Annotated in this window: 87 protein-coding genes, 1 pseudogene and 1 riboswitch (1 of these 89 running past the window's edge); of the genes and pseudogenes, 54 read left to right on the top strand and 34 right to left on the bottom strand. The window is 48.5% G+C overall.

The window, feature by feature from the left end:
• Positions 1-386: 386 nt before the first annotated feature.
• On the top strand, positions 387-836 hold the full coding sequence (locus tag QUW60_RS04845; protein WP_289558805.1) for a cupin domain-containing protein: 450 nt from the start codon (positions 387-389) through the stop codon (positions 834-836).
• A gap of 109 nt (positions 837-945) precedes the next feature.
• On the opposite strand, the gene QUW60_RS04850 is transcribed toward QUW60_RS04845, so the two are convergent.
• Positions 946-3,102: an alpha-galactosidase gene (locus QUW60_RS04850; RefSeq protein ID WP_434736846.1), complete on the bottom strand. Its 2,157-nt coding sequence runs from the start codon at positions 3,100-3,102 to the stop codon at positions 946-948.
• Positions 3,103-3,306: 204 nt separating this feature from the next.
• On the opposite strand from QUW60_RS04850, the gene QUW60_RS04855 reads away from it, so the two are divergent.
• From QUW60_RS04855 to QUW60_RS04905, 11 genes are all read left to right on the top strand, one after another.
• Positions 3,307-4,197 carry a helix-turn-helix domain-containing protein gene (locus tag QUW60_RS04855; RefSeq protein WP_258338055.1) on the top strand — a complete coding sequence of 297 codons (891 nt, stop codon included), beginning with the start codon at positions 3,307-3,309 and terminating at the stop codon, positions 4,195-4,197.
• 401 nt (positions 4,198-4,598) lie between these two features.
• Positions 4,599-5,723: a glycoside hydrolase family 26 protein gene (locus QUW60_RS04860; protein WP_434736844.1), complete on the top strand. Its 1,125-nt coding sequence runs from the start codon at positions 4,599-4,601 to the stop codon at positions 5,721-5,723.
• 2 nt (positions 5,724-5,725) lie between these two features.
• Positions 5,726-6,898, top strand: coding sequence for a glycoside hydrolase family 130 protein (locus QUW60_RS04865; protein ID WP_289558962.1), 1,173 nt, complete (start codon positions 5,726-5,728; stop codon positions 6,896-6,898).
• 23 nt (positions 6,899-6,921) lie between these two features.
• Positions 6,922-8,313, top strand: a complete 1,392-nt coding sequence (locus QUW60_RS04870) for an MFS transporter (protein ID WP_289558811.1) — start codon at positions 6,922-6,924, stop codon at positions 8,311-8,313.
• The gene (locus QUW60_RS04875) at positions 8,306-9,499 is read left to right on the top strand and encodes an AGE family epimerase/isomerase (protein ID WP_289558812.1); all 1,194 of its coding nucleotides are present in this window, start codon (positions 8,306-8,308) and stop codon (positions 9,497-9,499) included. The genes QUW60_RS04870 and QUW60_RS04875 overlap by 8 nt, the downstream gene beginning before the upstream one ends.
• A gap of 254 nt (positions 9,500-9,753) precedes the next feature.
• Positions 9,754-13,026, top strand: a complete 3,273-nt coding sequence (locus QUW60_RS04880) for a SusC/RagA family TonB-linked outer membrane protein (protein WP_258338052.1) — start codon at positions 9,754-9,756, stop codon at positions 13,024-13,026.
• A 22-nt stretch (positions 13,027-13,048) separates the two neighbouring features.
• On the top strand, positions 13,049-14,755 hold the full coding sequence (locus tag QUW60_RS04885) for a RagB/SusD family nutrient uptake outer membrane protein (protein WP_289558814.1): 1,707 nt from the start codon (positions 13,049-13,051) through the stop codon (positions 14,753-14,755).
• Between the two features lie 21 nt (positions 14,756-14,776).
• Entirely contained in the window at positions 14,777-16,033 is a 1,257-nt protein-coding gene (locus tag QUW60_RS04890) for a glycan-binding surface protein (protein ID WP_258338050.1), read from the top strand.
• A 21-nt stretch (positions 16,034-16,054) separates the two neighbouring features.
• Positions 16,055-17,965, top strand: coding sequence for an IPT/TIG domain-containing protein (locus QUW60_RS04895; RefSeq protein ID WP_289558817.1), 1,911 nt, complete (start codon positions 16,055-16,057; stop codon positions 17,963-17,965).
• 8 nt (positions 17,966-17,973) lie between these two features.
• The gene (locus tag QUW60_RS04900; protein ID WP_258338048.1) at positions 17,974-19,347 is read left to right on the top strand and encodes a glycosyl hydrolase; all 1,374 of its coding nucleotides are present in this window, start codon (positions 17,974-17,976) and stop codon (positions 19,345-19,347) included.
• 200 nt (positions 19,348-19,547) lie between these two features.
• The gene (locus QUW60_RS04905) at positions 19,548-20,972 is read left to right on the top strand and encodes a sialate O-acetylesterase (protein ID WP_289558819.1); all 1,425 of its coding nucleotides are present in this window, start codon (positions 19,548-19,550) and stop codon (positions 20,970-20,972) included.
• Positions 20,973-21,348: 376 nt separating this feature from the next.
• On the opposite strand, the gene QUW60_RS04910 is transcribed toward QUW60_RS04905, so the two are convergent.
• From QUW60_RS04910 to QUW60_RS04920, 3 genes are all read right to left on the bottom strand, one after another.
• Entirely contained in the window at positions 21,349-22,671 is a 1,323-nt protein-coding gene (locus QUW60_RS04910; protein WP_434736845.1) for a glycoside hydrolase 5 family protein, read from the bottom strand.
• A 250-nt stretch (positions 22,672-22,921) separates the two neighbouring features.
• Positions 22,922-23,932, bottom strand: a complete 1,011-nt coding sequence (locus QUW60_RS04915) for a GGGtGRT protein (RefSeq protein ID WP_258338046.1) — start codon at positions 23,930-23,932, stop codon at positions 22,922-22,924.
• 16 nt (positions 23,933-23,948) lie between these two features.
• Entirely contained in the window at positions 23,949-24,650 is a 702-nt protein-coding gene (locus QUW60_RS04920; protein ID WP_258338045.1) for an iron-sulfur cluster assembly scaffold protein, read from the bottom strand.
• A 291-nt stretch (positions 24,651-24,941) separates the two neighbouring features.
• Between QUW60_RS04920 and QUW60_RS04925 the strand changes: the two genes are divergently transcribed.
• From QUW60_RS04925 to ung, 6 genes are all read left to right on the top strand, one after another.
• On the top strand, positions 24,942-25,469 hold the full coding sequence (locus QUW60_RS04925) for a DMP19 family protein (RefSeq protein WP_289558822.1): 528 nt from the start codon (positions 24,942-24,944) through the stop codon (positions 25,467-25,469).
• Between the two features lie 107 nt (positions 25,470-25,576).
• Positions 25,577-26,392, top strand: coding sequence for a hypothetical protein (locus QUW60_RS04930; protein WP_289558824.1), 816 nt, complete (start codon positions 25,577-25,579; stop codon positions 26,390-26,392).
• A 173-nt stretch (positions 26,393-26,565) separates the two neighbouring features.
• Entirely contained in the window at positions 26,566-27,135 is a 570-nt protein-coding gene (locus QUW60_RS04935; RefSeq protein WP_258338042.1) for a Yip1 family protein, read from the top strand.
• On the top strand, positions 27,135-27,596 hold the full coding sequence (gene smpB, locus QUW60_RS04940) for an SsrA-binding protein SmpB (RefSeq protein ID WP_258338041.1): 462 nt from the start codon (positions 27,135-27,137) through the stop codon (positions 27,594-27,596). Before QUW60_RS04935 ends, smpB begins: the two co-directional genes overlap by 1 nt.
• A gap of 33 nt (positions 27,597-27,629) precedes the next feature.
• Positions 27,630-30,380, top strand: coding sequence for a methionine synthase (gene metH / locus QUW60_RS04945; protein WP_289558828.1), 2,751 nt, complete (start codon positions 27,630-27,632; stop codon positions 30,378-30,380).
• 21 nt (positions 30,381-30,401) lie between these two features.
• Positions 30,402-31,064, top strand: a complete 663-nt coding sequence (ung, locus tag QUW60_RS04950; RefSeq protein ID WP_258338039.1) for a uracil-DNA glycosylase — start codon at positions 30,402-30,404, stop codon at positions 31,062-31,064.
• A 132-nt stretch (positions 31,065-31,196) separates the two neighbouring features.
• On the opposite strand, the gene asnA is transcribed toward ung, so the two are convergent.
• From asnA to QUW60_RS04970, 4 genes are all read right to left on the bottom strand, one after another.
• Positions 31,197-32,237, bottom strand: coding sequence for an aspartate--ammonia ligase (asnA, locus tag QUW60_RS04955; protein ID WP_289558830.1), 1,041 nt, complete (start codon positions 32,235-32,237; stop codon positions 31,197-31,199).
• A 257-nt stretch (positions 32,238-32,494) separates the two neighbouring features.
• Complete coding sequence (gene rfbB / locus QUW60_RS04960; RefSeq protein ID WP_289558832.1) at positions 32,495-33,634, bottom strand: dTDP-glucose 4,6-dehydratase; 1,140 nt, start codon at positions 33,632-33,634, stop codon at positions 32,495-32,497.
• A 61-nt stretch (positions 33,635-33,695) separates the two neighbouring features.
• The gene (locus tag QUW60_RS04965) at positions 33,696-34,193 is read right to left on the bottom strand and encodes a metallophosphoesterase family protein (RefSeq protein ID WP_289558834.1); all 498 of its coding nucleotides are present in this window, start codon (positions 34,191-34,193) and stop codon (positions 33,696-33,698) included.
• The gene (locus tag QUW60_RS04970; protein ID WP_289558836.1) at positions 34,190-35,647 is read right to left on the bottom strand and encodes a potassium/proton antiporter; all 1,458 of its coding nucleotides are present in this window, start codon (positions 35,645-35,647) and stop codon (positions 34,190-34,192) included. The genes QUW60_RS04965 and QUW60_RS04970 overlap by 4 nt, the downstream gene beginning before the upstream one ends.
• Positions 35,648-35,944: 297 nt before the next feature.
• Positions 35,945-36,164, top strand: a riboswitch (cobalamin riboswitch).
• A 64-nt stretch (positions 36,165-36,228) separates the two neighbouring features.
• Between QUW60_RS04970 and QUW60_RS04975 the strand changes: the two genes are divergently transcribed.
• From QUW60_RS04975 to QUW60_RS05005, 7 genes are read left to right on the top strand one after another with little or no spacing between them, the layout of a single operon-like run.
• Positions 36,229-37,341: an NHL repeat-containing protein gene (locus QUW60_RS04975; protein WP_289558839.1), complete on the top strand. Its 1,113-nt coding sequence runs from the start codon at positions 36,229-36,231 to the stop codon at positions 37,339-37,341.
• Between the two features lie 5 nt (positions 37,342-37,346).
• Complete coding sequence (locus QUW60_RS04980; RefSeq protein WP_289558841.1) at positions 37,347-38,483, top strand: ABC transporter substrate-binding protein; 1,137 nt, start codon at positions 37,347-37,349, stop codon at positions 38,481-38,483.
• The gene (locus tag QUW60_RS04985; protein WP_289558843.1) at positions 38,480-39,514 is read left to right on the top strand and encodes an iron ABC transporter permease; all 1,035 of its coding nucleotides are present in this window, start codon (positions 38,480-38,482) and stop codon (positions 39,512-39,514) included. The genes QUW60_RS04980 and QUW60_RS04985 overlap by 4 nt, the downstream gene beginning before the upstream one ends.
• Positions 39,514-40,539 (top strand): ABC transporter ATP-binding protein, encoded by a 1,026-nt coding sequence (locus QUW60_RS04990; RefSeq protein ID WP_289558845.1) that lies wholly within the window; start codon positions 39,514-39,516, stop codon positions 40,537-40,539. Before QUW60_RS04985 ends, QUW60_RS04990 begins: the two co-directional genes overlap by 1 nt.
• A 55-nt stretch (positions 40,540-40,594) precedes the next feature.
• The gene (locus QUW60_RS04995) at positions 40,595-40,993 is read left to right on the top strand and encodes a hypothetical protein (protein ID WP_289558847.1); all 399 of its coding nucleotides are present in this window, start codon (positions 40,595-40,597) and stop codon (positions 40,991-40,993) included.
• Positions 40,990-42,282: a DUF3440 domain-containing protein gene (locus QUW60_RS05000; protein WP_289558849.1), complete on the top strand. Its 1,293-nt coding sequence runs from the start codon at positions 40,990-40,992 to the stop codon at positions 42,280-42,282. The genes QUW60_RS04995 and QUW60_RS05000 overlap by 4 nt, the downstream gene beginning before the upstream one ends.
• Positions 42,273-42,815, top strand: a complete 543-nt coding sequence (locus QUW60_RS05005) for an IbrB-like domain-containing protein (protein ID WP_289558851.1) — start codon at positions 42,273-42,275, stop codon at positions 42,813-42,815. The genes QUW60_RS05000 and QUW60_RS05005 overlap by 10 nt, the downstream gene beginning before the upstream one ends.
• A 9-nt stretch (positions 42,816-42,824) precedes the next feature.
• Here the strand turns inward: QUW60_RS05005 and QUW60_RS05010 are convergent, their stop codons facing one another.
• From QUW60_RS05010 to QUW60_RS05025, 4 genes are all read right to left on the bottom strand, one after another.
• Positions 42,825-43,388 (bottom strand): chromate transporter, encoded by a 564-nt coding sequence (locus QUW60_RS05010; RefSeq protein ID WP_258338059.1) that lies wholly within the window; start codon positions 43,386-43,388, stop codon positions 42,825-42,827.
• A gap of 2 nt (positions 43,389-43,390) precedes the next feature.
• On the bottom strand, positions 43,391-43,951 hold the full coding sequence (locus QUW60_RS05015) for a chromate transporter (protein WP_289558853.1): 561 nt from the start codon (positions 43,949-43,951) through the stop codon (positions 43,391-43,393).
• A gap of 16 nt (positions 43,952-43,967) precedes the next feature.
• On the bottom strand, positions 43,968-47,933 hold the full coding sequence (locus tag QUW60_RS05020; RefSeq protein WP_289558855.1) for an ATP-binding protein: 3,966 nt from the start codon (positions 47,931-47,933) through the stop codon (positions 43,968-43,970).
• Positions 47,934-48,067: 134 nt separating this feature from the next.
• A complete protein-coding gene (locus QUW60_RS05025; protein WP_258338025.1) occupies positions 48,068-49,324 on the bottom strand; it encodes a phosphoglycerate kinase in 1,257 nt (418 codons plus the stop codon).
• Positions 49,325-49,399: 75 nt separating this feature from the next.
• Between QUW60_RS05025 and QUW60_RS05030 the strand changes: the two genes are divergently transcribed.
• The 7 genes from QUW60_RS05030 (at position 49,400) to QUW60_RS05060 (ending at position 56,878) form a co-directional block, all read left to right on the top strand.
• On the top strand, positions 49,400-49,675 hold the full coding sequence (locus tag QUW60_RS05030; RefSeq protein ID WP_289558858.1) for a hypothetical protein: 276 nt from the start codon (positions 49,400-49,402) through the stop codon (positions 49,673-49,675).
• A 413-nt stretch (positions 49,676-50,088) separates the two neighbouring features.
• Positions 50,089-51,642, top strand: coding sequence for an ATP-binding protein (locus QUW60_RS05035; RefSeq protein WP_258338023.1), 1,554 nt, complete (start codon positions 50,089-50,091; stop codon positions 51,640-51,642).
• A 98-nt stretch (positions 51,643-51,740) separates the two neighbouring features.
• Positions 51,741-53,069 (top strand): MATE family efflux transporter, encoded by a 1,329-nt coding sequence (locus QUW60_RS05040; RefSeq protein ID WP_289558861.1) that lies wholly within the window; start codon positions 51,741-51,743, stop codon positions 53,067-53,069.
• Between the two features lie 68 nt (positions 53,070-53,137).
• Positions 53,138-54,463, top strand: a complete 1,326-nt coding sequence (gene ffh / locus QUW60_RS05045) for a signal recognition particle protein (RefSeq protein ID WP_258338021.1) — start codon at positions 53,138-53,140, stop codon at positions 54,461-54,463.
• 79 nt (positions 54,464-54,542) lie between these two features.
• Positions 54,543-55,193 carry a hypothetical protein gene (locus QUW60_RS05050; RefSeq protein WP_289558863.1) on the top strand — a complete coding sequence of 217 codons (651 nt, stop codon included), beginning with the start codon at positions 54,543-54,545 and terminating at the stop codon, positions 55,191-55,193.
• A gap of 272 nt (positions 55,194-55,465) precedes the next feature.
• Complete coding sequence (locus QUW60_RS05055) at positions 55,466-56,362, top strand: hypothetical protein (RefSeq protein ID WP_289558865.1); 897 nt, start codon at positions 55,466-55,468, stop codon at positions 56,360-56,362.
• A 12-nt stretch (positions 56,363-56,374) separates the two neighbouring features.
• Positions 56,375-56,878 (top strand): energy transducer TonB, encoded by a 504-nt coding sequence (locus QUW60_RS05060; protein ID WP_289558867.1) that lies wholly within the window; start codon positions 56,375-56,377, stop codon positions 56,876-56,878.
• A 143-nt stretch (positions 56,879-57,021) separates the two neighbouring features.
• Here QUW60_RS05060 and QUW60_RS05065 read toward each other — a convergent pair whose 3' ends face one another.
• On the bottom strand, positions 57,022-58,224 hold the full coding sequence (locus tag QUW60_RS05065; protein ID WP_289558869.1) for an exo-beta-N-acetylmuramidase NamZ family protein: 1,203 nt from the start codon (positions 58,222-58,224) through the stop codon (positions 57,022-57,024).
• Positions 58,225-58,280: 56 nt separating this feature from the next.
• On the opposite strand from QUW60_RS05065, the gene QUW60_RS05070 reads away from it, so the two are divergent.
• Together QUW60_RS05070 and QUW60_RS05075 are read left to right on the top strand one after the other, a co-directional pair.
• Positions 58,281-58,817, top strand: coding sequence for an HD domain-containing protein (locus tag QUW60_RS05070; RefSeq protein ID WP_289558871.1), 537 nt, complete (start codon positions 58,281-58,283; stop codon positions 58,815-58,817).
• A gap of 101 nt (positions 58,818-58,918) precedes the next feature.
• Complete coding sequence (locus QUW60_RS05075) at positions 58,919-61,681, top strand: putative LPS assembly protein LptD (protein ID WP_289558872.1); 2,763 nt, start codon at positions 58,919-58,921, stop codon at positions 61,679-61,681.
• Here the strand turns inward: QUW60_RS05075 and QUW60_RS05080 are convergent.
• Both QUW60_RS05080 and QUW60_RS05085 read right to left on the bottom strand, forming a co-directional pair.
• On the bottom strand, positions 61,668-62,405 hold the full coding sequence (locus tag QUW60_RS05080; RefSeq protein WP_289558874.1) for a nucleotidyltransferase family protein: 738 nt from the start codon (positions 62,403-62,405) through the stop codon (positions 61,668-61,670). The two genes, QUW60_RS05075 and QUW60_RS05080, sit on opposite strands and share 14 nt — an antisense overlap.
• Before the next feature lie 5 nt (positions 62,406-62,410).
• Entirely contained in the window at positions 62,411-63,841 is a 1,431-nt protein-coding gene (locus QUW60_RS05085; RefSeq protein WP_289558876.1) for a RapZ C-terminal domain-containing protein, read from the bottom strand.
• Positions 63,842-64,155: 314 nt separating this feature from the next.
• Between QUW60_RS05085 and uxuA the strand changes: the two genes are divergently transcribed.
• Positions 64,156-65,346: a mannonate dehydratase gene (gene uxuA, locus QUW60_RS05090; RefSeq protein ID WP_258338013.1), complete on the top strand. Its 1,191-nt coding sequence runs from the start codon at positions 64,156-64,158 to the stop codon at positions 65,344-65,346.
• An 82-nt stretch (positions 65,347-65,428) separates the two neighbouring features.
• On the opposite strand, the gene uvrA is transcribed toward uxuA, so the two are convergent.
• Positions 65,429-68,206, bottom strand: coding sequence for an excinuclease ABC subunit UvrA (uvrA, locus tag QUW60_RS05095; protein WP_289558878.1), 2,778 nt, complete (start codon positions 68,204-68,206; stop codon positions 65,429-65,431).
• 112 nt (positions 68,207-68,318) lie between these two features.
• Here uvrA and QUW60_RS05100 point away from each other — a divergent pair, with 112 nt between their 5' ends.
• The gene (locus QUW60_RS05100; RefSeq protein WP_375337966.1) at positions 68,319-69,818 is read left to right on the top strand and encodes a glycoside hydrolase family 10-like protein; all 1,500 of its coding nucleotides are present in this window, start codon (positions 68,319-68,321) and stop codon (positions 69,816-69,818) included.
• A gap of 382 nt (positions 69,819-70,200) precedes the next feature.
• Positions 70,201-70,806: a porin family protein gene (locus QUW60_RS05105; protein WP_258338010.1), complete on the top strand. Its 606-nt coding sequence runs from the start codon at positions 70,201-70,203 to the stop codon at positions 70,804-70,806.
• A gap of 78 nt (positions 70,807-70,884) precedes the next feature.
• Here QUW60_RS05105 and QUW60_RS05110 read toward each other — a convergent pair whose 3' ends face one another.
• From QUW60_RS05110 to QUW60_RS05125, 4 genes are all read right to left on the bottom strand, one after another.
• Positions 70,885-71,658, bottom strand: a complete 774-nt coding sequence (locus tag QUW60_RS05110; RefSeq protein WP_289558882.1) for a prephenate dehydrogenase — start codon at positions 71,656-71,658, stop codon at positions 70,885-70,887.
• A gap of 220 nt (positions 71,659-71,878) precedes the next feature.
• Entirely contained in the window at positions 71,879-72,946 is a 1,068-nt protein-coding gene (locus QUW60_RS05115; protein ID WP_258338008.1) for a bifunctional 3-deoxy-7-phosphoheptulonate synthase/chorismate mutase type II, read from the bottom strand.
• A 25-nt stretch (positions 72,947-72,971) separates the two neighbouring features.
• On the bottom strand, positions 72,972-74,159 hold the full coding sequence (locus tag QUW60_RS05120; protein WP_289558884.1) for a pyridoxal phosphate-dependent aminotransferase: 1,188 nt from the start codon (positions 74,157-74,159) through the stop codon (positions 72,972-72,974).
• The gene (locus QUW60_RS05125) at positions 74,134-74,976 is read right to left on the bottom strand and encodes a prephenate dehydratase (RefSeq protein WP_258338006.1); all 843 of its coding nucleotides are present in this window, start codon (positions 74,974-74,976) and stop codon (positions 74,134-74,136) included. Before QUW60_RS05125 ends, QUW60_RS05120 begins: the two co-directional genes overlap by 26 nt.
• A 712-nt stretch (positions 74,977-75,688) precedes the next feature.
• Here QUW60_RS05125 and QUW60_RS05130 point away from each other — a divergent pair.
• Positions 75,689-78,235, top strand: a complete 2,547-nt coding sequence (locus QUW60_RS05130) for a fimbrillin family protein (protein ID WP_289558887.1) — start codon at positions 75,689-75,691, stop codon at positions 78,233-78,235.
• Between the two features lie 245 nt (positions 78,236-78,480).
• Here QUW60_RS05130 and QUW60_RS05135 read toward each other — a convergent pair whose 3' ends face one another.
• Positions 78,481-79,443 (bottom strand): tetratricopeptide repeat protein, encoded by a 963-nt coding sequence (locus tag QUW60_RS05135; protein ID WP_258338003.1) that lies wholly within the window; start codon positions 79,441-79,443, stop codon positions 78,481-78,483.
• Positions 79,444-79,542: 99 nt separating this feature from the next.
• Here QUW60_RS05135 and QUW60_RS05140 point away from each other — a divergent pair, with 99 nt between their 5' ends.
• On the top strand, positions 79,543-80,250 hold the full coding sequence (locus QUW60_RS05140; RefSeq protein ID WP_258338002.1) for a TapB family protein: 708 nt from the start codon (positions 79,543-79,545) through the stop codon (positions 80,248-80,250).
• Positions 80,251-80,264: 14 nt separating this feature from the next.
• A complete protein-coding gene (gene bamJ / locus QUW60_RS05145; protein ID WP_289558889.1) occupies positions 80,265-80,663 on the top strand; it encodes a BamJ family beta-barrel-assembly machinery protein in 399 nt (132 codons plus the stop codon).
• An 83-nt stretch (positions 80,664-80,746) separates the two neighbouring features.
• Here bamJ and QUW60_RS05150 read toward each other — a convergent pair whose 3' ends face one another.
• Positions 80,747-82,399 (bottom strand): AMP-binding protein, encoded by a 1,653-nt coding sequence (locus QUW60_RS05150; protein ID WP_258338000.1) that lies wholly within the window; start codon positions 82,397-82,399, stop codon positions 80,747-80,749.
• A gap of 13 nt (positions 82,400-82,412) precedes the next feature.
• Complete coding sequence (locus tag QUW60_RS05155; protein ID WP_258337999.1) at positions 82,413-82,997, bottom strand: helix-turn-helix domain-containing protein; 585 nt, start codon at positions 82,995-82,997, stop codon at positions 82,413-82,415.
• A 227-nt stretch (positions 82,998-83,224) separates the two neighbouring features.
• Between QUW60_RS05155 and QUW60_RS05160 the strand changes: the two genes are divergently transcribed.
• Positions 83,225-83,752, top strand: coding sequence for a TlpA family protein disulfide reductase (locus QUW60_RS05160; protein WP_258337998.1), 528 nt, complete (start codon positions 83,225-83,227; stop codon positions 83,750-83,752).
• Positions 83,749-84,561, top strand: a complete 813-nt coding sequence (locus QUW60_RS05165) for an N-acetylmuramoyl-L-alanine amidase family protein (protein WP_289558894.1) — start codon at positions 83,749-83,751, stop codon at positions 84,559-84,561. Before QUW60_RS05160 ends, QUW60_RS05165 begins: the two co-directional genes overlap by 4 nt.
• 134 nt (positions 84,562-84,695) lie before the next feature.
• On the opposite strand, the gene QUW60_RS05170 is transcribed toward QUW60_RS05165, so the two are convergent.
• The 4 genes from QUW60_RS05170 to QUW60_RS05185 form a co-directional block, all read right to left on the bottom strand.
• Positions 84,696-85,667: a hypothetical protein gene (locus QUW60_RS05170; RefSeq protein ID WP_289558896.1), complete on the bottom strand. Its 972-nt coding sequence runs from the start codon at positions 85,665-85,667 to the stop codon at positions 84,696-84,698.
• 200 nt (positions 85,668-85,867) lie between these two features.
• On the bottom strand, positions 85,868-86,923 hold the full coding sequence (gene recA / locus QUW60_RS05175; protein WP_258339237.1) for a recombinase RecA: 1,056 nt from the start codon (positions 86,921-86,923) through the stop codon (positions 85,868-85,870).
• Positions 86,924-86,927: 4 nt separating this feature from the next.
• Positions 86,928-87,377 carry a thioredoxin-dependent thiol peroxidase gene (bcp, locus tag QUW60_RS05180; RefSeq protein WP_289558899.1) on the bottom strand — a complete coding sequence of 150 codons (450 nt, stop codon included), beginning with the start codon at positions 87,375-87,377 and terminating at the stop codon, positions 86,928-86,930.
• Between the two features lie 69 nt (positions 87,378-87,446).
• Positions 87,447-88,640, bottom strand: coding sequence for a saccharopine dehydrogenase family protein (locus QUW60_RS05185; RefSeq protein ID WP_258339239.1), 1,194 nt, complete (start codon positions 88,638-88,640; stop codon positions 87,447-87,449).
• 160 nt (positions 88,641-88,800) lie between these two features.
• On the opposite strand from QUW60_RS05185, the gene QUW60_RS05190 reads away from it, so the two are divergent.
• The 4 genes from QUW60_RS05190 to QUW60_RS05205 all read left to right on the top strand — a co-directional run bounded on the left by QUW60_RS05190 (position 88,801) and on the right by QUW60_RS05205 (position 93,122).
• Positions 88,801-89,601: an META domain-containing protein gene (locus tag QUW60_RS05190; protein ID WP_289558901.1), complete on the top strand. Its 801-nt coding sequence runs from the start codon at positions 88,801-88,803 to the stop codon at positions 89,599-89,601.
• A 71-nt stretch (positions 89,602-89,672) separates the two neighbouring features.
• A complete protein-coding gene (gene purT / locus QUW60_RS05195) occupies positions 89,673-90,842 on the top strand; it encodes a formate-dependent phosphoribosylglycinamide formyltransferase (RefSeq protein WP_289558903.1) in 1,170 nt (389 codons plus the stop codon).
• A gap of 195 nt (positions 90,843-91,037) precedes the next feature.
• Positions 91,038-91,289: a cyclomaltodextrinase C-terminal domain-containing protein gene (locus QUW60_RS05200; RefSeq protein ID WP_258339242.1), complete on the top strand. Its 252-nt coding sequence runs from the start codon at positions 91,038-91,040 to the stop codon at positions 91,287-91,289.
• A gap of 441 nt (positions 91,290-91,730) precedes the next feature.
• A complete protein-coding gene (locus QUW60_RS05205) occupies positions 91,731-93,122 on the top strand; it encodes an alpha-L-fucosidase (RefSeq protein ID WP_289558967.1) in 1,392 nt (463 codons plus the stop codon).
• A 101-nt stretch (positions 93,123-93,223) separates the two neighbouring features.
• On the opposite strand, the gene QUW60_RS05210 is transcribed toward QUW60_RS05205, so the two are convergent.
• From QUW60_RS05210 to purL, 3 genes and pseudogenes are all read right to left on the bottom strand, one after another.
• Positions 93,224-95,779 (bottom strand): glycoside hydrolase family 84 protein, encoded by a 2,556-nt coding sequence (locus tag QUW60_RS05210; RefSeq protein WP_289558905.1) that lies wholly within the window; start codon positions 95,777-95,779, stop codon positions 93,224-93,226.
• Between the two features lie 135 nt (positions 95,780-95,914).
• Positions 95,915-96,955: pseudogene (locus QUW60_RS05215) on the bottom strand (branched-chain amino acid aminotransferase); the annotation flags it as partial.
• A gap of 188 nt (positions 96,956-97,143) precedes the next feature.
• Positions 97,144-100,851, bottom strand: a complete 3,708-nt coding sequence (gene purL, locus QUW60_RS05220; RefSeq protein WP_289558907.1) for a phosphoribosylformylglycinamidine synthase — start codon at positions 100,849-100,851, stop codon at positions 97,144-97,146.
• A gap of 312 nt (positions 100,852-101,163) precedes the next feature.
• Here purL and QUW60_RS05225 point away from each other — a divergent pair, with 312 nt between their 5' ends.
• The 5 genes from QUW60_RS05225 to QUW60_RS05245 are packed head-to-tail and all read left to right on the top strand — an operon-like array spanning position 101,164 to position 106,083.
• Positions 101,164-101,907 carry a polyprenol monophosphomannose synthase gene (locus tag QUW60_RS05225; RefSeq protein ID WP_258339245.1) on the top strand — a complete coding sequence of 248 codons (744 nt, stop codon included), beginning with the start codon at positions 101,164-101,166 and terminating at the stop codon, positions 101,905-101,907.
• 12 nt (positions 101,908-101,919) lie between these two features.
• Positions 101,920-103,260, top strand: coding sequence for a dihydroorotase (locus tag QUW60_RS05230; RefSeq protein WP_289558909.1), 1,341 nt, complete (start codon positions 101,920-101,922; stop codon positions 103,258-103,260).
• 13 nt (positions 103,261-103,273) lie between these two features.
• A complete protein-coding gene (locus tag QUW60_RS05235; protein ID WP_289558910.1) occupies positions 103,274-104,179 on the top strand; it encodes a vitamin B12 dependent-methionine synthase activation domain-containing protein in 906 nt (301 codons plus the stop codon).
• A gap of 16 nt (positions 104,180-104,195) precedes the next feature.
• On the top strand, positions 104,196-105,344 hold the full coding sequence (locus QUW60_RS05240) for a metallophosphoesterase (protein WP_289558969.1): 1,149 nt from the start codon (positions 104,196-104,198) through the stop codon (positions 105,342-105,344).
• 19 nt (positions 105,345-105,363) lie between these two features.
• A complete protein-coding gene (locus QUW60_RS05245; RefSeq protein WP_258339248.1) occupies positions 105,364-106,083 on the top strand; it encodes a lysophospholipid acyltransferase family protein in 720 nt (239 codons plus the stop codon).
• 409 nt (positions 106,084-106,492) lie between these two features.
• Here QUW60_RS05245 and QUW60_RS05250 read toward each other — a convergent pair whose 3' ends face one another.
• Positions 106,493-107,173, bottom strand: a complete 681-nt coding sequence (locus tag QUW60_RS05250; protein ID WP_258339422.1) for a DUF4369 domain-containing protein — start codon at positions 107,171-107,173, stop codon at positions 106,493-106,495.
• 199 nt (positions 107,174-107,372) lie between these two features.
• Here QUW60_RS05250 and QUW60_RS05255 point away from each other — a divergent pair, with 199 nt between their 5' ends.
• Both QUW60_RS05255 and QUW60_RS05260 read left to right on the top strand, forming a co-directional pair.
• Positions 107,373-109,550 (top strand): S46 family peptidase, encoded by a 2,178-nt coding sequence (locus tag QUW60_RS05255; RefSeq protein ID WP_289558913.1) that lies wholly within the window; start codon positions 107,373-107,375, stop codon positions 109,548-109,550.
• 103 nt (positions 109,551-109,653) lie between these two features.
• On the top strand, positions 109,654-111,816 hold the full coding sequence (locus QUW60_RS05260; protein WP_289558915.1) for a S46 family peptidase: 2,163 nt from the start codon (positions 109,654-109,656) through the stop codon (positions 111,814-111,816).
• Positions 111,817-111,931: 115 nt separating this feature from the next.
• Here QUW60_RS05260 and xseB read toward each other — a convergent pair whose 3' ends face one another.
• The 3 genes from xseB to QUW60_RS05275 are packed head-to-tail and all read right to left on the bottom strand — an operon-like array spanning position 111,932 to position 114,868.
• Entirely contained in the window at positions 111,932-112,156 is a 225-nt protein-coding gene (xseB, locus tag QUW60_RS05265; protein WP_289558917.1) for an exodeoxyribonuclease VII small subunit, read from the bottom strand.
• 35 nt (positions 112,157-112,191) lie between these two features.
• Complete coding sequence (gene xseA / locus QUW60_RS05270) at positions 112,192-113,493, bottom strand: exodeoxyribonuclease VII large subunit (protein ID WP_289558919.1); 1,302 nt, start codon at positions 113,491-113,493, stop codon at positions 112,192-112,194.
• Positions 113,483-114,868, bottom strand: coding sequence for a S8 family peptidase (locus QUW60_RS05275; RefSeq protein ID WP_258338990.1), 1,386 nt, complete (start codon positions 114,866-114,868; stop codon positions 113,483-113,485). Before QUW60_RS05275 ends, xseA begins: the two co-directional genes overlap by 11 nt.
• A 127-nt stretch (positions 114,869-114,995) precedes the next feature.
• Here QUW60_RS05275 and QUW60_RS05280 point away from each other — a divergent pair, with 127 nt between their 5' ends.
• Positions 114,996-115,343, top strand: the 5' portion of a protein-coding gene (locus tag QUW60_RS05280) for an MATE family efflux transporter (RefSeq protein WP_289558921.1). 1,014 nt of this gene lie beyond the right edge of the window; the window shows 348 of its 1,362 coding nt (coding positions 1-348); it begins with the start codon at positions 114,996-114,998; its stop codon lies off the right edge, out of view.

Consider the following 115,343-nt stretch of genomic DNA (forward strand, 5'->3'; position numbering starts at 1 on the left):
CGGATCAGTCTGCATGATATGTAATGGACAGCTTCTGCCTTTGGGTGCAGAGGTTGAAATGTAAATCAAACGCCAAGGCACGGAAGCACGGAGGTTTATTGTTCTCTGCGTTTCCGTGCCTTTTTGCGTTCGTTGTGTGGGATGCTGGACGGACGGATAGCTTTGGCGGATGGGGATGTGCTTTGGACTTTGCGGGGGAAGGTGTTCTTTTGGAGGCGGCGCTGGTTCATTATGCTGTATGAAAAATAGTTAAAGTTGAAAATGGAAGTCTTTCATATTCAACAATAGTTTCATTCAGGTAACTGATTGTGGTGCAGGTGCCTTATTGTATGCGCTGAAAAATGCTTCTATATTTGTTCTGTAGAAACATAAAACAGAAGCAGGTTATGAAACAGATCGAGAAAGTGGCTGAGGCCAAGAATTTTGCGGCTATATGTGTCGGCAAAATGAACGAATTGGGTGATTATGAATTGCAGCTGGGTCCGGACGTGAAGATTCCGGGTAAAGTGTTTGGGGGATCTTCTCTGCAGGCTACAGGAAGCGAATTTTCGTTCCAGTCATTCCGTCCGGGAACGGAAACCGGCTTTTTGCATACGCACAAGAATCACGAGGAGTTGTACTTCTTTCTGAGCGGAAAGGGAGAGTTTCAGGTGGATGGCAAAGCGTTTCCTGTAGAAGAAGGTACGGTGGTCCGTGTATCTCCCGAAGGCAGACGTTCTGTCCGCAACAATGGAACAGAGCCGCTGGTCATGTTGTGTGTGCAGTACAAGGCCCATACGTTTGCGGCCGAGGATGCTGCTGATGGAAATATCCTGAATGAGGCAGTGAAGTGGTGATGGCATCTTGAGCCGTATGCGTTTACGTCTGTTTGTTGCAGAGAGGCTGCGCCAGAAATGAAAGTTGGTTTTCATGTTGGCGCAGCCTCTCTCAGCATCTCTCTTTTTTTCAGTTCACAGCTTCCAGATAGAGCACGCGGCTGGCGTAGTCGTTTTGCTTATGATAGTCAACGTTGTGCCTGTATGGGATTTCCAGGCCGTTGTTCATCAGAAACGCTCCGCTGAATGTCTTTCCTTCGAACGCAAGCGGGGTGTTGTCGATCCGGTTCAATTCGTGGATGCGATAGCGTTTCTCCGGGTTCAGTCCCGCCATCTTGACACGCGGTATGTGCTGGTTGACAAATGTTTCCGTTTTCCACCAGTAGAATGCCGCTTTGTCTTTTTCCGGTGAAGTGTACATCAGTGAAGCCACACCCAGTCGGTCGTAAGGAGAAATCAGGCGATAGATGTCGCCGAACTGCACAATCGGTCGGATGGTCTTGTAGTCTGCGATTGCTTTGCGGCAGAGTTCTTTTTCTTCATCGGTCATGTTCTTCGGCTGGATTTCCATTCCCAGGCGTCCGCTCATGGCCACATCGATGCGGTATTTCAGCGGAATGGTCCGGAATGTCTGATGATTCGGAGCAGCGCTGATGTGCGAAGCCATTGCGATGGCCGGGAAGAAGTAAGACGTTCCCCACTGCATGTAGATCCTTTGCAAGGCATCGGTGTTGTCGCTCACCCAAAACTCGTCGAAGTAAGGAAGATAGCCGTAGTTTGCGCGTCCGCCTCCGCTGGCACAGGCCTGAATGGTCAGATCCGGATATTTGGCCCGGATGCGCTGGCAGATTTTCTCAAGACCGCGATGGTATTCGATGTACATGTGGCTCTGTTTGTCTTTGTTCAGGAAATTCGAGCCGTGGTTCATGATGTCCATGTTCGCATCCCATTTGATGTAGTCTATTTCGGGGTATTCTGTCATCAGATTGTCTACAACTCCAAACACGAAATCCTGCACTTCCGGATTGCCCAGATCGAGCACGACCTGCGTTCCTCCGCGTCCCAGCACCGGATCACGCTGGGGAGCCTTCAGAATCCATTCCGGATGCTTTTCATAGAGTTCGCTGGTGGTGTTTGCCATTTCCGGCTCGATCCAGATGCCGAACTTCACTCCGTTTTTCCTGGCGTCGGCCAGCAGTCCCCCGATACCTTTCGGAAGTTTGGTCGTGTCTGTCACCCAGTCGCCCAAGGACGAGTTGTCGCTGTTTCGCTTGTACTTGTCGCCGAACCATCCGTCGTCCATGACAAACAGTTCTCCTCCCATCGAGGCGATATCGGCCATCATCTGGTCCATGCCTTTCTGGTTGATGTTGAAATACACGCCTTCCCAGCTGTTGAGCAGGATTTTGCGAAGCTGGTTTCCGTGCGCCAGCTTGTGGAGCCGTGCCCAGCGGTGGAAATTGCGGCTGGCTCCGCTCAGTCCCTCTTTGCTGTAGGTGAGGGCCAGTTCCGGAGTGCGGAACGTTTCTTCTTTTTCCAGTGTATAGGCCGAGTTCTCTTCGTTGATTCCGGCATAGAACTGATGGTATTCGCTGTCGTCCGTGTCAATTCTCAGCTTGTAGTTGCCCGTATAGCAGAGCGCGGCACCGATTACGTTGCCTGAGTTTTCCTGCGGTTGTCCGTCGAGCGAGAACATCACTTCAGCGTGGGCCGTATGCGAGTTGCGCACCCCGTCCTTGTTCTTGATGACCTTCATGCCCGGTTCGAGCGCTTCTTGTGCCAGACGCCCTTCGTTTGCCCACGAGCCATAAAGCGACGAGAGCCATACGTTTCCTCTGCGGATGGGCAGGTAGGCCGAAGCGAACTGGTTCAGTGCCACCGGCTTTTTTTCTCCGTGGCTGATTTCGGTCCATGTTTCAATGACATCGGCATCCTGATAAGCTTTGTAGCAGACATCGATGTAGAAAGGATACACCTTGTCTTTCATGGTTATGGTTGTAATGACCGCATTGTTTTCGGTCCGTGAAGCCGTTTTTTCCACTTCCATCTGGAGCGACATGTTTCCGTCGGCATGTTTCACGGCCAGTGCCGCTTCGCCGGGGCAGTTCATTCCGTATACGGGATATGCCGGAAACTGCGGCAGGCCCGAACTGCTGATATTCTTCAGGTCATCTTCAGATAGTTTTTCACCGTAATAGATGAATTTCAGTTCCTGTCCTTCGGATGCGTTTATCACGAGTGAAGTATTCGGCGTGGAAACGCAGATGTTTTCGGCCGAAAGAGCCATGGACAGCAGGCCCAGTCCTGTGAGCAAATACATTTTTCTTCTCATGTGCATTGATGATATTAGATGATTATTACAAGTGCAAAAATAAGCGTTTTGCATGTGACTGACTGGTATTTTTTTATCAATTCCTCATGAAATATTTGCGGCTTGCCGGAAACTTTTTAATTTTGCTTTGAGAAACGCTTTGTTAAAAAAGATATTGCTATGGACAAACTTGACGATTCGCATATCATCCGTGAAATAACTCCTCTTTCAGACAAGGACTGCTTTTATATTGCAGACAGAAGGAAGACGGAATTCACCTATCCGATACATTGCCACAAGGAATTTGAGCTTAACTTCGTCGAGCACGGCAAGGGCCTGAAACGGATTGTGGGAGATTCCGTTGAATCCACTTCCGACTATGATCTGGTGCTGATAACGAGTTCTGATCTTGAGCATTGCTGGGAGCAGGGCGACTGCCATTCTCCGGACATCCGCGAGGTGACGATACAGTTCTCGTCCCATTTCTTTGACAGCCTGATCAATACCAACCAGTTTGACCGGGTGAAGGAAATGCTGAACAGGGCGAAGAACGGCCTTTGTTTTCCCATTTCTGCTATCATGAAGATTTATTCGCAGATAGACACCCTCTCGGAGAAGAAGGGCTTCTATGCGGTGCTGAGCTTCCTTTCGCTGCTGTATGAACTGTCTTTCTTCGTAGACCAGGCACGCACGCTCTCAAGCTCTTCATTCGCGAAAATCGAGGTGCAGTCCAACAGCCGGAGGATTCAGAAAGTGCAGCATTATATCAGCGAACACTATCAGGAGGAGGTGCGGCTCAACCAGCTTGCCGAGATGGTGGGGATGACAGGGGTGGCTTTCAGCCGTTTCTTCAAGTTGCGCACAGGGAAAAGCCTGTCGGACTATATCATTGACATCCGTCTGGGATATGCTGTAAGGCTGCTGGTGGATTCTACCATGTCGATAGCCGAAATCTGCTATGAGTGCGGATTCAACAACCTGTCGAATTTCAACCGGATATTCCGGAAGAAGAAATCCTGCTCGCCGAAAGAGTTCCGTGAGAATTACCGGAAGAAACGGGTGCTCATCTGACCGTTTGTCTTTTGTTTGCAGCCGGCTTCTGCTCCGTTCGCTCAGGGAACAAAAGCCGGCTTTCCGTGCGGAAAAGTCAGGATGATGCCGTCGGATTCTGTATTCCACGTTGTGGATTGTATAAACCGCATTGTGGAATGTATGTTTCACGCTGTGGATTATATAAACCACGCTGTGGAACGGAGTTTTTGCCGGCTTGTTTCTGCCTTTTTCCCTTGCAGCTTCCGGTTTGCCGGAAGGATGGGTGCGCATTGGCGTATGTGCGGCAGCGTTTTTCCGCTTTTTATTTCTTGTATTGCTTTTGGCTAAAATAGTATTGTTCTTTTTGCGCCGACTCGCCTAATTTTGCACTTACGAAAAGACAACGAAAACAGATTACTGAATCCTATTAGTTAAGTAGTATGAACTTGAAGGTTATGACAGGGGCGGTGATGTTGGCGGCATTCGCCTCTTGCTCGACAGAGCCTGCTGTGACGGACAACAGCAAAACGCCGGAAGCGAGATTTCTTGAAGCGCAGTTGAAGAATGTGCCGAAGTTCGGCTTTATGATCGGTCACCACGATGACCCGGTGTATGGCATCGGATGGGAGGGCGATTCAGCACGCAGCGACATAAAGAGCGTGTGCGGCGATTATCCAGCCGTGATGTCGTTCGATCTGGGGCATATTGAGCTGGGAGGTGAGATGAACCTCGACAAAGTGCCGTTTGACCGGATCCGCAAGGAAACGGTGGCTCAATATGAGCGGGGCGGAATCGTTTCTTTCAGTTGGCATGCGGACAATCCGCTCACAGGGAAGGATTCGTGGGACGTGTCTGACTCCACGGTCGTGAAGTCGGTGTTGCCCGGAGGGGCGAATCATGAGAAATTCATGGGATGGCTGGATGCGGTTGCCGATTTCTTCAATTCAATCCGGACGGCAGATGGAGTGAAAGTTCCCGTATTGTTCCGTCCGTGGCACGAGCATACCGGAAGCTGGTTCTGGTGGGGGCAGAACTTGTGCTCGGCCGATGAATATAAGCGTCTTTGGGAAATGACATATAGCCGTATGCAGGAAAAGGGAGCCAGCCAGTTGCTCTATGCTTATTCTCCGGGTACGGAGCCTCAGGATTCTGCGGCATATCTGGAACGTTATCCGGGCGACAGCATCATTGATCTGATCGGGGTGGACGGTTATCAGTTCGACCGTGACGCCTATCTCAAGAGCATGAACGGCGTGCTGCGTGTGATGCAGCAGGTGAGCGTGAGCCATCAGAAGCCGATGGCAGTCACCGAAACCGGTTATGAAACCATTCCCGATTCTGTATGGTGGACACAGACTTTGTTGCCTTTGGCAGAGAAGTATCCGGTAAGTTACGTGCTGTTCTGGCGCAATGCCCGCGAGCGTGAAAACCATTTCTATGCCCCTTATCCGGGCCATGCTTCGGAAGCTGACTTCGTGAAGTTTTACGAGAGCCCGAAAACGCTTTTCCTGAACGATTTCAATAAAATTAATTTCAACAATACTAATGAAAACGAAGAGTTATGACTATGAACAACTTTGATGAGAAAGTAAAGGCTTTGTTTGCCAAGCACGAGGTGTTGATTTCCCGGAAGAATGAGCCGGTTGAGGATTCCAACGGCGTGTATGTGCGTTACAAGTATCCGGTGTTGACGGCCGCTCATGCGCCGGTGTTCTGGAGGTATGATCTTGACGAAAAGGCCAATCCCTACCTGATGGAACGCATTGGCGTAAACGCTGTGCTGAATTCGGGCGCGATCAAATGGCATGGAAAATATCTGTTGGTTGTGCGCGTGGAGGGCGTTGACCGGAAATCTTTCTTTGCGGTGGCGGAAAGCCCGAACGGGGTAGACAATTTCCGTTTCTGGGACTACCCGGTCACTATGCCGGATGATGTGGTGCCGGCTACCAATATTTATGACATGCGGCTGACCGCTCATGAGGACGGATGGATTTATGGCGTTTTCTGTGCGGAACGTCATGACAGCAATGCGCCTGCGGGTGACTTGTCGTCTGCTACGGCCACGGCCGGCATTGCCCGCACAAAAGACCTGAAGACCTGGGAGCGTCTGCCCGACTTGAAGTCGAAAAGCCAGCAGCGCAATGTGGTGCTTCATCCGGAGTTTGTTGACGGCAAGTATGCGTTCTATACCCGTCCGCAGGACGGATTTATCGATGCCGGAAGCGGCGGAGGCATCGGCTGGGCCTTGGTAGAGGATATCACCCATGCGGAGGTGAAGGAAGAGAAAATCATTGAAAGCCGCTATTATCACACCATAAAGGAGGTGAAGAACGGGGAAGGCCCGCATCCCATCAAAACGCCGAAAGGGTGGCTTCATCTGGCGCACGGTGTCCGCGGATGTGCTGCCGGGCTGCGCTATGTGCTGTACATGTATATGACATCTCTTGAAGATCCCACCCAAGTGATTGCATCGCCGGGCGGTTATTTTATGGCTCCGGAAGGAGAGGAGCGTGTGGGCGATGTTTCAAATGTGTTGTTCTCCAACGGCTGGATAGTAGACGAGGACGGTACGGTGTATATTTATTATGCATCTTCCGATACGCGCATGCATGTTGCCGTTTCTACTGTTGATAAGCTGGTTGACTATTGTATGAATACTCCGGAGGACGGACTGTCAACGTCGGCATCTGTTGAAACCTTGAAGAAATTGATTGACCGCAATATGGCGATCATGAAATGACAATAATAAAAGTAAGTACTGCCATGATAACACTTAGAGAGAAAATAGGCTATGGATTAGGCGATATGGCTTCTTCCATGTTCTGGAAGTTGTTTGGAGCCTATCTGATGATTTTTTATACGGACATATTCGGGCTTCCTGCCGCGATGGTCGGAACAATGTTTTTAGTCACAAGAATTTGGGATTCGGTTTTTGATCCGGTAATAGGTATTATTGCAGATAGAACAGACAGTCGTTGGGGCAAGTTCCGTCCTTATTTGCTGTTCCTGGCCGTTCCTTTCGGCTTGATTGGGGTACTTACTTTTTACACGCCGCCGTTTGGCGATGCGGGCAAGCTGGCGTATGCCTATATTACTTATTCGCTGATGATGATGGTTTATTCGGGGATCAATGTTCCTTACGCTTCCCTTTTGGGCGTGATGAGCCCTGATCCGAAGGAGCGCGGGACCTTGTCCACTTTCCGCATGATGTTTGCCTATCTGGGAAGTTTCATCGCTCTTCTGCTCTTTATGCCGATGGAGAACGCCTTCAGCGGGCACAGTTCCGATATGGCAGACCAGCAGCATGGCTGGCTGATGGCGGTGGTTGTGATAGCGGCGATGTGTGTGTTGCTTTTCTTCGGCTGCTTTTCATGGACGAAAGAACGGGTGAAACCGATCAGGGAAGTGAAAAGTTCACTGAAGGAGGATGTGCGCGACTTGTTCCGCAACCGTCCCTGGTGGGTTCTTTTCGGTGCCGGCATAGCGTCGCTGGTGTTCAATTCCATCCGTGACGGCGCTGCGGTGTATTACTTCAAGTATTTTATCGTGGAAGAAGACTTTCATGTCATTTCGCTCTTTGGAATGTCGTTTGTCTTGAGCGGCCTTTTCCTGTCGGTCGGACAGATGGCAAATATTGTTGGCGTTGTGCTGGCGGCTCCCGTAAGCAACAGAATCGGAAAGAAGAAGACTTTTGCCGTTGCCATGTTGCTGGCTACGGTGTTGAGCGTCGTCTTCTATTGGTTTGATAAGGATGACTTGGTTTTGATATTTGTGTTCCAGTGTCTTATCAGTATCTGTGCCGGAAGCATTTTCCCTTTGTTGTGGTCGATGTATGCCGATTGCGCCGATTATTCGGAGATGAATACAGGAAACCGTGCCACAGGTCTGATATTCAGCGCTTCTTCGATGAGTCAGAAGTTCGGCTGGGCTATCGGTACGGCCGTTACGGGATGGCTGCTGTCTTATTTCGGATTTCAGGCGAATGCTGTTCAGAGCGCGGAAACGATACAAGGTATAAAGATGTTTTTAAGCTGGCTGCCTGCTGCTGCGGCATTCATTTCGATGCTGTTCGTGATAGGCTATCCCTTGGGCGAACAAAAGATGAGAGAGATAATCGAAACGTTAAACTTAAAGCGTACAATGAAAAATGATTAAGAAATTAGAGGCTCTTCGTGAAGAAGTGAAGGATGAACTGGTGAATGATATTTTACCGTTCTGGATGAATAGGATGACCGACCGTGAGCAAGGCGGATTTTACGGACGCATTGACGGAAACAATTGCTTGCATCCGGATGCTCCCAAAGGAGCGATATTGAATGCCAGAATATTGTGGACCTTTTCAGCCGCTTTCCGCCTGTTGAAGAAGCCGGAATATCTGGAAACGGCTACACGCGCCAAACGTTATCTGCTGGATTTCTTTTATGACAAGCAGTATGGCGGCATATTCTGGGAGCTGAATGCCGACGGTACACCTTCGGATGTCAAGAAACAGATTTATGCCTTGGGCTTTGCTATTTACGGACTGAGTGAGTATGCCCGCGCCACCGGTGACCGCGAGGCTTTGGAATATGCGGTCCGGTTGTTTGAGGTGATTGAAAAATACAGTTTTGATCCGGTGCAGAACGGCTATGTAGAAGCATTGACCCGCGAGTGGCAGCTCATACAGGACATGAGATTGAGCGATAAGGATGAGAACGAGAAGAAGACGATGAATACGCATCTTCATATTCTGGAGCCGTATGCGAATCTTTACCGCGTGTGGAAAGACGAACGTCTGGAAAAGCAGCTGCGCAACCTGATCAAGGTATTTGTAACCAGAATACTTGACGCGGAAAGCGGGCATTTGAATCTCTTTTTTGAAGAGGATTGGTCAAATAAGTATCATATTATCTCTTACGGACATGATATTGAAGCCTCTTGGCTGATTCATGAAGCGGCATTGGTGCTGGGAGATCAGCAGTTGCTGGCAGAAACAGAACCGGTAATAGTGAAGATAGCCCGGGCTGCCGATGAAGGCTTGAACCGGGATGGCAGCATGATTTATGAGAATTTTGTGGACAAACAGAAAGTGGATCGCGAGCTTCACTGGTGGGTTCAGGCAGAAAATGTGGTGGGGCATATCAATCTGTATCAATATTTCCATGACGAAGACGCTTTGCATAAAGCATTGAAATGCTGGCAGTTTATAAAAGAGAACCTGATAGACGGCGAAGGCGGAGAGTGGTACTGGAGCCGCTATGCCGATGGAACGGTTAATCGGAAAGATGACAAGGCCGGGTTCTGGAAATGCCCTTATCACAATGGGCGCATGTGCATGGAAATCATCGAACGCTTTTCTTGAGATAAGTCAATCTGATGAAATGCAGAGGGTTTCCAACAGCATCAGGAATCCCTCTGATATCTGGTAAGGCAGTTGTTTCGATAGTGTTACATATGGATAATAAAGTATCATAACACTATTGCAAATGTTACTACTTTTGCCTTTGTAAAAATAAGATAACCTTAGGACTGGTATTTTAAAGAAACAATCTTTATTAACCTGTTTACATGTTATCCTACAAGTAAACGTAATATTAATCATATCAAAAACACAGTATGAAGCTAAATGTAAAAAGAAGCGTCTGGGTGGCTGGAGCTTGTACAGCTTTCCTGTTGGGTGGCGCGTCGCATGCTTGGGCTGTATCTTCGGCGGAAGCTGAAATTGCGCAGCAGGCAAAAAAGCAGATTACAGGTAAAGTTGTCGATGCTGCCGGTGAGGCGGTTATCGGTGCGAGTGTAGTGGAGAAAGGGACGACCAACGGTGTCATCACTGATCTTGACGGTAATTTTTCTTTGAGCGTGGCTCCCGGTGCCACCGTTGAAGTTTCGTTTATCGGGTATACAACACAAACAATCAAGGTTGGGAATCAGACTTCTTACAATATTGTCATGAAGGATGATTCTGAGATGCTTGACGAAGTGGTGGTTGTCGGTTATGGTACAATGAAGAAAAGCGACCTTTCCGGAGCATCTGTTTCTATGGATGAAGACGCTATCAAAGGCTCCATTATCACAAACCTTGACCAGTCGCTTCAGGGACGTGCGGCAGGTGTGGCCGCTGTATCTACTTCCGGTGCTCCGGGTTCGGCTTCCTCAATCCGTGTCCGCGGTCAGGCAACCATCAACTCTAATGCTGAACCGCTGTATGTGATCGATGGTGTCATTGTACAAGGTGGCGGACAAAGCGGTTCCGACTTCGGACTGGGCGATGCACTGGGCAACGGTTCTGTATCAACCATCTCCCCACTTTCTACCATCAACCCGCAAGATATCGTATCGATGGAAATCTTGAAAGACGCTTCCGCTACCGCCATCTATGGTGCGCAAGGTGCGAATGGCGTTATCTTGATTACCACCAAACGTGGTAAGACAGGCGAGGCGAAATTTACGTATGACGGGATGGTAGCCGTACAACGCCAGACCAAACGCCTGGACATGATGAACCTGCGCGAATTTGCCAGCTTCTACAACGACTTCGTGGACGTGGGTGAACTGGAACCTAGCAGCATTTACGGTGACCCGTCACTTTTAGGCGTAGGAACCAACTGGCAGGATGCCATCTTCCGTACTGCCTTGCAACACCAACACCAGGTGTCGGCACAAGGCGGTAGCGAAAAAGTGAAGTATTATGTGTCGGGTTCTTATATGGACCAGGACGGTACGTTGATAGGCTCCAGCTTCAACCGTTACTCATTCCGTACCAACTTGGATGCCGAACTGAAACCGTGGTTGAAAATCGGTTTGAACGCCACGTATTCATCGACCAAAGACGACTTGAAGTTGGCAGACAGTGACCAGGGTATCATCAACTACTCTCTGACCACGCCGCCCGACATCCCCATCTACGACATCGACGGGAACTACTCATCGGTAGTGCGCGAAGGATATACCAATCCCAACCCCATCGCTTTGGCGATGATGGACCAAATCCTGCTCTACCGTCAAAAGTTGACCGGAAGCATCTTTGCTGATGTAACTTTGATGAAAAATCTGACCTGGCACGCCGAGTTCGGCTATGACATCAGTTATAACAAAGGTGAACGCTACCAGCCGCGAGTAGACTTAGGCAACTGGCAGCGGGATAGCAACATGAGTTCTATCTCAAAGAATAACAGCACCTTTTGGCAATTGAAAAACTACGTAACCTACACAGGGCAGATAGACAAGCACGGATTTACGGCAATGGTAGGACAGGAAATGTGGGCTTCGAACTACGACAACACACGCGTAGAAAACACCAACTTGCCTTCGGACGCTGTACACAATCCTTCTTTAGGAAGTGGAACACCGACCATCAGTTCTGGTTTCGGAAGCTCGTCGATGGCATCATTCTTTACCCGTCTGACCTATAATTACGACGACCGCTACTTAGGTACTTATACCTATCGCTACGATGGTTCTTCAAACTTCGGTCCCGACAACCGTTGGGCTGGATTCCATGCTGTAGCTGCCTCTTGGCGCTTCTCGAATGAAGCATTCTTCGAGCCTGTCCGCAACGTTATCAACAATGGTAAGCTCCGTCTTGGCTGGGGACAAACCGGTAACTCCAATATCGGCGGATACCGCTGGGGTGCATCCATCTCACGTATGCCTACCGGATTGGGATTAGGATACCGCCAGACAAACATCGCCAACTTAGGCGTAAAATGGGAAACGCAGGAACAAGTAAACGTGGGACTTGACTTAGGCTTTTTCAACGACCGTATTGGATTGGTAGTAGACTGGTATAAAAAAGTATCAAAAGACATGTTGATGTCTCTTCAGCTACCGTCCTATATGGGAACATCGGGCAATGTTTCTTCGGCACTTGCCGCTCCAATGGGTAATTACGGCGACATTGAAAATACCGGTTGGGAAATCACTTTGAATACCCATCCGCTCATCGGCGAATTCCAATGGGATTCTGACTTCCAGATTTCGTTCAACAAGAACAAACTCCGCGCCTTGGACGGCACAGCCAACGCGCAAATTGTGGGCTACGGACAATGGAACGATGTGGTGAGTGTAACTGAAGTGGGTGAATCGCTCTATAATTTCTACGGCTATGTATGCGATGGCGTGTACGAAGACTTGCGCGATCTGCAAACATCTCCAAAACCTGCACACTATCCTGCTGACGGCGTGTTCAACCGCACCAATACCGTATGGGTAGGCGATATCAAGTATAAAGATTTGAACGGTGATGGAGTCATTGATGAAAACGACCGCACCAACATCGGGTCGCCGCTGCCCAAGTTCACGTTCGGATGGACCAACACCTTCCGTTACAAGAATTTCGACCTGAGCATCTTCTTGAATGGCTCGTATGGCAACAAGGTATACAACTACATGGCAATGCAACTGACCCACATGAACTCGCCTTGGCGAAATCAGCTGAATGCGGTAAACGACCGTGCACAGATAGTTGCCATCGACCCGGGCAAAGACTACTCGCAAGGAGTAAACGTGAACGGTGTGACCGTATGGAACTGGTATGATGACATAACCAACGTACGTGTGTCGAACCCCGGCACAAACACTCCGCGTGCTTCCATTCAAGATCCGAACGACAACGACCGTATCAGTGACCGCTACATTGAGGACGGTTCGTACATCCGACTTAAAAACATCACATTGGGATATACATTCCCCAGCAAGCTCATCAACAAATGGGGACTGGATAACTTGCGTATCTATGCCAATATCCAAAACCTGCTGACTATTACCGGTTACGATGGTTACGATCCTGAAATCGGCGCAAGTACCGCCAGCATGAACGTGTACGGTCTGGATAATGGACGTTATCCTTCGCCAACAGTTTATTCATTCGGATTGAACATTTCTTTCTAACCTTATTAATGTGACGATAATTATGAAACTGAATACTTTTAGATATTGGGCACTGGCAGCAGTTTTCGGGACAGGTCTGACTTCTTGTGAAGACTTCTTAGACCGTCCGGCAGAAGATACCTACAACGTGGACAATTTCTACGCCAATGATGAACAGTGCATCCAAGGAGTCAATCCACTTTACAACTCTCCTTGGTTCGATTTCCAACGTGGATTTTTCCGCATCGGTGAGGTGCTTTCGGGCAATTATTATTGGGGATCATCACCTTATCTGACTTTCACCGTGAACGGTACCGACCAAGAACTGGTAGATATGTCGAACTCCTTGTGGTCGGTCAATGCGTATGCCAATACCATCCGCGAACGTCTTGTCACCGCCAACGCTTCTCCCGAAACCATCAACACGTGCATTGGTGAATGTTTGGTATGGAAGGCCATGGCTTACTTCTACTTGGTACGCATCTTCGGTGCCGTTCCCATCGTGCACAGCAACTCGGAAGACATAGCTGCAGGAAACTACAACGAAAAATACAAAGTACAAGTGCCCGATGTATACGAATATATCATTATGACGTTGGAAAGAGCTATCGAACTGCTTCCACCTACCAACTCCGAAGGGCGCATTGACCAATACACGGCCAAAGGATTATTGGCAAAGGTCTACCTGACCAAATCCGGTTATGGTATGAATGGTTCACGCAACGAAGAAGACCTTCGCCAAGCAGCGGCATACGCCAAGGATGTCATCGACAATTCCGGCCGTCATCTGCTGGAAAATTACTCAGACATCTTCCGCTTGGCAAATAACTTCAATGAAGAATGCTTGCTTTCTTGGCACTGGGTATCCTCGGATGTATGGACCTGCCAAAATCAAATGCAAGCCGAACTTGCCATTGTAGGCTTTGATGAGTTCAATTGTTGGGGCGGGTATAATGGTCCTTCGGTAGACCTGCAGGATGCTTTCGGCGAAAACGCACTCAGTCCGACACGTTATAACGGAGACGCACGCCGCAAAGCTACAATGATGATGTGCGGCGACACCTACGACTATTTCTGGACCGACAAAGGAGGATTCAACTACATCGACTTCTGCTTCAGTCCTACATCAGGAGGTCCGCAACAATACCAAAGCCCTACCGGAGCCAATTCGGTAAAGAATCTGTATGGAGATACTTACGATCACGTGTCCGCAACCGGCGTATCGCCTGCGCAACAACGCAGCAGCCTCAGCACACACCTGCTCCGTCTGGCAGACATCTACCTTATCTATGCAGAAGCTGTAATAGGTAATGCCGGCTCTACAACCGACGCATCCGCCATTGATGCCTTTTATCAAGTGCGCCACCGTTCGGTAAACACCTACGAACGTCCGTCATCCATTACATGGGAAGATGTCTGGAAGGAACGCCGTCTGGAATTGGCGTGCGAAGGAGACCGTTGGTATGACTTTGTACGTTTGTCTTATTACGACTCACAACGTGCCATCAATGAACTGACTAACCAACGTCGTGACGTGTACTACAACCTATCAGACTTGTACGAACAATACTACGAAACAGGATCGTTCACCGTCAATCCCAATGAACACCGCTACAATCCGAACGCAGTGAAACCCAATGTAACCGTATCCAGCTTCACCCTTCCGTTCCCAAGCGAAGACGTAGTGTTCAACCCGCACTTGATGGAAGACCCTATTCATGTGGATGTACGCAGCGAATACAGTTATTAATCCTTTTAAACGAATCAAACAATGAAAACAACAAAATATGTCAAAAAACTGGCTCTATTGACCATCCTCTTTACAGGAGTGGCGATGACATCGTGCGAAGATGAGCCGGACAAATACGAAATAGCCGAAGGGCTGCCTACCGTACATTATGTACGCTTGCCCGACCCGGAAGTGGCAGACTCTCTCATCACAGGATCGTACTTGTCGAACACCATCTGTATTGTGGGCGACAACCTGCGCAGTGTGTATGAGCTATACTTCAACGACCAGAAAGCCATTCTGAACACCAGCCTGATGACCGACCATACGATTATCGTAGATGTTCCCTCAGGAATTCCCAGCGTGGTAACCAACAAGATGTATCTGGTCAATCTCGATAAAGATACAGTGGCATATGATTTCAACATTCAAGTGCCTGAACCGCAAATCACTGCGATGACGAACGAGTACGCTATTCCGGGAACGGAAGTCACCATCAGCGGAAACTATTTCATTGATGACCCGAATGTGCCGCTCACCATTACGATGGGTAATGTACCTGTAACCGAAATCACCAACATCAGCTTAAATGCTGTCAGTTTCGTGATTCCACAAGGAGCATCGACCGGCTATATCAATGCCACCTCCATTTACGGAACTGGACAGTCTACCTTCCGTTATATGGAAAGTAATATATTATTCGACTTCGACAACGATGGCGACGATGCCTTGTACAACTACAACGGCTGGCACGCACCTACCATCGGTATCTTGACAGAGGTCACCCCGATAGACAATAACTACCTGATTTTCCAAGGTAGCTTAGACAACAATACGTGGGACGACAGCCATTTCGCTTTCGAATACTGGCCAAATGGAGACGATGATACTCCTTACCTGAATACGTTGACCGAATTCAATGATTTGGATAACCTGCAATTCAAGTTCGAAGTCAACATTCCAGATGCCTGGAGTGCCTGCGCGATGCAAATCATGCTGACAACCAACAGCGAAGTAAGCGGTTCGAACCAAAACAACAGCTTCTTCCAGAACGAAACTTTCCCACGCGCACTTTGGATTCCGTGGCAGTCATCCGGAAGCTACACCACCGACGGCTGGACTACAGTGACCATTCCATTGTCTGAATTCCGTTTCGGTTCATCCGGAACAGCTATTAACGCACTTTCCTCAACAGATATCACAGGATTGACTATCTTTGTATATGGCGGAGGAGTGACCGGTACGGCATGTAACCCGACTATCTGCATTGACAACGTGCGTATCGTACCTATGTATTAACCTTATTAATATGTATCAACAATGAAAACAAATAGAATCTTAACACTTTGCCTGGCAGGGTTGCTTCTTACGGGAAGCGGTATATCCTTCACATCCTGCCAAGGTGACGATGTAGATACCAACCAATTCACAGGAGGTATCAGCCTGAATGTATTCGGCCCGTGCCCGGTAGCACGTGGAGGAGAACTCCGTTTCATCGGTAGCGGCATGAATCAAGTGACTGCTATATCCATACCCGGATGTGCGGATATCACCGACATACAGGTCATCAGCGACCGTGAAATCCGTGTCACCGTTCCGCAAGAAGCAGAGGAAGGATATGTTATCTTAAAAACACCTGCCGGAGATATACAGACCGAAACCAAGATTACATATACAGAGCCTATTTCGTTGGAAAGTTTCAGCCCGACTAATGTACTTCCAGGAGAAACAATCACTATCACCGGTGATTACCTGAATCTGATGCAGAAAGTGATTTTTGCTGATGAAGTGGAAGTGGATTATACCGATTTTATTGAACATACCCGCCAACGCATTACGCTGACCGTGCCCGAAGAAGCTCAAAGCGGACTCATCATCCTGTCGGATACGGCAGAGATTCCAAACCAAATTTATTCGGAAGAAGAACTGACGGTAATTCTGCCTTCGGTTAATAACGTTAGCCAACTGGACAATGCCAAACCGGGAAATACGGTAGAGATACAAGGACAACACTTGAATCTGGTAAAGCAAGTACGGACCAGTAATGGAAGTGAAGCAGAATTTGTAGTAACAAACGATGAAATACTTCGCTTTGAAATCCCTGCCGATGCAACCGATGGCGAAATGGTGATGGTTCCTGCATCAGGCGTGGAAGTGCCGGTTGCCAACCTGACAATGGCTGTGCCGACCGATGTGCAGGCAATCCCTGCCACCGGACTCCGTGCTGGAAGCACTCTCACCCTGACCGGAAAGAATATGGAATTGATTGCCAACGTGACTTTCCCCAACGTAGCCGAGCCAGTAGCTTTGGCTTCGCAAACCGAAGAACAAGCAACCGTCGTTATGCCCGAAATGGCACAAAGCGGCAACTTAATGCTGAACACCGGAAGCGGAAAGCAAGTAGCCGTAGCTATCGAGACATTGAAACCAGTAGTTAGCGGATATACTCCAACAACTGTTTCGGCAGGTGAAAGCGTAACATTAAGCGGAAGCAACCTTGACCTGATTGCCTCCATTACATTCGGCGATGGAGAAGCAGTTGCGGTTACACCAAGCGCAACGCTTGATATAGAAGTGCCTGTTACCACTGCAGAAGGCGAAGTCGCTGTTACCGTCACCATGACAAACGGGGAAACCGTCGCTTGTCCGACTTTGGATGTGACCAAGCCGCAATGTTGTTACATCACTTCATGGCCTGAAGAAGACATCAAGTCTGGCGCACTGCTTGAAGTAAGCATCGAAAACAGTGACAAGCTAACCTCTGTACAACTGAACGGAAACACCGTACAATATATTGTACGAGATGGAAGCCTTCTGATTTCACTGCCTGCCGACGTATCCGGCGAGGCTACACTGACGCTCGTATCTTCGAATGGCGAAATGCCTTACACCATCAGCATCGCCGACGGAGCAGCCGTAGTCATCTATGCCGGACCTGCCGTGAACGCAGGCAATTGGGAAGGCTATGTGCAATTAGGCAGTGAACTCTTCGCTGACGCGCACGTAGGATCTATCATCACCGTCTACATTTCCAATATCGGAGCAGATGCGCAAGGAGCTTTCCAGAACAGCAGTTGGAGTTCTATTGACCCTGCCTACGATGGATTTGCACTCTCAGGCGATTCGTTTACGATGACCGTAACCGAAAATATTCTAGGCCAAATCCAGTCAGGCGGACTGATTATAAAAGGAAAGAACTATACCATCGAATCAGTTACCATACTTAACTAATGACGATTATGAAAAAACTACATATACTATATGCTTTCGCTGCGGCTGCCTTTTTATTAACCGCCTGCGACACCGACGTAGAACACGACATCGCCCAAGTAGATGCTCCTGTATTCGTTTCGGCAACCCCTGAAACAGGAAGCACCGTAAAAACAGGCAATGTCACCGTCACCCTGCAATACGACAAGAACATCTATTTCGCTTCTGAAGATGCCAGCCAAATCAGCATATCCGATAATGGAACGGTAGTAAGTGCCGATGTCATCGGAGTAAGCAATACACTGACCATCGTGGCAAACTGTCCTAACCGCGGAGCCACTTACACGCTTACCGTTCCTGCAGGACTGGTAACAGGCCCCAACCAAATGCCAGCACCTGAAGTAAGCCTGACACTCAGCACAACCGGACTTAATACCACACCGGTAAATTCGCTGACCGCCGAAGCGCAACAAGTGTACGACTTTTTGGTGGAAAACTTTGAGACACGTACCCTTTCCGCCACAATGGCTGTAGACGGCGTATCGGGACAGACCGGAAGCTGGAATACTGCTGATGCCGAACAAGTGTACCAATGGACCGGGCAATATCCGGCTATGAACTGTTTCGACTACCTGCACTTAGCTGCTTCACCGTCCAATTGGATTGACTACTCCGACATCACTCCTGTGAAAAGCTGGTGGGACAACGGAGGCATCGTGCTCGCCATGTGGCACTGGAACGTTCCAAAAGCTGAAGGTGATACTGATACAAATAACTACACTTCAACTCTAAGCGAAACTGCATTTAACATTGACAACGCCTTTACAGAAGGTACTTGGGAATACAATACCGTGCATGCTGACCTTGCAAAGATTGCCGGTTACCTGAGATTATTGCACGATGCCAACATTCCTGTGATCTGGCGTCCGCTGCACGAAGCTGCAGGAGGATGGTTCTGGTGGGGAAAGAACGCCGACAGCTTCAAAAAACTTTGGGTAGAAATGTTCGACTATTTCGAAACGCAAGGCTTGAATAACTTGATTTGGGTATGGACCAGTGAAACCAACGACACCGACTGGTATCCCGGTGATGAGTACGTGGACATTATCGGGCGGGATCTGTATGGAAACGATGCTGTCGACTGCGCTGCACAATACCGGATCCTCACCAACGACTTCGGCAACAAGATGATTACGTTGAGCGAATGCGGTTATTCGGAATATACCGATTCCACTGTCGGTCTGCTTTCCGAACAGTGGAATGCAGGAGCGCGCTGGTTGTGGTTCATGCCGTGGTATGATTCGGCGGAAAGTACCTCATTTCATGCCGATGAAGCATGGTGGCAGGACGCGATGAATCAGGATTACGTGGTTTCGCGTGACGAGCTTCCGGATTTCAGATAACTTCAAGTGAAAAGTAAAAGGATGGCGGGTTGACGTGTCAAGCAGGTTCCGCCATCCTTTTTTCGTTTCTGTTATCCTTGCAGAAATAGTTTCTGAGGGTGTTCCGATGTTTTCGGAAACATGTGCCTGACGGCAGAATTTATTTTTATATTTGCGTAAAAGAGATTTTATCAATACCATTAAAAACTTTGACATATAATATGAAGAAACTGATTGCAGTCGCGCTGCTGGCATGTGGCTGGGGTGCTGCGGAGGCAAAAGTTACTTTGCCTGAAATCTTGAGTGACAACATGGTGCTCCAGCAGCAGACGGACGTGCGCTTGTGGGGCTGGGCTGCTCCGAATGGGAACATAACGGTGAAACCTTCGTGGAGCGACAAGGTTTACCGCACGCAGGCCGACGGAGAAGGCAGATGGATCCTTTCGGTCGCTACCCCTGCAGCGGATTATACTGCGCGTTCCATTGAGATTTCCGACGGAGAACCGGTAGTGCTGGACAATATACTGATCGGCGAAGTGTGGTTCTGCTCCGGCCAGTCTAATATGGAAATGCCTCTGGCAGGATTCGACAACTGTCCCATCGAAGGAGCGAACGAAGTGATAGCCTCCTCGTCGCAATGGAAAGGAATCCGTGTGGCTACGGTAGAGAAGAACGGCCAGTTGAAGCCGGTCGACCGCTGCAAGGGAGTCTGGAAAGCAAGCAGTCCGGAAAATGCTCCGAGATTCAGTGCTACGGCTTTCTTTTTTGCGCGGATGATGAATCGGGTGCTTGATGTTCCGGTCGGCATTATCAATTGCAGTTGGGGAGGCTCTAAAGTGGAAGGATGGCTTCCTGCCGAGATCGTTTCGCAGTACCCCGATGTAGACCTTAAACGCGATATCCGGAAGGAAGAACCGCACGACTGGTGGCATTACCTGAGTCCGACATTGATGTATAACGGTATGCTGAAACCTCTTCAGAACTATACCATAAAAGGTTTTCTGTGGTATCAGGGCGAATCGAACGTAGGTTCCCACAAAACTTACGGAGAGCGTCTGAAAACAATGGTGGACCTCTGGCGCAAGGACTGGGGGATTGGTGAACTGCCTTTCTATTTTGTGGAACTGGCTCCGTATGGAAGCTTCGAAGGGACGGGATCGGCTCTGTTGAGGGAAGCCCAGTATAAAGCCCAGTCGCTGATACCGAACAGTGCGATGATTTCAACAAACGATTTGGTAGAGCCTTACGAGGCATGGAATATTCACCCGAAAGACAAGAAGCATGTGGGAGAGCGCCTGGCGTATCAGGCTTTGGTGAAGACTTATCATGTAGGTGGAATCGAGGCCGACAGCCCGGCATACAAGTCGATGACGGTGGAAGGAAATGCGGCAATGCTCGATTTTGTTCATGCGGACAACGGATTCAACCGGTTGAAAGGCATGGAAGGATTCGAGATGGCCGGCGAAGACCGTGTGTTCTATCCGGCTCAGGCAGAGGTGGCCGGCAAGAACCGGATTAAGGTGACTTGCGACAAGGTGGCGAAGCCTGTTGCCGTGAGATATGCTTTCCGCGATTATTTTCCCGGAAATGTAGCCAATCTGCGCGGTCTTCCGCTGATACCTTTTCGTACGGACGATTGGGAATAATAAAAAAAGAGCCGCATCCGGCATTTGTCCGGAGCGGTCCTTTCTGATTATAAAAAACCTCTCTCTTTTTCTTGCTCAAGTCAGCTTATCTTCTGTCATACTGACCGTACATTGCTTTTGCGCTCCATTCCAAATTCTTTCTGATGGTGCGGAGCAAACTTTTTACCTCTTTCATAATACCTAAAGTTTAGTTTTGTTATCCTTAAAAATGCTGTCTTCTTGTGTGAAGGACGCTTTGTTTGTGTTTGTTTATATGTTTTACAGCACAAAAATAAGGCCGTTTTATGAATTGTCATCAGAAAGGGAGAGAAAATTTGCATTCTCCCCTTATTTCTTGATATGTATCAAAGAGGAGAGGGTGATGCTGTCCGTTTTGTCAGTCGGCTTTTTCTCCGGAACACTTTCCGACAGCCTCGTTTGCCTGCCGGATCAGCCTGATTGTAGTAGTGTCGGACGAGAATACCGAATTTAGCCCTTGCGCTTCTTGCGCCGGGTCGCCGGTATAGTCATCTCCCGGCTTCCAGAACGAGTGAGAGGCAGACAATGTTGCATTTCCTCCCCACGCCCAGAAGTTGCATCCCGCAAGAAGTCCTCCGGTGCGGGCATTTTCGCTTACCAGACTGAAGATGAAGCTGTAGTAGTCGTCACGTGCGGTTACTGATGCTTCTTTGTTGAAGCGGAAGCCGTCGCGGGGATATCCGAACTCTTCGATGACGATCGGCTTGCTGTATTTGCGTGCTATGGCGAGATGCTCATCGATGTATGCTTTTGTTTCTTTCCTGGCAGAGTCAAGACATTCTGTCAGCCGGTCTTCTTTGGCCCATCCCCAGTTGTATGGCCAGATGTGGATGTTCATGTAGTCAACATGCCCGTCGGCATGGATTTTCTCAAACAGTTGCAAATCTTCTTCGCATCCGTGTTTCCCTTCGCTTCCGGTAGAAATGAGCTGATTGGGTGCCAGCGAATCAATCAGTGCAGCTGTTTCTCCGATCCATTGCGCAAAAGCCTCTTTGTTTTCCGGTGAGAAAGCTCTTGGCTCGTTTCCTATTTGCCACGACATTACGGTGGGATCGTCCGTATATTTCACTCCCGTATAGCGGTTGGTACGTGTGATGATGTCTTTTACATAATTGGCGAACAGTTTTTTTGCCTTTTCAGATCGCGGGAACTGCTTCACATAATCCATGTATGCCGGCCATCCGTCTACTGCCGGAACCGGTGCCTTGCCGTGTCCTGCCCATTCCAGGTATTGTCCGTATCCTCCGCTCCATTCCCAGGAGTTGTTGAGATAGAGCACAGCCAGCATGTCCCGTTTGCGCATTTCTGCCAGCAGATAGTCAAGTCCGGCCAGAATGGTGTCGTTGTATACGCCGGGAGCTGTCTGCAGGGTGGGTTCTACTTTGGCGGGCACTCCGCGTCTGCCGTCGGATCCTACCAGAATCCGCAGGTTGTCTACGCCCATTGACTTGAGCGAATCAAGTTCGGCTGTCAGGCGCATGCGGTTTCCTCCTGTTCCTTCAGAACCAAGGATAGCGCCATACCAGAAGTTGGCTCCCACATAATAATACGGTTGGTTGTGGCGGATAAACTGTCCGTCTTTGACTGAAACGAAAGGGCTTCCGTCGTTTGCCTGTTTGGGTGATGAGCATGACAATCCTGCCACACATGCCATCACGCAGAAAAAGATTTGTTTCCTCATGATATAAAGGTTAAGTGTTTTGTGGGTAAAGTTAGGCGAATGTGCCTGGATTGTCTTCTACTTTCTTATCAAAAACTGATACTATGCTGCTGGGAGTGAAAAACTAAGGCCGTTATGCGTGCTGTCGGCGGCAAGGCTATATGTGATGTATACAAACGCTTGTTGGAATCCTTATTCGGCAGCCGGAAATAAAAATCCCCGTAACCTTTAGAAGTTACAGGGATTTATTATGCTGATTAATTAGTCAGAATTACTTGTTCAGAGCCAGAGCTACGTTAACGGCGCAAGCTACAGTACATCCTACCATCGGGTTGTTTCCGATACCCAGGAATCCCATCATTTCTACGTGAGCGGGAACTGAAGAAGAACCTGCGAACTGAGCGTCTGAGTGCATACGTCCCATGGTGTCGGTCATACCGTAAGAAGCAGGACCTGCAGCCATGTTGTCAGGGTGAAGTGTACGTCCTGTACCGCCACCTGATGCTACTGAGAAGTAAGGCTTGCCAGCAAGTACACGTTCTTTCTTATAGGTACCTGCAACCGGATGCTGGAAGCGTGTCGGGTTGGTAGAGTTACCTGTGATAGATACGTCTACGTTTTCGTGCCACATGATAGCTACACCTTCGCGAACATCGTCGGCGCCGTAGCATTTTACTTTAGCGCGCGGACCGTCTGAATACGGAGTTTCCTTCACGATATTCAGTTCGCCGGTGAAGTAGTCGAACTTAGTCTGCACATAAGTGAAGCCGTTGATGCGGGAAATGATCATGGCAGCATCTTTGCCCAGACCGTTCAGTATGCAGCGCAAAGGGTTCTTGCGAACTTTGTTTGCCATTTCTGCGATCTTGATGGCACCTTCAGCGGCAGCGAATGATTCGTGGCCTGCCAGGAAGGCGAAGCACTGGGTTTCTTCGCGGAGCAGACGGGCAGCCAGATTGCCGTGTCCCAAACCAACTTTACGGTCGTCAGCCACAGAACCCGGGATGCAGAATGCCTGCAAGCCGATACCGATAGCTTCGGCAGCGTCAGCAGCGTTCTTGCAGCCTTTCTTCAGCGCGATGGCGCAACCTACCACGTAAGCCCATTTTGCATTCTCGAAGCAGATGCCCTGTGTTTCCTGACAAGTCAGATACGGGTCAAGTCCTGCCGCGTCACAGATTGCGTTAGCTTCTTCAATGTCTTTGATACCGTTTTCGTTCAATGCAGCAAGAATCTGCTTCATGCGACGGTCTTGACTTTCAAACTGTACTGGTCTAATCATAATCTGTGTCCTCCTATTATTCTTTACGTGGGTCAATATATTTAACTGCGCCTTGTTCGGGCTTGAAGCGGCCGTAAGTTCCGGTAACGGCTTTCAACGCTTCGTTAGCGTCTACACCCTTCTTCACTTGCTCCATGAACTTGCCCATGTGAACAAATTCGTAACCGATCACCTGATTGTCTTTGTCAAGAGCCATGCGGGTGATGTAGCCTTCAGTCAGTTCGAGGTAACGGGTGCCTTTGGCTTTTGTTCCATACAGCGTACCTGTCTGGCTGCGGAGGCCCTTGCCCAAGTCTTCCAGACCTGCACCGATCATCAGACCGCCTTCAGAGAAAGCCGACTGAGTACGTCCGTAAACGATTTGCAGGAACAGCTCGCGCATGGCAGTGTTGATAGCGTCGCAAACCAAGTCGGTGTTCAATGCTTCCAGAATAGTCTTTCCCGGCAGGATTTCAGATGCCATAGCCGCAGAATGAGTCATACCTGAGCAACCGATAGTTTCTACCAGACATTCTTCGATGACACCTTCCTTCACGTTCAGTGTCAGTTTGCAGGTACCTTGCTGCGGAGCGCACCATCCGATACCGTGTGTCAAACCTGAGATGTCTTTGATTTCTTTTGCCTGAATCCATTTCCCTTCTTCGGGAATCGGAGCGGGACCGTGATTGGGTCCTTTTGCGACACAACACATGTGTTCAACTTCGTGTGAATAAGTCATATTCCTTACGTTTAGTTAGTAATAAAAATAAGTGTTCGTAAACCACTGATCAGAGAATGCTTTCCCCAATTCGCACGCAAAGTTACTCCTTTTATTTCAGTTCTGCAACGAGGCGGACCTAACTTTTTGTTGCATTTTAATGATATTTTTCTAGTAATTCTCTGTTTTGTAAAGTCCGGTTGCCAAATCGTTTCTCTGTATGGTATTTTCCTTGTATATTTGCCGTGGATTTCTTTATCTCCAGCCTGGAGATTGAAAATGTATGCCGGCGAATGTTAGTAAAAAACGATTATGGAAAAGAACGGAATTGTGATCAGTGACTCGGCCTTGCGCAAAGGGGCGGAGAAAGGGATGGATGCTTTTTTGCAGGTGTTCATCGATGCCTATCTGAAGGTTATGGAAGGAGAAGGTTTCGATGCGGAGAAAATGCACAGGCTCAACGGCTGGCAGCATGCGCTGCTGAGCTATCATTTCTTCAGACAGGAAGTGCTGGAGGGAGGCTTTGTGCAGCTTATACAGAACGGTTTCGGACCTTATATCTATGACAATCCTTTTGCGAAGGCGATGCGTCTGATGGGGCTGAAAGAGTTTGCGAAAATGATTTACGCCACCAAGGAGATTTATGACGAACATCGGGCCGATCTGGAAAAAGACTGTACGGAAGAGGAGTTTATGGCCATGTACGAACAGTATGAGGCGTTCGATGACTTTGAGGACGAGTTTATCAGTGAAGAGGAGGAGATTACGGAACAGATAGCGCGCTACGTAGACGGGCATATTGGAGATTTTGCGGAGATAAGCCAGGATGACGGCGAATAGAGCCGTTTTTTTATGTTAAAAATTCCGGGCGAGTGCAGTGCTTTCGCTTTGTTTGCATTTATTTTATAAACGATTATCTAAAAACTATAAAAACAGAATTGAAGAACATGAAAAGATTTAAGTGGGCGGCTCTGGTTGCCGCAATGGTGTCTATGGTGGGGTTTACGTCGTGTCTGAATAATGACGATGATGGTACGCGTACCACTTTGGGGTATTTCCGTGCTGTGGGGAATTATGGCGCAGTGTATTTTCAAGACATGTATGATTTCAAATATCAGCCGACAACTTCCCTTATGGATAGTCCGACGTCCGAACTGGCTTTTTTGTATTTTACCTATAACCAGAACGACATTACGCAAGGAGCTACGAGCATCGACATTACGCTGTTGCAGAATCCGACTTATCTGAAACGTCTTTATGTCGGCACCACCCTTCCGGATGAAAAAGAAACGGTGTCGTTGGTTGATCTGAGCAGCGCCAATGGAGGAATTTGGGGCGTAAATGAATTTCTGGTATTGTCACCGACCTATTTGCTGAAATCGGGAACAACTGATGAAAATCTGACTGAAGAGCTTGCAAACCATCGTCTGGAAGTGTACTATGATGCAAATGAGAACACCAATACAAGCACGCTGACTCTTAATTTGCGGTATACGATAAGTGGGGCGACCGCGCCTGAAGAAGCCTCTGATGCAGAACATTGGGCTGATGAATACACGGTTCCTTATACGGACGCCGTATACGTAAGACTTTCAGACGTGATATCTAAGTATCAGGAAAATAACTCGGGAAACGATCCGGAAAAAATTGTTGTGGAATACGAAGACTACAATGGCTCTGGCAGTGTTCCTACTATGGATCCCGACAAGAAACTCAGCAGGACTATTTCTTACGATTGGGTTAAGGTTTCGGATGACCAGTGATCCCATTCCAATGAAAAATCTGGAAGCCGCGTCAAACTGAAAAAAGTTTAAAACTGTGCCGTTTTCAGTTTGATGCGGCTTCTTTTTTCTTGGAAAGAATACTTTTTTATACCTTTTTTATACCTTTGTAGTTCATTTCTTGTTTGACCGATTGAAAACGAAAGATATAGAACATGGATTATAAGGATTTGTTCAGAAAAATAGCATTGCTGCTTTCGAATCCCTCCAGATTTTGGGGCGAAACAGACGGCATGTGCAGCCGGAATGTACAGATGGATTTCGTGTATCCGCTGATCGGCCTGTGTGGGCTGGCAGAGTTTGCCGGCACATTCATCCATTATGACGGCGCTGCCGGCGAACTTTTCCAGTGGGCGCTGATGCGCTGCTGTGCCGTGGCCGTTGCTTTGTTCGGAGGCTTTTTTCTGGCTGCCTACCTGGTGGAAAGAATTTGCGGTCGATGGATGCCGAAGAATGTTTCCAGGAGCGACATTCAGACTTTTGTGGGCTATTCCATGGTTGTGATTTTTGTGCTCGACATTGTGTGCAGCTTTTATTCGATCCTGATCTTGCAGTGGATTCTGCAGCTTTATACGATTCTGATCGTGTTTGAAGGCGCGAGAAGGTTCTTGAAGGTGGACGAGGAAAAACTTACGCTTTATACGGTGGCAGCTTCTGTTGTCATCTTGCTTTCTCCTGCCTTGATTGAATTTATATTTAACAAACTGACTGTAATACTGAACTGATGAAAGAGAAGACGAACAATAATGTCAATATAAAGAATAAGCGTGCATCGTTCGACTACGAATTTATTGACACCTATACGGCGGGCATTGTTCTGACGGGTACTGAAATCAAATCCATCCGTCAGGGAAAGGCAAGCCTGGTGGATACCTACTGCTTTTTCTCTAAAGGAGAGCTGTGGGTGAAGAACATGCACATAGCCGAGTATTTCTACGGCTCGTACAATAATCATCTGGCACGCCGTGACCGCAAGCTTCTCCTCACAAAGAAGGAACTCCGCAAGCTGGAACGCACCTCGGCCGAACCCGGATTTACCATTGTGCCTGCACGTCTGTATATCAACGAGAAGGGACTGGCGAAGGTAGTTGTCGCATTGGCCAAAGGTAAAAAGCAGTACGACAAGCGGCAAACGTTGAAAGAGAGAGAAGACAAGCGGATGATGGACCGTATGTTCAAACGTTGACCGGGATTTTCTTCTTCCAAAACATACAGAAATATGCCAACAATACAGGAACAGATAAACGGACGCATACTGGTGCTCGACGGGGCAATGGGCACAATGATTCAGCGGTATAACTTGTCGGAAGCGGATTTCCGTGGAGAACGTTTCAAAGATGTGCCGGGAATGATGAAAGGAAACAATGACTTGCTCTGCCTCACTCGCCCTGACATAATAGAAGAAATTCATCGCAAGTATCTGGAAGCGGGGGCGGATATCATCGAAACGAACACGTTTAATGCCACTTCGGTGTCTATGTCGGATTATCACACGGAAAACTGCTGCCGTGAAATCAATCTGGAGGCTGCGCGTCTGGCACGCCGTGTGGCGGATGAATATACTGCCCGTACGCCCGGCAAACCCCGTTTTGTCGCTGGTGCGGTCGGACCTACCAACAAGACTTGTTCTATGAGTCCGGATGTGAACAATCCGGCTTTCCGCGCCTTGACTTTCGACGTACTGCAAGCGGCTTATCGCGAACAGATGGAGGCTTTGCTTGAAGGCGGGGTGGATGCAATTCTGATTGAAACTATATTTGATACGCTGAATGCGAAAGCCGCTATTGCTGCGGCCGAATCAGCGATGCAGAAAACGGCGCGGAAGGTTCCGCTGATGCTTTCCGTCACGGTTTCGGATACGGGCGGAAGAACGCTGTCCGGCCAGACGCTTGATGCGTTTTTGGCTTCCGTACAGCATGCCGGCATTTTTTCTGTCGGTCTGAACTGTTCGTTCGGAGCCCGGCAGCTGAAGCCGTTCCTGGAGCAGCTGGCACGCCGCGCTCCTTATTATATCAGCGCTTACCCCAATGCGGGCCTCCCCAATTCGTTGGGCGAGTACGACCAGACTCCCGAAGAAATGGCCGCAGAGATAAAGGAATATATAGATGAAGGGCTGGTGAACATCGTAGGGGGGTGCTGCGGTACGACGGAAAAATATATTGCGGCCTATCAGCCGCTGGTGCGTGGAGCACGTCCGCATGTTCCGGTTCCCAAGCCGGAAACCTTGTGGCTTTCGGGGCTTGAATTGCTGGACGTTACTCCTGAAATCAATTTTGTGAATGTGGGCGAGCGTTGCAATGTGGCAGGTTCGCGCAAGTTTCTCCGGCTGGTCAACGAAAAAAAATACGATGAAGCTCTTGCCATCGCACGCAAGCAAGTGGAAGACGGAGCGCAGATTCTGGATGTGAACATGGATGACGGCTTGCTGGATGCAGTTGCCGAGATGACAAACTTTCTCAATCTGATGGCTTCTGAACCGGATGTGGCCCGTGTGCCTGTGATGATTGATTCGTCTAAGTGGGAAGTGATCCGGGCTGGGCTGAAGTGCGTGCAGGGAAAGTGTGTGGTCAATTCCATTTCGCTGAAAGAGGGTGAAGAAACATTTCTGGAACATGCCCGCGAAATCAGGCGGATGGGAGCGGCTGTGGTAGTCATGGCTTTTGATGAACGGGGGCAGGCAGATACGTTTGAGCGTAAGATTGAAGTTTGCGAACGGGCTTACCGCCTGTTGGTCGGTAAGTTGGATTTCAATCCGGTTGACATCATTTTCGACCCGAATGTCTTGGCTGTTGCTACAGGCATTGAAGAGCACAGCAATTACGCGGTTGACTTTATCAAGGCGGCCGGATGGATACGCAGGCATTTGCCCGGAGCGCATGTCAGCGGAGGGGTGAGCAATCTCTCGTTTTCTTTCCGGGGCAACAATTACATCCGTGAGGCTATGCATGCAGTGTTTCTTTATCATGCCATCCGTGAAGGCATGGATATGGGAATAGTCAATCCGGGTACCTCTGTACTCTATACGGATATTCCGGCTGATGTGCTGGAGCGTATTGAAGATGTGGTGCTGAATCGCCGCTCCGATGCGGCCGAGCGTCTGGTGGAGGTTGCCGAGCGGCTGAAAGCGGAGAGGGACGAAGCGGGAAGCGCAGGTGCACAGACCCATCAGGCGTGGAGGGAAGACACCGGAGTTGAAGAACGTCTGCAATATGCCTTGGTCAAAGGTATCGGTGATTATCTGGAAGAGGATCTTGATGAGGCGCTGGCAAAGTATCCGAATGCGGTAAGTATCATCGAAGGACCGCTGATGGATGGCATGAACAGGGTAGGCGAACTGTTCGGTTCCGGCAAAATGTTTTTGCCGCAGGTAGTAAAGACAGCCCGCACGATGAAAAAAGCCGTGGCCTTTCTTCAGCCTTATATTGAGGCGGAAAAGCAGGAAGGTGCCCGAAAGGCAGGAAAGGTGCTACTGGCAACGGTGAAAGGGGACGTGCATGATATCGGAAAGAATATTGTATCGGTTGTGATGGCCTGCAATAATTATGAAATTGTTGATTTGGGTGTGATGGTGCCGGCAGAAAAGATTGTGGAAACGGCAATCCGTGAGCGAGTGGACATTGTGGGGTTGAGCGGATTGATTACTCCATCGCTTGAAGAAATGGTGCATGTAGTCGGTGAGATGCAGCGTGCAGGTCTGCATATTCCGGTAATGATCGGAGGGGCTACGACTTCCAAGCTGCATACAGCCTTGAAGATTGATCCTGCTTATGGCGGTACGGTCGTTTATTTGAAAGACGCCTCTCAGAATGCACCCGTTGCGGCGCGTTTGCTGAATCCGGATACGGCAAAACATTTTGCGGAAGAGCTTGCGGCTGAATATGAGCGGCTGCGTGAAAGTAACCGTATGAAAACGGTAAGTACCGTTTCGTTGGAAGAGGCGCAGAAAAACCGGCTGAATCTTTGGGACTGAAACTTTTAATACTGGCAGTATATGAATGTACAAATCGAAGAAGGATGGAAACGGGTTTTGGCTCCGGAATTTGAAAAGCCTTATTTTAAAGAGTTGACCGATTTTGTCAGGCAGGAATATCGTGCCACCACAGTATATCCCCCGGGGCGGCTGATATTCAACGCATTCAATCTTTGCCCTTTCGACAAGGTGAAGGTTGTGATTATCGGTCAGGATCCGTATCATGGGCCGGGACAGGCTCATGGATTGTGCTTTTCGGTGAATGATGGCATTCCTTTCCCTCCTTCGTTGCAGAATATATTCAAAGAAATTCATGACGATTTGGGTATGCCGATTCCTGCGAGCGGGAACTTGACAAGATGGGCAGAGCAAGGGGTGCTTTTGCTGAACGCTACCTTAACAGTGCGTGCCCATCAGGCTGGCTCTCATCAGGGGAAAGGCTGGGAGATTTTTACCGATGCGGTAATTCGTGTGCTGGCTGAAAGCCGTGAGCATCTTGTTTTCATCTTATGGGGATCGTATGCCCAGAAGAAAGGTGCTTTTATCGACCGTCAGAGGCACCTTGTACTGACATCCGTACATCCTTCTCCCTTGTCGGCCTATCACGGTTTCTTTGGAAACAAACACTTCAGCCGGGCCAATGCTTATCTTGTAGAGCATGGAGAAAAGCCCATACAGTGGTAATCCCGGAAGCGGATTGAAGCAGAACAGAAACTCAAATGCAGAAACGCAAGGCTGCAAAACGCTGTTTGTGACCTTGTGTTTCTGCATTCAGTTTGTTTGTCGGTTTTTTCTATTTTGCGGTATAATGTGTTGTTAGATCAGCTGCATGCCCAGTTTTTCACATTCCTTGCGCATATCTTCCGGCCAGATGCTTGCCTGGATTTCCCCGATATGCGCTTTTCGAAGATAGAGCATACACAGGCGTGACTGTCCGATACCTCCTCCGATTGTGAGAGGCAGCGTTCCTTCCAGCAGGCGTCGGTGGAAATACAGTTTGGTGCGTTCTTCTTTTCCGGCCAGTTCCAGCTGCTTCAGCATTGCTTCCTTGTCTACGCGTATACCCATTGATGAGATTTCAAAGGCACGTCCCAATACGCTGTTCCATACCATCAGGTCACCGTTCAGTCCCGGCAGGCCGGTCTTGGGATCGATCGTAGTATAATCGTCATAGTCCGGAGCGCGCAGGTCGTGCGGTTGTCCGTTGCTCAGCTTGCAGCCGATACCGATGATAAACACGGCACCGTAACGTTCGGTAATGAGGTTTTCGCGTTCTTTGGCCGTTTTGTCGGGGTACATCTGCAGCAAGTCTTCTGCATGGATGAAATGCACGTCATGTGCAAGGAAAGGAGTGATTTGCGGATACATTTCACAGATCATGTATTCGGTGCGCCGCATGGCAGCATAGATGCGAGTGACAATGCTTTTCAAGAATTCAACAGTGCGCTGTTCGGGAGTGATTACTCGTTCCCAGTCCCACTGGTCAACATAGAGCGAATGGATGTTTCCGAGCTCTTCATCTGCCCGTATCGCATTCATGTCCGTGTATATGCCGTATCCCGGTTCGATTTTATAATCGGCCAGTGTCAGCCGTTTCCATTTTGCAAGCGAGTGCACTACTTCAGCTTCCTTATCTCCCAAGTCTTTGATGGGGAAAGTAACAGGGCGTTCCGTTCCGCTGAGGTCATCGTTGATGCCCATTCCTTTCAGTACGAAAAGCGGTGCCGTTACACGGCGCAGGCGGAGTTCGGATGACAGGTTCTGCTGGAAAAACTCCTTTATTTGTTTAATGCCCAGCTCGGTTTGTTTCATGTCGAGCAATGGCTTGTAGTTCGCAGGTTTTATAAGATAGCTCATACTTCGGTTTGTTTTGTTATTATTGTATATGTTTGGCAAAGATAGCCTTATTTTGTAAATGTGCAATATGTTTCTTTGGAAAACTTGTCAAAATGATTGTTCTTCTGCTGTGATAGCGTTATTTTGAAAAGCGTTTGTTGTCTGCTTTTATTTCATGGATTGCTGTTGTCCATAGGGCAGATGCGCAAAAAAATAGCCTGCCGTTCTCACTTGACAGACGGCAGGCCTTGATTCATTTTTTTTACCGAAAAGCAGGCTTATCGGTTCTTGTACATATTTTCGTAGTAATTCTGATAGTCACCGCTCGTTACGTTCTTCACCCATTCCTGATTGTCCAGATACCATCTGATTGTCTTTACGATTCCGTCTTCGAATTTGGTTTCGGGATACCAGCCCAATTCATTCTTGATTTTTGTCGGGTCGATGGCATAACGCTGGTCATGCCCCAAGCGGTCTTTTACAAATGTAATCAGCGAATCGTTGATCCAATCGATATTGATTTGTCCGTCGGAGCCGATTTCTTTTTTCTTGAGTACAGAACGGTATGCCGGCTCTTCTGTCATCAGACGATGGATGGTGGCGATTGTCAGTTTGACGATTTCTATATTTTGTTTTTCGTTGTGTCCTCCCACGTTGTATATCTCCCCGTTGCGTCCGTGCTGGATTACCATGTCGATGGCTTTGCAGTGGTCTTCGACATACAGCCAGTCGCGGACATTGGTCCCGTTGCCATAAACCGGAAGACGTTTTCCCTCGAGAATGTTCTTGATTATCAGCGGTATCAGTTTTTCAGGGAAATGGTAAGGGCCGTAGTTGTTTGAGCAGCGTGTAATGGTGACCGGCATCTTATAGGTGTCGCGATAAGCCATTACGATAAGGTCGGCGCTGGCTTTTGAGGCGCTGTACGGGCTGTGCGGGCAGATTGGAGTTTCTTCAGTGAAATATCCTTCATCTCCCAGCGAGCCATAGACTTCATCCGTTGAAACCTGATGATAGCGCACACCCTTTCTCCATGTGGGATAGCCATATTCATCCTTGCCTGTCACCCACGCACGGCGGGCTGCGTCAAGCAGGTTTTGAGTGCCGAGAATGTTGGTCTGCAAGAACAGTTGCGGATTTTCTATGCTGCGGTCAACGTGGCTTTCTGCTGCAAAGTTCACGATGTAGTCAAACTTGTATTCGGCAAACAGCTGGTCGGCCAGATTGCGGTCGCAGATATTCCCTTTGACGAAATAACAGCGTTCGTTGTCAATGTCATCGGCAATTGTTCCCAGATTGCCGGCATAAGTCAATGCATCAAGAACCACCACTTTTATGTCATCGTATTTTGCCAGGATGTATTTGATATAGTTGGCACCGATGAATCCGGCCGCTCCTGTTACAAGATAAGTTTTCATAATTTGGTCTTTAATTTATCGCCGCAAATTTCGGAAAGTTTTTTGAAAGTGACAAGTTTTTTTATCTTTTATCATTCAGTTCGATGACTTCCATATCTGAGAAATTTCCGTTGTCAACGGTGAAACGAACCAATGTTCTTGCCTTATGGAACCCATAGATGCCCGCCGCTCCCGGATTGATGTGCAGCAGTCCGAGTGTCTTGTCAAATTTTACTTTCAGAATGTGCGAGTGTCCGCTTATGAACAGTTTGGGCGGGTTGGCGAAGATTTGCTTGCGTATTGAGGGGTCGTATTTTCCAGGATAGCCTCCGATGTGCTTCATCAGCACGCTGGCTCCATCTACGGTGAACTGAGCTGTTTCGGGATATCGGACACGTATGTCCTGTCCGTCAATGTTGCCGTATACGGCGCGTAGCGGACGGAAGGCCGCAAGGCGTTCGGCGATTTCAAGCGAACCGATGTCGCCTGCGTGCCAGATTTCGTTGCAGCTGTCAAAATATTTCAGATAGCGTTCGTCCCAATAGCCGTGGGTGTCGGATAAGAGTCCTATTCTTGTCATGCCTGTTCTTTTTTGTTTTCGGATATGAGCAGCAGCTTGTCGCCCGGATGCAGTTCCAGCTGCCCGTTGGGGATGATGAATTCGTTGTCCCGTTTCACCAGCATCACGAGTGTTCCCTGCGGGAGCTTCATGTCGGCCAGCCTGTTCCCTTTCTGAAGCATCTCTGTTGTCAGGGTCAGATCATTGAGCGACGAGTCGATTTCGTCAGGCAATTCTACGCCGAACTCGTTTCCTTCCTTCTCTGCCGGAAGGTCAAGGTGGAGTATCCGTGCCGTTTTGGCAATGCTCATCCCCTGGATAATCAGTGAGAGCAGCGTGATGAAGAACACGATGTTGAACAGTTGCTGCGACCCTTCGATTTCTGCCAGAACCGGATAAGTGGCGAATATGATGGGAACAGCGCCGCGCAGTCCCACCCATGATACAAACAGGCGTGCCTTGTTGGTCAGTTTCCTGAACGGAAGCAGGCATAGAAACACGCTTATCGGGCGTGCCGCAAGGATCATGAAAATGCCGATGAGCATTGCTACCGCAGCTATGTCGAGCATTTCATGCGGATTGACCAGCAGTCCTAGCGTGAGGAATACGATGATCTGGAACAGCCAGGTAAGTCCGTTCATGAATGTGCTGATGTCTTTCCGGAATGCCAGCCGTGCGTTTCCTACAATCATTCCCATAATGTATACGGCCAGGTATCCGTTGCCTTTGAGCTGGTCGGTTACGGTGAATGTGATGAATACCAGGCTGAGCAGCAGGATCGGATAGAGCGAGCTGTTTGAGAGGTTGATCTTGTTTACCAGCCACACGGAGAAGCGTCCGGCGGCGTATCCGATCACGCCTCCGAAGAAGAACTGGATGAGCAGGTCTTTTCCTACAATCAGAAAGTTCAGGTCGTTTCCGCTGGATATGACCTGGATGAGGATGATGGTAAGCATGTAGGCCATCGGGTCGTTGCTTCCGCTTTCCAGCTCGAGCATGGGCCGGAGGTTCTGCTTCAGATTCATGTTCTGTGAGCGCAGAAGATTGAACACGGAGGCAGAGTCGGTTGACGACATGGTGGCGGCCAGCAGCATCGAAGTGAGCAGAGGCAATTGGATGTTGGTGTTGTCCCATCCCGAAATCCAGTAGATGAACGCTCCGGTGAGCAAAGTGGTCAGGAGCACGCCTAACGTAGACAGTACGATGCCGGGCTTGAGTACGGGACGGATGTCGGCGTACTTTGTGTCCATGCCTCCTGAAAAGAGGATGATGCTCAACGCTATCATTCCGATGAACTGGGCGTCGGATGCGCTGTGGAACTGCAGTCCCAGTCCGTCACTTCCGAACAGCATGCCTACAACGAGGAAGAGCAGCAAGGTCGGTATTCCGAACCGGTAGCCCGTCTTGCTGATAAGGATACTTGAAAGAATCAGGATGGAGCCGATAAGAAGAATGTTTTCTGCCGTAAATATCATGGGCTTGAGTTTTTTGTGGTTTGTGAAATGTCTGTTTTATCCATTTCCGGTGCGGCCTTTGCTGGCAAGAAAGATGGCTCGGCTCTTGAAAAAGTTTGTCTTCAGCCTGGAGATGGTTATCTTTAAGCTGAAGATATGTATCTTTAGTCTGGAGATTTGCATCTTCAGGCTAGAGATCTAGATTTTTACAGGCCGGCATAAATTTCCTGTCGGCTTTCCGCTGCATTGTCCTCATGGGACGTATGGTCAGAAATGGATACTTTTTGTTGCAAAAATAGGAATAAAAATAAAAAAATCGTTATATTTGCAATGTTTTGTTCCGTTTGTGCTTCCGGATGGCGAAGCCGCGGATGAAAAGGGAATCGGGTGAAAGTCCCGGACAGTCCCGCTGCTGTAAGCTCCATAAGCGGTTGGCCCGTTTGCTGCAAGCCACTGTTTTCCGCTGATTGTCGGGAAAACGGGAAGGCAGGGTAATACCGGAGTAAGTCAGAAGACCTGCAAAACGAAGTCATGCTTGCATTCTCGAGGAAAGGATGGCAAGATTGAGGTGTGCAAACGTTTCAAACTTAAAATAAAGTATTATGAATGTAAAGAGTTTTTTGATAGGCATGCTTTGCCTGTTGGCGACGGGTGTATCGTTTGTGTCCTGCAATGACGACAACGACGATTTCCTGGATGATACGGGTTCGAAAGTATCTTTGCCGGGGCGCAGGGCTTACATCCTGTATGAAGGAAGCTACGGACAGGGCAATTCCGGCCTGGCATTCTATGCTCCCGACGGCAATGCGGATTTTATCGGCGACATATATACGGTGCAGAACGGAAAGGGATTGGGGGATACCGGTTCGGCGATGATCGAACATGACGATAATATTTATGTCGTTGTTTCCGGTTCGAGCTATGTGGCCCGCCTGAATGCTGCGGGAGTGGAGCAATGCCGCCACGAGTTTGAGTACATGCCCCGGTATATTGATGCAGAAGACGGCTATGTTTATGTAACTCAGTATGGAGGGCGCGTGAGCAAGCTGGATGCGGTTACGCTGGATGAGGTTGGCGTTTATCAGGGGCAGTCTGACCATGCATATGAAGGCATCGTCGAATGCAACGGTTTGCTGTATGTAGCCGACAGCCAGACCCGTGACGAGTCTGCCACAGTGGTGTTGGGATATAACAGCGAAGTGCTTGTAATCGATCCGAACTCGATGCAGCTTAAGCAGACTGTGTCTGTTACGGTGAATCCCGAACGCTTGTGGGAATGTGACGGCAAGGTCTATTTGATTTCAAGAGATGTTTATGACCTTACCAGCTATCAGAAGATTTCAAGAAATGAACTTCAAATAATAGATCCGTCTAAGGGTAATCAAGTGACAGAAATAAAAGAGGCTACGAAGTTGGCCAAAGGAGATAATGGCTTACTTTACCTCATTGATACAGATACTGAAAATTCGTTCTTCACTTACAATATCAGCACCGGGAAGATTACCGACCATACTTTCTTGAACAATAATCCGGAAGAGCTTTCAAGCGCAACGATTTATCTGTTTGAAGTGGATGATGAAACGGGCGACATCTATATCGGTACGAGCGATTATGTGTCGGAAGGAACGGTTTATCGTTTTGATGCCAGCGGCACGTTTAAAGAAAAGTTTGATGCCGGAGGTATCAATCCCAATTCCATGATATTCGTAGACTGAGAAGAATGAAACGTGTATTATTAGCTGCTTGCATAATAACTTTGGTCTTGCTTTCGGCTGCTTGCGGCAGAGGAAGCAAGACTTCTTCTGTTTCGGCAGGTGACACGCTGCAGTTGAGGTATGCCCGCAATTTGTGCATTGTCCGTTATCCGGATTACACCATGGCCGTATTGCGCAATCCGTGGGATACCTTGAAAACGCTGCACACCTATGCGCTGGTGGACAAAAGGGATTCGCTGCCGGAAGGGTTGCCTGACAATGCCACTGTGGTCAGAGTGCCGCTGGAAAGATGCATGGTTTATTCGTCCGTTCATTGCAGCCTGCTTAAGGAACTGGATGCGCTGCACCGGATTGCGGGCATATGCGGTCTGGAGTATATGAATATGCCGGAAATAAAGGACGGATGCGAAAAAGGAACAATTGCAGACTGCGGAAACAGTCTGGCTCCGGACGTGGAGAAGATCATTGATTTGCATCCCGATGCAATACTGCTTTCTCCATTCGAGAACAGCGGGAGTTATGGCAAAATAGGCAAGCTGGGCATTCCTTTGATTGAATGTGCCGATTACATGGAGGCTTCTCCCCTGGGGCGTGCGGAATGGATGATGTTTTATGGATTGCTGACAGGCAGTTGCGGACGCGCTGACTCGTTGTTCAGAGCGGTCGAAACAACGTATCTTCGGGTGAAAGCGCTGGCTGCTCAAGCAAAAGTGCGTCCTGCGGTTATCTGTGACTTGAAATACGGTTCTGTCTGGTATATCTCGGGCGGAGAAAGCACCACGGGAAAAATGCTGGCTGATGCCGGAGCCGACTATGTTTTTGCAGACCTGAAGAACAGCGGTTCTGTTCCGATGGCTTTCGAAGCCGTGTTTGATAAAGGACAGTATGCAGACTACTGGCTGATAAAGTATAACCAGCCCCATGACAAGACTTATAGTGAGCTGGCCTCAGAGTACGCTCCTTATTCCCGTTTTCTTGCTTTCCGTAACCGGCAGATCTACGGATGCAACAGCCGTCGCATTCCTTTTTATGAGGAAACGCCTTTTCATCCCGACTGGCTGCTGAAAGATATGGTAAGCATTTTTCATCCGGAACTGCTGGAAGGCTATCGTACTAAATATTTTACAGAGTTGGCGGAATGAACAGGCGTAGAGGATTTGTGTTTGGAATGCTGCTTTCGCTGTGCATTCTTTTGCTTGTTGCGGCGAACCTGTTTTTCGGTTCGGTTGATATACCAGCCAGAGCTGTCTGGGAAATTCTTTCCGGCGGCGAGGCGGAAAAAGCGAGTTGGGCGTATATTGTTTGGGAATCACGTTTCCCTCAGTGTGTGGCGGCTTTGCTTTGCGGGGCAGCCCTTTCAGTTTCGGGATTGATGCTGCAAACTGTATTCAATAATCCTCTTGCCGATTCTTCTATTCTTGGAATCAGTTCGGGGGCAAGTCTGGGAGTCGCCCTTGTCGTAATGGCTGGAGGCAGCAGCCTGGCGGCAGGCGTTTTCAGTCTGTCGGGCTTCTTTTCTGTTTTCTTGGGCGCACTGGCAGGTGCTGTGGCCGTTCTTGCCTTGATTTTGTTTCTTTCTTTTCTGATAGAGAGCGGTGTGATGTTGCTTATTGCAGGGATCATGATCGGGTATGTTGTGTCTTCTGTAATTTCTCTGCTGAGTTTCTTTTCAGCAGCCGACAACGTACAGTCTTTTGTCATTTGGGGGCTCGGCAATTTTGGCGGAGTGTCTTTTGACCAGCTTCCTGCCTTCAGTCTTTGTATCGTAGCCGGTCTGGTTGTCGCTCTTTTGCTGATAAAGCCGCTGAATGCCTTGCTCCTGGGGCCTCGCTATGCGGAAAACCTGGGAGTCAACGTCCGTCGGGTGCGGAACCTGCTGTTGTTGTCTACAGGCATTCTGACTGCCGTGACAACAGCTTTCTGCGGGCCTGTAGCCTTTATCGGTCTTGCCGTACCTCATATTGCACGTTTGCTGTTGGGAACGTCTAATCATAATTCGCTGATGCCTGTTACTTTGCTCTGCGGATCGGCGATGGCCCTTTTGTGCAATCTGATTTGTGCGCTTCCCGGTGAGTCGGGCATCATTCCTTTGAATGCCGTGACTCCCGTTTTGGGTGCTCCTGTTGTTATTTATGTGATTATCAACCGTCGGAAACTGCAATATTTTAATTGATGGAAGCGGGTCAGGTTATAGTGGAAGGGAATAAGCTTGCCATAGGATATGCAGGCAAGCAGAGCCGGACGGTGCACCGTGATTTGAATTTCCGCCTCTGTTGCGGAGAGTTCACCTGTTTGTTGGGAGCGAATGGAAGCGGAAAATCTACGTTGCTGCGTACGCTCGCAGCGGCCCAGCCTCCTCTATCCGGCAGTCTGACATTGTTTGGAAAACCGGTCAGTGCATACGATCCCAAGGAACGTTCACGGTTGATAGGTCTTGTGCTGACAGATAAGACGCAGACGGGCGGCTTGTCTGTCTATGATTTGGTATCGCTCGGGCGTCAGCCTCATACGGGATTTTTCGGCCGTTTGAGCACGCATGACAAAGAAGCTGTTTCCCGGTCGCTTGAAGCTGTAGGCATGCTGCATAAAGCGGATTCATACATGGCTCAGCTTTCCGACGGAGAGCGGCAGAAAGTGATGATTGCGAAAGCGCTGGTTCAAGAATGTCCGTTGATTTTGCTGGATGAGCCCACAGCGTTTCTTGATGTTGTAAGCCGGATAGAAATCATGACGTTGCTGCATCGGATTGCTGCGACAGAGCAAAAGGCGGTTTTAATGTCTACGCATGATGTGGAGCAGGCTCTTGTTCTTGCCGACCGTCTATGGCTCATGACCGGCCGGTATGGTTTGGAATGCGGTTGCACGGAAGATCTGATTCTGGCCAACCGGATGGATTCTCTTTTTGAATTTCAGCCGGACATCCGTTTCGATTTAATGCATGGCGGATTCTCGCCGGAAGTGAAGGGAAAGAAGTTCATTGTTCTTGAAACCGCCGACGAGGTCTTGCGCCACTGGACTCAGAATGCACTGAACCGCCATGATTATTTTTGTTTGATGCCCGGTCAGCAGACCGAATTTCATGGATTGCCTGTCCTGAAAGTTATTTCTCCGGATCAGATTCTATTGGAGGCTAATGGCACGGAAATCTGCTGTTCTTCATTCGAAAATTTGTTTCATGTCCTTTCTTGCCGGTCATGATTTTGTATTTTTGAAAAAAAACTATATTTGTATCTGAATATTATGATAACATTTTATGGCAAAGATTATTTTATTGAAAGGTACGGAGCCCCGGTTGTATCAGCTGGTGGCTCCGTTGGTCATGAATTCCGAAATATTGAAATATAACAATAACTATCCTTTTAAGACGAGCGACTCATTCGTATGGTTCGTGGCCGTTAAGGAAGAGCTGGTGCAGGGATTTGTGCCTGTGGAAATCAGGGGAAAACATTTTGTCATCAACAATTATTATGTGGATGAAAAGTTGGAAAAAAAATTGTTTCCTCAATTGTTGAAGGCTGTACTGAAAAAGTTGGAAGATCATTCGAAAACGTTTCAGGCAGTTGTGATGGTTAGGCATGCGCAATACTTTGCTGATATGGGATTTGAAGTGATAAAGAGTTGGAGGCTCTATCAGAAAATGGAGAAAGCATGAAGGAGAAGAAGAAAAATGTTTATGAACTGGCCGAAGAGAGGCTGGCCGTTTTGTTTAAAGAATTTGACAATATCTATATCTCGTTTTCTGGTGGAAAGGATAGTGGGGTTCTGCTGAACTTATGCATCGATTTCATCCGCAAGCATAATCTGAAACGGCGGATCGGAGTGTTTCATATGGACTATGAGGTGCAGTATAAAATGACGATTGACTTTGTAGACCGGATATTTGAAGCAAACAAAGACATTCTGGATGCCTATCGCATTTGCGTGCCTTTCAAGGTGAGGACATGCACTTCCATGTATCAGAGCTACTGGCGTCCGTGGGATCCTTCAAAAAAGGAGCTTTGGATTCGTGAGATGCCAAAGGATGTCCTGACGGCAGAAGATTTTCCCTTTTTCAGGGAGGACATGTGGGATTATGAATTTCAGCTTAAATTTGCAGCGTGGCTTCACGAACAGAAAGATGCTGTCAGAACTGCATGTCTGGTCGGTATCCGGACGCAGGAGAGCTATAACCGTTGGAGAACCATCTATGGAGGTTTGAAGCAGCAGCTTTACCATAATTATCAGTGGAGCTCGAAAATAGCGAACGATGTGTTCAACCTTTATCCGATATATGACTGGAAAACCACGGATATATGGACAGCCAACGGCAAGTTCGGCTGGGATTATAACAAGCTGTATGATTTGTATTATCAGGCAGGGGTGAATCTTGAACGCCAACGGGTGGCAAGTCCGTTTATCTGTGAGGCTATTGAGAGCTTGCGGCTATACAAGGTGATTGACCCAGACACGTGGGGAAAAATGATCGGACGCGTGAACGGAGTGAACTTCTCCGGCATATATGGCGGGACGAGAGCTATGGGACGCAGTTCAATCAAACTGCCCGAGGGACATACCTGGAAGTCTTTTATGGAGTTCTTGCTGTCTACTTTGCCCGAAGATGCTCAAAGGGGATACCTCTCGAAGCTGCATACCAGCATCAGGTTCTGGCGTACAAAAGGCGGATGTTTGAGCAACGAAACCATACAGAAACTTGTTGATCTGGGCATTCCGATTGAAGTGCGCAATAAGTCGAACTACAAAACGACAAAACATCCTGTCATGATGGAGTATCTGGATGACATCGATATTCCGGAGTTTCGAGAGATACCGACTTATAAGCGGATGTGCTTCTGCATTCTCCGCAACGATTATGCATGCAAGTACATGGGATTTGCCATGACGAAGGAAGATGCGAAAATGAAAAATTACATATTGCAACAATATAAGAATATATGGACGTAAAAGAATATAAAAGTCCGGTATACAGTGTGATTGCTGTACCCGTTGAAAAGGTGTGTGCGAATGATTATAATCCGAACGTGGTGGCTCCTCCAGAGATGAAGTTGCTGGAGCTTTCTATTTGGGAGGATGGCTTTACCATGCCTTGTGTCTGTTATTATGATAAGGAAAACGACAAGTATATCATTGTCGACGGATTCCACCGTTACCGCGTGATGCTGACTTCGAAGCGAATTTATAAAAGAGAAAAAGGCTTGCTTCCTGTCGTTGTGATAGACAAGGATCTGTCGCATCGTATGGGTTCGACAATCCGTCATAACCGTGCCCGTGGCACACACAGTGTAGAGCTTATGACAAGCATTGTGGCGGAATTGACGAGAGCCGGTATGTCGGACAGCTGGATAATGAAGAATATTGGTATGGACAAGGATGAACTGCTCCGCCTGAAGCAGATTTCCGGGCTTGCTGCTCTTTTTGCTGATAAGGACTTTTCAATACCGGAGCCGATGATACCGGCTCCGAAAGATGAAGACTGACTATAATGGTCAATAGATGAAATATCCTATGATTCCGCAACTGATTATCAGCAGTATGGGGTTCGCTTTATAGCGGTAAGAGGCGATAAATGAAACGATGAACAGCATGCTGCTGATAATTATTTGTGCGGTGTCTGTGCCGAAGTTCTCTCCGTTCATCAGAACCAAGGCTGCTGCAGCAAGCAGTCCGACAACTCCGGGACGCAGCCCGCAGAATACAGCCTCAACTGCGGGATGTTTCTGGTATTTCAAAAAGAAACGGCTGATCACTACCATGAGGATGAAAGAAGGAAGCACCACCGATATTGTGGCAATTGTTGACCCCAATACTCCTAAAGCGTGTGAATATCCGGCATTGACAACAGCCACATAGCCCACATACGTTGCTGAGTTAATTCCTATCGGTCCCGGTGTCATCTGGCTAAGGGCTATAATGTCTGTAAAGTCGGATGAACTGAGCCAGCCATAGCGGGTGACAACTTCTCCTTGAATCATTGAAATCATGGCATAGCCTCCTCCGAATCCGAAGAGGCCGATTTTGAAAAACGTATAGAACAGCTTGAAAAATAGCAGTATCATTTCTTTTCCTCTTTATTTTTTTGTCTGTGCTGGTATTGTCCGTAAAAGAATCCTCCTAAGCCGGTAAGGATAATAACATAGATCGGCGAAAAGCCCAGAAGCCATATAAGCAGTGCTGAAACGATGGGGATCCACACGTTGTAGCGGTTGATGCGTGCAGATTTCGCCATCTTGAATGTCGGCGCTGCAATCAGTGCAACCACCGCCGGGCGGATTCCTTTAAATATGTTTTCAACGGCTTCTATGTGCTGGAACTGGCGAAAAAACAGCGCGATTCCCAGCATGATGGCAAACGAGGGGAGGATTGTTCCTGCCGCCATCCAGAAAGCGCCCCAGAATTTTTTCAGTTTATAGCCGATAAAGATGGCGATATTTACAGCGAAAATTCCCGGTACAGTCTGGGCAAGAGCCATCAGGTCAAGGAAGTCCTCCTTGCTGATCCATTTCCGCTTATCCACCAAATCAGCCTCAATCAGCGGCACCATTGCGTATCCCCCGCCGATGGTGAAGAGTCCGATCCGTGTGAAGATGAGAAAAGACTTTAGATAGAAGTTCATATTATTCTTGTTCTTTTTAATTTTTCATGTACGTGCTTGGAGGAACTCCGTAAAATTTCTTGAACGTGTCTGTAAAATATTTGGGATCTGCAAATCCCATCTTATCCGACACTTCGGCCACGGTATAGCGCCTGCTCTTCAGCAGCAGGGCTGCTTCCTGCATACGGATATTCCGGATGAATTCGGCCGGAGCGATTCCGATAAGTGCCTTTATTTTGTTGTAGAAGCTTGTGCGGCTCATATTCATTGCAGCGCATAGAATATCGACGTTCAGTTCTTTTCCGAGATTCTCCTTCACAATCCGGGTGACATGTTCTATGAACTCATTGTCCAGGCTGTTCGGCAGTTCGATTCTTCTTCCGTCAGAAGGAAGGGCTGTTATAGCCTGTTGAAACTGCTGGCGTATAAGGCGTCTGTTCTCCAGAAGGTTGTGTATGGTCGCTTTTAGAATCTTGATGTCGAACGGTTTGGTCAGATACTGGTCGGCCCGTGTTTCCAGTCCCAGCAATATCTGGTCGTTTCCGCTGAGTGCAGTCAGGAGGATGACCGGGATATGGCTGGTTTCCATGTTGTCTTTCAGCATGCGGCACATTTTCCGTCCGTCCATTACAGGCATCATGATGTCTGAAATGATCAGATCCGGCTGGTGGGCTTGCACTTTTTCGATGCCTTCCTTTCCGTTTCCGGCTCCTTCCGTGAGATAAATGTCAGAAAGGTTCTGCATGATAAACTGGCGGAGCGAGTCATTGTCTTCTACAACCAGAATGCAGGGAGCTTCTGCTGAGGCGGAAGAAGTCTGTGCCGGCAGGTATTCCGTCGGCTCTTTCTTTTCTTTTTCGCAGGCTGGCGCTGCGGTCTGCTGTACGGCCTGCTGTTGCCTGCGGCGGAAATGCTTGCTTCTGACGGGGAATGTCAGTTTGAAAGTGGTGCCTGCATTCTCTGCGCTTTCAAAAGAAATTTTCCCTTCATGCTTTTCTATCAGCTTATATGTAAGTAGCAGGCCTATTCCTGCTCCGGATTTGCTCTGGTTGGCGGCGTTGTTTCCTCTGAACAGGTATTTGAAGAGCTTCTTCTGATCCTCTTTCGGTATGCCGATTCCCGTGTCACTGATTGCTACGGTCCATGTGTTTTTCCCCGTTTCCGCCTTAATGGTGACACTTCCTCCTTTGGAAGTATATTTGAAAGCGTTTGAAATCAGGTTACGCAATATGGAATCCATTTTCTGCGTATCAATGTCAACGGTCAGGCTTTGAGGAAGCGGTTTGTAGCTCAGCGTTATTTCTTTTTGCCGCGCGTAGCTGTCGAACTGATAGATATAGTTTTGCAGGTAGCGGTTCAGATCGTATTCTGAAGTTACTATATCTGTCGTATAAAGTTCTTCTTTCTGGAAATTGATCAGGTTGTCGGCAAGTTCGGTCAAAGTGTCTGTGCCTTGCATGGCCAGCCGTACGTTTTCCAGTCCCTTTCCGCTCAGCTCTTCCTTTTCCAGAATTTCGTCCAGAGGAGCCTTTATCAAGGTAAGCGGCGTGCGGATGTCGTGGGCGGCCTGTGTGAAGAACGTGATTTTGTCTTCCGATATCTTTCTTTCACGTCTGATGTTAAGATACTTCATCACTGCATACATGGCGATTATGAGGATGCATGCATAAATGATAAAAGCCCAGAATGTCAGCCAGAACGGGCGTTCAACGATTATCTGCAGTTGCCGTTCCCCGATGATTTTCTGGTTGTCGAGAAAAACGGCGCGGATCTTGAGCCGGTAATTTCCCGGCGACAGGTTGGTGTAGCGGATCAGTCCGCTTTTAGTCGGTGCGGACCAGCTGTCGTAGAAGCCTTCCAGTTTCCAGCTGTAGTAGATGCTTTCTTGCGTATCGTAATTGATCGACGACACGTTGAGCGAGAAGGTATTCTGGTTGTACTTCAGGTCTATGCGGCTGGTTTCGTCCAGTATCTGGGTCAGGGGCGAATTTTTCTCCTGCGGGTGTACAGCCCGGTACATGATGTTCAAGTCCGACAGAACCATCCGGTTCTTGATTTCGGACGGAAGCTTGATGGAGTCGGCGACCATGACAAACCCCTTGTCGCTTCCCAGTATGACATTTCCCTTCTGCGTATGGACGATTGCGTTGGGATTGAAGTTTGCCGTCATCAGCCCCTGTTCTTTGGTCCAGTTTGAAAAATGTCTGTTTTTGATGTCGTAGATGCTGATGCCGTTTTCAGTTCCGAGCATAAGCGTCCCTTTGCGTCCCGGAGCGATGCTGTAGATATTGTTCGTTCTCAGGCCGCTGTTTCCCGAGTGGTAGCGGACAAACCGTGAGGTTGCGTTGTCTATTACAATCAGGCCGTTTTCGTATGTTCCTACGAATGTTTTCTCTTTGGTCGTGTAGACCATGTTTATCATTCCGAAGTTTTCAGCCGTTTCAAAAGGATATATCGACTGCTTCTTTCGGTCCAGCACATAGACTCCGTTTGTCGTTCCGATCCATAGCCGGCTGGTGTCACACGCTGCCAGGTGGGTGATGGGATAGGACGTTGTATATTCTTGCTTCTTTCCGCTTTTTGCGTTGTAGCTTTTCAGGCTATAGAATCCTCCCGTCCAGATTGTGTTGTCCGGATCGCGCAGTATGCTTCGGATATATTTGTCGGGAGTTTCGTCCCCTTTGCTGTTTTTGCTCTGCTGGTAAAGGATGGCCTCGCCTGTTCTCTTGTTGATGACATAGATTCCGCTCATATATCCTCCGGCCAGAATCTCGCCGGACGGTATTTCGCATAGAGAGGTGAAGATATGGTTTTTGTATTGGGGCTGCTTTTCGGCCGTGCAGTAGGTGACCCATTTCTTCCGGCTGTTCAGAAAGCAGCTTATTCCGTTGTTTGTGGCAAACCAGATATCCCCGTCCTTGTCTTCCATGATATTGTTCACACAGTTGTTTGAGAGCGAGTTGTCAGAATCGGTAGTGTGTGTGAACCATGTGTAAGAGGGATACTTTTTTGAGTAGACGGTGATTCCTATCGGATAGACGGCGGTCCATATCCGGTTTGATCTGTCCATGAAAATATCCTTCACGATATTTCCGTTCATTTTGTTGAGGCTCGTGCGTTCCTCCTGAAGGAATTGCGATATCTTTTTTTCCGTGATGTTCAGGCGCAGCACGCCCCCTCCGTCTGTGGCCATCAGCAGTTCGTTCGGGTTGTTCCTGTCCGGGATGATGTTGTTTATGTTGATGTCCTTCAGCAGGTTGCTTAAATCTTCCGTGCTCTTGTCCTGGAGATTGTACAGAATGCTTTTTTTCAGCAGTGAATTGATGACAAGGCATCCGCTTGCCTTGTGGCAGTAGATGAAGTCGAAGTAGTTGATTCCGGCTATTTGTATCTTTTCGATGCCCTCCAGCCGGTTTCCTGCAAGTCTGGCAGCATAGAGGTTCCGTTCCGAAGCCATGAAGTAGCGGTTCGGTCCGGCCTGAGTGATGCTGACAATGCTTTCGGGTATGGAGTTTTCTACGGGATAGCTTTTCCCGTCTGTCGTTTGGTAGACAAACTGCTTTTGCCCGGTGCAGAACCATATTTTTCCGTCATCGTCGAAATGGGCTGTGCTTACGGGACTGTTTCCGGTTTCCGGATAACTCTTTTTCAAGTCGAATGCCAGCTTGAACGAATCCTTCAGCTCGTTGTAGCGGAAGGCTGTTCCGTCTTCTCCTATCTCCCACAGCGTCTTGTCGGTACCCGTGCGCAGCATGTTCTGGTTGGGGTAGGCATAAACCGGAATCCCCTCTTTCAGGAGAGGGTAGAAAGTGAATCTTTTTCCGTCGTACCTGTCGATGCCCTTGTGCGTGAGTATCCAGGTATAGCCCTGTTCGTCTTGCCGGATAGAAAAGACACGTCTGCTGCTCAGTCCGTCTTCCATTGTGATGTATTGGAAAATTTGGGCTTGTATGCGGAATGGATTCATTGCCAGCAAAAAGAGCAGGAATAATAGTTTGGGCATGACTTGTTTTTTTATTGAATACAAAGTTCCGAAAAAATAATGGCTTGTCAAAAGACTTCTTCTTCTTTTTCGGAAAGCACATAAAAAAAGCCGCCTCAAAAGCTTGAAGCGGCTTCCTTATAGAGTGAGAATGATTATTCTTCGCCGCGGATAGCAGCTACGCCCGGCAGAACTTTGCCTTCGATAGCTTCCAGAAGGGCGCCGCCTCCGGTTGAGATGTAAGAAACCTGGTCGGCCATGCCGAACTTGTTGATACATGCTACAGAGTCGCCTCCGCCGATCAGTGAGAATGCACCGTTCTTGGTAGCCTCTGCGATTGCTTCTGCAATGGCTTTTGAGCCGCCTGTGAAGTTGTCGAACTCAAATACGCCGGCAGGACCGTTCCACAGGATGGTTTTTGCGTCCTTGATGGCATTCTTGAATGCTTCGCGTGTCTTGGGACCTGCGTCCAGACCCATCCATCCGTCGGGAATGTTGTCATCGTCGCATACCTGTGTGTTGGCATCGTTTGCGAATTTGTCGGCTGCGATGCAGTCGCATCCCAATACCAGGTTGACGCCTTTTTCCTTGGCTTTGGCGATGATGTCAAGCGCAAGCTGCAGTTTGTCGTCTTCTACCAGCGAGTTGCCGATGTGTCCGCCCTGTGCCTTTGCGAAGGTGAACGCCATGCCGCCGCAGAGAATCAGGTTGTCTACCTTGTCCATCAGGTTTTCGATGATGCCGATTTTGGTAGAAACCTTAGAGCCTCCCATGATTGCAGTGAAGGGGCGCTTGATGTCTTTCAGCACGTTGTCAACGGCTTTCACTTCTTTTTCCATCAGATAGCCCAGCATCTTGTGGTCAGCGTCAAAATAGTCGGCGATGACAGCTGTAGAAGCATGTTTGCGGTGAGCTGTACCGAATGCGTCCATCACGTAGCAGTCAGCGTAAGAAGCCAGTGTCTTGGCGAAGTCCTTCTGGCGGGCTTTCATTTCTTTCTTGGCTGCCTCATAGTTCGGATCTTCTTTTTCGATTCCTACCGGCTTGCCTTCTTCTTCCGGATAGAAGCGCAGGTTTTCGAGCAGCAGCACTTCGCCCGGTTTCAGGGCTGCGGCAGCATCTTGAGCTTTGGCGCAGTCGGGAGCGAATTTCACCGGAGTGCCCAGAGCTGCTGATACAGCGTCAACAATCTGGCTCAAAGAATATTTTGCATTGACTTTACCTTTGGGCTTGCCCATGTGTGACATGATAATCAGTGCGCCGCCGTCGGCCAGGATTTTTTTCAAGGTAGGCAGGGCACCGCGGATACGGGTGTCGTCGGTGATTTTACCATTTTCGTCCAGGGGTACATTGAAGTCTACACGGACGATTGCCTTTTTTCCGGCAAAGTTGAATTTGTCAATTGTCATCATAACTCAATATTTTTGTTTAAAGTGTTTCTTTTTCTGATGCACCGCAAAGTTAAGAAAAAATTTTTATGAAGCGGAATGATGCGGGCTTATTTTGTCTGCGTTTGTTATTTTGTTTTAAAACGGGGTGTTCCGCGCCTTTTTCAGATTGTCAGAATGTCATTTCCGCTTGCTGAGATTCCGTTGTTTGAGGGCTGGCGGCCGGAAGGTTGGAAAAAACGCATGGGTGATGACCGGGCGGATTTCATTGTGTCGGTGGATAGGGCTTTTCTGCGCAGGTTGACGGCTCGCCGGGCAGAATGGGCTGTCTTTATGGACGAGTTCTCCTCTGATCTCCTTTCCTTTTGCCAGTGAAAGGGCGAGGGTCCAGATGCTTTATCTGTAGGGAAATGGCATCAGACGGCACTCCTTTTTGCCGTTCTGCGGAAGGTTTCAGAAAATGTCCCGGTGTTTTGTTCGGTCTGACAGGCCATTTTGTGCAGGATGTCCCGTTGTTTTATGTGGAATGACGTCTTGTTTTTCACGGTTTTCCCGATCGGCACCCTCTTTAAAAGGCTTCTGGAGAGGGCTTCTGCTTGGTGTCTGCTGCAATTTCACCCCGGATTGCCCGTTTCTTCCGGTAGTGACGGTTTTTGAAAAGCCCGCATCGCTTGCTTTTTGTCCGTATATTCTGCAAGGCGCTGACTTTTTGTCTTTTTCCCGTTTCGGGGATCAGAATCAAAGAAAAAAACGTATCTTTGTAAGTGAATCATCAAACAAGCAGCGTTATGAGCAGACTTTATCCGATAGGCATACAGAGTTTCGAAAGAATCCGTGAGGACGGATATGTTTATGTGGACAAGACTTCCCTGGTGTACCGTTTGGCAACAACCGGAAAGCACTATTTCCTGAGCCGCCCGCGCCGGTTCGGCAAGAGCCTGCTTGTGTCTACGCTCGAGGCTTACTTCCTGGGGAAAAAAGGGCTGTTTGCCGGACTTGCCATGGAGCGTCTGGAACGGGAATGGACGGAATATCCGGTGTTTCACCTCGACCTGAACTCGCAGAAATACGAAACGCCCCAAAGTCTGGCCGACATCTTGAACGCAGCTCTGACCAAATGGGAGAAGGAATACGGCCGGGAAGAGGCTGAAACCTCGCTTTCCCTGCGCTTTCAGGGGGTGGTGCAGCGCGCGGCCGAGAAGACTGGGCACAACGCGGTGATACTGGTTGACGAATACGACAAGCCTCTTCTCCAGTCCATAGGCAACGATTCCCTGCAGACTGATTACCGGAACACGCTCAAGGCCTTTTACGGCGTGCTGAAAAGCTGCGACCGCTATATCCGTTTCGCTCTGCTTACAGGCGTGACGAAGTTCAGCAAGGTGAGCGTGTTCAGCGATCTGAACAATTTGGAAGACATTTCCATGTCCCGCGTATACGAAAGTGTTTGTGGCATAACGGAAGATGAACTGCATTCGGAGCTTGCAGGGGATGTTGTGGCTTTGGCGGAGTCTGGCGGCATAAGTCAGGAAGCTGCCTATCATAAATTGAAGGAGTGGTATGACGGCTACCATTTTACCCGGAACGGCATGGATATCTATAATCCTTTCAGTGTGCTGAATACGTTGAAGCGCCGGGATTTCGGCAGCTACTGGTTTGAAACGGGTACGCCTACGTTTCTGGTCGAACTGTTGAAGAAGAGCCGTTACAACCTTCACCGTCTGACAGACGAAGTCGCGATGTCCGATTCGCTTATGGGCATTGACTCGATGGGCAACAACCCCGTGCCCTATCTTTATCAGAGCGGCTATCTTACCATTAAAGGATACAATCCGGAGTTCCGGGTGTATGAGCTTGGCTTCCCTAACAAGGAAGTGGAGGAAGGATTCACGAAGTTCCTTCTTCCCTGTTATGCACATTTGGATTCGGGAAACTCAGCCTTCGAAGTGATGAACTTTGTGCAGGATGTCCGAGGCGGCAATGTAGACGGTTTCATGAAGCGTCTTCAGAGCTTCTTCGCTGATACGCCTTACGAACTTGCCCGCGAGCTGGAGCTTCATTATCAGAACGTGCTGTTCATTGTGTTCAAGCTGATGGGCTTCTATACGCAGGTGGAGTACCATACCTCCCAAGGCCGCGTTGACCTTGTCCTTCAGACCGAGAAGTACATCTACGTGATGGAGTTCAAGCTTGAGGGCACATCGGATGAGGCTCTCCGCCAAATAGAAGAGAAGAATTATGCCCTTCCTTTCGCTTCCGACCCGCGGAAAGTATATAAGATAGGTGTGAACTTCAGCAACGAGATTCGGGGAATCGAAGGATGGAAGGTGGCAAACGGATAGTGAAGGCATGACGGGCGCATGAAAGGGGCATTTTGTGGAGCGGAATAAAATGTGTACCTTTGCATGTATTTTTATCCGTTAAATTTTCATCTGTTCTTATGACGACATATTCGAATAAAGAAATCTGGCATGTAACGTACCCGATTTTCCTGGGGCTGATTGCGCAGAATGTGATTAATGTGACCGATACGGCCTTTTTGGGGCACGTAAGCGAAGTTGCATTGGGTGCTGCCGCCATGGGAGGGCTGCTCTATATCTGTTTTTATACCGTGGCGTTCGGATTCAGTGTGGGTTCGCAGATATTGATTGCGCGCCGCAACGGTGAAGGAAACTACCGGGCTGTGGGGCCTATCATGTGGCAAGGGTCCGCCTTCAGCCTGATTATGGCGGTTGTGCTGCTGGGACTGATGTATTTTATAGCCGAACCGCTTATCCGTCTGATCGTGTCTTCCGATGCCATATTCGAAGCTACCTGCGAGTTTTATGTGTGGCGCGTGTGGGGGTTCCTCTTCGCTTTCCTCAACGTGATGTTCCGCGCCCTTTACATTGGCATTACGCAGACAAAGGTGCTTACCATGAGTGCGGTAGTGATGGCGCTGGTCAACCTGGTATTCAATTATGCGCTGGTGTTCGGACGCCTGGGAATGCCCGAAATGGGAGTCCGTGGCGCGGCGCTGGCTTCTGTCATCTCGGAGGCTTCGTCGCTGGTATTCTACCTTGTTTATACGTATGTCAAGGTAGATCACCGGAAATATGGTCTGGGCCGTATTCCTCGTTTCGACGGAGGGATGGTGCTGCGCATCCTTCATATCTCATGCTTTACGATGGTGCAGTATTTTTTCTCGATGGGAATCTGGTTTGTGTTCTTTATTGCGTTGGAGCGTCTGGGCCAGCGCCAGCTTGCCGTCGCCAATATTGTCCGGAGCGTATATGTGGTGCTTCTTATACCCGCCCAATCCTTGTCTACCACCGCCAATACGCTGGTGAGCAATCTTATCGGAGCGGGCGGCGTAGACCATGTCATGTCGCTGCTGGGCAAGATAGCCCGGATGTCGTTTCTGATAATGATAATCTGCGCGGGCCTTTGCGCCCTCTTTCCTCACGCCATCTTGTCGGTCTATACCAATGAGGCGGCATTGCTGGAAGAGTCTGTGTCATCGCTCTATGTGGTGTGTGCGGCGATGCTGATCGCTTCGGTGGCGAACATTTATTTCAACGGCATTTCCGGAACGGGGAATACGCAGGCTGCGCTTTATCTGGAGGTGTTTGTCCTGGTGTTCTATGCCGTATACATTGTTGTTGTCGGTATGGTGGTGCAGGCGCCGGTCAGCATTTGCTTTACTACTGAGCTGGTTTATTATTCTCTGATGCTGACTATCAGCCTGATTTACTTGAAAAAAGCGAAATGGCAGAACAAAAAGATTTGAGCGTTCCGATTTTTTTGTAATTTTGCGCTCTGCGTTTGATAGGACAATTAAAACAATACAATATAATTATGTTCGACAATTTAAGCGAAAGACTGGAACGGTCGTTCAAGATATTGAAGGGTGAAGGCAAGATCACCGAAATCAATGTGGCGGAGACCCTGAAGGATGTGCGTCGCGCCCTGCTTGACGCCGATGTGAATTATAAGGTTGCAAAGAACTTCACCGATACGGTGAAAGAGAAAGCGTTGGGACAGAATGTGCTGACGGCTGTGAAGCCCAGCCAGCTGATGGTAAAGATAGTGCATGATGAACTGGCCCGCCTGATGGGAGGCGATACGGCCGAACTGGAGCTGAAAGGCCGTCCGGCAGTGGTTCTGATGTCAGGTCTGCAAGGTTCGGGTAAAACGACTTTCTCCGGAAAGCTGGCACGCATGCTGAAAACGAAAAAGAACCGCAAGCCTTTGCTGGTTGCCTGCGACGTATACCGTCCGGCAGCTATCGAACAGCTGAAGGTGTTGGGTGAGCAGATCGAAGTTCCCGTATACAGCGAACTGGAAAGCAAGGATCCGGTAAAGATTGCACTGAATGCCATTCAGGAAGCAAAGGCCAAGGGATACGATCTGGTGATTGTCGATACGGCGGGACGTCTGGCGGTGGACGAGCAGATGATGAACGAAATAGCTGCCATCAAGGATGCTGTCAATCCGGATGCTACTTTGTTTGTCGTTGACTCGATGACCGGTCAGGATGCCGTGAATACCGCGCGTGAGTTCAACGAGCGCCTTGACTTTACGGGTGTGGTATTGACCAAGCTCGACGGTGATACCCGTGGCGGTGCGGCTCTTTCCATCCGCACGGTGGTCAGCAAGCCGATCATGTTTATCGGTACGGGCGAAAAGTTGGAAGCAATCGACGTGTTCCATCCTGCACGTATGGCCGACCGTATTCTCGGCATGGGCGATATCGTGTCGCTGGTTGAACGTGCGCAGGAGCAGTATGACGAGGCGGAGGCCAAACGTCTTCAGAAGAAAATTCAGAAGAATCAGTTTGACTTCAATGATTTTCTCAGCCAGATTCACCAGATCAAGAAGATGGGTAACCTGAAGGAGCTGGCTTCCATGATTCCGGGTGTGGGCAAGGCCATCAAGGATATTGATATCGACGATAACGCGTTCAAGAGTATCGAAGCCATTATCTATTCGATGACTCCCGAAGAACGTACTCATCCCGAAATCCTGAACAGTTCACGCCGTACCCGTATTGCCAAAGGAAGCGGTACGAGCATTCAGGATGTGAACCGTCTTTTGAAGCAGTTCGACCAGACACGCAAGATGATGAAGATGGTGACAGGCGGAAAAGTGGCCGGGATGATGCAGCGGATGAAGAAAAGATAAGGATATGAATATATAGAGTTGGTTTGCAGCGGGGAATATCGGTTCTTTTTTCGTTGCAAACCTTTTTTATTGGGGATATATGAAAACGAAGTTGATTCTGCTGTTCGTTCTGTTGCTTTCCATAAGGGCTTATGGGCAAGAGCCTGTTTTTTCAGAAACCGAGGACGGTTTGTTCGTGACCAAAGCCAAGTTTGTGGAGGAGTTTCACTTTGCCAAGTATGACAATGTGACTCCCTATATCCTGAAGCAGAAAACGTTTGAGCTTGACCGTTCCGGAAGGCGGTATGTTGTGAACTGCATGAAATTCAGGAACTGGAAAAATGATCCCGGGGACATTCATGTGGTCGAAATAAGGCGAGGCGGAAGAAGAGTCTTTTCCATGACCAATGATTTGGGGTGGGAATGTATTGACAACGAAACTCAAGGTCCCGGAAAGACGTCTTTCTATTATAAGGTGAACTTGGATGATGATACGATAGCCTTGGTTTTCATGGGCATTTATATAATGAGTCAGCCCCCTTATCTCACTGTATTCGTCTTGAAGAAAGGGCATGGAGGTTTTGTGTTCAACAAGCCTTTTTATGTGAATGACATAAAGAGCGACGGGTATGAAACCGTTTTTACTTTGCAGTCCAATACGTTGGAGTATCTGGATATAAACAGCGGTCCGATCAATTCGCCGGATCTGCATACGCTGACTTTCAAAGACGGAATGATGTATTATAAGTAAGGCTTGGACTGGTGTGCGTCTGGGCAGGAAGGGTGCTCCTTGCGTGCTTAAGATGCGGTGTCCTGTAAGAAGGGAAAAAGCGGGATACGTTTGGCTGCGGACTGGCATATGTTGCGGCTCGATGTCTTAATGCATTTTTTTGTTTATTTTGTGTTAAAATGTCAGATAGAAAAGAAAGGAGTTCTTGACCGTTCTGAATTTTTCTCCTAACTTTACAAGAAAGGCGATATCGTTCGGATATTCAGCCTGGGGATAGTCAATACGTAGGAGATATGGGCAGCTATTGTTTCAGACGGTTTCTTTTTCTTTTGTTTCTTTCAGTTTGTTCCGGTGCTTATAGCCGTTCCGGTGGTGCAGAAAAAGCGTGGAATCTGGATAAGGTGTCTGAATGGGTGCTGGAGCATATCCGTTTTCCGGAAGAAGCCTATTCGTTTGGAATGGCAGGAGAAGAACAGATGTGCCTCAGCGTTTCGTGGGACGGAAAGGTTTTTCTCGCCAGTCGTCTTAATACGCTCCATCCTGCTTATGAACAGGAGAAAGAGCGGGTTGTTGCAAATGCTCCGCGTTGCACCGGCGTTTCCCAAGGAATGGAGGAAGCTTACCGTTATGTAAGGGTCGACTTTTATCAGTATATCCCGGAAAGCAGACGGGGAAAGATGATGCGGGTTTCTCTGCATACTCCTCCGGTTTTCCGTGCGAAAGGGATACGGTCTTCTTATTTCGATGGGCGTGAGGCCTATATGGAGTGGCTTTGCGGCAGGATTCGGGTTCCGGAAGCTTTTTCAGGCAGCATTGCCGACACGGTATCCGTGCAATATACAGTTACGTCGGAAGGAAAAGTGAAAGACTTTGCTGTGCTCCGCTGTAAGGAGGAGTGGCTCGGCAGCGGACTGGAGCGTGCAGCGAGAAAATCTCCGAAATGGAAGCCTGCGACGGCAGACCGGTATCGGACTGTTGATGTGGTGATGCGGGACAGAATGGTGTTCCGTCCGGGCAGTGGAGGAAGGCTGTTGTGTCAGGCTTATGAAGGCGGCGTGTATAGGCGGGATGCAGCCATGCCGGAAGATTATGGCGGAATCGTGTACAATCCGGACAGGAATCCGGTTTATCTGTCGGGAGAGAGCTTTCATAAGGATGCACTCCGTGCGTTGGATGAAATGCTGAAGTAGAGAGGGATAAATGTGGAGTACTCCGTTTCCGGAAGCTTTGTGGTGGAAAAGGACGGTACGGCAAGCAGTATCGGATTCACCCGTCTGCCTGATTTCGCACCAGAAGGCATCCGTGCGGACAGCGTTGTGGCGGATGCCATCAGAAAGATGCGTTGGGAGCCGGCAAAGGTAGGAGAAACGCCTGTACGCTGTCTGTTCCCGTTTACCTGCAAATACAGGGACAACAGCAAGTGGGTTCTGAGGTCGCAAGAGAGCCGCAGGAAACGTTTGTACAGGACGGTATCTCCGGCTGACATTTTTGGCAAGCATTTCATCGATCTTCAGGCAAGTCCTTCGGCAAAGGGCTATGTCTATATTCAGAGCGACGGCAGTCTGCATAGCTATCCTTTCAGCCCTTCCGGAATGTTCAATTACGATAAGTTCTATAAAGGAATGTTTTATTACCGTAAGGCGGGAGTAAAGGGAAACCTTTCGAAGAGGTATTTTAAAGATGTGTATAACGCCTATGTAAAATGACGGCTTGAAGAAGGCTCTGTGCCGGTGCACCCATTCTTGCTTCCCGCAGAAAAATCTGTATCTCCAGGCTAGAGATGTAAATCTTCAGTCTGGAGATACATGTCTTTAGCCTGAAGATACATGTCTTCAGTCTGAAGATAAACTTAAAGAGCGTTTGATCCTTCTTCGTAAAGCAGGTATTTTTTCCTCATCTCCTTGTACGCTTCGAGCTTTTCTTGCCAGGCTTGGCGGATTTCATCCTCTGTTTTTCCTTGGATGATGTCCCGGCGCACCTGGTCTGTACCCATCAGCAGGTCGAACCAGTGGGGACGGGAGAAGAACTTGCTGCCACAGCCGGCTTTTTGGTACAGATGATACATCTGCAGTACATATTGCAGCGTAAGACCTTTCGGCGGAGCGGTTTTCCGCAAGTCTGTTCCCCTGCATGTTTGTCCTTTGTGGAGCGGATTCTTGTCGAATCCGGGCAGCGGACGGGGCGTGAATGAGAAGTCCAGCGTCTTGTCTTCGCATTTGTCCAGGCAAGGGCTTCCGATGACTTGAAAGGGGAACAGTGTTCCTCTCCCTACGCTTACCGACGTGCCTTCGAACGGGCAGAGCGACGGGTAGAGCGCGACAGACAGGTCGTTCGGAAGGTTGGGCGACGGCTTGACCGGAAGAGAATAGGGCTGCCCGTGCTTCCATCCTTCAACGGGGATGACAGTGAGCCGGCATTGCTTTCCTTGTCCCAGCCAGCCTTCTCCGTTGATCATCCGGGCAAGTTCGCCCGTCGTGCATCCGTGGAGCAGGGGGATGGGAAGCATTCCGACAAAGCTTCTGTATTTCATGTCCAGCACAGGGCCGTCCACACAGTCGCAGGGATTCGGGCGGTCGAGCACGATGACCTCCTTTCCGTTTTCCGCACAGGCTTGCATCACATAGTAAAGGGTGCTGATGTATGTGAAGAAGCGTGCGCCAACGTCCTGCAAGTCGAATACCACTGCATCGGTCTTGCTCAGCTGGTCGGGCTGCGGCTTCTTGTTCTTTCCGTAGAGCGAAACGACGGGAATGCCCGTTCGGGTGTCTTTTCCGTCGCGGACGGTTTCTCCGGCATCGGCCTTCCCGCGTATGCCGTGTTCCGGAGCGAAAAGCTGTACGATGTTTATGCCCTGCCGGATCAGCGTGTCGGCCAGGTGGACTTTGCCGCAAAGGCTGGTGTGGTTGACCGTTAAGGTGACGCGCTTGTTGCCGACAAGCCGGACGAGCGTTTCCAGCTGTTCCGCTCCTGTGCGGATTTGGGCGGTCAGCGCTGACGGGAGCAGGAGAATGCCTAATGCCAGAATTGTGCAGATTCTTTTCGGATTACTCATGGAATTTTTGTAGCTTTGTGACACTTAACAAAGATAAGAATAAAAACTGAATCATCATGAATCCATTGGCGCTGATTGACAAATATTATCCGGAAAACAATGAACTGAAACACATCCTGCTGGTGCATAGCCGTTCGGTGGCCGACAAGGCTCTGGCTATGGCGGAAAAACATCCCGAGCTGAAGCTTGACCTGCAGTTTGTAGAGGAAGCCGCCTTGCTGCATGATATTGGCATTTTCAAGACGGATGCCAGTGACATTTATTGCTTCGGCTCCTATCCTTATATCTGTCACGGCTATTTGGGAGCCGACTTGATGCGTGAGGAGGGGTATCCTCGCCACGCGCTGGTATGCGAACGCCACACAGGTGCCGGCATCACGCTGGAAGCGATGGACGAACAGAAGCTGCCTCTGCCTCATCGGGAGATGGTGCCGGTTTCGCTGGAAGAGCAGTTGGTGTGCTTTGCCGACAAGTTTTATTCCAAGACCCATCTCGACCGGGAAAAAACGGTTGAGAAAGCTCGCAAAAGCATTGCGAAGTACGGCGAGAACGGTGTGGAGCGTTTCGACAGGTGGTGCAAACTTTTTCTATAGGCTGATGCGGTGTACTAAAAATACTTTAAAAACAGAAGCGATGAAGTTTATTTGGCAGATATTGTTTACTTTTGCACCGCGCATCGTGTAAAAAGACGGTAATGACATCATTGAAAAAAACAACATATCTACTGATAGCCCTGTTCCTGCTAGGTTTCTTCTGCTCGTTTTACGCCGAGGCCCAGCGCGTGAAGAACAGAAGACTGCGGAGGTCTGCCGGAAAAGAAGTGAGGGCGGATTCAGTGCGCACTGATTCCTTGTTGCTCGATTCTTTGGCACTCGATTCGCTGGCTGCTGATTCTTTGGCTGAAGATACGGCAAAGAAGAAGGAGCCGCTGGATGCGCCTGTCATCTATGAGGCGAGCGATTCGATTGTCTTTACAAAGGAGGGATACGCTCACCTGTACGGAGAAGGGAAGGTGAATTATCAGAATATCGAACTGACTTCTGCCGTGATCTCCATGAATATGGACAGCAGTACGGTCTATGCGCACGGTGTGGAGGATACGGCGGGCGTGGCTACCGGACTTCCTGTCTTTAAAGACGGAGAAACCCCGTACGAGTCGAAGACAATGCGCTATAACTTCAAGACGAAAAAGGGATTCATCAACAACATCGTGACTCAGCAGGGAGAAGGATACGTGACCTCGGAAGAGGGAAAGAAGGGTGCTGACGATGAGATCTATATGCGCCACGGAAAGTATACGACATGCGACAATCACGATCATCCGCATTTCTACATGAAGCTTTCGATGGCTAAAGTGCGTCCCAAGAAAAATGTGGTGTTCGGACCGGCTCAGCTGGTCGTAGAGGATGTGCCTTTGCCGATAGCCGTTCCGTTCGGCTTTTTCCCGTTCAACAGCAGCTATTCGTCGGGGTTCATTATGCCGACTTACGGTGACGAAATGAACCGGGGCTTTTATCTGCGTGACGGTGGGTATTATTTCGCCATCAGTGACAAGATGGACCTGAAGGTGTTGGGCGAAATCTTTACCAAGGGGTCGTGGGGACTCTCTGTCGCTTCAAACTATAACAAGCGTTATAAATACAGCGGTTCGTTCAATGCCAGCTATCTGGTGACCAAGACCGGTGAAAAGAACATGCCCGACTATGCTGTGTCGAAAGACTTCAGGCTTCAGTGGAGCCATCGGCAGGATGCAAAAGCCAATCCGAACAGTTCGTTCTCGGCAAGCGTGAACTTTTCTACCAGCAGCTACGACCGTTCAAGTCTGAGCAGCTTGTATAATCCGCAGGTCTACGCGCAGAACACAAAGGCTTCGAGTGTGAGCTATTCGCGTACCTTTTCTGAAATCGGATTGAGCATATCGGGAACGTTCAACATTACGCAAAACACCCGTGACTCGTCCATCAACATGACATTGCCGGACGTGAACATTTCTTTGAACCGTATCTACCCGTTCAAGCGGAAGAAGTCGGTCGGAGATGAAAAATGGTATGAGAAGATTTCTCTGCAATATACCGGTAGCATGACGAACAGCATCAGCACGAAAGACAATCTGCTGTTCAAGACTCCGCTCACCCAGTGGGACAACGGTATGCAGCACCGCATCCCGATTTCCGCAACATTCAACCTGTTTAAGTATATCAACATTGTGCCTTCGTTCAACTATACGGAGCGTTGGTATCTGCGGAAAGTAAAGCAGAGCTACGATCCCAACCCGAACTCAAGGGATCATGTGCGCAGGGATACCATTAACGGCTTCAACCGTGTGTGGGACTATAACCTTTCGTTGCAGATGAACACCAAGCTGTATGGTATGTACAAGCCGTTGTTCATGAAGAGCAAGGAAATTCAGATACGCCATGTCTTTACGCCGACTGTCAGCTATACTTATACGCCGGATTTCGGAAAGAAAAAGTACGGTTATTATGACACTTACACCTATACCGATGAAAACGGCGAGGTGCAGACGGTAGAGTATTCGCCTTACGAAGGAGCCGTTTACAGCTATCCGGGAAAAGGCATGTCACAAAACATCAGCTTTTCGGTTGACAACAACATTGAAATGAAGTTCCGGTCCGACAAGGATTCCACGGGATACAAGAAGGTCAGCCTGATCGACCAGTTGGGGGCTTCGCTGTCATACGATGTAGCCAACAAGCGCTGGAGCGACCTGAGCATGAATCTTCGTCTGAAGCTCACCAAAAGCTATACCTTTAACATGAACGCCTCGTTCGCCACTTATGCGTATGAGTTTGATGAAAACGGGAATGTTGTTGTGGGCGACCGTACGGAGTGGTCATACGGTAGGTTCGGCCGTTTCCAGGGATATAGCGGTTCGTTCTCTTATACGCTGAACAACGATACGTTCAAGAAACTCTTCGGGAAAAAGGAAGATAAGGAGAAAGAGGGAAAGGAAGAGGACAATGCGGATGAAGAGAGCGATGAGGAAGCAACGGAAGAAACCGACAACAAGTCGAACATGCGCAAGACAGAAGCGGCGACAATCGACTCGGACGGTTATCTGGCGTTCAAATTCCCCTGGAGCATCAGTCTGAGTTACAGTTACAGTATCCGTGAAGACCGCACGAAGAAAATCAACATCAAGAAGATGCGTTATCCCTATTCGCTGACGCATTCGCTCAACGTATCGGGTAACTTCAAGATAGGAAGCCGCTGGAACATGACGTATTCTACGGGTTATGACTTTACATCGAAAGAAATGTCAATGACGACGCTCAATATTACGCGCGACCTGCACTGCTTCAACATGAGCTGCGGTCTGGTGTTCGGTCCGTTCACTTCGTACAACTTCTCAATCAGAGCCAATTCGAGCATGCTGACTGACGCTCTGAAGTGGGACCAGCGAAGCAATACGGGAAGTGCCGTTACATGGTATTGATGAATTGTTCAGCCTGAGCCAATGTTTCGGGCTTTCCGATGTCAATCAGCCGGAGGTCTTTGTCGAAAAATCCTTTCAGTGTTGCATGCTGGCAGTTTTGCAGATAGAAATCCATAATCGAAAACTTTCCTTTCCATTGTTCGTTCATGTAGCGGTAAATGGAAGGCGAAAGAACGTGTATGCCGCTGAAGGCATATGCTTTGTATAGTCCGGGTGTGCAGACGAACCCTTCGGGCTTTGTTTCTCCTGTTTGCTTGTTGATCCATCCTTTCAAGACGTTGTTCCCGTCAAACAGCAGGTAACGGCTTGTTGCGCGTTGGCTTACGAGCAATGTTGCGTCGGATCCTTCTTTCAGATGGTGCAGATAAAGATTCCTTAAGTCTGTATTTGACAGAATGTCTACATTGTGTACGAGAAAAGGCTCGTTTCCCTGAAGAAAGGCAGACGCTTTTCTGATACCTCCTCCTGTATCAAGCAGCTGGTCGCGTTCGTCGCTGATATGAATGTTCAGTCCGAAGTTTCCGTTGGCTTGGAGGAAGTCGATGATCTGCTCCCCAAAGTGATGGATGTTGACCACTATCTCCGTAAATCCGGATGCTTTCAGCTTCAGGATGATATGTTCGAGCATGGGGCGTCCGTTGACTTTGACCAATGCCTTCGGCATATGGTCGGTGAGCGGTTTGAGCCGGGTTCCAAGTCCGGCTGCAAATATCATGGCTTTCATAAGACTTATTTTGATTCGAAGAATTGTTCGATGTGCTGTTCTCTGTGGATAACACGGACGTTGACGTTGAATTTCTGGTATAGATGTTCTGCCACGTGCTGTGCGGAATAGACTGAGCGGTGCTGCCCTCCCGTGCATCCGAAGCAGACCGACAAGTGGGTGAATCCCCGTTCGATAAAACGCTTTACGTGTGCCTCTGTCAATGCGTCTGCATGGGCAAGAAAGGCAGTGATCTCTCCGTCATCTTCCAGAAAACGGATGACTGGCTCGTCAAGTCCGGTCAGCTGCTTGTATTGTTCGTAACGTCCGGGATTGTGTATCGCCCGGCAGTCGAAAACATATCCTCCTCCGTTTCCGCTTGTGTCTTCGGGTATTCCTTTCTTATAGGAAAAGCTCATTACGGTGACGGTCAGTTTCTTTTTGTTTCGTTCGTAACAGAATTGGGGAAGATCCACCATTCTGCGGAGTGTGTCACAGAGGTATGGATATTCGGCGAATCCGTCTTCCAGCAGTTGCCGTAAGTTCTCGATGGCAAAAGGGACACTTTCTATGAAATGTGCCTTTTGTTCGAAATGGCCTCTGAAGCCGTAAGTTCCCAGCACTTGCAGCGTGCGGAACAGGACGAAATGGCGCAGGCAGGATGCAAACTCATCTTTTCCTATGGGCTTGTAAGTTTGAAGTGCGTCCAGATACTCATTTGTCAGATGCTGCCGGACACTGTTTGGAAAGTTAGCTTTTGCCTGCCACAGAAAGGAAGCCACATCATAGTAGAAAGGCCCTTTTCTTCCTCCTTGGAAATCGATGAAGCAGGGTTCTCCGTCCTTTATCATCACATTCCGGCTCTGGAAGTCCCGATACATGAACGTCGGTTCGGAAGCCGCTTTCAGCAGTATGCCGCACATGCTTTCGAAGTCATCTTCGAGTGCGTTTTCTTCAAACTCCAGCCTTGTTGTCTTCAGAAAGCAATATTTGAAATAGTTCAGATCCCACAGAATGCTGCGCCGGCTGAATGATACGGGAGGGTAACATTTGCTGAAATCCATATCCGCTCCTCCCTTGAACTGAAACTCCGGAAGCAGGCGGATGGTTTTTTCAAGCAGATTCATCAGGCCTGTGTCTGCGTTTTGTCTGTGCTGCGCCTGCTGTATGAGCTGAAACAGCAAAGTATCTCCCAGGTCTTCCTGCAGGTAATGGAGCCTGTCGTCAGAAACGGCATAAACTTCAGGTACGGGAAGGCCTTTCTTCTTGAAATGCTCTGACATGTAGATGAATGCCGCATTTTCTTCCGGTGAGGTGCCGCAAACGCCGATGCATTGGAAAGAGCCTTTCAGCCGGTAGTATTTCCGGTTTGATCCGGCACCGGGCAGCGGCTCTGCTGTTTCGGGAAACTTTCCCGTGTATTTCTGATAAAGCAGTTTTAAGTTGTCAGTATTCATAAAGTCGGATGATTGATGTTCAAAGATACAACATTCGGTTTGAATATTCTTTTTTATGGGCATATATTTGGAGGCATTTGAATTTTCCGGTGAAGTTTTCTGCCGGAATTGTCACATTTTGGAGCGCAGATATTGCTGGTTGTCTTCATGCAAGAGATTTTCTTATTTCGATTTTGTTTTGCTGCAAAAACCCATTACTTTTGTATCGCCCGTGCAGCAGTAAGAAGAAGGCCGCCATTGTTCGGCGGAGGAAGAATCCCGCTGCCGGCTGACAATTGATTCAAAGCATTATATAATATAAAAGGAATTTAGTTATGATGGAAAAAACATGGCGTTGGTTCGGCAAGAAGGATAAGATAACCCTTCCGATGCTCCGTCAGATAGGAGTGGAGGGGATTGTTACTGCCTTGCATGATGTGCCGAACGGTGAGATTTGGACGGAAGAAGCTATCAACGACCTGAAATCGTACATTGAATCGTACGGGCTGCGCTGGTCGGTGGTGGAGAGTCTTCCGGTGTGTGAAGCGATCAAGTATGCCGGTCCTGAGCGTGAGCACTTGATCGAGAACTATAAAGTAAGCCTGGCCAACTTGGGAAAATGCGGCATTAAGACCGTCTGTTACAATTTCATGCCTGTTATCGACTGGGTCCGTACGGATCTGGCTCATCCTTGGGCCGACGGCAGCACATCGCTTTATTACGATCGCGTGCGTTTCGCTTATTTTGATACAAAGATTCTTCAGCGTGCCGGTGCAGAGGCTGATTACACGGAAGACGAGCTGGGCAAGGTGGCAGAGCTTGACAAGGTGATAACCGAGGCTGAAAAGGACGAACTGATCGATTCGATTATTGTCAAGACGCAAGGATTTGTGAACGGAAACATAAAAGAAGGCGACAAGAATCCGGTGGCAATCTTCAAGCGCCTGCTGGCTTTATACGACGGCATCGACCGTGATGCCCTGCGGGAAAATATGCGTTATTTCCTTGCAGCGATTATGCCTGTATGCGAAGCGTACGGAGTCAATATGTGCGTGCATCCTGATGATCCTCCTTTCCAAATTCTGGGACTTCCGCGCATCGTGACCAATGAAGAGGACATTGCCTGGTTCTTGAATGCAGTGGATAACCCTCATAACGGCTTGACTTTCTGTGCCGGTTCGCTGAGTGCGGGCGAGCACAATGATACCCGTGAGTTGGCGCGTAAATTTGCAAAGCGCACCCATTTTGTGCATCTGCGCAGTACAGCCGCTATGCCGGGAGGCAACTTTATTGAGAGTTCACACCTGGAGGGCAGGGGCCATCTGATTGATCTGATCCGTATTTTTGAAACCGAAAAGCCGGGCTTGCCGATGCGTGTCGATCATGGCCGCACGATGTTGGGTGACGAAGATAAAGGCTACAATGCGGGATATTCGTTCCACGGACGTATGCTGGCACTTGCTCAAGTGGAAGGCATGATGGCCGTAGTAGACGATGAACTGAAAAACGGTCTTCTGAAAGTGTAAGATGTAATGATAAATCAGCGTGCGGGGCGCAGAAAGGTTTTTCTTTTGAAAGCTTTTCTGCGCCCCTCCTTTCTGCGGATGCTTATTTTTCCGCCAGTTTCTCTTTCAGAAACTGTCCCGTATAAGATGCTGCACAGTTGGCAACTTCCTCGGGTGTGCCCGCTACAACCAGATTGCCTCCCATCTCTCCTCCTTCCGGACCGAGGTCTATTACATAATCCGCGCACTTGATTACATCCATGTTGTGCTCGATGATAACAATTGTATGTCCGCGGCTGATGAGCGCGTCAAACACACTGAGCAGCTTCTTGATGTCGTGAAAGTGAAGCCCTGTGGTCGGTTCGTCAAAGACAAATATGGTGGGCTGAGCCTTTTCTATGCTCAGGAAGTAGGCCAGTTTGACCCGCTGGTTTTCGCCTCCGGACAAAGTGGACGACGATTGTCCCAGTTTGATGTATCCTAATCCCACGTCCTGAAGGGGCTGGAGTTTTTTTACAATTTTCTTCTGGTTGTGTTCCGTAAAGAATTCGACAGCTTGGTTTACGGTCATTTCCAGTATGTCGTAGATGTTTTTCCCTTCATATTTTACTTCCAGCGTTTCTTTCTTGAAACGTTTGCCGTGGCACGATTCGCATTCCAGCACAAGGTCGGCCATGAACTGCATTTCTACCGTCACCGTTCCTTCTCCTTTGCATTCTTCGCAGCGTCCGCCTTCTGTGTTGAACGAGAAATAGCCGGCTGTATATCCCATCTGTTTCGACAGAGTCTGTTCGGCAAACAGCTTGCGGATTTCATCGTAGGCCTTGATGTAGGTCACCGGATTGCTTCGCGAGGATTTGCCTATCGGGTTCTGGTCGACGAACTCGATATCTTTCACTTGCCTGATGTCGCCTTCCAGCGATACAAATTCTCCCGGGCGGTCGCTGGCTTCGCTGTATTCGCGCTTGAGTGCCTTGTAGAATATGTCGCGCACCAGCGTGCTTTTTCCCGATCCGCTCACTCCTGTTACCACGGTCATGACATTGAGGGGGAAACGGACATCGATTCCTTTGAGGTTGTTTTCCCGCGCTCCCTTTATTTCAACGTAATTGTTCCATGAGCGGTGTGTCTTGGGGCATTCGATGATTTCTTCGCCAAGCAGGTATTTTACGGTGTAGCTGTTGCTTCCCGGTTGCAAGTCCTTCATATCTCCCTGATACACAATCTCTCCTCCCAGTCGTCCGGCTTTCGGTCCGATATCGATGATATAGTCGGCGGCGCGGATAATTTCTTCGTCATGTTCCACAACCACCACGGTATTGCCCAGCTGCTGAAGTTGGCGGAGCACCTTTATCAGCCTGGCTGTATCGCGGCTGTGCAGGCCGATGCTTGGTTCGTCGAGGATATAGAGCGAGCCTACCAGACTGCTTCCCAACGATGTGGCGAGGTTGATGCGCTGGCTTTCACCTCCCGACAGCGTGTTGCTCAGCCGGTTCAGCGTAAGGTATCCCAATCCCACATCGTCGAGAAAGTTGAGCCGGCTGGTGATTTCGTTCAGCAGGCGTTTGGCTATGGTTTGGTCGTGTTCGTCCAGATGCAGTGTCCGGAAGAACTCTTTCAGCTCGTATACGGGCATCTCAACCAGTTCGGAAATGTTTCTTCCGCCTACCCGTACATAGTTGGCTTCTTTTTTGAGCCGGCTGCCATGGCAGGTGGGACACTGCGTTTTTCCTCTGTATCTGGCCAGCATCACCCTGTACTGGATTTTGTATTGGTTTTCTTCGAGCATCTTGAAGAACGAGTCGATGCATGCTTTCTCGCGCGGCCCGTGCCAGAGGTAATCTTTCTGTTCCTGTGTCAGTTCGTAGTAGGGCGCGAAGATCGGAAAGTCGTGGGCGGGAGCTTCGCGGAGAAATTCGTTGAGCCATTCTCCCATTTTCTCTCCCCTCCAGCAGAGCACGGCACCGTCGTATACGCTCAGTGCCCGGTTGGGAATGACAAGATGTTCGTCGATTCCGATGATTTTGCCGAATCCCTCACAAGTGGGGCAGGCTCCGATGGGGGAGTTGAACGAGAACATCTGGTCGGTGGGCTCTTCAAACTTTATTCCGTCGGCTTCGAATTTGGTGCTGAACGAATGAAGCTCGGTTGTCCCGTCGGGCAGGTAGAAACGCAGCAGGCAGGCACCGTCGCCTTCGTACATCGCCGTTTCTGCCGAGTCTGTGAGCCGGCTCATGGCATCCTTGCTGTCATCGCAGCTCATGCGGTCGACCAGCAGATAGACGGTGTCTTTTTCGTTATAGGCATAATCTTCGATGCGGGTCATTTCGCCGTTCACTTCCAGTCGGGTAAATCCCTGCTTCATGCCCATTTCAATCTGCTCGGAGAAAGAGCGTCCCTCGCGTGGAAGGATGGGCGTGAGCACCGTATAGCGCATCCCTTTCGGGTGTGCCAGCATGCAGTTTACGATGTCTTCGGGGCTGTCCTTCTTCACCAGTTTGCCGCTGACGGGCGAATAAGTCTTTCCGATGCGTGCAAACAGCAGGCGGAGGTATTCATAGATTTCGGTCGAAGTTCCTACGGTGGAGCGCGGGTTGCGGCTGATAACCTTCTGTTCGATGGCTATGGCTGGCGGGATTCCCTTGATGAAGTCGCATTCAGGTTTTCCCATTCTTCCCAGAAACTGGCGGGCGTATGATGAAAGGCTTTCCACGTAGCGCCGTTGCCCTTCGGCGTAAAGCGTGTCGAAAGCCAGTGATGACTTTCCGGAGCCCGACAGGCCGGTGATGACTACCAGTTTGTCGCGCGGTATGTCTACGTCGATGTTTTTCAGGTTGTTTACCTTTGCTCCCTTGATGGTTATGTAGTTGCTTTCCGACATGATTTTTCTTTCTTGATTGAGATGCAAAGATAACCACTTTTTTTAGATTTCTCTGTATTTTGGTTATCTTTGCCGCGCGTTAACAGGTGTATGAACCAATAAAAATATAAAGATGAAACTAAGAAACTTGTGGCTCGCAATGGCGTTTGTATTCGGCATTTGCGCAGCGTATGCTCAGAATGGCTCCCCGAAGCGTGAATTCCGCGGCGCGTGGATTCAGTGTGTGAACGGACAGTTTCAGGGAGTGCCGGCCGAGCAGATAAAGAAAACTCTGGAAAGCCAGCTCGACAACCTGAAAGGGGCGGGAATCAATGCCATTATCTTTCAGGTGAGGGCGGAGGCCGACGCTTTGTATAAATCTCCGTACGAACCTTGGAGCCGTTTCCTTACGGGAGTGCAGGGAAAAGCTCCTTCTCCGGTATGGGACCCTCTGCAGTTTATGGTGGAGGAGTGTCACAAGCGTGATATGGAAATTCATGCCTGGATCAATCCGTATCGCGCAAAGACCAAAGGGACAACGGCGCTTTCGCCTCTGCATCCCTATAACAAGCATCCCGAATGGTTCGTTGAGTATGCCGGCCAGCTGTATTTTGATCCGGGGCTTCCCGAATCACGCAAGTATATCTGCAAGATTGTGCGCGACATCGTGACCCGTTATGACATCGATGCCATCCACATGGACGACTACTTTTATCCTTACCCCAATGCGGGAGAGAAGTTTCCGGACGACTTGAGCTTTGCGGCATACGGACGCGGATTCACAGACCGCGGCGACTGGCGCAGGGACAATGTGAACGTGCTGATAAAGGAGATTCACGAAACGGTGCGTGCTGCCAAGCCGTGGGTCAAGTTCGGCGTTTCGCCGTTCGGCATCTATCGGAACAAGAAAAGCAACCCCAACGGAAGCAACACGAACGGCCTTCAGAATTACGACGATCTCTATGCCGATGTGCTGCTGTGGGTGAACAACGGCTGGGTGGACTACAATATTCCTCAAATCTACTGGGAAATCGGTCACCCCGCGGCCGATTACGAAACGCTGATCCGCTGGTGGGCGAAGAATGCGGCGGCACGTCCGCTGTACATCGGGCAGGATGTGGTGCGGACGGTTACCAAGCCGGACCTGATGAATCCGAACCAGAGTCAGATTCCTGCCAAATATAATTTGCAGCGCTCGCTTCCCGCGGTGCAGGGGAGTTGCCAGTGGTATGCAGCCGCAGTGGTTGAAAACAAGGGCAATTATCGCGACATGCTGGCAAACAAATACCATAAATATCCTGCGCTATGGCCGGCTTCGCCCTTCATGGACGATGAGGCTCCCAAGAAGGTGAGGAAACTGAAGCCGGTATGGACGGCAGACGGTTACATCCTGTTCTGGACCGCCCCGAAAGCAAAGCACGAGATGGACGAGGCGAAACATTATGTCGTATACCGTTTCCTGCGGAAGGAGAAGGTAAATCTTGACGATCCTTCCCATATCGTTGCCATTACGCATAACGAGTTTTACAAGCTCCCGTACGAAGACGGCAAGACAAAATACCGGTATGTGGTGACTGCTCTCGACCGCCTGCACAATGAGTCGAAACCCGTATCGAAGAAGATAAAATTATGACAAATGATGCCGGCAAAAAAATGAGCCGTCATCTTGATTAAAATGAGCTGTCATCTTAATTAAAATGAGCCGTCATCTTAATTAAAATAACCCGTTATCTCAAAGCAGATGACGGGTTATTTTTTTCTTTATGCTGGAAAACAATATAAGAAGTGTTTTGTTTATTTGTATAAATTTCATTTATAAACCTTGAATGTGTTTGTTTTTCTAAAACTTATTTATAGTTTTGTATTCAGACAGAAAGCATTTTTGTTTCTGTAAAATAGACAGAAAAAGGAATTTTTCCGTTTTATGCGGATGAAGAGTCCTTGTCCTTTTTCTTAAAAAAATAAAAAAGATTTGGCATCACAAGGATTGGCCGCTAATTAAAAAAGTTAGAGTTATGAAAAAGTTATTGTTAACGTTAGCTTTGGGAATGGTTGCCGTATTTGGTTTCTCTCAGGTAAGATGGGACGTGAAGTTTGGCATGAACTTCAGTAATCAGACTAAATTGGATGAAACTAAAGCACTTCCTGGTTTCACAATGGGAGTTGGAGCTGATTATGCATTTAATGAAAATTGGTATTTTCAGCCGGGAGTAATGATTACTTCCAAAGGATATAAGGTGAAATATGCAGGTGAAAAAGTAACAGTCAGACCTGTTTATTTGGATATTCCTATTCTGGCTGCTTATAAGTTTGATATTACCGACAATACAAAATTTGTAATCAATGCAGGTCCTTATCTGGCTATTGGTCTTGGTGGAAAAGCCAAAGAGCATTGGGATAATGGTGATGATTATAAGATTTTTGATGATAAAGGCGGTGATTGGAAACGCTTCGATTTAGGGCTTCAATGGGGAGTAGGTGTTGAACTTGGCGAACACTACCTCGTAAACTTCACTGCTCAGCATGGATTCATTGCTCCGGGTAAATCTGAAGATGGAAATGGTGATGAAATATCTCCTAAGAACATGAGCTTTGCAATTGGCGTTGGCTACAGATTCTAAACAGAAAAGAACCATAAGTATCCAATAAAAGAGGCGCATTCCATAACGGATGCGCCTCTTCTGCTTGTTGTTAGTCGTTTATTTTATATTGTTTCGAATCTTGCTAAGATAGGCATGAATCCCTTCCGAGTCTTTCCGGCTGATGATGTCAAGCAGTTCGTTCAGCTCTGTGCGTATGCCTTCCACTTGTGCCGGAGTGCGCGGATTGAAAAGAATCTCCTGAAGCAGATAGTCGTCTTCGCTGAGCACCCCTTTTGCGATAGCCATGTGTCGTTTGAAAGTTGTTCCCGGAGCGTCTTGATGCTTCATTACCGCTGCAAACACAAAGGTCGATACAAACGGGATTGACAACGAATAGGCCACCGTTTCGTCGTGCTCCTCGAAAGAATATTCGAAAATGTTCAGTCCCAGCCGCTGGTAGAGGTCTTTGAAGAATATCCGTCCCAGGTGGTCACCTTCTTTGATAATGATGGCATTTTCTTCGCTCAGCTTGTCGAGGCTGGCAAAAGTCGGTCCGAACATCGGGTGGGTGGATACGTAGCGGAATCCGCATCCTTCATAAAATTCCTTCAGGTTCGTCTTTACTGAAGCGATGTCACTGATGATGCAGTCCTTCGGAAGTGCAGGCAAGACTTGCCTGAAAGCGTCGAGCGTATATTTCACTGTTGCCGCATTGATTACCAGTTCCGGCTTGAATTCTTCTATTTCTTCTGTTTTTGTAAACCGGAGGCAGTTGTACATAAAGCGTAACCGTTGCGGATTTACATCGTAAACGGCTACTTCGTGTTCAAAGCTAAGTACATCGCTGAAAAAGGATCCCATTTTCCCGGCTCCTAATATTTGTATTCTCATGTTGTTATGTTTTTGTGGGTGTTTATGTACTTTTCTTTTTGCATCAAGGCAAAAAGAAAAGATACCAAAAGAAAAAAATCTGTCTTCACTGGAAAAGCGTGAAGCGGAGGGAGTTCCGGACTTTAGTCCGAAACGTTCCCGCAGTAGCTTTGGAAGTGCAGACGGCACCCTTTCTTTTGGGTATCTTTTTCTTTCGGCCACCCGAAAGAGAAAGTACGCATTATTTGTTGATTATTTCCATTTGCTGCCTTACACTCTCTTCATGGATCAGTTCAAACACTTGCTTTACGAAATCAGCGTCCATGCCGCAAAGCGAACCCTGTGCGCCCCGTTTGTCAAGGATCTCATTGTAGCGGCCGGTTTGCAGAATGGTCATGTTGTGCTCTTTTTTGAACGTTCCGATTTCGCGGCATACACGCATCCGTTTGGCCAGAATGTCCATCAGTTCATTGTCGCATTCGTCAATCTGCCGGCGCAGGTTATTCAGGTTTTCCGTGCTCTGATGCTCCGATCGGATGACGAGCAGGCTCAGTATATAGTCGAGCACATCAGGAGTAACCTGCTGCGAAGCGTCGCTCCATGCCGCATCGGGGTTGCAGTGCGATTCAACAATCAGCCCGTCGAAACCGAGGTCCATCGCCTGCTGGCAGAGCGGAGCAATCAGTTCCCGCTTGCCGCCGATGTGGCTGGGATCACAGAGAATCGGCAGGTTGGGTATGCGGCGGCGCAGTTCGATGGGGATGTGCCATTGCGGAAGATTCCGGTAGATCTTCTTGTCATAAGAAGAGAATCCGCGATGGATCGCTCCGATGCGTTTCAGTCCGGCGTTGTTGATGCGCTCCAGTGCGCCTATCCACAGTTCCAGATCCGGATTGACGGGGTTTTTCACCAATATGGGAATGTCTACACCTTTCAGCGCATCGGCAATTTCCTGTACGGCAAAAGGATTAGCTGTAGTTCGTGCTCCGATCCAAAGGATGTCGATACCCGCTTTCAGGCATTCGTATACATGCTTGGCTGTCGCCACTTCGGTTGCTACATACATTCCGGTTTCCTTCTTCACCTCTTTCATCCAGGGAAGTCCGTCCACCCCGATTCCTTCAAATCCTCCCGGTTTGGTCCGGGGCTTCCAGATGCCTGCACGGAATATCTTGATACCTTTGTCGGCCAACTGTTTGGCACTTGACATCACTTGTTCTTCTGTTTCGGCACTGCATGGGCCTGCAATCACCAGAGGCCTTTCCTTTGATACGCCTTCCAGTTCAATGGGTTGTAATTCGAGTTCCATATGTTATTGAGTGTTTAAGTTTCTGTTATTGCATGATTTGTTTGATTCGTTCGAGGGCTTCGGCCAGCTTCTCTTCCTTGGCGCAGAGCGAGATGCGGATATACCGCTTTCCGTTGCTTCCGAAGATGAACCCCGGAGTGATGAATACCCTTGCTTCGTGAAGCACCTTTTCCGTCAGGTCTTCTACATCGGCATACGTGTCAGGTATGCGTCCCCAAAGGAACATGCCCACCTGTTCGCGGTCGAAGCTGCAGCCTAATACCTGCATAATCTCCTCTGCCAGTTTTCTGCGGCGTCCATACACCTTCACGTTTGCTTCTTCGTGCCATTCCGCGCTGTTCCGGTAGGCTTGGGCAGCGGCTAACTGGATGGGGCGGAATGTTCCGGAGTCGATGTTGCTTTTGATCTTCACGATCCATTGGATGAACTGTGCATTGGTTGCAGCCATTGCCACACGCCAGCCGGGCATGTTGTGGCTCTTGCTCATGGAGTTGAACTCAATGCAGCACTCTTTGGCTCCGGGGACGCTGAGTATGCTTATCGGTTTTTTGTTGAGTATGAAACTGTACGGGTTGTCGTTCACAATAACCAGGTTGTGTCTTCGGGCGAAATCCACCAGCTTTTCATAAAGCTCCATTGTGGCGTTGGCTCCGGTAGGCATATTCGGATAGTTGGTCCACATCAGTTTCACACGGCTCAAGTCCATCTTTTCAAGCTGTTCGAAATCCGGCTGCCAGTGATTGTCTTCACGCAAGTCGTAATTCACTATTTCGCTTCCCAGTATCTTGTTCAGCGAAGTGTAGGTTGGATAGCCCGGATTAGGAACAAGCACCTGGTCGCCTGGGTTCACAAAAGCCAGCGTAACATGAAGGATTCCCTCTTTCGATCCGATGAGCGGCTGGATTTCCGTATTCGGGTCAAGATCCACGTCATACCATCGCTTATACCATTCCGACATGGCTTGCCGGAGTTCCGGAATGCCTACTGTAGGCTGATAGCCATGTGCGTCTGGCTTTTGGGCGTTCTCGCACAGCACCTTGATGGTTTTTTCTGATGGCGGCATGTCGGGGCTTCCTATTCCGAGGCTGATTACATTTTTTCCTTCCGCGTTCATGCGGGCCACTTCCTTCAGCTTGCGGCTGAAATAGTATTCACTCACGCTGGCCAGACGGTCGGCCGGCGCAATCTTATATTGTTGATTCTCCTTCTGCATATTCTCCTAATATTTTAAGTGCTTTGGTAAGCGGTGTTACGGCATCAATGGATTGTTTGTATCTCAGGTAATCGTCAAACATGACGTCAACATAGAACATGTATTCCCATTCACGTCCGATGATGGGCAGCGACTGTATTTTTGTCAGGTTTATGTTGTAGAATGAAAAGATAGACAATACTTTCGAAAGGCTTCCCTGATTGTGCGGGAGCGAAAAGACGATGCTTGCCTTGTTCATCTTTGAGCGCACCTTCAGTTCGTCGGCCATCCAGGGATCGCTGATTACAAGGAATCTGGTGAAGTTGTGTTTGTTTGTTTCAATGCCTTCCTGAAGAATCTTCATCCCATACAGTTCGGCGGCATATTTGGAGCAGATGGCAGCGTGCCCTTTCAGTCCTTTTTCTTTGATGTCGCGTGCGCTGGCCGCAGTGTCTTCCGTTTCCACCACTTTCAGCTGGGGGTGATGCTGGAGAAAATCTCTGCACTGTGCGAGTGCGACAGGGTGGGAGTTTACTTCTGTAAGCGTTCCCCAGTCTTCACCGGGCAGGCACATGATGCTGTGGCTGATGCGCAGCTTGTGCTCTCCGATGATGGTTGCTCCGCTGTCTCGCAATAGCTCGTAGTTATGGAGAAGGCTTCCTGCAATGGTGTTTTCGATGGCAACGACTCCGATCACATTGCTGTCTTTCTTCATCGCTTCGAACACTTCTTCAAAGGTGTTGCAGCAGACCAGTTCGATATCTTCTTCCTTGAAATACTTGTGGGCTGCAATGTCATGATACGATCCCACAATTCCTTGTATTGCTATTCTTCTCATCTTGTTTTGTTTGCTTTTGTCTAAAAAAAAATCCCGACTTCGTATTGAAGCGGGATTTCGTTATATTCATTCGTCTCTTGTTTGTTTCATTTTGTTTTAACGTACATACACAAACTCCCGCTTCACTTCATTGCTAAAGTAAAAGTAATAAAAGAAAAAGAAGAAGTATGTTGCAAATGTGTTCATACGTCAGTTGTTATTTTGTCATTATATCGGTTGCAAATGTAATACTTTTCTTGAAAAAACAAGCATTTGATTGAATTTTTTCTTTGTTTATTTCGGATTTTTTTCTTGCCATCTAGTTTTCCGGCAAATGATGGTTTCTTCGCCGAAGGATTGATATGGTTTGGAGCAGACATGCAAACGCAAGCACAGCTTCGGTGTACCAATATCTCCAACCAGAGGCAAGGGGGATACGCTTCCTGCCTTTTGGTGCTCTTTTTCACATAAAAACCAGACAAACGCAAGTCATGCAAAGGGGGTGCAACGAGCGGTGTACATGGCAGTACAAATTCATATTGCTGTTAATCAATTATGTAACTGTATAAAATGTACATTGAAAACCATTTCCGGAATGCTTTTTAATGCCTATTTTTACAAATTATGTAATGTATATAATTTATCATGTATGACAAATCGTAAATTTAGACACTATTCTATTATTATTCAATTACTTGCAATACCTGTCTTTATGACCTCCTGTTCCGATCAAATGGAACAATCTCATGAGGGGAACCGTATCAGCTTTACAACGGATATTCAGGATACATGGGTTTCCTTTGATGCAGATGAAGGCAGAGGGACTACGCGCTCTACTGTTTCCACCCTGCACACAGAAGGCACAAAACCTTTCTATCTGCATACGCTTTACACCGATAGCATAGTATCTGCCTTCCTGCCTGAAAGTGGTCTGTCTGCCCGTTCTGCTCCCGTTACCACGAGCAATATGTATGATGTATTCAGCATTTCCGCCTACGCGTATACGGGCAGTTGGAACAATACGCAAACTTCGAGCTATATGTATGATGTATCGGTGAGCAAAACGGGCAGTTTATGGGTGCCTGCTTCTATACACTATTGGCCGGGCAGTGCCTATAAATTGAAATTCTTTGCTTATGCGCCTCAGAATACCAGCGCCTATCGGCTTTCGGGACAAACTGCGGGTACGCCAACCATTGCCTGCACGGTTCCGGACAATGTAGCAGAACAGCAGGATTTGCTGGTAGCCGCATCGGGAGAAGTCAGCGGCGGAACCAATACGGCGGTCAATCTGACCTTCCACCATGCGTTGACGGCGGTGAAGTTTGTATGTGGCAGTGACATGAAGGCGGGCACGGTAAAGAGCGTTACGCTTAAAGGTGTAAACTCGGCAGGAGTTTATAATCTTGAAACCGGCACATGGAGCAATGTAGGCAATCCGAAAAACTTTTCGCAAACACTGAACCGTTCCACTTCAGGAGCACTCAATGCCGTTATTACTGCCCCGGAACAAACCTTCATGATGATTCCGCAGACCTTACCCGATGGGGCAGTAATCGAGGTAATATTCAATGATGGAATAACCGACAATATTCTTACCGGACAGATCGGAAACAGTGAGTGGCAGAAAGGAAAGACGGTAACTTACCAGCTTTCAAGCACTTCAATAAATTGGCAGTACACACTGGCGGTTTCCTCCGGAAACATGTCTTTTAATTATTTGGGAGGCACGCAGACGTACAGCGTTACCAGCTACCGGAAAAACAATCAGGGAGTGACGGAGCCTGTGGAATGGTCAACCCAATATTCTGTTGACAACGGAGTGACATGGACTGACGCCAAACCCGACTGGCTCACTCAATTTACAGCAAGTGGAACAGGAAGCGAGGAGGCCGTTCCTTTCGAGGTTACAGCCGCTGTCCAGACCGGCGTATCTCAAAGCACTCATACGGCAGCTCTCCGGGCAACGGCAGAGAAAGGCTCAAAAGCTCTTCCTTACAACCTGTCGAACAGCACGGGGGGAAAAGCTGTGGAAAATACGGCAAACTGTTACGTGGTAAATGCACCGGGCACATATTCGCTCCCTCTGGTGTATGGCAATGCCATCAAGAACGGACAGACCAACCAGGTGGCATACACCTCTAAGGCTTCCATAAGGGGGGCGCTGAGTCCGTTCATCAATCATCTGGGTAATGGCATAACCGACCCTTATATCGCTAACAATGCAGGCTGCATCCCCGCAAAAGCCGAACTGGTCTGGCAGGACGGTCCTTCGCTGGTAACCGATATCAAATATAACAGCGGAGCCAATGGCGGTACGATTTCTTTCACAGTAGGCAAAGAAAGCATCCGGCAGGGAAATGCCCTTATTGCCATTAAAGACAGCCAGAATACAATTCTCTGGTCGTGGCATATTTGGGTAACGGACGAAGATGTATTCCGTACCGTCAGAGTGACCAACCATCAGAATGTTTCCTATGAATTGATGCCTGTTCAATTGGGATGGTGCGAAAAAGAAGTAGTCAGCTATGCACCCCGCTCCTGCCGGATACGATTCAGTGCCCACGGGCAGACGCGTGTCATCACCATCAACCAAACAGCTGCAACCACCTCTACCCGCGGAAACTGTACTTTCTATGAATGGGGACGCAAAGATCCCCTGCGCCCAGCCAGCGGCTATGGCAGCAACAATAAAACATGGTATAATGCAGAGGGGATTGCTTCTACGGCCAGCCATGGGGTAGAATCATTTCCGTTCGGCAGCGAGTGTATCAAAAATTACATCCGCAAACCCGACGTTATGCAAAAAGAATTATGGGGAGACAATGCGTATGTTAATTTATGGAATGCAGATTCTGATGCTTATGGCAACAATAATACCTATAACGACACTCCAGTGATAAAAACCGTGTATGATCCCTGTCCGGCAGGTTTTTCACTGCCGCCAAGCAATGCCTTTACGGGATTCACTACAACGGGTAAAAACGTTACCAATAATGCTGCGGAATATAACGGTGAATGGGATAGCAGCCAGCTAGGGTGGAATTTTTACTGCGGACCGAACAAGACGGGAGGAACGATTTTCTTTCCCATAACGGGGGAGCGGCTGGCATCAGGAGGAAACGTATCGGCAACAGGTATGTTGGGGCATACTTGGTCGGCAGCCTCTGTCGGCTCCAGATATTCCCACAATCTTACTCTCCATACCAATTATCGGGTATTGCCGTTGGATAATTTTAGCAGAAGTGCGGGTCATGGCGTGCGGCCCTGTAAAGAATAAATACAGGACGCGAACTTTCGCCACTTATTTCATCCGTCTGTTTTAGCAGGAATATATCCTTTAGATGCCGCGGCCGATTCTATGTTCCAGCCTTTGGACTATACAGTCCAGGTGCTGGAGCATAAAACTGAAGGGGCGGATGTACATCTTGTACGGGCATATTCTGAAAAACAAAAGCCGGATACGGACCACATGAACGTACCGGCTTAAAAAGTGTTTTATGGTGTGCGGAGATACTTTTCCGGTCAGTATATTCCCGTTTGCAGTCCGCTGTTTCCGAAGTTGCTGAAATTTCCAGAGATTTGCTCTTCCTTTTCCGGGGCGATTTCGATGGCTTTCTTCATGTCGTCCGTTGCTCCGGCCTTGTTTCCGCTGAGCAGTCGGATACGTCCTCTTTCCTGATAGAAGACGGCTTTATCCGGCATCAGGTCGATAGCTTCTGTGTAGAGAGCTTCTGCTTCCGTCAGTTTCTTCTGTTCGTTCAGCATTTCTCCTTTCAGCAGATAGGCCGTTTCGTTGAACGGGTTGACTTCCATTACTTTGTCGAAACATTTGCAGGCTTCTTCTGTGTGGGCGAGAGCCGCTTCGATTCTCCCTTTCAGCAGCAGAGCGTCTTCATCGTCGGGATTCAGCGACAGGATACGGTTGAGGTCGTCCGTTGCTTCGCTTGCTTGCCGCATGCTCCAAAGCACTTCGGCGCGCAGTTGGTAGGCTTGTACGAATGTTTCGTTGAGCGCGATGGCCTTGGTGAGCATTACAATGGCATTCAGGTCATTGTTCAGTCCTTTGGCGGCACGTGCTGCGAGGAAATAGGCTTGCGCGTTTTTGTCATCTGCAGCGATCACTTTCTGGCAGGCCGTATCCATGCTTTCATAATCTTGCTGGAGATAGCATACGCTTGCCAGTGAAAGCAGGCTTTGTATGTTGGACGGATCTTTTTCTACCAGCCTGTCGAGCGTGGTACGGGCGTCGTCCGTGCGGTTTGCCTGCAAGTACGCACTGGCTAGCAGTCCCAACGTTTCCGGTTCTTCGTTCAGTGCTGCAGCCTCTTCAAAACATTTGACGGCATAGTCCAGTTTGCCCATATTCCGCGCTCTGATGCCATCGTATTTCAATATGTCGAAATTCTTCAAGTTCTGTTTTTCTTCCGGAGTCTGCTGGTCTTTTTCCTGCTTTTTTTCTCCGAATAAAGCTGATAATAAACCCATAATAAGTTGATTTAAATGTTTTTCAAGTGCAAAGATAGGCAGAAAAAGAAAGAAATTCGTAAGTTTGCGTCACATTTTATTGCAAAACGGATTTGTATTATGAAAAAGATTTTGTTTTTATTGGCCGGGGTGTTCGCCTGCCATGCGGCGCAGGCACAATATTTCTGCACGGCAGAAGGTACCAAACTGCATTATGTGAATTATGATGAAGTGGGGCAGAGCACCTCGGATGAGGAAATAACGGTGAAAAATGTGACCAAAGAGGGGAATACGGTGAAGGCGAGCTATTACGACAAGATCGTGACTGTGAAAACTAAAAACAATACAAGCTATACATTATATAACTGGACTTATGACGGGACGGTTTCGACCTGTACGGAAGATTTGATGTATGGGCCTTATGTTGATTCGGATTCCGATCCTGCCCGCTATGATACGGCGGCTCGCCTGGAATGGACGGAAAAGCTGAAGTTCAAGGGCGACAATTCGTTTTCCATAAAAGATGGGGCAGAAGCGGGGGAGAATCTTCCGGACCGGAAGTTCCAGTGGATTCGCAACATGCTGAAGAATGATGTAACCATTTCGGGCGCTTCGTATATGGGAACGGAGCAGGTGAATACGAGAGCCGGAAAATTCAATTGTGTGAAGATTTCATACCTGAAGCGGACGAAGATTATCTTGAAGACCACTACGCTCAGGGTAAATGAATGGTATGCCGAAGGAGTGGGGCTGGTTAAGTCGGAATCGTTCAAGATGGACGGAGAGCAAGCTGGGAAAACGTTACTGGTAAAGGTGGAAAAGAACTGACGGTTTGATAAGTCATGGATAAGAAGACATACATACAGGCCAATAAAGATTGGCTGGCTGAAAAATCAAAGGAAGAGGGAGTACATGCTTTGGCGAAAGGAGTTTTTTATAAAGTACTTTCGTCGGGAGATTCCAGTGGCAAAAGTCCGTCGGCCCGGAGCATTGTCACCGTTCACTATACAGGGCAGACTATCGACGGAAAGCAGTTTGATTCCAGCCGCGGGAGTGTGCCTCTGGCTATCCGTCTGAGCGATTTGATAGAAGGTTGGATAATCGCTTTGCAGCAGATGCATGTCGGTGACCGTTGGGAGGTATATATTCCTGCTGAGATGGGTTATGGAAAACTCAGTCAGCCGGGCATCCCCGGAGGCTCTGTCCTGATTTTTGATATAGAACTGCTTGGAGTCGCATAAGAGCGGTTCGTGCATAAAGAATGCTTCCATACATCCGCTTTGATGCCTGACGGATGGAAGCATTCTCTTTTATGTGGTTGTTGTCAGATAATTTCGATTCCCTGTTCTTTGCAAAGCTGGAGGCTCAGGTCTTTCAACTTGAACTTCTGAATTTTTCCGCTTCCTGTCATCGGGAATTCTTTGACGAAGAATATATATTTGGGAATCTTGTAGCGGGCGATTTTTCCTTGGCAGAACTCGCGGACGTCAAATTCGTTCATCGTATATCCTTCGTGGAGAATGATGAACGCTCCTACAGCTTCACCGTATTTCTTTGACGGGACTCCGGCTACCTGCACGTCTTTTATGCCCGGCATCTGATAGAGGAACTCCTCGATTTCCCGCGGATAGATGTTTTCGCCTCCGCGGATAATCATGTCTTTGATGCGGCCTGTGATACGGAAGTTGCCGTTCTCGTCTTTTACGCCTAAGTCGCCGGAGTGCAGGAATCCGTTTTTGTCTATGACTTCTGCCGTAGCTTCCGGATTCTTGTAATATCCTTTCATGGTGTTGTATCCCCGGTTGCACATTTCTCCCTGTACTCCAACCGGACATTCTTCGCCCGTTTCGGGATCGATGACTTTAACTTCCGTAAATTCAAATTCATGGCCTACAGTGTTGTAGCGTACTTCCGGGTCATCGTCAATGCGGCTGTGCGTCATTCCCGGAGAGGTTTCGGTAAGACCGTATACGCTGGTTACTTTCATGAACATTTTTTCTTCCACTTGTTTCATCAGCTCCACCGGGCAAAGCGAGCCGGCCATGATGCCGGTACGCAGGCTGCTTAAGTCGAACATCGAAAACATGGGATGGTTCAGTTCTGCGATGAACATGGTGGGTACGCCATAGAGAGCCGTACACCGTTCTTTGTGTACAGATGCCAGCACAAGCAGCGGGTCGAATTTTTCAACCATTACTTCCGTACACCCGTGGGTGAGGCAGTTCATTGTTGCCAGCACCACGCCGAAGCAATGGAAAAGGGGCACGCAGACACACAGTTTGTCATCGGATGTAAACTTCATGTGTTCGCCTGTCAGAAAGCCGTTGTTGGCGATGTTATAATGTGTGAGCATGACGCCTTTCGGGAATCCGGTGGTTCCTGAAGTGTATTGCATGTTGACCGTATCGTGGCAGTTCACTTCCTTTTTTGCTTTGGCCAGTTCTTCGTCGTCCACATTGTTCCCGAGGAGCAGAATTTCGGCGGTATTATACATGCCCCGATACTTTTCCTGTCCGATGTAAATGACGTTTCTCATGTGCGGGAAGCGTTTGCTTTTCATCCGTCCCCGCTCAAACGTTTTCAGTTCGGGAAGCATCTTGTATGTCATCTCCACATAGTTGCTGTCTTTCTCTCCATTGACGATGCAGAGTGTGTGCATGTCGGAGTTTTCGCAAAGGTATTCCAATTCAGCCTGCTTGTAGCTCGTATTTACAGTTACGGCCACTGCGCCGATCTTGGCGCAGGCATAAAGAAATGTCAGCCAGTCGGGGACATTTCCTGCCCAGATGCCTACGTGTGTACCTTTTTGCACTCCGATAGCAAGCAGTCCTTTCGCCATGTTGTCTACACGCTGGTTAAACTGTTTCCATGTGAAGCGCAGGTTACGGTCGGAGTATACGAGATATTCTTTGTCGGGAGTGGTTTCTGCCCAATGTTCCAGCCATTCTCCCAGTGTCCTTTCATATAATTGCGGCATAGCGGTCTGTTTTTTAAAGTTCGATGGGGGTGTAAACGACAGCAAGGATACGTGCGGCTTTGCCTTCATAGGCATGCACGTGATGAGGTACAATTGAGTCATAATAAATTGTATCCCCTTCATCCAGCAGGTATTTTTTCTTGCCGTATTCAACTTCAAGTTTCCCTTTCAATACCATGATGAATTCTTCTCCCTCGTGCGCCGATAGGCTGAATTCGTTGTTGCCGCTTTCATCGATGTCTATGATAAACGGATCCATGTGCCGGTCGCTTTTGGCTCTTGAAAGCGAATGATAGTGCATGTGGTGGCGTGCGTCGGATGCATTGTTCGAAAAGCTGATGGTGTCGTCAGCTTCTCCTTTCCTGCACACGACAGGTCCCTCTTCGTTGGGCTGGTCATCAAGGAATGTGCCGAGCCGTACACCCAGCGCCCTTGCTATTTTGATGAGCGGGGCAAGCGACGGAATGTCTGTATTGTCTTCGATGCGCTTGATCTGTTCGACGCTCAGTCCCGTACTTTCCGACAATTCATTGATGCTTATTTCTTTTGTTGTTCTCAGCGATTTGATTTTTTCTCCTATAATATTTGTGTAATCCATAATTGTGTGTTTTTATCTGTCAGTTGAATGATGGTGAAAGATTGTTTTTCAATTTCTGCAAATATAATGTTATTTGTTGAAAAAATAAACAAATGGAGGCGTTTAAGTATCAGAAAGAAAAGAACAATATCCTGAACATCTGCGTTTTTTACTCTTCGGTGGAAGGAGAAGATATGAATGAGTTCCAAAAGTTTTGTATCTTTGGCGTGAAAATAAATTGTTACGACATGAAAAAATGTATTTTTCTTTTAGTTTTGGCTGCTTGCTTCTGTTTAAATGTTTCGGCGCAGAATGCTTCTGATGCTGCCGGTTATATTGTGAAGTTGGGCGACGCAGCTCCGGATTTTGAGATGACGCTGACTGACGGACAGAAGGTGAAGCTTTCAGATTTGCGCGGTAAGGTAGTGATGCTTCAGTTTACGGCCAGCTGGTGCGGGGTGTGCCGTAAGGAGATGCCTTTTATCGAAAAGGATATTTGGCAGAAGCACAAGGATAATGCTTCGTTTGCTTTGTACGGAATCGACCGCGACGAACCGTTGGAGCGTGTGAAGGCATTTGCCAAACAGACGGGAGTGACTTATCCGTTGGGGCTGGATCCGGGAGCGGACATCTTTGCGCTTTATGCGGAGCGGAACGCCGGGATAACAAGGAATGTTCTGATAGATAAAGACGGAAAGATTGTCTTGATGACCCGTCTGTATAATGAAGATGAGTTTGCCGCTTTGTGCAAGAAGATTGATGAACTGTTGAAATGAGAGGGATGAAGTGCTATGTGGCTTTTCTTTTGTGCTTTCTGATAGCTTTTCCTCTTTCAGCACAGAAGAAAAAGAAGAATTACGAACCGCTGTTCGGGAAGAAATACGCTTCTTATGGAAAGGTTTCGAATTCATTGGAGGGAGCTGTGTTCTATTTGGGAAGCGGGCATGGCGGACCGGATCCGGGATGCATCGGAAAATACAGAGGAAAGGAACTTCACGAGGATGAATATGCTTATGACATCATTCTCCGACTGGGGAGAGAGCTGTTGCGCAGGGGGGCGAAGGTGCATTTCATCATTCAGGATGCGAAAGACGGCATTCGTGACCAGGAGATACTGAATAACAGCAAAAGGGAAACCTGTCTTGGGAAACCGATACCGTTGAATCAGGTTGAGCGTCTGAAGCAGCGGTGTGATGCGCTGAACCGCTTGTCACGCAAGGACAAGAGCCGTTATAAAAGATGCGTGTTCGTTCATGTTGACAGCCGTTCGCGCGGTGATCAGACGGATGTGTTCTTTTATCATGCTCCGGGCAGCACCTATGGAAAGCGGTTGGCGAAAGAGATTCAGCGGACGTTCAGAGCGAAGTACGACCGGCACCAGCCTAACCGTGGCTTCGACGGCACTGTAAGCGGGCGTGACTTGTATGTGCTCCGCAACACAATTCCCGTGGCTGTTTTCCTTGAGGTGGGAAATATACAGAATGCACGCGACCAGAAACGTCTGGTCATTGCTGACAACAGGCAGGCTTTGGCTAACTGGATAGCCTTGGCCATTGAAAAGGATTATAAGAAATCGAAGAAATAAACGGCCGGATGGTATGGAGCGTAATGCGCTATGCGTTGAACGCAGATTCATAAGGGGTCAATCTCTTTGTGAATCTGCGTTCATGCTATTTTACAGGCAGATGTCCTTTTGAAGAACTCTGGATGATGCGGCTTTTATTTCTTGTAGCTTTTTTGCAGGACTTCCTTGAGCTTGCCGACAACTTCAGGCGACGGGATATCTTTTCTTTCTGTCAGGATGCAGGCGAAATGCTCTGCCAGAATCTCTTCCGGATTGAGGATGTAATTGGTGTTTTTTCCTACCTGATCGTAGAAATCGCTTGCCTGTCCGATGCTGTATACAACGGTTTTTCCGTCCTGCTGTATCGGAGTGAAGTGCTCGTTGAGAGGAATCAGACCCACCTCCATATAGTCGGACAATGTCTTCCCGGCATTTGCCTGATACGGAGAGTTGGCATAGAGCATCATTGTGCAGTTCTGCTGTTTTCCGTTGACCGTTAATTTGATGTAGCTGTCATAACGGTTGACGTCGGGGTTGGATATCCTTTTTTCGATGATGTCCGTTGGAAACAGGATTTCACGGTTCATGACAGAGAATCCGATGGTTTCGTATGCAGCTTTCTTGAAATCCAGACTGCTCCGTGTCAGGATGTGGAAGATTTCGTGCGCAATCAGGTAAGTCAGATTGGCATCGTCCAGTTCGTTTAGCGGCTTTTCGCCTATGGCTATCCAATTATTGCGTGTGTATGCGCTGGCGTTTCCCTCCTCCTTCATGGTTGTCTTGATGAAAACCAGCTCTTTCGGGAAATCAAGCACGATCTTCTGTTTCTTTATTTCCGCATCGAGCGTTTTGATGCTTTTTGATATGCGTTCTTTGTCCTTGTCGCTCCAGTTCAATGTCTGGTTCATGGCAAAGGCCAGCAGTTTGGATTTTCTTCCCTGGTCTGTATTCAGGCGCACGTTGATGTCAAACTGATTCCATCCGCTTGTATATTCGTCTATATCTGTTATCAGCATTTGCGCTTCAGCCCGGGTTGCAAAGCGAAAAGGTATGGGAGCAGTCTTTTGTGCAAATGCGGTTATGGCCGCGAAGCAGAAAGCTATGGTGAACAATGTTTTCAGTTTCATAATAGTGTCTTGTTTTATGGTGTCATTTTCTTTCAGTCTGTAAATATAGGACATTATTTTTTCTTTTTCTAATTTCTTTGAAAGAAAATGCTTGCGGAGTGTTTGTCGGAGAGTGTTTTCATCGTACAGAAAAAGCCATGCGGAAAATGATTCCCGGCATGGCTTTTATGGTGTTGCATTCTGATGTCCCGCTGTCGGGCTTATTCGTTTTCCTTGTCTTTCAGTTCGTTGAAAATCAGTCCTTCCAGCTCGTCTGCCAATTCAGGATTGTCCTGGATGCACTGTTTGGCGGCATCGCGTCCTTGTCCCAGTTTAGTGTCGTTGTAGCTGTACCATGAACCGCTTTTCTTGATGATTCCCAGTTCGGCTCCCAGGTCGATGATTTCTCCGCTGCGGGAAATACCTTCACCGAACATGATGTCAAATTCGGCTTTGCGGAAAGGAGGAGCCACTTTGTTCTTCACTACTTTTACGCGCACTTGATTGCCGATAACTTCATCTCCGTCTTTCAATTGCGAGGTGCGGCGGATATCAAGACGCACGGAAGCGTAGAACTTTAGCGCGTTTCCTCCGGTGGTCGTTTCGGGATTGCCGAACATGACACCTATCTTTTCGCGCAATTGGTTGATGAAGATGCACGTCGTGTTTGTCTTGCTGATGGCGGAAGTCAGCTTCCGGAGAGCCTGTGACATCAGGCGTGCCTGAAGCCCTACCTTGTTGTCCCCCATATCGCCTTCGATTTCGGCTTTGGGAGTCAGCGCAGCCACCGAGTCTATAACGATGATGTCGATGGCAGATGAGCGTATCAGCTGTTCGGCGATTTCGAGTGCCTGTTCGCCGTTGTCCGGCTGAGAAATCCAGAGGTTGTCGATGTCCACACCCAGTTTGGCGGCATAGAAGCGGTCGAACGCATGTTCCGCGTCAATGAAGGCCGCTATGCCTCCCGTCTTTTGCGCTTCAGCGATCGCATGGATGGCCAATGTTGTTTTACCGGAGGATTCCGGTCCGTAGATTTCGATTATGCGGCCTCGCGGATAGCCTCCTACACCCAATGCCGCATTCAGCGCGATGGATCCGGTGGGAATCACTTCCACTTCCTGCACGTGGTCGTCGCCCATTTTCATTATCGATCCTTTTCCGAAGTTCTTCTCAATTTTGTCCATGGCCGCCTGAAGTGCCTTCAGCTTTTCGCTGTTATCCGGTTTTGAAGGTTTTTCTACGCCCCCCTCAAATTCAAGTTCGTCTTTCTTTCCCATAATGCTATTTCAGTATTTGTGCGGCATGGTCTTTTGTCTTCACTTCTTTGGGCGAAATGATGCGCTCGATGATGCCGTCTTCATTAATAATAAATGTTGTGCGGAATGTACCCATGTATTTGCGTCCGTACATGCTTTTTTCGCCCCATGCGCCGAACTCTTCGGTCAGTTTATGCTCTGTGTCTGCGATGAGCGTGAAGGGAAGCTGGTTCTTTTCGATGAATTTCTGGTGCGATTTTGCATCGTTGATGCTTACTCCGATCACCTCATAGCCGGCTTTGCGCAGTTCGTCATAATTGTCGCGGAGGTTGCAGGCCTGTGCCGTACACCCCGAAGTCATGTCTTTCGGATAAAAATAGAGCACAATCTTTTTTCCTTTATAGTTGCTCAAGTGTATTTCTTCCCCGTTCTCGTTCATTCCGAGAATTTCGGGTGCTTTATCTCCTATGTTCACGATAAAAAAGTTGATAATGGATAATTGACAGTTAAAAAGCGGGGTGATGATCTCACCCCTTGTTTCGTATTACAGTTCCAGGTCACCGTCGAACACTTCATGCCACGGCAGACCGTTCTTGTTCAGTTCTTCCATAAACGGATCCGGATCGAACTCTTCCACATTCCATACGCCCGGACGTTTCCAGAGTCCCTTCAGGAACATCATTGCACCGATCATGGCCGGAACTCCGGTCGTGTAGCTTACTCCTTGCATGCCGGTTTCCTTGTATGCAGCCTGATGCGAGCAGTTGTTGTATACATAGTAGGTGCGCTCTTTGCCGTCCTTGATACCGCGGATGCGGCAGCCGATGGATGTTTCGCCTTCGTAGTTTTCACCCAGATCCTGCGGGTTGGGCAATACGGCTTTCAGGAACTGCAGCGGAACGATTTCCATGCCGTTGTAGTTTATTGGCTCGATGCTTGCCATGCCGATATCCTGAATGACACGCAGGTGAGTCAGGTATTCTTGTCCGAAAGTCATCCAGAAGCGTGCGCGCTTGATGGTGGGGAAGTTTTTCACCAGCGATTCCAGCTCTTCGTGGTAAAGCAGGTAAGAATCGCGCGGGCCGATGTTCGGGTAAGTCAGTGGCTTGTGGAACTCCAGCGGCCGGGTGGTAACCCATTGCCCGTTTTCATAATAGCGTCCGTTCTGAGTGATTTCGCGGATATTGATTTCCGGATTGAAGTTTGTGGCAAATGCCTTGTGGTGATTTCCCGCATTGCAGTCCACAATGTCCAGATATTGTATTTCGTCGAAGTGATGTTTTGCTGCATAAGCTGTGTATACGCCGCTCACTCCCGGATCGAACCCGCAGCCTAGAATGGCAGTAAGTCCGGCATCTTCGAACCGTTTTTTGTAGGCCCATTGCCAGCTGTATTCGAAATGAGCCACGTCTTTCGGTTCATAGTTGGCGGTGTCCAGGTAGTTTACTCCGCTTTTCAGGCATGCCTCCATGATGGTAAGATCCTGATAAGGCAGAGCTACGTTAATAACGATTTCGGGTTTGAAACTGTTGAATAAAGCCACCAGTTCGTCTACGTTGTCCGCGTCTACTTTGGCTGTTTTGATGGCAGGGTTACCGATTGCCTTCACAATCGCGTCACATTTTGATTGGGTGCGGCTGGCAATCATGATTTCGGTGAAAACTTCAGGATGCTGAGCCACTTTGTGTGCAACAACGGTACCTACACCGCCTGCACCGATGATCAATACTTTACTCATTCTTTTGTGTTAGATTTTATGCCCGGTAAACGTTACCGTTCAATATGCAAAGATAACAAATAATTCCAAACTGCTGTGCAGTATTCAGAATATATCCGTATTTTTGCATATGAACAATCATTAAAAGGGAAATGTTCCTTTAATTTAAATTCTGAAGATTATGAAGAAAATAATGTTATGTGCGGCTGCTTTCGCAGTATTGTGTATGGTAAGTTGCGGAACCAGCAAAAAAACCGTTTCGGTTATGGACTTTTCAGGAGAATGGGATATCGTGAGTGTAAAGGGAGAAGCCGTAGACGCGGAAGAAGCTCCTTACATCGGCTTTGACCAGAAAACGGGCCGGGTGTACGGACATGCCGGATGCAACAGACTGATGGGAGCATATCATGTGGATTCGCTGAAGGCTGGGAAGATGAATTTCAGTCAAGTGGCTGCAACGCGGATGATGTGTCCCGACATGACGCTGGAGCAGAATGTGCTGGAAGCACTGGGCAATGTGGCCGGATTTTCGCATACGGGAGATACGGTTGAACTTAAGGATGCCGGAGGAAAAGCTGTGATGACGTTGCAGAAGCGCGTGAAGCCGGCGGTGACACTGGACGACTTGGCAGGCAGATGGGTTATTTCAAGTATAGGTCAGATGGCTGTAGGTGAAGTGGAACGTACTCCCGAACTCAACTTTGACCTGGAAGCTAAGCGTGTACACGGCAATGCCAGCTGCAATGTTATCAACGGAAGCTTTTCGCAAGAAGAGGGAAAGCCCGTTTCGCTGCGCTTTTCGCAGATGATTTCTACCATGATGGCATGTCCGAACATGGACACAGAGCAAAGCATTCTGCAGGCTTTGGATAAAGTGCGCGCCTTTGACCGCGGCGAAGAAGAAGGCACGCTGGTGCTGCTGGACGGAAACGGGTATCCGGTTCTGACGCTTGAGCATGCGCAGGGCGAGCCGGCAAAATGAAAACCGGAGCATTGTGCATCATGGTTGAAATAAAAGTGTTATCTTTGAGCGACGTATAAAATCAATTCATTATGACTAAAAAAATACTTTTGCTGGGATCCGGAGAGTTGGGCAAGGAGTTTGTAATAGCCGCCAAACGTCTGGGACAATACGTGATTGCGTGCGATTCGTATGAAAACGCGCCTGCCATGCAGGTGGCCGATGCATGTGAAGTCTTCAGTATGCTGGACGGAGAAGCGCTGGACCGTGTGGTCGCCAAATACCGCCCTGACATCATTGTTCCTGAGATTGAGGCTATCCGCACCGAACGCCTTTACCATCTGGAAAAGGAAGGCATTCAGGTGGTGCCGAGTGCGCGTGCCGTAAACTATACGATGAACCGCAAGGCAATCCGTGATCTGGCAGCCAAAGAACTGGGACTGAAAACTGCCCGCTACTTCTATGCCACTTCATTTGAAGAACTGAAAGAAGCCGCTGAAAAAATCGGCTATCCGTGTGTCATCAAGCCGTTGATGTCATCGTCAGGAAAAGGCCAGTCGGTTGCGAAGGGGCCTGAAGACTTGCAGTATTCCTGGGACTACGGATGCCATGGAAGCCGTGGGGATATCAAAGAACTGATCGTGGAGGAATTCATTCAATTCGACAGTGAGATAACTTTGCTTACCGTTACCCAGAAAAACGGGCCTACGTTGTTTTGTCCTCCCATCGGACATGTGCAGAAAGGGGGCGACTACCGCGAAAGCTTCCAGCCGGCACGCATCGCTCCGGAGCATCTGGCCGAAGCGCAGCGCATGGCTGCCAAAGTGACAGAGGCGCTGACTGGTTACGGACTGTGGGGCGTTGAGTTTTTCCTGAGCCATGAGAACGGTGTGTATTTTTCCGAATTGTCTCCTCGCCCGCACGACACAGGTATGGTGACGCTTGCGAACACGCAGAACCTCAACGAGTTTGAACTGCACCTTTATGCGGTTTTGGGCTTGCCTATTCCGGGCATTGCGTTGGAGCATATCGGAGCCAGTGCGGTGATTCTTTCGCCTATATCAAGTAAAGATGCTCCCCGGTATAAGGGAGAAGAGCTGGTTTGCTCTCAGCCCGGCACCTATTTGCGTATATTCGGCAAACCGTCTACGCGTTTGAACCGCCGTATGGGTGTCGTTGTATGCTATGATAAGGTAGGAAGCGACCTCGATGCTTTGCGAGGCAAATGCAAGTCGCTGGCTGCAAAAGTGGAAGTGTATTGATAATCAATATATTGAATTTTGATTCAGATTCATGCGGATTTGCCGTATCCGTATGAATCTGTTTTTTTGCATTTTGTATGCATTTCTTGATATAAATCATGAAAAGCGGATAAATGCATGCTTTTTGCTGTTTCTCCAAGTCATTGTATTGATCAGGGGGTTATATTTGCAACACAAAACCAAACTAAACAACAAATGACAGAAAACAAAACGGTTAAATATCATATTCCCCAACAGGGAATATACATGTACGCTCGTATGCGTGACGGAAAAACTGGAATGATTGTACTGAACAGTACAGACCACGAACAGATTCTCTCTGCTGAGTACTACAAGCCTCTGACCAAGGATTCTAAAATGGGTAAAGAACTGTCTACTGGAAAGATGATTGACTTCTCCCAGAACCTGACGCTTTCCCCGCGCAAATCATTGATTATTGAATTTTAAGGAGAAAATTGTCTGTAAGTATTTTAAAGGCGTAGATGTGGCAAGCTTCTGCGCCTTATTTTTTGTATGTCTGCCAGACGGAATCTTCATGTTGGGCATCTGTTGTGGATAAAAACGGCTGGAGATATAGCGACGATGCGCATGTGTATCTGAAAGTCTGGGAAAAATACAATATCTGGACAACAGGCTGGAAGCATGCGGCGTCTTGAGTGGCAGGCATGTCTATGAAGAAACATTCATTTGGGCTGTTGGCGTGCATCTTTCAGCCTTCTGCAAACTTTATCTCTAGTCTGGAGATTTGTATCTCTAGGCTAGATATATATATATATTTTCAGTTTAAAGATATATGTCTTCAGGCTGAAGACAGAGGGATTGATTGCCTTTTTTTGTTTGCATGATAGGGAAGAATCATTATCTTTGTAAAAGTCAATGCCTATGAGGATGAATAAATTTTGGAAAATAAGTCTGCTGTTTTTGGGATGCTTCCTTTCCGTAAAGGCTGAATCTTCAGACAGGGAAGTGCCGGTTCCGACACGGGCGCAGGTTGTTTGGCAGGATGCTGAACTGGTGGCGGTTTTTCATTATGATTTGCATGTGTTTGATACGGCAAAATACGTGCAGACGCAAAACCGCATTACTCCGATAAGCGATGTGAATATATTTAATCCGGAGAAACTGGACACAGACCAGTGGATAAAGGCAGCGCGGGAAATGGGCGCGAAAATTGCCATTCTGACCGCTACGCACGAAACCGGTTTTGCGCTGTATCAGTCGGACGTGAATCCCTATTGCCTGAAGGCGGTGAGATGGCGCGACGGAAAAGGGGATATCGTGCGGGATTTTGTGCGTTCGTGCCGCAAGTATGGCGTTCTTCCGGGCGTATATATCGGTATCCGCTGGAACTCTTTTCTAGGGGTGCATGACTTTCTTATGCCTCAGGACGGAACGGATTTTCAGCGCAACCGTCAGGAGTTCTACAACCGTATGTGTGAAGGGATGACCCGGGAACTGATGTCCCGTTATGGAGATTTGGCGATTGTATGGTATGACGGAGGAAGTCATGGGCCGGAACTGGGCGGACCGGACATATTGCCTGTCGTAGAAAAATACCAGAAGAATATAATCTTTTACCACAACACGCAGCGGGCGGATATCCGCTGGGGCGGTTCGGAAACGGGAACTGTTCCTTATCCGTGCTGGGGAACCTATCCGTTTCCTTATTCGCATGCAAAGAATCAGGACTGTATATTCAAAGACAACAACCGTCTTTTGAAGACAGGTGATCCTGAGGGAAAGCATTATATGCCGGCGATGTCAGACACGCCTTTGCGCGGCTACAACGGACGGCACGAATGGTTTTGGGAGCCGGGAGATGAGGCTCACATTTATCCTTTGGAAGATTTGCAGCGGATGTATGAGCAGTCGGTGGGCCATAACTCCACATTGATTATAGGACTTACACCGGATAACCGGGGATTGCTTCCGGATGCGGATGTCCGGAGAATCAGGGAGTTCGGACAGTGGATAAAAGAAACATACGGCATGCCGCTAAAGGCTGTTTCGGGAAAAAGTGATATGTTGGAAATGGCATTTGATGAGGCACAGCAGATAACGCGCATTGTCTTGCAGGAAGATATCCGCCAGGGCGAACGTGTCCGTGCATATGAAATAGAGGGATTGACTTCAGACGGCTGGAAGGTTCTGGCTTCGGGTACGTGCATCGGGCATAAACGCATTGAACGTTTCGATCCTGTGTCGCTCCATGCTTTGCGGCTGAAGGTGTTGGATAGCGAGAAGACGCCGCTTATCCGTACATTTGCAGCGTATCGTTAATGTTGACGGCAAAGGCACGGATATGCAATTGAAGATGTTGGTCTGTCGTTGCGTATCCGTGCCTTCGCCGTCAAGGTTTCATGCCTTTGAGAGAAGGGGCATCAGCTTTTCGGAATGATTTCAAAAAACTCGGCCTGGCCTTCTATCTGAATCATTGTTGCCTCCGGAACAAGACTGACTTGTGCAAAAGCCGTACTGATGGAAGTTTCTGCAAGCACAGATCCGTCCGCTTTCAGTTGCTTGAGCGTAATCTTTCCGGGGAGCTGGTTCATCAGCAGTGTATAGCTTTTCGTTCCTTCCGGGATGCCGAATGCAAATGTGTCTTTATTCTTGAACGAAGTGTCCAGGCATTTGTCGAAGGCGTAGAGTACCTGTTCAGGCTGTGCTGCTCTGATGGAAAATCCGATATTTTCCAGACGGGGCGGATTTACTTCAAACGAACGGACGGAAGCGTAATTCCTTCGTCCGGAGTCAAGACGTCTGATGCGTACATAGCGTGCCTTGACGGTATCTCCTTTCCATGCGATGACATACTGCTGTTTCATATCGGGAATGAGTGCTGTCCATTGTCTGCCGTTTGCGGAACATTCCAGCACTGCATGGTCAAAATAGTCTACATCATTTACCGAATTCCTTCCCTGAAGGATCGAAACCTCGTTTACATCCCTGACACTGCCTAAATCCACTCCAATCCAGTCGCCGGCTTTTTGTCCGGAAGCGGAAGAGTAGTAAGTGGTAGAATCATTGTCGAACATAAGTCTGGTCAGTGCAGTAGCTGAATTGGCAAAAGAACTGATTCCTTTATGCAGCATGGGTTTCTGTCCCAGTATTTTTTCAAGGAAGCCATCTCCCATGTCGTTCATGGCACATTCATAGAAAGGCTGGAGCTTCATCGTTCCGCTTTTGTGTGCGTTGTATGCTTTACGGGCATCAGCACTCATCAGATTCTGCGTATATTTGTTCCAGAAAGCAGCGTTGTCTTCACCCGAACGGTAAAGTTTCATCAGTTCCAGCGCCCGTTCTCCCCGGACAGCCAGTTTGCCGAATTCTTCAAGCCATGGACGAAGTTCGTTGGCCAATTGCTTGTTGGCACATCCTTTTTCTATTTCTGCAGGAGCTTCTGCAGCCTTTTTGAACTCTGCCAATAAGGCATCGGCCTGTTCATCGGTGTAATCTTTCAGGCGGAAAGTTTTTGTTTCCCAGGACTCATCGCGCCGGTATCCAATTTCCGTGTCGGTAGAATGGATGGCAAAGGTACGGTAGGCTTCCGTTGCTTCCGGCATCAGTTCGGCCAGACCGCGTTCCCAGCTGTCCATCGGATTGTAGGCTGCTACATTCCAGGCATAGTCTGCAACGCCGTATAATGCCAGTTTGGAAGCTTCTCCATGTTCCATCGGGTTGCTTACGATTCCGCACAAGTCTTGGTTTGTCAGCGATGTGTCCAGTCCGTATGCAGGGCCTTGCATGATGATGTGTCGGGCATAATCCGTTACGGGAAAGTTCCACCAATAATAGCCGGGGCGTTTGATGCGCGTATTGAGCCATTCCATTGTTTCTTTCGTCAGGTCGCTGCATACGGCATCTCCTGTCCAAAATACATTGGTCGAAGAATCCAGGGTTTTGCCATAAATGGCCAGGCTTCCTTGAGGAGTCGGATTCGCCCAAAGTTTGGAATAGTCGGTGGGGCAGACAGTCAGCGGTGTTACATCTCCCTTTGCCTTTACGAAATCCTTGTCCAGGCGGTTGAGAAGATCCGTTTGTTTCTCCGGATTCGTACCTTCTCCTGAGATGTCATCAAAGAAGATCGCGAATGAGCGCACTCCCAGGTCGTACATCCAATTGAATTTGTTTATCAGATTCTGATAATCTTCTTCATTCCATTTGATGTCTTGTCCCGGGTGGATTGCCCACACAAAATTTACGCGGTTGCGCCGGCAGTTATCCACCAGTTCCTTGATGTTCCGGGCTTCTTCTTCCGGATACGGCAGACGCCAGTTCGGACAACTGTGGTAGGGATCGTCTTTCGGGCCGTACAGGTAAGTATTCATCTTGAACTTCCCATAAAAATCAATCAGCGACAAGCGTACTTTGTGCGACCAGGGTGTTCCGTAGAAGCCTTCTACTACACCTCGCCAGGGCAGGTCCGGATAGTCGTTGATGAGGGCATAAGGCAGTTTTCCGTTCTTGCAGGCAGGGCTTTCCAGCAATTGGCGGAGTGTTTGGATGCCGTAGAAAGCGCCTTGTTCATCATAGCCTGTGATGGAGATGCCCTTTTTGCCGATGTCCAGATGATAGGCTCCGGAAATGGCTTTTACATTTTTCTTGCGGGCTGCTTTTTCACCGAAGTCAATGGTCAGTTTCACTCCGTTGGAAGCAAGTCTGGTGAACTGGAGGTCATTGGCAAATTTCTTTTGCTTGTCTTTCAATGCGAAGCCTGGTGTAATGTCTAGAAGATTGCCTCTGTCGAGCGTTATCTGATGGGGTGTCGGACTGATGACAATGCCTTGATGGTCTGTCTTTTTACCCGGAACAGGTAAGATGTTCTGCGCTTCCGAACGTTGGGATGAAAGGTCAAAGTCGGTTTCCTGTGCGGATAAGTTACCGCATATTAATGCTCCAGCAACCCATGCCGCAAGCCATTTCTTGTTGTTTCTCATAAAGCTTGTTGTCTAATTAGGAACTTTTATTGTTGAGTAAGAAGGTTAATCAAAGGTTTTAATGTGGTACCGGTTTTGCCGGGATTCTATACATTCTCCGTATAGTCCCGGCAATTGTGTCCTTGAAGCGTCCTGTCAGTCAATCACTGTTACCCATCCGTACGGATCCGGCTCGTCGCCGTATTGGATGGCGCGCAGTTTGTGGTACAGTTTTTCGCTGATAGGTCCCGGTTTTCCGTCTTTCGCGATGACGTACGACTTCTGGTTCTCCAGATCATCGATGCGTTCGATCGGGCTGATAACGGCTGCTGTTCCGCAGGCTCCGGCTTCTTCGAATGTTGTCAGCTCTTCTTCCGGAATCGGGCGGCGTTCAACTTTCAGACCCATATCTTCAGCCAACTGCATCAGACTCCGGTTGGTGATTGACGGAAGGATGGAAGTTGAAAGCGGCGTGATGTAGGTGTTGTTCTTGATTCCGAAGAAATTGGCGGCGCCGCATTCGTCGATGTATTTCTTTTCCTTTGCGTCCAGGTAAAATTCGCTGGCATATCCGGCATCATGAGCCATCTTGTTGGCGCGGAGGCTTGCCGCATAGTTTCCTCCCACCTTGAAGGTTCCGGTTCCCAATGGGGCCGCACGGTCGTATTGGCGGATAATGACATAGGGGTTGGTTGCGAAGCCGCCTTTGAAGTACGGGCCTACAGGAGTGACAAATACCACGAACAAGTATTCTTTGGCAGGATGAACGCCGACTTGAGCGCCTGTACCGATGAGCAGCGGACGGATGTAGAGCGAGGCGCCGCTTTCGTACGGCGGAATGAAGCGTTCGTTGGCTTTCACCACCTTCTTTACGGCTTCGCAGAACATTTCAGTCGGAAACTCAGGCATCAGAATCCCGCGGCAAGTGCTTTGCAGGCGTTCGGCATTTGCTTCCGGGCGGAAGATGCGGATTTTGCCGTCTTTCCCGCGGTAAGCCTTCAGACCTTCAAATGCTTCCTGTCCATAGTGGAGGCAAGTAGCGGCCATATGGATGTTCAGCGTTTCTTCTGAGCAAAGTTCCAGTTCTCCCCATTTCCCGTCGCGATAATAGCATCGCACGTTGTAATCTGTCTTCATGTAGCCGAATGACAGATTCGACCAGTCAATTTCTTTCATTGTTATTTGAATTTTAAGTGTTTTCCTTTTTTGTGCGAAAGCAAAAGTACATTATTTTTTACATAAAACAATGTTTGTCCGTCGTTTTTTTGACATTTCATCATTCCGGCTTGTCAAAAGAAACACGGTACCATCGCGTTTGTGAAAACTCGATGATACCGTGCAGCATTGTTCCTTTATTCATTCTCCTGAAAAGGAGAACGGGAGATTCATTTCTTTATTTGCGCTTCAACCCATTTTCGTGCGTTCACGAATGCTTCCATCCACGGAGTGATCTGGTCTTCATGGATACGTCCGGCGGGATAGCAGGCATTGTTCCAGGGGAAACATGCACGTTCCAGATGAGGCATCATTGCCAGATGGCGTCCGTCCTGGCTGGCGATACCTGCCACACTGTAGTCTGATCCGTTCGGATTGCCCGGATACTCGTCGTAAGAGTATTTCAGTACGACATTGTAGTGGTCTTCCGGATAAGGGAGTGAGAATTTGCCTTCTCCATGGGCAACCCATATGCCCAGTTTTGAGCCGCTTAACGAACCGAACATTACGCTGCGGTTCATCGGAACAGTCACACCGAGGAATGCTGATTCGAACTTGTGTGAATCATTATGCAGCATTTTGCCTTTCTTCTCGTCTTCCGGAGTTATCAGCCCCAGTTCCATCATCAGCTGGCATCCGTTGCATACGCCCAATGACAAGGTGTCTTTGCGTGCATAGAACTTGTCGAGCGCAGCTTTTGCTTTCGGATTGAACAGGAAGCTTCCTGCCCATCCCTTGGCAGATCCTAAGACATCGGAATTGGAGAAACCTCCGCAGAATACAATCATGTTGATGTCTTCCAGCGTTTCGCGTCCGCTGACGAGGTCGGTCATCGTAACATCCTTTACGTCAAAGCCGGCCAGATAGAGCATATAAGCCATTTCGCGCTCGCCGTTTGTTCCTTTTTCACGGATGATGGCTGCCTTTATTCCGCTTGGAGTGCGGCGGTCGGGATTCAGTCCGAACTGCGACAGCTTGCCGGTAAAGCTCGGGTCGAAAGCGAATTCAAGCGGCTGCTTCTTGTAGTTTTCAAAGCGTTTCTTTGCGCAGCCGTTCATGCTTTGCTTGCGGTCGAGCAGGTAGGAGGATGAGTACCATACATCGCGCAGATAATCGATTCCGAACTGATAAGTGGCATCTTCGTGTGAAACGAGGATGTGACGTTCTTCGCTCGGCACACCTAATTTGATATATCCTACTCCGGCCTCTTCCAGAATCTTCTTCACTTCATGCTTGTGCTTGTCGGCCACCTGAATTACGATACCCGGGTTTTCTGCAAAGAGGATTTTCACGATGTCATCGCACTTGAACTTGTTGAGGTTGATTTCCATACCTCCGTCCATGTTGGCGAAGCACATTTCGAGCAGCGTTGTGATGAGTCCTCCGGCTGAAATGTCGTGTCCCGCCAGAATCAGGCCTTCATTCACCAGTTTCTGAACCGCCATGAAAGCGTCGCGGAAGTATTCCGGGCTCTGTACAGTCGGCACGTCATCGCCTACCTTATTGAGGGATTGCGCAAAGGCCGAGCCTCCCAGGCGCAGCTGGTCGAAACTGAAGTCGATATGATAGAATGTAGTTTTCGGATTGTTTACCATTACCGGAGAAACGACTTTCCTGATGTCGGAAACCTCGCCTCCAGCTGATACGATAACAGTTCCCGGGCTGATGATCTTTTCTCCGTCCGGATATTTCTGGGTCATTGACAGCGAGTCTTTTCCTGTCGGCACGTTGATCTGAAGCGCACAGCAGAAATCCGACAAAGCCTTGACTGCCGTATACAGGCGTGCGTCTTCGCCTTCCTGCGAACGGCAAGGCCACATCCAGTTGGCTGAAAGCGACAGGCTGTTCATTCCGTCGGCAAGCGGAGCCCAAACGATGTTGGTAAGCGCTTCGGAAACAGCCAATACGGAACCGGCTGCCGGGTTGGCGAGAGCAGCCTGAGGAGCATGTCCGAGTGCTGTGGCGATACCTTTCTCTCCGCGATAGTCGAGAGCCACGACACCGCAGTCGCTCAACGGCAACTGGAGCTCTCCCTGGCATTGCTGGCGTGCGATTTTTCCGGTGACTGAGCGGTCTACCTTGTTGGTGAGCCAGTCTTTGCAGGCAACAGCTTCCAGCTGAAGGACACGGTTCAGATATTCGTCCAGTTTGGATGCTTCGTAAGTGACGTTTTCATAATGGCGTTCTACTGTTTTGTCCACCATGTATGTTTTCGGCGAAGAGCCGAACATCTGGTCAACCGCCAGGTCAAACGGACGTACGCCGTCGGCTTGTTCAAAGGCAAAGCGGTGGTCGCCTGTCGTTTCGCCTACCACGTACATCGGAGCACGTTCGCGTTCGGCAATCTTCTGCACGTGTTCGATGGATTTCTCTTCAATCAGCAGTCCCATGCGTTCCTGCGATTCGTTGGCGATGATTTCCTTTGCCGACAATGTTTCGTCGCCGATCGGCAGTTTGTCCATGTGGATCAGACCGCCGCAGTCTTCCACCAGCTCCGACAAGCAGTTTACGTGTCCAGCCGAGCCGTGGTCGTGGATCGAAACAATCGGATTCTGGTCTTCTTCACATAAAGCGCGTACCACGTTGTATGCGCGTTTTTGCATTTCTGCATTTGCACGCTGTACGGCGTTCAGCTCGATACCGGAAGAATAGCGTCCTGTGTCAACCGACGATACGGAGCCTCCTCCCAGGCCAATGCGGTAGTTGTCGCCGCCCAGTACTACGATTTCATCGCCGGCTTCGGGAGTCCCTTTCAGGCAATCACGTTTTGTGCCGTAGCCTACGCCTCCTGCCAGCATGATTACTTTGTCGTAAGCATATTTTTCTCCGTTTTCCTGATGTTCGAATGTCAGTACTGAACCGCAGATCAGCGGCTGTCCGAATTTGTTTCCGAAGTCAGACGCTCCGTTCGATGCTTTGATGAGAATCTGTTCTGGGGTTTGGTACAGCCATTTGCGCACGGGCAGGATGTTTTCCCATTCGCGGTCTTCTTCGGTGCGCGGATAAGAAGTCATGTAGACAGCCGTACCGGCAATCGGCCATGATCCCTTGCCTCCTCCCATACGGTCGCGGATTTCTCCTCCTGTACCTGTGGAAGCACCGTTGAACGGTTCTACAGTTGTCGGGAAGTTATGTGTTTCGGCTTTGAGCGAGATAACGGTTTTGATATCTTTTATGATGAAGTAGTCGGAAGTGGAATGATCTTTCGGAGCAAACTGTTCTACAACGGGTCCTTCTGCAAAAGCCACATTATCCTTATAAGCGGAAATGATCTTGTTCGGGTTTTCCTTGGTTGTTTTCTTTATCATCTGGAAGAGCGATGATTCCATTTCCTTTCCGTCAATAATGAACGTTCCGCCGAATATTTTATGGCGGCAATGTTCGGAATTGATTTGAGCGAACCCGAAAACTTCCGAGTCGGTCAGCCTGCGTCCCAAATCTTTTTCAACCTTCTTCAGATAGTCCATTTCCTCTTTCGAGAGTGCCAGACCTTCCTTTTCGTTGTATTCTTCGAGGTTGTCGATATATACAATGGGTTGGGGCTTGATGTTTATGGTGAATATATTCTGGTCGAGCCCATGATACATGCGTTGCAGCATCGGGTCATGGTCTGCGTTTTCATCTTTCACAGGAAAATATTCTTCGATACGGCGTATGCCGCTGAGTCCCATATTCTGCGTGATCTCTACAGCGTTGGTACTCCATGGAGTAATCATTTCGCGCCGAGGGCCTACAAACCAGCCTTTCAGGTTCTCTTCGCTTTCCGTGGCAGCGTCACCGTAGAGCCAGCATAATTTTTTGATGTCTTCAGAGTTCAGTTCCTGACTGCATTCCGTTGCAATCACGCTTTGGGATGGTGTTCTGAAAAATAGAATCATAGCACTTTTATAATTAAAATGAATTATCAAAGAAATTTATGTGCAAAGGTACATAATTAGCTGGAATAAAACGAAGAATTTTATCAAAATGCGGTCTGCGGCATTAAAATTCCGGCGGTGTTCGGAGAGGAAGATGGCGGCTGTACGGCTTTGTCTGTTTTTCTTTTCACTCCGTTTGCCGTTTCCGGAACGTTTTGGGATTTGTTTGTTCATCTGTTTAGATGAATATGCCTTCCTTTTTTTGAATGGCATCTGATAGTTTGTAACAAAACTTTCCGTATCTTTGCCCTAATATAATTTGTGAGCAGAGATATGCAGACGAGTGACAGCATTGTGATTATTCCTACCTATAATGAAAAGGAAAATATAGAAAATATTATCAGGGCAGTGTTCGGACTGGAGAAGTGTTTTCATATTCTGGTTATAGAAGACAATTCGCCAGACGGTACAGCCGGCATTGTACGCAGGTTGCAGGCAGAGTTTCCTGCGCGGCTTTTTATGATTGAACGGAAAGGCAAGCTGGGATTGGGCACGGCATATATTACCGGCTTCAAGTGGGCCATTCAGCATCACTATGACTATGTGTTTGAAATGGATGCCGATTTCAGTCACAATCCGAATGACCTGCCGCGCCTTTATAAAGCCTGTCACGATGAAGGGGCGGATGTTTCGATAGGTTCCCGTTATGTCAGCGGGGTGAATGTCGTGAATTGGCCCATGGGACGGGTACTTATGTCGTATTTTGCTTCAAAATACGTGAGATTCATCACGAGGCTGCCCATTCACGATACCACGGCCGGATTTGTGTGTTACCGCAGACAGGTGCTTGAAACAATCCGTCTTGACTGCATCCGTTTCAAGGGGTATGCCTTTCAGATAGAAATGAAGTTTACGGCATATAAATGCGGATTCCAGATTACGGAGGTGCCGGTGATTTTCATTAACCGTGAGTTGGGCACTTCAAAAATGAACAGCAGCATCTTTGGTGAGGCGGTATTCGGTGTCATTCAGCTCAAATGGGACAGCTGGTTCAAAAAATATCCGAAAAAACAGTAAAAACGGACAATTATGAAACGTACTTTGATACATCATGCAACGATTGTAAACGAAGGAACCCGCTTCGCCGGTTCGGTCGTAATAGAAGGAGAGAAGATAAAGGAAGTGCTTCGAGGGGACACTTGTCCGTCGGTTCCGTGCGATGAGGCAATAGATGCGCATGGCGCATTTCTCATTCCGGGAGTAATTGATGACCACGTGCACTTTCGTGATCCCGGACTGACGCATAAGGCTGATATGGCTACGGAAACGGCTGCCGCTGCTGCTGGAGGCGTGACTTCATTTATGGATATGCCCAACTGCAATCCGCAGACCACTACGCTTGAAGCGTTGGAAAACAAGTTCGCGGATGCGGAAAAGAAATGTGTGGTGAACTATTCTTTTTATTTTGGAGCTACAAACAGCAATGCGGATTTGTTGAAGCAGCTTGACAGAAGCCGTGTGTGCGGGGTGAAGCTTTTCATGGGGGCAAGCACGGGAAATATGCTGGTGGATCGTATGGAAACATTGCGCCGGATTTTTTCGGAAGCAGGCATGCTGATTGCCACACATTGTGAGGACCAGAACGTCATTCGCAGGAATACGGAAATCTTCAAGGAAAAATACGGTGGCGATCCTGACATTTCCTGCCATCCGCTTATTCGGAGCGAAGAGGCTTGTTGGGCATCGTCGTCACTGGCCGTCCGTCTTGCTGAAGAAACGGGAGCCCGGCTGCATATCCTTCATGTGAGTACAGCCCGCGAACTGGAGCTGTTTGAAGATAAGCCGCTCCGTGAAAAACGCATCACGGCTGAGGCGTGTGTGTCGCATCTGTTTTTCTGCGATGAAGACTACAAGGTGTTGGGAACGCGCATCAAATGCAATCCGAGCATTAAGACGCGGCAGGACCGTGATGCCTTGCGTGCTGCTTTGCGGACAAACCGTATTGATGTCATCGGCACGGATCATGCTCCTCATTTGTTGAGCGAGAAGCAGGGGGGAGCGTTGAAAGCTGTATCGGGTATGCCTACTTTGCAATTCTCGCTGGTGAGCGTTTGCGAACTTGTGCGTGAAGGGGTAATCAGTATGGAGCAGCTGGTTCAGAAGATGTGTCATGCGCCGGCCGAACTGTTCCAGATCAAAGGGCGCGGATATATTCGTCCGGGATATCAGGCAGACCTTGTTCTGCTGAATCCGGATTGTGAATGGACGGTTACGCCGGAATGCATTGAAAGCAGATGCGGATGGAGTCCGATGGAGGGACGTATTTTCCATTCAAAGGTGGAAAAGACCATAGTTAATGGCAGTCTGGTTTACTCTGACGGACGGGTAGACAAATCGCACCGGGGCCAGGCTTTGTTTTTTGAACGTTAACACATGATTTTGTATGCAGACAGGAATCACAACGGTTACTTATCGGGTTCATGAGTTGGTTGAATACATCAATTGGATTTATTTTTTTCATGCGTGGGGATTCCAACCGCGTTTTGCAACCATTGCGGATATCCATGGATGTGATGCTTGCCGCGCAGGATGGTTGGCTTCCTTCCAGACAAATGACCGCCAGAAGGCTTCCGAGGCTATGCAGTTGCATAAAGAAGCGATGCGGATGCTACGGTCTCTTGATGAAGAATTCCGTGTTTATGCTGTGTATAAACTGATGGATGCCAATTCGGATGGGGATAATTTGCTGCTGGACGGAACTGTGTTCCCGTTGCTCCGTCAGCAGACTCGCATCGCTCCGGACAATCCGTTTCTTTGTTTGAGTGATTTTGTCCGTCCGCTTTCGTCGGGCATCTGTGATACTGTGGGAGGATTTGCAACAACGGTTGATCCGACTATGGAGGAGCTTTATCAGAACGATGACTTCAAATGCCTGCTTGTAAAGACATTGGCCGAACGTCTGGCTGAGGCCGCAGCCGAGAGGACACATGAACTGGTCCGTAAGGAAGTGTGGGGATACGCAAAAGATGAGAACTTGACGATAAAGCAGTTGCTGAGGGAAGATTATCAGGGAATCCGTCCGGCGGTAGGCTATCCTTCCTTGCCAGACATTTCTGTGAGCTTTCTGCTCGACCGGCTGATTGACATGAAACGTATCGGTATCCGCTTGACTGAAAACGGGATGATGTATCCTCACGCTTCGGTTTGCGGACTGATGTTTGCTCACCCTGCTTCAAAGTACTTTTCTGTAGGAAAAATCGGTCTGGACCAGTTGCAGGACTATGCCCTTCGCAGAGGTATGTCTGTAGAAGATATGAAGAAATACCTGGCGGCTAATTTGCAAAATTGAAAATAGAGTAACGATGATGATATTGCTGAGAGTTTTAATTCTTTTTCTGGTTCTTCTGCTGTTGCCTGACTGGTATATCTACCGTTCATATATACGCAGGTTGAAGAACAATAAGATGAGGCGGCTGTACTGGCTTCCTTCCGTTGTCCTTCTGGCGGGTCTGTTAGTCTTTATAGCCGCAGGCGAAGCTTTGCATGGCTGTTTGGGCATTTACCTTGTCGTCGCTTTGTGTCTGTCTGTTCCAAAAGCTGTATTTGCTCTTCTCAGTTTGTTCTTGAAAGGTGCAGGGCGGTTGTTCCGGATTCAGATTCCGCATGGATGGATTTCCTCATTTGCTGCGTTTGCCACGTTTGCATATGTTCTTTTCGGGGCGGTTGAGGGAAAAGAGTTTTTTCAGGTAAAGGAAGTAGAGTTTGTTTCTCCTGATTTGCCTGAAGCCTTTGACGGTTACCGCATTCTGCAACTTTCAGACATTCACTCGGGCAGTTGGAAAGGAAACGGAGAGGCCATTCGTCGGGCCGTAGAGATTTGCAATCAGCAAAAAGCGGATGTGATTGTCTTTACGGGGGATTTGGTGAACAGCCGTGCAAGTGAACTTCCGGAGTTTATGCCGTTGCTTTCTGATCTGAAAGCGGACGACGGAGTTTTTTCTATCGTCGGGAATCATGATTATGGCACTTATGTGCATTGGAATTCAGACGCAGAGCGTGAAGCCAATTTTCAGAAGCTTATAGCTGAAGAAAAGCAGATGGGATGGGATGTGCTTTTGAACGAGCACCGCATTTTGCGCCGCGGCAATGATTCGATTGCGCTTGTAGGAGTAGAGAACAGCGGAAATCCTCCTTTTCCGGATTATGCGGATCTGCCGCGTGCCTTGAAAGGAACAGAAGGTTTGTTCAAGGTGCTTCTTAGCCATGATCCGACGCATTGGAGGCGCAGCGTACTGCCCGAAACAGACATTCAACTGATGCTGTCGGGGCATACTCATGATATGCAGGTGAGCGTGTTTGGCTTTTCTGCCTCTCAGTTTGTTTATCCGGAACACCGCGGCATGTATCTTGAGGAAGGACGCGGACTTTATGTCAATGTTGGGTTAGGGTTTGTGCTCTTTCCTTTCCGCCTCGGATCGTGGCCCGAAATCACTGTAATAACTTTAAGAAGATAACATCAAAATAAAAATAATTATGAGAATCTTATACATCATTTATCAAATTTGTATCGGGCTTCCCATTTTTCTGGTCCTTACGTTGCTGACGGCTCTTACCACGATGCTGGGATGCTGGTTGGGCGACGGTCATTTCTGGGGATATTATCCCGGTAAAATATGGTCGCAGTTGACGTGTTGGGTATTTTTACTTCCCGTGAAGGTGGAAGGGCACGAGCATATTGACCATAATACTTCTTATGTATTTGTCGCCAATCATCAGGGAGCTTTTGATATTTTTCTGATTTACGGATTTTTAGGGAGAAATTTCAAATGGATGATGAAGCAGAGTCTGCGCAATATTCCGCTTGTGGGAAAGGCATGCCAGTCGGCTGGATTCATTTTCGTAGACCGTTCCAGTCCGCGTCAGATATACAGAACGATCAAGTATGCGGAGCGTATTTTGCAAGGCGGTACCTCGCTGGTTGTATTTCCGGAAGGGCGGCGCACGTTTACCGGTCAAATGAATCCTTTTAAGAAAGGTGCATTTTTCCTGGCCGATCAGCTCCAGCTTCCGGTTGTTCCGATGACGATCAGCGGTTCGTTCGATATTTTGCCCCGTACCGGCAAGCTTCTGCATTGGCATCCGCTGAAGCTGACCATCCACAAGCCTATTTATCCGGTGGGAAAAGGAGATGAAAATCTGAACATGTTGATGGAGAAGTCGCGCGAGATGATAGCAGGCGGCTTTTCGGAATAATTGGTCGCTTTCATATGTCTTGACCGAAATCGGAAAAGCATGCGAAACCCAACAGGAGAAAGATTTTATGGACTTTGATTGTATCTCTCCTGTTGGGTTTCTGTTTTTAGTCCTTTCTGACGCACACGACACATCCTCAAATATCTTTTCATTTTTCTGCGTCTGTTGTGTTGCGTATGACGCGGCATGGATTGCCCTCCTGAAGGAACACTGGGAAGAGTATCTTTTGTTGCGACACTTCCTGCGTCTATAATGCTTTTCGTGTTTGCTTCCATTCAAATAGTCATGCAACCCGTTTGCCCTTGCAAAGGCAATGACGTGAAAGAATAAGCGCAATACTGATTAACGGCCATTCTTTCAATGCGATAATGGAAGTCTGTGCGGCGGCTTGCGCTCCCATCTGTTTTGTCTACTTCATATGCGCTTCCGCAGCGTCGATGTAGGCCTTAACTCTGAAATCATTGGTGAACTTTTCCGGAGCGCCGTCGATGATTTCTTTCATGAGCGGGGTAAGCATCGGATAAGGCAGGCTGTAGCCTATCATGATGAACAAACCGGGACCCAACACATTGTCATAATTGTCTTTTATGAAGCCTTTGGTCAGTTGGTTCATCTCTTCTGTAAGGGCTTTGCGCTTTCCGTCAATTGCGTTATGAACTTCTTCAAGGCTTTTCCCGTCCATAATCATCCGGCTTTCTTCGTGGTTCACTTCATAAAAGCGGTCATCGAGCGAGTTCTTTTTCATGATAAACTCGTTGAAGCTGTTGTTCAGTGGAGTTCCCTTGATCACAATTCCCGCATTGTCTATCTGAATGTCAATGTTTCCGGGTTCTATGACAACCGGCATGATGCAGTCTTCGTCCATATACAGGGACGCCAAGACTGTAGAGTCCACTTTTCCTTTCATCTTGAAGAGTCCGTGAATGACTTCGGCTGAATCTATGTTCACAACTTTGTCCCCCGACTGCACTTTGATGAAAAGCATCTTACCGTCTAACACTGATACAGAAGAAGTCCCCTCTATCTTGTATTTCTTGCTGCAAGAAGCGCATATAAGTGCGCAGAACAGAAAAAAATAAAGTTTATACATGCGTAAACCGTTTAAATTCTGAGGCAAAGGTAAGATGTTTCGGGAACGGATAGAAATAAATTATCAAAATTTATACATAGATAGTGGTTTATTACCCTTTTGCGGTTAAGAAACGTTCTTGTGTGCTTTTTTTTACTATTTTTGTGCAGCCCTTTGTGGGATGCAAGACTTAAATTATTAATTGCAATTTGTTATAAAGATGAAAAAAATTAAAGTATTGGCAATGGCACTGATTTGTGCCGTATTCTCTCCGGTAAAGGCCGATGAGGGCATGTGGCTGCTCCAGCTTATGCAGGAACAGAATCTGGCAGACCGGATGAAGGCTCAGGGGATGAAAATGGATGTCACTGATATCTACAGCGCGGATAAGGTGACTTTGAAGGATGCCGTCGGCATCTTCGGACGTGGATGTACGGGTGAAATTATTTCGCCTAACGGACTGATTCTGACAAACCACCATTGTGGGTATGATGCAATCCAGCAGCACAGTTCGGTAGACCACGATTATCTGACGAACGGATTCTGGGCAAAGAGCTATCAGGAAGAACTGCCCACTCCGGGACTGACGTTCAAGTTTGTGGAGCGGATTGTGGATGTAACCGATCTGGTGAACGAAGACATAAAGAAAAAGAAGGTGACCGAAGCAGAATCTTTTGGAGCAAAATACCTGAAAGAACTTGCCGACAAGCAATTGAAGAAAAGTGACTTGAAAGGCAAGCCGGGAATTTCTGCCCTGGCCTTGCCGTTTTATGCGGGCAACAAATATTATCTCTTCTTTATCAAGACATACAGCGACGTGCGTATGGTTGCCGCTCCTCCTTCATCGATAGGCAAGTTCGGAGGCGAAACCGACAACTGGATGTGGCCGCGCCATACATGCGATTTTTCCATGTTCCGCATCTATGCAGACAAAGACGGAAACCCGACTGAGGAATATAAGGAAACGAACGTGCCGCTCAAGGTGAAGAAATACCTGACTATTTCGCTGAAGGGACTGCAGGAAGGCGACTATGCCATGATTATGGGATTCCCCGGAAGCACAAGCCGTTATTTGACGGAAAGCGAAGTGCGTTTGCGGATGGACGGTACGAATATACCGCGGATTACAGTAAGAGAAGCGCGTTTGGGCGTTTTGCGTAAAGAGATGGCTGCCAGCGATAAAATCCGTATCCAGTACGCCAGCAAGTTCGCTTCGTCAAGCAACTATTGGAAGAATTCGATAGGCATGAACAAGGCGATTGTTGACAATAAGGTGCTTGATGCGAAAGCCGAACAGGAAATGAAGTTCCTGGAGTTTGCCGAAAAGAAGCAGAATGAGGACTATAAGGCTGTTGTAAGCAAAATTAATGATTATGTTGCCCGGATCGCTCCTTTGCAGACGCAGATGACTTATTTCTCCGAAACATTCCGGAGCGGAATTGAATTTGCCGGATATACTGCGGTGAACAGCAGTGTTGAAGCTTTGGCCAAGGCTCTGGACAAGAACAAGAAGAAAGATATCGAAAAGGCTCTCGACGGGTTGAAGGAAACTTATGCGGAGATTCACAATAAGGATTATGATCATGAGGTAGACCGCAAGGTGGCTAAGATACTGATCCCGCTGTATATGGCCAGTGTGCCTGCTGATGCGCTTCCTGCCTTTTATGGAACCATAAAGGATGAGTTCAAGGGCGATTTCAACGCTTATATTGATGCGCTTTACAACAATACGATTTTTGCGAACGAGAAAAACTTCAACGCCTTTATGGCTAACCCTACAGTAGAAGCGCTTGAAAAAGACTTGGCCGTACAGTACGCTGAAACTGTAGGCAATAAATATGGTGAAATTGCTGGCAGAATAGGAAAGGCGAGCGGTGACATTGATCTGCTTCATAAAACTTATGTGCGCGGACTGTGTGAGATGTATGCTCCGACTCCAAAGGCTCCGGACGCAAACTTTACGATCCGTCTTACGTATGGAAATGTGAAGTCGTACGATCCCAAAGACGGTATCCATTATAAATATTATACCACGTTGAAGGGCGTGATGGAAAAAGAAGATCCGAAAAATCCGGAGTTCGTGGTTCCTGAAAAGCTGAAGGAACTGTATGCGACAAAGAATTACGGACGTTATGCGCTTCCTAACGGCGAGATGCCGGCTTGTTTTCTGACGACCAACGATATTACAGGCGGCAATTCGGGCTCTCCGGTAATGAACGGAAACGGCGAGCTTATCGGTGCTGCGTTCGACGGCAATTGGGAATCGCTTTCAGGCGACATTAATTTCGACAATAACTTGCAGCGTTGCATTGCTGTAGATATCCGTTATGTGCTGTTTATTGTTGAGAAGCTGGGAGGATGCAAGAACTTGATTGACGAAATGACTATCGTTGAGTAGTTTCTTGTTCATTCTTTAGTGCAGAGAGGGTGTGTCATGTGAAGACTGTATGAAACGGCATGCCCTCTTTGTTCATTTATTTTATCAGATAAACTTTTATGCCATGAAGAAAACTTGTTTCTTGTTTCTGTTTTCAGCTTTTGTCCTTGCGGGGCAAGCTGATGAGGGAATGTGGATGCTGACTGATTTGAAACAGCAGAATGCTGCCGTCATGCAGGATTTGGGGCTGGATATCAGCATTGACAAAGTATATTGTCCAGAGAATGTGAGCCTGAAGGATGCTGTGGTACACTTTGGAGGAGGCTGCACGGGAGAGGTGATTTCATCTGAAGGACTGGTGCTGACCAATCACCATTGTGGTTATGGATACATCCAGCAGCACAGTTCGGTGGAGCATGATTACCTGACCGACGGGTTCTGGGCCATGACACGTGAGCAGGAACTGCCGTGTGAGGGGTTGAGCGTGACATTCATCGACCGGATTCTGGATGTGACTTCTTACGTAGAGGAGCAGCTGAAAAAAGATGAGGATCCGGACGGAACAAATTATCTGTCGCCTTCGTATCTGGAGAAGGTTGCAAAACGTTTTGCCGACAAGGAGCGGATTGCAACCGATGAATTTACGACATTGGAGCTGAAACCGTTTTACGGGGCGAACAAGTATTATCTGTTTGTCAAAACCGCATACAAAGATGTACGTATGGTTGGCGCGCCTCCGTCTTCCATCGGCAAGTTTGGCGCCGATACGGACAACTGGATGTGGCCGCGTCATTGCGGCGATTTTTCGATGTTCCGCATTTATGCCTCGAAAGACGGGAAGCCGGCTGTCTACAATGCAGAGAATGTGCCTTTGAAAGTGAAGAAGCACCTTTCGATAAACATGCAAGGAGTGAAAGAGGGCGATTTTACTTTTGTGATGGGATTTCCTGGAAAGAACTGGAGATACATGATCAGCGATGAAGTGGAAGAGCGGATGAACACGACCAATTTCATGCGCGATACAATCCGCGGGGTACGTCTGCGGACTTTGGGCGAGGAGATGCGGAAGGATGACAGGACGCGCATCCAATATGCGGCCAAGTATGCTTCTTCGGCAAATTACTGGAAGAATGCAATTGGGATGAACGAAGGGCTGGTGAAGCTGAAAGTGCTTGACAAGAAGAAAAAGCAGCAGGAAGAACTGCTGGCTTACGGACGCGAAACAGGAAATGCGGCATGGAACGAGGCTTACGAAAGCATCCGTAAGATTGTGAAGAAACGCTTTCCTTACGTTTATCATCAGCAGGCCATCTATGAAGCTCTGATGCTGGGAACGGAATTTTACAAGGTGCCGGATACGGACGCTCTGCTCAAAGCCCTGAAGAATGGAAATTCAAAGGAGATAGCAGAGGCTGTAAAGGGACTGGGAAAAGAGGGAAACAAGTTCTTCAACAAGGACTACAATCTCTCTGTCGACCGGAAAGTGTCCAAACGTTTGATCGCGCTTTATGCCCGACTGATACCTTCTGACCAGCGGATCAGTATATTTAAGGTGATTGATGCCCGGTTTGGGGGAAATGTGGATGCGTTTGTGGATGCTTGCTTCGATACTTCCATATTCCGCAGCCGTGAGGCCTTGGAAGCATTCTTGAAGAACCCGGATGCAGAAACATTGGCGAACGATTTGATGGTGCAGTATGCCCGTTCGGTCAAGGAGGGGTATGAGCATACAAGCAATGCGATGAAAGAGGAAACCGATGCGTACAATCGCGCGCATAAGACATGGGTAGCGGGTATGGTTGAACTGAAGCGGAAAAAGCATGAGCCGGTTTATCCGGACGCCAATTCTACGCTGAGGCTGACTTACGGCAAGATCGGGTCTTACGAGCCGGCTGACGCGAAAGAGTATCTGTACTTTACAACGCTGGAAGGTGTAATGGAGAAGGAAGATCCCGACAATCCGGAGTTTGTGGTTCCTGCCCGCCTGAAGAAACTTTACGAAGAAAAGGATTTCGGTCCGTATGCCATGTCCGACGGACGGATGCCTGTATGCTTCGTGACGGCAACGGACAATACGGGCGGAAATTCCGGCTCACCGGTATTCAATGCGAAGGGTGAACTGATCGGTACGGCCTTCGACCGCAACTATGAAGGGCTTACGGGAGATATCGCCTATAATCCCCAGTTGCAGCGTGCCGCATGTGTAGACATCCGCTATACCTTGTTCATTATTGACAAGTATGCCGGAGCATCGCATCTGATAGATGAAATGACCATTGTTCATTGATTCTCTTGGGCTGCGGACAATCCTTAGAAGGGTGTGCCGAAACGCAAATTTTCATTTTTCAATATGACATTACTTTTTTTGACAGCCCAATTTTGTTTTGATACACCCTTGATCCTCAGGCCCCTCCTTCGGGAGGGGTAGGGGATGTTCCCAGCATTTTTTGTATTTCCTGGTCTGCCTTATAAAGCTTGTCCTTGCAGAACTTGATCAGTTTTTGCGCTTCTTTCAGGTTTTCGCCCAATTCGTCGATGTCCAGTTCGTTGCTTTCGATTCTGGAAACAATGGCTTCGAGATGCTTCATTGCTTCCGAGTATGTGTAAGTTTCTTTTTTTGCAGCCATATTTTCTGATTCTTTTGTCTTGTTGGGTACTGTATTCATATTACTTTGCTCTTGAAACTTCCTTTTGCCAGGCGGGTTTCCACCGTATCTCCCGGCCGGAGTCTGGAAGCATCCGTCACCGCTTTTCCGTTTTTCAGTGTCATGCTGTATCCGCGTTTCAGCAGAATGTCGGGAGATGCGGCCTTGATGCGTTCTGAATACAGTTCGATCCGGTGCTTTTCGGTTTGCATACGCACCCGTAAAGCGGTCTGCATCCGTTGCAGGCATATTTCCTGACGGTGCTTTTCCGACTGGAAGCGCGTTTGCAGAGCTGTCCCTATCCGTCTTGCAAATCGTTCCTGAATGAAACTTTCTTGCTGGATCCGCAATTGTATTTTTGAAGGAATGCGTGCAAGCCAGCCGTCAAGCCTTTCTCTTTCGCGTACGATGCGCTGAGGCATTTCCTGATAAATGTATTGGATGAAATTATCCAGGCGTTCTGCAGTCTGGCGCAGGTGGTTGACAAGAAACTCTGCCGCAGCGGTCGGGGTCTTTACACGCGTATGTGCAACCATGTCGATAACCGTATCGTCCCGTTCGTGTCCGATGCCGGTGATGATGGGCAAAGGAAATTGCGCACAGTTTGCCGCCAGATCGTAAGTGTCGAAACCCGACAAGTCGGATGTCGCTCCACCGCCGCGTATGATGACCACTGCGTCCCAATTGTCTGCTTCCTCATAAATGCGGTTCAGGGCGGAAATGATGGAGATTTCAACCTTGTCGCCTTGCATGACAGCCGGAAACAGACGGGGATAGAATACAAAGCCGAAGGCGTTGCTGTTGAGCTGGTTGCAGAAGTCGCCATAGCCGGCGGCAGTAGGCGAGGAGATGACCGCTATCCGCTGTGCGGCTTCCGGAATTTCAAGCTCTTTGTTGAGTGTGAGTATGCCTTCCTTGTCCAGCCGGTTCAGAATCTCCTTTCTTTTGCGGGCCAGATCCCCCAGTGTGTAGGTCGGGTCGATGTCGACAACGGTGAGCGAATAGCCGTAAAGTTCGTGGAATCCTACAGACACCTTTACCAGCACTTTGATTCCGGAAACGAATGCTTGTCCTGTTTCGCGTTCGAAATAAGCTCTGAGCCTTGCGAATGTGCCTGCCCATATAATGCCTCTTGCCTTGGCGATGAGCGTGTTTCCGGCAGGATCTTTCTGTACGAATTCCAGATAGCAGTGTCCGCTGCTGTTGGCACGCACGTCGCTCGTTTCGGCCTGTACCCAATATGTATCGGGCAGGCAGGCTTCGATGCTCCGCCTTACCAGCGAGTTGAGCTGGACCAATGACAAGGGATTATTTTCCATTCTCTTCTTTCAGTTTGCGTGCCAGCTGGAAGGCTTTCCATATGTCGGTCACTCCATATCCGTAGATGTTGTCGGGATAGGCATAGCGGTCGCTTGCCTTGTGGATTATGTCGATCAGTTCGAACACGTTCAGCCAGGGACATGCCTGCCACAAGCAGGCCGCCAGACCGCAGAATACCGGTGCGGCGAATGATGTTCCGTTGGCATAGGCCGTGCCTCCGTTCGTTCCCACAACGGCTGTATGCATTCCGATGGCCATCACGTCCGGCTTGACCCGTCCGTCGGTTGTGTTTCCGACAGAAGAAAAAGGCGCGTTCAGTCCCATTGCGTCAATGGCTCCTACGGTCAATATGTTTTCTGCATCGGCAGGTGGAGTTATCTTTTTCCAGGTGGAAGCTCCGGAGTTTCCCGCGCTGCATACCACCAGCATGCCTTTCTTTGCCGCCATCGAAGCCGATGCGGACATGAGTGACGTATGTCCGTCAAGCTCCCTGTACGTATAGTTGTCGGTTGCGTCGTTGAATGAGAAATATCCCAGTGAAGTGTTCACTATATCTGCGCCTACACTGTCGGCAAATTCGACGGCTGCCGCCCAGTTGTCTTCTTCGGCCAACTGTTCGGAGTCGTTGTCTTCAGACCGGAGCAGCCAGAATCCGGCTTCGGGTGCCGTGCCCGTCATTACGTGAGGCGCGTCGGCGGCAAGGCACGAAAACACTTTCATCCCGTGATTGTGTTCGGCGTAGATGTCTGACTGGGGGTTCACGAAATCTTTTGTCCCCAGTATGTGCGCGTGTCTGAAGATCTTCATTGCGTCTACATTGTAGAACCCGGCATCGATCACCGCAATTTCGATACCTTTTCCCCGAAACCCGGCTTTGTGTATGCTGTCGCCGCGATGCATGCGAATCTGGTCTGCCGCCACTCCGTATATGTCTTCCTGTTCGTTCCATTTGTTATCGACTTCTTTTTTTCTGTCGGCGGGACGAGGAGGGACAGAATCGGGCGAAGTCCATACTTTCCGCACCGATTCAACGAACGGGTTGATCAGGAAGCGCTGGGCTGTCTGTTCACTGTTCGTTTGCATCAGCACCGTATTGTTCCATTTGCTTGCCGATATGAATTTTCCTCCCTGGCTTTCCAGCTGGCGGATATAGGCGGCGCATACCGGCAGGTCGGTCGAGTCTATCTTCAGTCCCTGTCTGTTTCTTCTTTCGATGGAACGGGCGGAAAGAAACTCTTGCGGCCGGTCGAGGCTATAGGTGGTCTGTGACTTGTCTTTAAGCTGCACGCGGTAGCGGTATGAGGTGTTTTCCGCTGGCGCGGCAAGTGCCGAAGCCAGCATCAGTATGCTCAATCCTATAAACTTCAGGTTCATCATCTTTTTATTTTTGAGATGCAAAGATACACAAACTTTTTCTTTTGGCGAAAAAAGCGTAACTTTGCGTGATTTTTTAGCAAACTTCCATTAACTTTCAATTTGTAAAATTTTAAAACGTCTTGTTATGTCACAGAACGGAACAGCCGCCCGACTGGGAACCGAGCCTGTCGGTAGATTATTGATGCAGTATGCAGTGCCCGCTATCATAGCCATGACCGCATCTTCATTATATAATATGGTAGACAGCATTTTCATCGGCCACGGAGTAGGCGCAATGGCTATATCCGGACTTGCCGTAACTTTTCCGCTCATGAACCTTGCCGCCGCTTTCGGTTCGTTGGTCGGAGTGGGGGCTGCAACCATCGTTTCGGTGAAGCTGGGGCAGAAAGACTACCGGACAGCCCGGCAGGTTCTGGGCAATGTGGTTACGCTCAATGTGGTGATCGGTGTCCTTTTCACTATTGTCACGCTT

The organism is Bacteroides gallinaceum (assembly GCF_030373775.1).
Classification (GTDB): Bacteria; Bacteroidota; Bacteroidia; order Bacteroidales; family Bacteroidaceae; genus Phocaeicola; species Phocaeicola excrementipullorum.

Coding starts and splice junctions, on each gene's coding strand:
- QUW60_RS04845 (WP_289558805.1), top strand. CDS start 387: ATGAAACAGATCGAGAAAGTGGCTGAGGCCAAGAATTTTGCGGCTATA.
- QUW60_RS04850 (WP_434736846.1), bottom strand. CDS start 3,102: ATGGCTCTTTCGGCCGAAAACATCTGCGTTTCCACGCCGAATACTTCA.
- QUW60_RS04855 (WP_258338055.1), top strand. CDS start 3,307: ATGGACAAACTTGACGATTCGCATATCATCCGTGAAATAACTCCTCTT.
- QUW60_RS04860 (WP_434736844.1), top strand. CDS start 4,599: ATGAACTTGAAGGTTATGACAGGGGCGGTGATGTTGGCGGCATTCGCC.
- QUW60_RS04865 (WP_289558962.1), top strand. CDS start 5,726: ATGAACAACTTTGATGAGAAAGTAAAGGCTTTGTTTGCCAAGCACGAG.
- QUW60_RS04870 (WP_289558811.1), top strand. CDS start 6,922: ATGATAACACTTAGAGAGAAAATAGGCTATGGATTAGGCGATATGGCT.
- QUW60_RS04875 (WP_289558812.1), top strand. CDS start 8,306: ATGATTAAGAAATTAGAGGCTCTTCGTGAAGAAGTGAAGGATGAACTG.
- QUW60_RS04880 (WP_258338052.1), top strand. CDS start 9,754: ATGAAGCTAAATGTAAAAAGAAGCGTCTGGGTGGCTGGAGCTTGTACA.
- QUW60_RS04885 (WP_289558814.1), top strand. CDS start 13,049: ATGAAACTGAATACTTTTAGATATTGGGCACTGGCAGCAGTTTTCGGG.
- QUW60_RS04890 (WP_258338050.1), top strand. CDS start 14,777: ATGAAAACAACAAAATATGTCAAAAAACTGGCTCTATTGACCATCCTC.
- QUW60_RS04895 (WP_289558817.1), top strand. CDS start 16,055: ATGAAAACAAATAGAATCTTAACACTTTGCCTGGCAGGGTTGCTTCTT.
- QUW60_RS04900 (WP_258338048.1), top strand. CDS start 17,974: ATGAAAAAACTACATATACTATATGCTTTCGCTGCGGCTGCCTTTTTA.
- QUW60_RS04905 (WP_289558819.1), top strand. CDS start 19,548: ATGAAGAAACTGATTGCAGTCGCGCTGCTGGCATGTGGCTGGGGTGCT.
- QUW60_RS04910 (WP_434736845.1), bottom strand. CDS start 22,671: ATGAGGAAACAAATCTTTTTCTGCGTGATGGCATGTGTGGCAGGATTG.
- QUW60_RS04915 (WP_258338046.1), bottom strand. CDS start 23,932: ATGATTAGACCAGTACAGTTTGAAAGTCAAGACCGTCGCATGAAGCAG.
- QUW60_RS04920 (WP_258338045.1), bottom strand. CDS start 24,650: ATGACTTATTCACACGAAGTTGAACACATGTGTTGTGTCGCAAAAGGA.
- QUW60_RS04925 (WP_289558822.1), top strand. CDS start 24,942: ATGGAAAAGAACGGAATTGTGATCAGTGACTCGGCCTTGCGCAAAGGG.
- QUW60_RS04930 (WP_289558824.1), top strand. CDS start 25,577: ATGAAAAGATTTAAGTGGGCGGCTCTGGTTGCCGCAATGGTGTCTATG.
- QUW60_RS04935 (WP_258338042.1), top strand. CDS start 26,566: ATGGATTATAAGGATTTGTTCAGAAAAATAGCATTGCTGCTTTCGAAT.
- smpB (WP_258338041.1), top strand. CDS start 27,135: ATGAAAGAGAAGACGAACAATAATGTCAATATAAAGAATAAGCGTGCA.
- metH (WP_289558828.1), top strand. CDS start 27,630: ATGCCAACAATACAGGAACAGATAAACGGACGCATACTGGTGCTCGAC.
- ung (WP_258338039.1), top strand. CDS start 30,402: ATGAATGTACAAATCGAAGAAGGATGGAAACGGGTTTTGGCTCCGGAA.
- asnA (WP_289558830.1), bottom strand. CDS start 32,237: ATGAGCTATCTTATAAAACCTGCGAACTACAAGCCATTGCTCGACATG.
- rfbB (WP_289558832.1), bottom strand. CDS start 33,634: ATGAAAACTTATCTTGTAACAGGAGCGGCCGGATTCATCGGTGCCAAC.
- QUW60_RS04965 (WP_289558834.1), bottom strand. CDS start 34,193: ATGACAAGAATAGGACTCTTATCCGACACCCACGGCTATTGGGACGAA.
- QUW60_RS04970 (WP_289558836.1), bottom strand. CDS start 35,647: ATGATATTTACGGCAGAAAACATTCTTCTTATCGGCTCCATCCTGATT.
- QUW60_RS04975 (WP_289558839.1), top strand. CDS start 36,229: ATGAATGTAAAGAGTTTTTTGATAGGCATGCTTTGCCTGTTGGCGACG.
- QUW60_RS04980 (WP_289558841.1), top strand. CDS start 37,347: ATGAAACGTGTATTATTAGCTGCTTGCATAATAACTTTGGTCTTGCTT.
- QUW60_RS04985 (WP_289558843.1), top strand. CDS start 38,480: ATGAACAGGCGTAGAGGATTTGTGTTTGGAATGCTGCTTTCGCTGTGC.
- QUW60_RS04990 (WP_289558845.1), top strand. CDS start 39,514: ATGGAAGCGGGTCAGGTTATAGTGGAAGGGAATAAGCTTGCCATAGGA.
- QUW60_RS04995 (WP_289558847.1), top strand. CDS start 40,595: ATGGCAAAGATTATTTTATTGAAAGGTACGGAGCCCCGGTTGTATCAG.
- QUW60_RS05000 (WP_289558849.1), top strand. CDS start 40,990: ATGAAGGAGAAGAAGAAAAATGTTTATGAACTGGCCGAAGAGAGGCTG.
- QUW60_RS05005 (WP_289558851.1), top strand. CDS start 42,273: ATGGACGTAAAAGAATATAAAAGTCCGGTATACAGTGTGATTGCTGTA.
- QUW60_RS05015 (WP_289558853.1), bottom strand. CDS start 43,951: ATGAACTTCTATCTAAAGTCTTTTCTCATCTTCACACGGATCGGACTC.
- QUW60_RS05020 (WP_289558855.1), bottom strand. CDS start 47,933: ATGCCCAAACTATTATTCCTGCTCTTTTTGCTGGCAATGAATCCATTC.
- QUW60_RS05025 (WP_258338025.1), bottom strand. CDS start 49,324: ATGATGACAATTGACAAATTCAACTTTGCCGGAAAAAAGGCAATCGTC.
- QUW60_RS05030 (WP_289558858.1), top strand. CDS start 49,400: ATGATGCGGGCTTATTTTGTCTGCGTTTGTTATTTTGTTTTAAAACGG.
- QUW60_RS05035 (WP_258338023.1), top strand. CDS start 50,089: ATGAGCAGACTTTATCCGATAGGCATACAGAGTTTCGAAAGAATCCGT.
- QUW60_RS05040 (WP_289558861.1), top strand. CDS start 51,741: ATGACGACATATTCGAATAAAGAAATCTGGCATGTAACGTACCCGATT.
- ffh (WP_258338021.1), top strand. CDS start 53,138: ATGTTCGACAATTTAAGCGAAAGACTGGAACGGTCGTTCAAGATATTG.
- QUW60_RS05050 (WP_289558863.1), top strand. CDS start 54,543: ATGAAAACGAAGTTGATTCTGCTGTTCGTTCTGTTGCTTTCCATAAGG.
- QUW60_RS05055 (WP_289558865.1), top strand. CDS start 55,466: ATGGGCAGCTATTGTTTCAGACGGTTTCTTTTTCTTTTGTTTCTTTCA.
- QUW60_RS05065 (WP_289558869.1), bottom strand. CDS start 58,224: ATGAGTAATCCGAAAAGAATCTGCACAATTCTGGCATTAGGCATTCTC.
- QUW60_RS05070 (WP_289558871.1), top strand. CDS start 58,281: ATGAATCCATTGGCGCTGATTGACAAATATTATCCGGAAAACAATGAA.
- QUW60_RS05075 (WP_289558872.1), top strand. CDS start 58,919: ATGACATCATTGAAAAAAACAACATATCTACTGATAGCCCTGTTCCTG.
- QUW60_RS05080 (WP_289558874.1), bottom strand. CDS start 62,405: ATGAAAGCCATGATATTTGCAGCCGGACTTGGAACCCGGCTCAAACCG.
- QUW60_RS05085 (WP_289558876.1), bottom strand. CDS start 63,841: ATGAATACTGACAACTTAAAACTGCTTTATCAGAAATACACGGGAAAG.
- uxuA (WP_258338013.1), top strand. CDS start 64,156: ATGATGGAAAAAACATGGCGTTGGTTCGGCAAGAAGGATAAGATAACC.
- uvrA (WP_289558878.1), bottom strand. CDS start 68,206: ATGTCGGAAAGCAACTACATAACCATCAAGGGAGCAAAGGTAAACAAC.
- QUW60_RS05100 (WP_375337966.1), top strand. CDS start 68,319: ATGAAACTAAGAAACTTGTGGCTCGCAATGGCGTTTGTATTCGGCATT.
- QUW60_RS05105 (WP_258338010.1), top strand. CDS start 70,201: ATGAAAAAGTTATTGTTAACGTTAGCTTTGGGAATGGTTGCCGTATTT.
- QUW60_RS05110 (WP_289558882.1), bottom strand. CDS start 71,658: ATGAGAATACAAATATTAGGAGCCGGGAAAATGGGATCCTTTTTCAGC.
- QUW60_RS05115 (WP_258338008.1), bottom strand. CDS start 72,946: ATGGAACTCGAATTACAACCCATTGAACTGGAAGGCGTATCAAAGGAA.
- QUW60_RS05120 (WP_289558884.1), bottom strand. CDS start 74,159: ATGCAGAAGGAGAATCAACAATATAAGATTGCGCCGGCCGACCGTCTG.
- QUW60_RS05125 (WP_258338006.1), bottom strand. CDS start 74,976: ATGAGAAGAATAGCAATACAAGGAATTGTGGGATCGTATCATGACATT.
- QUW60_RS05130 (WP_289558887.1), top strand. CDS start 75,689: ATGGAACAATCTCATGAGGGGAACCGTATCAGCTTTACAACGGATATT.
- QUW60_RS05135 (WP_258338003.1), bottom strand. CDS start 79,443: ATGGGTTTATTATCAGCTTTATTCGGAGAAAAAAAGCAGGAAAAAGAC.
- QUW60_RS05140 (WP_258338002.1), top strand. CDS start 79,543: ATGAAAAAGATTTTGTTTTTATTGGCCGGGGTGTTCGCCTGCCATGCG.
- bamJ (WP_289558889.1), top strand. CDS start 80,265: ATGGATAAGAAGACATACATACAGGCCAATAAAGATTGGCTGGCTGAA.
- QUW60_RS05150 (WP_258338000.1), bottom strand. CDS start 82,399: ATGCCGCAATTATATGAAAGGACACTGGGAGAATGGCTGGAACATTGG.
- QUW60_RS05155 (WP_258337999.1), bottom strand. CDS start 82,997: ATGGATTACACAAATATTATAGGAGAAAAAATCAAATCGCTGAGAACA.
- QUW60_RS05160 (WP_258337998.1), top strand. CDS start 83,225: ATGAAAAAATGTATTTTTCTTTTAGTTTTGGCTGCTTGCTTCTGTTTA.
- QUW60_RS05165 (WP_289558894.1), top strand. CDS start 83,749: ATGAGAGGGATGAAGTGCTATGTGGCTTTTCTTTTGTGCTTTCTGATA.
- QUW60_RS05170 (WP_289558896.1), bottom strand. CDS start 85,667: ATGAAACTGAAAACATTGTTCACCATAGCTTTCTGCTTCGCGGCCATA.
- recA (WP_258339237.1), bottom strand. CDS start 86,923: ATGGGAAAGAAAGACGAACTTGAATTTGAGGGGGGCGTAGAAAAACCT.
- QUW60_RS05185 (WP_258339239.1), bottom strand. CDS start 88,640: ATGAGTAAAGTATTGATCATCGGTGCAGGCGGTGTAGGTACCGTTGTT.
- QUW60_RS05190 (WP_289558901.1), top strand. CDS start 88,801: ATGAAGAAAATAATGTTATGTGCGGCTGCTTTCGCAGTATTGTGTATG.
- purT (WP_289558903.1), top strand. CDS start 89,673: ATGACTAAAAAAATACTTTTGCTGGGATCCGGAGAGTTGGGCAAGGAG.
- QUW60_RS05200 (WP_258339242.1), top strand. CDS start 91,038: ATGACAGAAAACAAAACGGTTAAATATCATATTCCCCAACAGGGAATA.
- QUW60_RS05205 (WP_289558967.1), top strand. CDS start 91,731: ATGAATAAATTTTGGAAAATAAGTCTGCTGTTTTTGGGATGCTTCCTT.
- QUW60_RS05210 (WP_289558905.1), bottom strand. CDS start 95,779: ATGAGAAACAACAAGAAATGGCTTGCGGCATGGGTTGCTGGAGCATTA.
- purL (WP_289558907.1), bottom strand. CDS start 100,851: ATGATTCTATTTTTCAGAACACCATCCCAAAGCGTGATTGCAACGGAA.
- QUW60_RS05225 (WP_258339245.1), top strand. CDS start 101,164: ATGCAGACGAGTGACAGCATTGTGATTATTCCTACCTATAATGAAAAG.
- QUW60_RS05230 (WP_289558909.1), top strand. CDS start 101,920: ATGAAACGTACTTTGATACATCATGCAACGATTGTAAACGAAGGAACC.
- QUW60_RS05235 (WP_289558910.1), top strand. CDS start 103,274: ATGCAGACAGGAATCACAACGGTTACTTATCGGGTTCATGAGTTGGTT.
- QUW60_RS05240 (WP_289558969.1), top strand. CDS start 104,196: ATGATATTGCTGAGAGTTTTAATTCTTTTTCTGGTTCTTCTGCTGTTG.
- QUW60_RS05245 (WP_258339248.1), top strand. CDS start 105,364: ATGAGAATCTTATACATCATTTATCAAATTTGTATCGGGCTTCCCATT.
- QUW60_RS05250 (WP_258339422.1), bottom strand. CDS start 107,173: ATGTATAAACTTTATTTTTTTCTGTTCTGCGCACTTATATGCGCTTCT.
- QUW60_RS05255 (WP_289558913.1), top strand. CDS start 107,373: ATGAAAAAAATTAAAGTATTGGCAATGGCACTGATTTGTGCCGTATTC.
- QUW60_RS05260 (WP_289558915.1), top strand. CDS start 109,654: ATGAAGAAAACTTGTTTCTTGTTTCTGTTTTCAGCTTTTGTCCTTGCG.
- xseB (WP_289558917.1), bottom strand. CDS start 112,156: ATGGCTGCAAAAAAAGAAACTTACACATACTCGGAAGCAATGAAGCAT.
- xseA (WP_289558919.1), bottom strand. CDS start 113,493: ATGGAAAATAATCCCTTGTCATTGGTCCAGCTCAACTCGCTGGTAAGG.
- QUW60_RS05275 (WP_258338990.1), bottom strand. CDS start 114,868: ATGAACCTGAAGTTTATAGGATTGAGCATACTGATGCTGGCTTCGGCA.